This is a genomic window from Tateyamaria sp. syn59, assembly GCF_007995245.1.
Classification (GTDB): Bacteria; Pseudomonadota; Alphaproteobacteria; order Rhodobacterales; family Rhodobacteraceae; genus Tateyamaria.
In genome coordinates this window covers 55,666-167,220 of record NZ_VCBA01000005.1, presented here as the reverse complement: position 1 = coordinate 167,220, position 111,555 = coordinate 55,666, and the positions used below count along the sequence as shown (strand labels likewise).

At 62.2% G+C, this 111,555-nt stretch carries 116 protein-coding genes and 1 riboswitch (2 of these 117 cut by a window edge); of the genes, 56 read left to right on the top strand and 60 right to left on the bottom strand.

The features are described from left to right. The 12 genes from FD715_RS11425 to pcaF all read right to left on the bottom strand — a co-directional run. On the bottom strand, positions 1-521 hold the 5' portion of the coding sequence (locus FD715_RS11425; protein WP_147109679.1) for a hypothetical protein. 79 nt of this gene lie to the left of the window's left edge; the window shows 521 of its 600 coding nt (coding positions 1-521); its start codon is at positions 519-521; the stop codon falls past the left edge of the window. A gap of 9 nt (positions 522-530) precedes the next feature. After that, the gene (locus tag FD715_RS11420; protein ID WP_147109677.1) at positions 531-1,514 is read right to left on the bottom strand and encodes an SIS domain-containing protein; all 984 of its coding nucleotides are present in this window, start codon (positions 1,512-1,514) and stop codon (positions 531-533) included. Beyond that, the gene (locus tag FD715_RS11415; RefSeq protein WP_039685213.1) at positions 1,511-2,125 is read right to left on the bottom strand and encodes a ribonuclease D; all 615 of its coding nucleotides are present in this window, start codon (positions 2,123-2,125) and stop codon (positions 1,511-1,513) included. The genes FD715_RS11420 and FD715_RS11415 overlap by 4 nt, the downstream gene beginning before the upstream one ends. Before the next feature lie 42 nt (positions 2,126-2,167). After that, complete coding sequence (locus FD715_RS11410) at positions 2,168-2,914, bottom strand: PaaX family transcriptional regulator C-terminal domain-containing protein (protein ID WP_147109676.1); 747 nt, start codon at positions 2,912-2,914, stop codon at positions 2,168-2,170. Beyond that, positions 2,904-4,919: a phenylacetic acid degradation bifunctional protein PaaZ gene (paaZ, locus tag FD715_RS11405; protein WP_147109674.1), complete on the bottom strand. Its 2,016-nt coding sequence runs from the start codon at positions 4,917-4,919 to the stop codon at positions 2,904-2,906. Before paaZ ends, FD715_RS11410 begins: the two co-directional genes overlap by 11 nt. Before the next feature lie 9 nt (positions 4,920-4,928). Beyond that, positions 4,929-5,993: a 2Fe-2S iron-sulfur cluster-binding protein gene (locus tag FD715_RS11400; RefSeq protein ID WP_147110007.1), complete on the bottom strand. Its 1,065-nt coding sequence runs from the start codon at positions 5,991-5,993 to the stop codon at positions 4,929-4,931. A gap of 10 nt (positions 5,994-6,003) precedes the next feature. After that, positions 6,004-6,360, bottom strand: a complete 357-nt coding sequence (locus FD715_RS11395; RefSeq protein WP_147109672.1) for a nuclear transport factor 2 family protein — start codon at positions 6,358-6,360, stop codon at positions 6,004-6,006. A 13-nt stretch (positions 6,361-6,373) separates the two neighbouring features. Further along, complete coding sequence (gene paaD / locus FD715_RS11390) at positions 6,374-6,841, bottom strand: 1,2-phenylacetyl-CoA epoxidase subunit PaaD (protein WP_147109670.1); 468 nt, start codon at positions 6,839-6,841, stop codon at positions 6,374-6,376. Next, positions 6,835-7,533, bottom strand: a complete 699-nt coding sequence (paaC, locus tag FD715_RS11385; RefSeq protein ID WP_147110005.1) for a 1,2-phenylacetyl-CoA epoxidase subunit PaaC — start codon at positions 7,531-7,533, stop codon at positions 6,835-6,837. Before paaC ends, paaD begins: the two co-directional genes overlap by 7 nt. A 20-nt stretch (positions 7,534-7,553) precedes the next feature. Further along, complete coding sequence (paaB, locus tag FD715_RS11380; protein ID WP_039685220.1) at positions 7,554-7,838, bottom strand: 1,2-phenylacetyl-CoA epoxidase subunit PaaB; 285 nt, start codon at positions 7,836-7,838, stop codon at positions 7,554-7,556. Positions 7,839-7,909: 71 nt separating this feature from the next. Then, positions 7,910-8,887: a 1,2-phenylacetyl-CoA epoxidase subunit PaaA gene (paaA, locus tag FD715_RS11375; RefSeq protein WP_147109668.1), complete on the bottom strand. Its 978-nt coding sequence runs from the start codon at positions 8,885-8,887 to the stop codon at positions 7,910-7,912. A gap of 4 nt (positions 8,888-8,891) precedes the next feature. Next, complete coding sequence (pcaF, locus tag FD715_RS11370; RefSeq protein ID WP_147109666.1) at positions 8,892-10,094, bottom strand: 3-oxoadipyl-CoA thiolase; 1,203 nt, start codon at positions 10,092-10,094, stop codon at positions 8,892-8,894. 170 nt (positions 10,095-10,264) lie between these two features. Here pcaF and FD715_RS11365 point away from each other — a divergent pair, with 170 nt between their 5' ends. From FD715_RS11365 to FD715_RS11355, 3 genes are all read left to right on the top strand, one after another. Further along, on the top strand, positions 10,265-12,448 hold the full coding sequence (locus tag FD715_RS11365) for an alpha-ketoacid dehydrogenase subunit alpha/beta (RefSeq protein WP_147109664.1): 2,184 nt from the start codon (positions 10,265-10,267) through the stop codon (positions 12,446-12,448). Positions 12,449-12,538: 90 nt separating this feature from the next. Beyond that, the gene (locus tag FD715_RS11360) at positions 12,539-13,570 is read left to right on the top strand and encodes a zinc-binding dehydrogenase (RefSeq protein ID WP_147109662.1); all 1,032 of its coding nucleotides are present in this window, start codon (positions 12,539-12,541) and stop codon (positions 13,568-13,570) included. Then, entirely contained in the window at positions 13,571-14,338 is a 768-nt protein-coding gene (locus FD715_RS11355; protein ID WP_147109660.1) for an SDR family NAD(P)-dependent oxidoreductase, read from the top strand. Here the strand turns inward: FD715_RS11355 and FD715_RS11350 are convergent. From FD715_RS11350 to FD715_RS11330, 5 genes are all read right to left on the bottom strand, one after another. Further along, positions 14,335-15,117, bottom strand: a complete 783-nt coding sequence (locus FD715_RS11350) for a citryl-CoA lyase (RefSeq protein ID WP_147109658.1) — start codon at positions 15,115-15,117, stop codon at positions 14,335-14,337. The genes FD715_RS11355 and FD715_RS11350 overlap by 4 nt on opposite strands. Further along, positions 15,114-16,346, bottom strand: coding sequence for a CaiB/BaiF CoA-transferase family protein (locus FD715_RS11345; RefSeq protein WP_147109656.1), 1,233 nt, complete (start codon positions 16,344-16,346; stop codon positions 15,114-15,116). The genes FD715_RS11350 and FD715_RS11345 overlap by 4 nt, the downstream gene beginning before the upstream one ends. Beyond that, positions 16,336-17,850, bottom strand: coding sequence for a tripartite tricarboxylate transporter permease (locus FD715_RS11340; protein ID WP_147109654.1), 1,515 nt, complete (start codon positions 17,848-17,850; stop codon positions 16,336-16,338). Before FD715_RS11340 ends, FD715_RS11345 begins: the two co-directional genes overlap by 11 nt. A 4-nt stretch (positions 17,851-17,854) precedes the next feature. Next, the gene (locus FD715_RS11335; RefSeq protein WP_147109652.1) at positions 17,855-18,349 is read right to left on the bottom strand and encodes a tripartite tricarboxylate transporter TctB family protein; all 495 of its coding nucleotides are present in this window, start codon (positions 18,347-18,349) and stop codon (positions 17,855-17,857) included. Between the two features lie 142 nt (positions 18,350-18,491). Continuing rightward, positions 18,492-19,475, bottom strand: coding sequence for a tripartite tricarboxylate transporter substrate binding protein (locus FD715_RS11330; protein WP_039685232.1), 984 nt, complete (start codon positions 19,473-19,475; stop codon positions 18,492-18,494). Positions 19,476-19,579: 104 nt separating this feature from the next. Here FD715_RS11330 and FD715_RS11325 point away from each other — a divergent pair, with 104 nt between their 5' ends. The 3 genes from FD715_RS11325 to FD715_RS11315 are packed head-to-tail and all read left to right on the top strand — an operon-like array spanning position 19,580 to position 22,570. Next, positions 19,580-20,245, top strand: coding sequence for a response regulator transcription factor (locus tag FD715_RS11325; RefSeq protein ID WP_147109650.1), 666 nt, complete (start codon positions 19,580-19,582; stop codon positions 20,243-20,245). A 22-nt stretch (positions 20,246-20,267) separates the two neighbouring features. Further along, positions 20,268-21,590, top strand: coding sequence for a sensor histidine kinase N-terminal domain-containing protein (locus tag FD715_RS11320; protein ID WP_370455383.1), 1,323 nt, complete (start codon positions 20,268-20,270; stop codon positions 21,588-21,590). After that, a complete protein-coding gene (locus FD715_RS11315) occupies positions 21,569-22,570 on the top strand; it encodes an ABC transporter substrate-binding protein (protein WP_147109646.1) in 1,002 nt (333 codons plus the stop codon). The genes FD715_RS11320 and FD715_RS11315 overlap by 22 nt, the downstream gene beginning before the upstream one ends. Here the strand turns inward: FD715_RS11315 and FD715_RS11310 are convergent. From FD715_RS11310 to ilvD, 4 genes are read right to left on the bottom strand one after another with little or no spacing between them, the layout of a single operon-like run. After that, complete coding sequence (locus FD715_RS11310; protein ID WP_147109644.1) at positions 22,567-22,938, bottom strand: hypothetical protein; 372 nt, start codon at positions 22,936-22,938, stop codon at positions 22,567-22,569. The genes FD715_RS11315 and FD715_RS11310 overlap by 4 nt on opposite strands. Positions 22,939-22,951: 13 nt before the next feature. Continuing rightward, positions 22,952-23,725, bottom strand: a complete 774-nt coding sequence (locus FD715_RS11305; RefSeq protein ID WP_147109642.1) for a DUF6478 family protein — start codon at positions 23,723-23,725, stop codon at positions 22,952-22,954. 48 nt (positions 23,726-23,773) lie between these two features. Further along, positions 23,774-24,418 carry a hypothetical protein gene (locus tag FD715_RS11300; RefSeq protein WP_147109641.1) on the bottom strand — a complete coding sequence of 215 codons (645 nt, stop codon included), beginning with the start codon at positions 24,416-24,418 and terminating at the stop codon, positions 23,774-23,776. Continuing rightward, positions 24,399-26,162 (bottom strand): dihydroxy-acid dehydratase, encoded by a 1,764-nt coding sequence (gene ilvD, locus FD715_RS11295; RefSeq protein ID WP_147109639.1) that lies wholly within the window; start codon positions 26,160-26,162, stop codon positions 24,399-24,401. Before ilvD ends, FD715_RS11300 begins: the two co-directional genes overlap by 20 nt. A gap of 168 nt (positions 26,163-26,330) precedes the next feature. On the opposite strand from ilvD, the gene FD715_RS11290 reads away from it, so the two are divergent. From FD715_RS11290 to FD715_RS11270, 5 genes are all read left to right on the top strand, one after another. Next, positions 26,331-29,414 (top strand): ABC transporter transmembrane domain-containing protein, encoded by a 3,084-nt coding sequence (locus FD715_RS11290; RefSeq protein WP_147109637.1) that lies wholly within the window; start codon positions 26,331-26,333, stop codon positions 29,412-29,414. Continuing rightward, positions 29,414-30,322 carry a CPBP family intramembrane glutamic endopeptidase gene (locus FD715_RS11285; protein ID WP_147109635.1) on the top strand — a complete coding sequence of 303 codons (909 nt, stop codon included), beginning with the start codon at positions 29,414-29,416 and terminating at the stop codon, positions 30,320-30,322. The genes FD715_RS11290 and FD715_RS11285 overlap by 1 nt, the downstream gene beginning before the upstream one ends. A 57-nt stretch (positions 30,323-30,379) precedes the next feature. After that, on the top strand, positions 30,380-31,309 hold the full coding sequence (gene accD, locus FD715_RS11280) for an acetyl-CoA carboxylase, carboxyltransferase subunit beta (protein WP_147109634.1): 930 nt from the start codon (positions 30,380-30,382) through the stop codon (positions 31,307-31,309). Beyond that, positions 31,306-32,577 carry a folylpolyglutamate synthase/dihydrofolate synthase family protein gene (locus tag FD715_RS11275; protein WP_147109632.1) on the top strand — a complete coding sequence of 424 codons (1,272 nt, stop codon included), beginning with the start codon at positions 31,306-31,308 and terminating at the stop codon, positions 32,575-32,577. Before accD ends, FD715_RS11275 begins: the two co-directional genes overlap by 4 nt. Positions 32,578-32,710: 133 nt before the next feature. Beyond that, complete coding sequence (locus tag FD715_RS11270) at positions 32,711-33,271, top strand: hypothetical protein (protein WP_147109630.1); 561 nt, start codon at positions 32,711-32,713, stop codon at positions 33,269-33,271. Here FD715_RS11270 and zapE read toward each other — a convergent pair. After that, on the bottom strand, positions 33,268-34,323 hold the full coding sequence (gene zapE / locus FD715_RS11265; protein WP_147109628.1) for a cell division protein ZapE: 1,056 nt from the start codon (positions 34,321-34,323) through the stop codon (positions 33,268-33,270). The two genes, FD715_RS11270 and zapE, sit on opposite strands and share 4 nt — an antisense overlap. Before the next feature lie 138 nt (positions 34,324-34,461). On the opposite strand from zapE, the gene FD715_RS11260 reads away from it, so the two are divergent. Then, positions 34,462-35,703, top strand: a complete 1,242-nt coding sequence (locus FD715_RS11260) for an MFS transporter (protein ID WP_147109626.1) — start codon at positions 34,462-34,464, stop codon at positions 35,701-35,703. On the opposite strand, the gene FD715_RS11255 is transcribed toward FD715_RS11260, so the two are convergent. The 6 genes from FD715_RS11255 to FD715_RS11230 all read right to left on the bottom strand — a co-directional run bounded on the left by FD715_RS11255 (position 35,700) and on the right by FD715_RS11230 (position 40,439). Then, complete coding sequence (locus FD715_RS11255; protein ID WP_370455388.1) at positions 35,700-36,611, bottom strand: alpha/beta hydrolase; 912 nt, start codon at positions 36,609-36,611, stop codon at positions 35,700-35,702. The two genes, FD715_RS11260 and FD715_RS11255, sit on opposite strands and share 4 nt — an antisense overlap. Further along, the gene (locus tag FD715_RS11250; protein WP_223274840.1) at positions 36,611-37,525 is read right to left on the bottom strand and encodes an ornithine cyclodeaminase family protein; all 915 of its coding nucleotides are present in this window, start codon (positions 37,523-37,525) and stop codon (positions 36,611-36,613) included. The genes FD715_RS11255 and FD715_RS11250 overlap by 1 nt, the downstream gene beginning before the upstream one ends. Further along, positions 37,522-38,142 (bottom strand): HAD family phosphatase, encoded by a 621-nt coding sequence (locus FD715_RS11245; RefSeq protein ID WP_147109620.1) that lies wholly within the window; start codon positions 38,140-38,142, stop codon positions 37,522-37,524. Before FD715_RS11245 ends, FD715_RS11250 begins: the two co-directional genes overlap by 4 nt. Continuing rightward, entirely contained in the window at positions 38,139-38,588 is a 450-nt protein-coding gene (locus tag FD715_RS11240; RefSeq protein ID WP_147109618.1) for a YaiI/YqxD family protein, read from the bottom strand. Before FD715_RS11240 ends, FD715_RS11245 begins: the two co-directional genes overlap by 4 nt. Next, positions 38,585-39,415, bottom strand: a complete 831-nt coding sequence (gene fghA / locus FD715_RS11235) for an S-formylglutathione hydrolase (RefSeq protein ID WP_147109615.1) — start codon at positions 39,413-39,415, stop codon at positions 38,585-38,587. Before fghA ends, FD715_RS11240 begins: the two co-directional genes overlap by 4 nt. Before the next feature lie 100 nt (positions 39,416-39,515). After that, positions 39,516-40,439, bottom strand: a complete 924-nt coding sequence (locus tag FD715_RS11230) for an AEC family transporter (protein ID WP_147109613.1) — start codon at positions 40,437-40,439, stop codon at positions 39,516-39,518. A 199-nt stretch (positions 40,440-40,638) separates the two neighbouring features. Between FD715_RS11230 and FD715_RS11225 the strand changes: the two genes are divergently transcribed. Further along, positions 40,639-41,256, top strand: a complete 618-nt coding sequence (locus FD715_RS11225; RefSeq protein ID WP_147109611.1) for a TetR/AcrR family transcriptional regulator — start codon at positions 40,639-40,641, stop codon at positions 41,254-41,256. 78 nt (positions 41,257-41,334) lie between these two features. Continuing rightward, positions 41,335-42,993: a DNA polymerase Y family protein gene (locus FD715_RS11220; RefSeq protein WP_147109609.1), complete on the top strand. Its 1,659-nt coding sequence runs from the start codon at positions 41,335-41,337 to the stop codon at positions 42,991-42,993. Between the two features lie 308 nt (positions 42,994-43,301). Here FD715_RS11220 and FD715_RS11215 read toward each other — a convergent pair whose 3' ends face one another. Together FD715_RS11215 and FD715_RS11210 are read right to left on the bottom strand one after the other, a co-directional pair. Then, positions 43,302-43,757, bottom strand: coding sequence for a DUF1284 domain-containing protein (locus FD715_RS11215; RefSeq protein WP_147109607.1), 456 nt, complete (start codon positions 43,755-43,757; stop codon positions 43,302-43,304). Then, on the bottom strand, positions 43,754-44,287 hold the full coding sequence (locus FD715_RS11210; RefSeq protein ID WP_147109605.1) for a biotin transporter BioY: 534 nt from the start codon (positions 44,285-44,287) through the stop codon (positions 43,754-43,756). The genes FD715_RS11215 and FD715_RS11210 overlap by 4 nt, the downstream gene beginning before the upstream one ends. Positions 44,288-44,588: 301 nt before the next feature. Between FD715_RS11210 and FD715_RS11205 the strand changes: the two genes are divergently transcribed. Beyond that, positions 44,589-44,951 (top strand): hypothetical protein, encoded by a 363-nt coding sequence (locus FD715_RS11205; protein ID WP_147109603.1) that lies wholly within the window; start codon positions 44,589-44,591, stop codon positions 44,949-44,951. 21 nt (positions 44,952-44,972) lie between these two features. On the opposite strand, the gene paaK is transcribed toward FD715_RS11205, so the two are convergent. After that, positions 44,973-46,262, bottom strand: a complete 1,290-nt coding sequence (gene paaK, locus FD715_RS11200; RefSeq protein WP_147109601.1) for a phenylacetate--CoA ligase PaaK — start codon at positions 46,260-46,262, stop codon at positions 44,973-44,975. After that, positions 46,259-46,693 (bottom strand): hydroxyphenylacetyl-CoA thioesterase PaaI, encoded by a 435-nt coding sequence (gene paaI / locus FD715_RS11195; RefSeq protein ID WP_147109599.1) that lies wholly within the window; start codon positions 46,691-46,693, stop codon positions 46,259-46,261. Before paaI ends, paaK begins: the two co-directional genes overlap by 4 nt. A gap of 116 nt (positions 46,694-46,809) precedes the next feature. On the opposite strand from paaI, the gene FD715_RS11190 reads away from it, so the two are divergent. After that, positions 46,810-47,157 carry a DUF2794 domain-containing protein gene (locus FD715_RS11190; RefSeq protein WP_147109597.1) on the top strand — a complete coding sequence of 116 codons (348 nt, stop codon included), beginning with the start codon at positions 46,810-46,812 and terminating at the stop codon, positions 47,155-47,157. Between the two features lie 97 nt (positions 47,158-47,254). Here the strand turns inward: FD715_RS11190 and FD715_RS11185 are convergent, their stop codons facing one another. The 3 genes from FD715_RS11185 to FD715_RS11175 form a co-directional block, all read right to left on the bottom strand. Beyond that, entirely contained in the window at positions 47,255-48,025 is a 771-nt protein-coding gene (locus FD715_RS11185) for a C40 family peptidase (protein ID WP_147109595.1), read from the bottom strand. Further along, positions 48,022-49,392 (bottom strand): M17 family metallopeptidase, encoded by a 1,371-nt coding sequence (locus tag FD715_RS11180; protein ID WP_147109594.1) that lies wholly within the window; start codon positions 49,390-49,392, stop codon positions 48,022-48,024. The genes FD715_RS11185 and FD715_RS11180 overlap by 4 nt, the downstream gene beginning before the upstream one ends. A 69-nt stretch (positions 49,393-49,461) precedes the next feature. Beyond that, positions 49,462-49,806: a hypothetical protein gene (locus FD715_RS11175; protein ID WP_223274839.1), complete on the bottom strand. Its 345-nt coding sequence runs from the start codon at positions 49,804-49,806 to the stop codon at positions 49,462-49,464. Between the two features lie 315 nt (positions 49,807-50,121). On the opposite strand from FD715_RS11175, the gene FD715_RS11170 reads away from it, so the two are divergent. Both FD715_RS11170 and FD715_RS11165 read left to right on the top strand, forming a co-directional pair. Further along, on the top strand, positions 50,122-51,099 hold the full coding sequence (locus FD715_RS11170; RefSeq protein ID WP_147109590.1) for a sodium-dependent bicarbonate transport family permease: 978 nt from the start codon (positions 50,122-50,124) through the stop codon (positions 51,097-51,099). A 4-nt stretch (positions 51,100-51,103) separates the two neighbouring features. Next, the gene (locus FD715_RS11165; RefSeq protein WP_147109588.1) at positions 51,104-51,415 is read left to right on the top strand and encodes a transcriptional regulator; all 312 of its coding nucleotides are present in this window, start codon (positions 51,104-51,106) and stop codon (positions 51,413-51,415) included. Between the two features lie 645 nt (positions 51,416-52,060). Here the strand turns inward: FD715_RS11165 and FD715_RS11160 are convergent. After that, entirely contained in the window at positions 52,061-53,083 is a 1,023-nt protein-coding gene (locus FD715_RS11160; protein ID WP_039685304.1) for an aspartate-semialdehyde dehydrogenase, read from the bottom strand. A gap of 63 nt (positions 53,084-53,146) precedes the next feature. After that, positions 53,147-54,319, bottom strand: a complete 1,173-nt coding sequence (locus tag FD715_RS11155) for an MFS transporter (RefSeq protein WP_147109586.1) — start codon at positions 54,317-54,319, stop codon at positions 53,147-53,149. Between the two features lie 103 nt (positions 54,320-54,422). Here FD715_RS11155 and FD715_RS11150 point away from each other — a divergent pair, with 103 nt between their 5' ends. Beyond that, the gene (locus FD715_RS11150; RefSeq protein ID WP_223274837.1) at positions 54,423-55,550 is read left to right on the top strand and encodes a DUF3095 domain-containing protein; all 1,128 of its coding nucleotides are present in this window, start codon (positions 54,423-54,425) and stop codon (positions 55,548-55,550) included. A 33-nt stretch (positions 55,551-55,583) separates the two neighbouring features. Here FD715_RS11150 and FD715_RS11145 read toward each other — a convergent pair whose 3' ends face one another. The 3 genes from FD715_RS11145 to FD715_RS11135 form a co-directional block, all read right to left on the bottom strand. Continuing rightward, a complete protein-coding gene (locus FD715_RS11145; RefSeq protein WP_147109582.1) occupies positions 55,584-56,351 on the bottom strand; it encodes an HpcH/HpaI aldolase/citrate lyase family protein in 768 nt (255 codons plus the stop codon). A gap of 157 nt (positions 56,352-56,508) precedes the next feature. Beyond that, the gene (locus FD715_RS11140; protein ID WP_147110003.1) at positions 56,509-57,183 is read right to left on the bottom strand and encodes a hypothetical protein; all 675 of its coding nucleotides are present in this window, start codon (positions 57,181-57,183) and stop codon (positions 56,509-56,511) included. A 1-nt stretch (position 57,184) separates the two neighbouring features. Further along, positions 57,185-57,466 (bottom strand): hypothetical protein, encoded by a 282-nt coding sequence (locus tag FD715_RS11135; protein ID WP_147109580.1) that lies wholly within the window; start codon positions 57,464-57,466, stop codon positions 57,185-57,187. A 176-nt stretch (positions 57,467-57,642) separates the two neighbouring features. On the opposite strand from FD715_RS11135, the gene FD715_RS11130 reads away from it, so the two are divergent. The 4 genes from FD715_RS11130 to FD715_RS11115 all read left to right on the top strand — a co-directional run bounded on the left by FD715_RS11130 (position 57,643) and on the right by FD715_RS11115 (position 61,562). Next, complete coding sequence (locus FD715_RS11130; RefSeq protein WP_147109578.1) at positions 57,643-58,092, top strand: hypothetical protein; 450 nt, start codon at positions 57,643-57,645, stop codon at positions 58,090-58,092. 175 nt (positions 58,093-58,267) lie between these two features. Continuing rightward, positions 58,268-58,858 carry a ribonuclease HII gene (locus tag FD715_RS11125; protein ID WP_223274836.1) on the top strand — a complete coding sequence of 197 codons (591 nt, stop codon included), beginning with the start codon at positions 58,268-58,270 and terminating at the stop codon, positions 58,856-58,858. 112 nt (positions 58,859-58,970) lie between these two features. After that, complete coding sequence (locus tag FD715_RS11120; RefSeq protein ID WP_189799471.1) at positions 58,971-60,071, top strand: site-specific DNA-methyltransferase; 1,101 nt, start codon at positions 58,971-58,973, stop codon at positions 60,069-60,071. Positions 60,072-60,209: 138 nt separating this feature from the next. Next, positions 60,210-61,562 carry an adenylate/guanylate cyclase domain-containing protein gene (locus FD715_RS11115; RefSeq protein WP_147109572.1) on the top strand — a complete coding sequence of 451 codons (1,353 nt, stop codon included), beginning with the start codon at positions 60,210-60,212 and terminating at the stop codon, positions 61,560-61,562. Here FD715_RS11115 and FD715_RS11110 read toward each other — a convergent pair. Next, a complete protein-coding gene (locus FD715_RS11110) occupies positions 61,559-62,695 on the bottom strand; it encodes an alkane 1-monooxygenase (protein ID WP_147109569.1) in 1,137 nt (378 codons plus the stop codon). The two genes, FD715_RS11115 and FD715_RS11110, sit on opposite strands and share 4 nt — an antisense overlap. Before the next feature lie 83 nt (positions 62,696-62,778). Further along, positions 62,779-63,822 carry an A/G-specific adenine glycosylase gene (mutY, locus tag FD715_RS11105; RefSeq protein ID WP_147109567.1) on the bottom strand — a complete coding sequence of 348 codons (1,044 nt, stop codon included), beginning with the start codon at positions 63,820-63,822 and terminating at the stop codon, positions 62,779-62,781. 82 nt (positions 63,823-63,904) lie between these two features. Between mutY and FD715_RS11100 the strand changes: the two genes are divergently transcribed. Next, complete coding sequence (locus FD715_RS11100; protein WP_147109565.1) at positions 63,905-64,426, top strand: DUF721 domain-containing protein; 522 nt, start codon at positions 63,905-63,907, stop codon at positions 64,424-64,426. Further along, positions 64,423-65,121: a DsbA family protein gene (locus FD715_RS11095; RefSeq protein ID WP_147109563.1), complete on the top strand. Its 699-nt coding sequence runs from the start codon at positions 64,423-64,425 to the stop codon at positions 65,119-65,121. The genes FD715_RS11100 and FD715_RS11095 overlap by 4 nt, the downstream gene beginning before the upstream one ends. Before the next feature lie 60 nt (positions 65,122-65,181). Here the strand turns inward: FD715_RS11095 and lpxK are convergent, their stop codons facing one another. From lpxK to FD715_RS11065, 6 genes are all read right to left on the bottom strand, one after another. After that, the gene (lpxK, locus tag FD715_RS11090) at positions 65,182-66,180 is read right to left on the bottom strand and encodes a tetraacyldisaccharide 4'-kinase (protein ID WP_189799470.1); all 999 of its coding nucleotides are present in this window, start codon (positions 66,178-66,180) and stop codon (positions 65,182-65,184) included. After that, positions 66,180-67,400: a 3-deoxy-D-manno-octulosonic acid transferase gene (locus FD715_RS11085; RefSeq protein WP_147109559.1), complete on the bottom strand. Its 1,221-nt coding sequence runs from the start codon at positions 67,398-67,400 to the stop codon at positions 66,180-66,182. The genes lpxK and FD715_RS11085 overlap by 1 nt, the downstream gene beginning before the upstream one ends. A gap of 7 nt (positions 67,401-67,407) precedes the next feature. Then, a complete protein-coding gene (locus tag FD715_RS11080) occupies positions 67,408-67,650 on the bottom strand; it encodes a DUF4170 domain-containing protein (protein ID WP_039685328.1) in 243 nt (80 codons plus the stop codon). A gap of 74 nt (positions 67,651-67,724) precedes the next feature. Further along, positions 67,725-68,513, bottom strand: a complete 789-nt coding sequence (locus FD715_RS11075; protein WP_147109557.1) for a 3'(2'),5'-bisphosphate nucleotidase CysQ — start codon at positions 68,511-68,513, stop codon at positions 67,725-67,727. Next, complete coding sequence (locus FD715_RS11070; RefSeq protein WP_147109555.1) at positions 68,500-69,849, bottom strand: TldD/PmbA family protein; 1,350 nt, start codon at positions 69,847-69,849, stop codon at positions 68,500-68,502. The genes FD715_RS11075 and FD715_RS11070 overlap by 14 nt, the downstream gene beginning before the upstream one ends. 89 nt (positions 69,850-69,938) lie before the next feature. Next, positions 69,939-71,474, bottom strand: a complete 1,536-nt coding sequence (locus FD715_RS11065) for a DUF2125 domain-containing protein (protein WP_147109553.1) — start codon at positions 71,472-71,474, stop codon at positions 69,939-69,941. Between the two features lie 128 nt (positions 71,475-71,602). Here FD715_RS11065 and FD715_RS11060 point away from each other — a divergent pair, with 128 nt between their 5' ends. From FD715_RS11060 to FD715_RS22515, 3 genes are all read left to right on the top strand, one after another. Further along, on the top strand, positions 71,603-72,355 hold the full coding sequence (locus tag FD715_RS11060; protein WP_147109551.1) for an SDR family oxidoreductase: 753 nt from the start codon (positions 71,603-71,605) through the stop codon (positions 72,353-72,355). Then, positions 72,352-72,957, top strand: coding sequence for an enoyl-CoA hydratase/isomerase family protein (locus FD715_RS11055; protein WP_147109549.1), 606 nt, complete (start codon positions 72,352-72,354; stop codon positions 72,955-72,957). Before FD715_RS11060 ends, FD715_RS11055 begins: the two co-directional genes overlap by 4 nt. 66 nt (positions 72,958-73,023) lie before the next feature. Beyond that, positions 73,024-73,197 carry a hypothetical protein gene (locus FD715_RS22515; RefSeq protein WP_189799469.1) on the top strand — a complete coding sequence of 58 codons (174 nt, stop codon included), beginning with the start codon at positions 73,024-73,026 and terminating at the stop codon, positions 73,195-73,197. Here the strand turns inward: FD715_RS22515 and FD715_RS11050 are convergent. After that, positions 73,194-73,493 (bottom strand): HNH endonuclease, encoded by a 300-nt coding sequence (locus FD715_RS11050; RefSeq protein WP_189799468.1) that lies wholly within the window; start codon positions 73,491-73,493, stop codon positions 73,194-73,196. The genes FD715_RS22515 and FD715_RS11050 overlap by 4 nt on opposite strands. Before the next feature lie 69 nt (positions 73,494-73,562). On the opposite strand from FD715_RS11050, the gene FD715_RS11045 reads away from it, so the two are divergent. Further along, positions 73,563-74,909: a mechanosensitive ion channel family protein gene (locus FD715_RS11045; protein ID WP_147109545.1), complete on the top strand. Its 1,347-nt coding sequence runs from the start codon at positions 73,563-73,565 to the stop codon at positions 74,907-74,909. Beyond that, on the top strand, positions 74,906-76,078 hold the full coding sequence (locus FD715_RS11040; protein WP_147109543.1) for a TIGR03862 family flavoprotein: 1,173 nt from the start codon (positions 74,906-74,908) through the stop codon (positions 76,076-76,078). The genes FD715_RS11045 and FD715_RS11040 overlap by 4 nt, the downstream gene beginning before the upstream one ends. Here the strand turns inward: FD715_RS11040 and FD715_RS11035 are convergent. After that, complete coding sequence (locus tag FD715_RS11035) at positions 76,075-76,665, bottom strand: glutathione S-transferase family protein (protein ID WP_147109541.1); 591 nt, start codon at positions 76,663-76,665, stop codon at positions 76,075-76,077. The genes FD715_RS11040 and FD715_RS11035 overlap by 4 nt on opposite strands. Positions 76,666-76,787: 122 nt before the next feature. Between FD715_RS11035 and FD715_RS11030 the strand changes: the two genes are divergently transcribed. Next, positions 76,788-77,231: a GFA family protein gene (locus FD715_RS11030; RefSeq protein ID WP_147109539.1), complete on the top strand. Its 444-nt coding sequence runs from the start codon at positions 76,788-76,790 to the stop codon at positions 77,229-77,231. A 99-nt stretch (positions 77,232-77,330) separates the two neighbouring features. Here the strand turns inward: FD715_RS11030 and holA are convergent, their stop codons facing one another. From holA to FD715_RS23045, 3 genes are all read right to left on the bottom strand, one after another. Then, positions 77,331-78,332: a DNA polymerase III subunit delta gene (gene holA, locus FD715_RS11025; protein WP_147109537.1), complete on the bottom strand. Its 1,002-nt coding sequence runs from the start codon at positions 78,330-78,332 to the stop codon at positions 77,331-77,333. After that, positions 78,329-79,003 carry an LPS assembly lipoprotein LptE gene (gene lptE, locus FD715_RS11020; protein ID WP_370455382.1) on the bottom strand — a complete coding sequence of 225 codons (675 nt, stop codon included), beginning with the start codon at positions 79,001-79,003 and terminating at the stop codon, positions 78,329-78,331. The genes holA and lptE overlap by 4 nt, the downstream gene beginning before the upstream one ends. A 365-nt stretch (positions 79,004-79,368) precedes the next feature. Then, entirely contained in the window at positions 79,369-79,590 is a 222-nt protein-coding gene (locus FD715_RS23045; RefSeq protein WP_147110000.1) for a hypothetical protein, read from the bottom strand. Between FD715_RS23045 and FD715_RS11010 the strand changes: the two genes are divergently transcribed. Next, positions 79,504-79,881, top strand: a complete 378-nt coding sequence (locus FD715_RS11010) for a hypothetical protein (RefSeq protein WP_147109535.1) — start codon at positions 79,504-79,506, stop codon at positions 79,879-79,881. The genes FD715_RS23045 and FD715_RS11010 overlap by 87 nt on opposite strands. Before the next feature lie 409 nt (positions 79,882-80,290). On the opposite strand, the gene FD715_RS11005 is transcribed toward FD715_RS11010, so the two are convergent. Then, the gene (locus FD715_RS11005) at positions 80,291-80,779 is read right to left on the bottom strand and encodes a DUF3576 domain-containing protein (RefSeq protein ID WP_147109533.1); all 489 of its coding nucleotides are present in this window, start codon (positions 80,777-80,779) and stop codon (positions 80,291-80,293) included. Between the two features lie 252 nt (positions 80,780-81,031). On the opposite strand from FD715_RS11005, the gene FD715_RS11000 reads away from it, so the two are divergent. Continuing rightward, entirely contained in the window at positions 81,032-81,997 is a 966-nt protein-coding gene (locus FD715_RS11000) for a porin (protein WP_147109531.1), read from the top strand. A gap of 120 nt (positions 81,998-82,117) precedes the next feature. Continuing rightward, positions 82,118-82,771 carry a YggS family pyridoxal phosphate-dependent enzyme gene (locus FD715_RS10995; protein WP_147109529.1) on the top strand — a complete coding sequence of 218 codons (654 nt, stop codon included), beginning with the start codon at positions 82,118-82,120 and terminating at the stop codon, positions 82,769-82,771. 46 nt (positions 82,772-82,817) lie between these two features. Here FD715_RS10995 and FD715_RS10990 read toward each other — a convergent pair whose 3' ends face one another. Next, on the bottom strand, positions 82,818-83,333 hold the full coding sequence (locus tag FD715_RS10990) for a L,D-transpeptidase (RefSeq protein WP_147109527.1): 516 nt from the start codon (positions 83,331-83,333) through the stop codon (positions 82,818-82,820). Further along, a complete protein-coding gene (gene ribA / locus FD715_RS10985; RefSeq protein WP_147109525.1) occupies positions 83,330-84,418 on the bottom strand; it encodes a GTP cyclohydrolase II in 1,089 nt (362 codons plus the stop codon). The genes FD715_RS10990 and ribA overlap by 4 nt, the downstream gene beginning before the upstream one ends. A 162-nt stretch (positions 84,419-84,580) precedes the next feature. Between ribA and FD715_RS10980 the strand changes: the two genes are divergently transcribed. The 17 genes from FD715_RS10980 to FD715_RS10900 all read left to right on the top strand — a co-directional run bounded on the left by FD715_RS10980 (position 84,581) and on the right by FD715_RS10900 (position 100,756). After that, positions 84,581-85,267 (top strand): response regulator transcription factor, encoded by a 687-nt coding sequence (locus FD715_RS10980; RefSeq protein ID WP_147109523.1) that lies wholly within the window; start codon positions 84,581-84,583, stop codon positions 85,265-85,267. A gap of 299 nt (positions 85,268-85,566) precedes the next feature. Next, positions 85,567-85,676, top strand: a riboswitch (guanidine-I (ykkC/yxkD leader). Positions 85,677-85,748: 72 nt separating this feature from the next. Next, positions 85,749-86,798, top strand: a complete 1,050-nt coding sequence (locus FD715_RS10975; protein WP_147109521.1) for a putative urea ABC transporter substrate-binding protein — start codon at positions 85,749-85,751, stop codon at positions 86,796-86,798. A 42-nt stretch (positions 86,799-86,840) separates the two neighbouring features. After that, positions 86,841-87,650, top strand: coding sequence for an ABC transporter permease (locus FD715_RS10970; RefSeq protein WP_147109519.1), 810 nt, complete (start codon positions 86,841-86,843; stop codon positions 87,648-87,650). Further along, the gene (locus FD715_RS10965) at positions 87,647-88,426 is read left to right on the top strand and encodes an ABC transporter ATP-binding protein (RefSeq protein WP_223274834.1); all 780 of its coding nucleotides are present in this window, start codon (positions 87,647-87,649) and stop codon (positions 88,424-88,426) included. Before FD715_RS10970 ends, FD715_RS10965 begins: the two co-directional genes overlap by 4 nt. Beyond that, the gene (locus FD715_RS10960) at positions 88,401-89,666 is read left to right on the top strand and encodes an agmatinase family protein (RefSeq protein WP_147109517.1); all 1,266 of its coding nucleotides are present in this window, start codon (positions 88,401-88,403) and stop codon (positions 89,664-89,666) included. The genes FD715_RS10965 and FD715_RS10960 overlap by 26 nt, the downstream gene beginning before the upstream one ends. A gap of 4 nt (positions 89,667-89,670) precedes the next feature. Beyond that, on the top strand, positions 89,671-90,081 hold the full coding sequence (locus tag FD715_RS10955) for a hypothetical protein (protein WP_147109515.1): 411 nt from the start codon (positions 89,671-89,673) through the stop codon (positions 90,079-90,081). Between the two features lie 168 nt (positions 90,082-90,249). Beyond that, positions 90,250-91,551, top strand: coding sequence for an amidohydrolase family protein (locus FD715_RS10950; RefSeq protein WP_223274856.1), 1,302 nt, complete (start codon positions 90,250-90,252; stop codon positions 91,549-91,551). Between the two features lie 31 nt (positions 91,552-91,582). Continuing rightward, positions 91,583-92,566: a BMP family protein gene (locus tag FD715_RS10945; RefSeq protein WP_147109510.1), complete on the top strand. Its 984-nt coding sequence runs from the start codon at positions 91,583-91,585 to the stop codon at positions 92,564-92,566. A 13-nt stretch (positions 92,567-92,579) separates the two neighbouring features. Next, entirely contained in the window at positions 92,580-93,938 is a 1,359-nt protein-coding gene (locus FD715_RS10940) for an amidase (RefSeq protein ID WP_147109508.1), read from the top strand. Continuing rightward, positions 93,935-95,455, top strand: a complete 1,521-nt coding sequence (locus FD715_RS10935; RefSeq protein ID WP_147109506.1) for an ABC transporter ATP-binding protein — start codon at positions 93,935-93,937, stop codon at positions 95,453-95,455. The genes FD715_RS10940 and FD715_RS10935 overlap by 4 nt, the downstream gene beginning before the upstream one ends. Beyond that, positions 95,445-96,488: an ABC transporter permease gene (locus FD715_RS10930; RefSeq protein ID WP_147109504.1), complete on the top strand. Its 1,044-nt coding sequence runs from the start codon at positions 95,445-95,447 to the stop codon at positions 96,486-96,488. Before FD715_RS10935 ends, FD715_RS10930 begins: the two co-directional genes overlap by 11 nt. Continuing rightward, entirely contained in the window at positions 96,485-97,426 is a 942-nt protein-coding gene (locus FD715_RS10925) for an ABC transporter permease (protein WP_147109502.1), read from the top strand. Before FD715_RS10930 ends, FD715_RS10925 begins: the two co-directional genes overlap by 4 nt. A 273-nt stretch (positions 97,427-97,699) precedes the next feature. After that, positions 97,700-98,488 (top strand): exodeoxyribonuclease III, encoded by a 789-nt coding sequence (locus FD715_RS10920; RefSeq protein WP_147109500.1) that lies wholly within the window; start codon positions 97,700-97,702, stop codon positions 98,486-98,488. Beyond that, on the top strand, positions 98,485-98,961 hold the full coding sequence (locus tag FD715_RS10915; protein ID WP_147109498.1) for a GNAT family N-acetyltransferase: 477 nt from the start codon (positions 98,485-98,487) through the stop codon (positions 98,959-98,961). Before FD715_RS10920 ends, FD715_RS10915 begins: the two co-directional genes overlap by 4 nt. Positions 98,962-98,996: 35 nt before the next feature. Beyond that, on the top strand, positions 98,997-99,914 hold the full coding sequence (locus FD715_RS10910) for a co-chaperone YbbN (protein ID WP_147109496.1): 918 nt from the start codon (positions 98,997-98,999) through the stop codon (positions 99,912-99,914). A 27-nt stretch (positions 99,915-99,941) separates the two neighbouring features. Further along, on the top strand, positions 99,942-100,583 hold the full coding sequence (locus tag FD715_RS10905; protein ID WP_147109494.1) for an LON peptidase substrate-binding domain-containing protein: 642 nt from the start codon (positions 99,942-99,944) through the stop codon (positions 100,581-100,583). Next, positions 100,580-100,756, top strand: coding sequence for a Trm112 family protein (locus FD715_RS10900; RefSeq protein WP_147109492.1), 177 nt, complete (start codon positions 100,580-100,582; stop codon positions 100,754-100,756). Before FD715_RS10905 ends, FD715_RS10900 begins: the two co-directional genes overlap by 4 nt. A gap of 40 nt (positions 100,757-100,796) precedes the next feature. Here FD715_RS10900 and FD715_RS10895 read toward each other — a convergent pair whose 3' ends face one another. Continuing rightward, positions 100,797-102,023, bottom strand: a complete 1,227-nt coding sequence (locus tag FD715_RS10895; RefSeq protein ID WP_223274831.1) for an FAD-dependent monooxygenase — start codon at positions 102,021-102,023, stop codon at positions 100,797-100,799. Positions 102,024-102,106: 83 nt separating this feature from the next. On the opposite strand from FD715_RS10895, the gene FD715_RS10890 reads away from it, so the two are divergent. The 4 genes from FD715_RS10890 to FD715_RS10875 all read left to right on the top strand — a co-directional run bounded on the left by FD715_RS10890 (position 102,107) and on the right by FD715_RS10875 (position 108,398). Continuing rightward, complete coding sequence (locus FD715_RS10890; RefSeq protein WP_147109488.1) at positions 102,107-103,435, top strand: amidase; 1,329 nt, start codon at positions 102,107-102,109, stop codon at positions 103,433-103,435. Positions 103,436-103,648: 213 nt separating this feature from the next. After that, the gene (locus FD715_RS10885) at positions 103,649-104,827 is read left to right on the top strand and encodes an aminotransferase class I/II-fold pyridoxal phosphate-dependent enzyme (protein ID WP_147109486.1); all 1,179 of its coding nucleotides are present in this window, start codon (positions 103,649-103,651) and stop codon (positions 104,825-104,827) included. Positions 104,828-104,844: 17 nt separating this feature from the next. Beyond that, positions 104,845-107,706 (top strand): DNA translocase FtsK, encoded by a 2,862-nt coding sequence (locus FD715_RS10880; RefSeq protein WP_147109484.1) that lies wholly within the window; start codon positions 104,845-104,847, stop codon positions 107,704-107,706. Positions 107,707-107,804: 98 nt separating this feature from the next. Next, positions 107,805-108,398 carry an outer membrane lipoprotein carrier protein LolA gene (locus FD715_RS10875; protein ID WP_147109482.1) on the top strand — a complete coding sequence of 198 codons (594 nt, stop codon included), beginning with the start codon at positions 107,805-107,807 and terminating at the stop codon, positions 108,396-108,398. Positions 108,399-108,401: 3 nt separating this feature from the next. Here FD715_RS10875 and FD715_RS10870 read toward each other — a convergent pair whose 3' ends face one another. Further along, entirely contained in the window at positions 108,402-108,977 is a 576-nt protein-coding gene (locus FD715_RS10870; protein ID WP_147109481.1) for a lytic transglycosylase, read from the bottom strand. Positions 108,978-109,047: 70 nt separating this feature from the next. Further along, a complete protein-coding gene (locus FD715_RS10865; RefSeq protein WP_147109478.1) occupies positions 109,048-109,929 on the bottom strand; it encodes an AEC family transporter in 882 nt (293 codons plus the stop codon). A gap of 85 nt (positions 109,930-110,014) precedes the next feature. On the opposite strand from FD715_RS10865, the gene hspQ reads away from it, so the two are divergent. Beyond that, positions 110,015-110,341 (top strand): heat shock protein HspQ, encoded by a 327-nt coding sequence (hspQ, locus tag FD715_RS10860; protein ID WP_039685373.1) that lies wholly within the window; start codon positions 110,015-110,017, stop codon positions 110,339-110,341. Positions 110,342-110,379: 38 nt separating this feature from the next. Here hspQ and FD715_RS10855 read toward each other — a convergent pair whose 3' ends face one another. After that, positions 110,380-111,555, bottom strand: partial view of a gamma-glutamyltransferase family protein gene (locus tag FD715_RS10855; protein ID WP_147109476.1) — the 3' portion only. The gene runs 399 nt beyond the window's last position; 1,176 of the gene's 1,575 nt are visible here — the last part of the coding sequence; its start codon lies beyond the right edge, outside the window — the gene reads right to left on this strand; it ends in the stop codon at positions 110,380-110,382.

Genomic DNA, 111,555 nt, shown 5'->3' with positions numbered 1-111,555 from the left:
TTCGGTTTTTCCAGGCGCATCTGGCCCGCTTCCAACGTTCCCAAAAGGCCAGTGCCGTTCACGGGCCCCGGCGATTCGACGGTCATCCGTTCGAAATCAGTCAACAGTTCTTCGGAGTTCAGCTTGTAGCCCGTCGATGTCGTGATCACGACGTTCCCTTCCAGCGATGACGCGCCCCGCGCCAGGTCAAAGGCCCCGCGGTCCGAAAACAGCACCACGCGTGTGCCGCCCGCCAGATCAATATGCGCCGCCAGATCCGTGGCCGCATTGTTCTGGCCATCCGCCGTTGCCATCGTCCCGGCAGAAACGGAAATGCGGTCGCCGCTATTGGATGTGCCGGAAAAGAACGGTGCCGTCACCTGCTGACCCCGTAATCGTTCCTGGATCTCGGTTTCGGCAAAGGGAACAGAGGCCACCGGGTCAATATTGCGCGACAGCAGGAACAGCGTGGACAGCAGCGCAAGCGCCGCTAGCGGCAGCAGCACCTTGAGCCAGGCGACGAGCTTTGAATACCTGTCCATGCCATGTCCTTACCCCAGACCCACACGCAGGCAGTCGTGGATGTGAATGAGACCCTTGGGCGTACTGCCGTTGTCATCCTCGGCCACGAACAAGCACGTCACGGATCTTTCGCCTGCGCGCCCGTTCATGATGCTGACCGCTTCCTGCGCCAGAATATCCGGGCCTATCGTTCTGGGAGACATGGTCATTACGTCATGCGCCTTCAAGTCCAGCAAGCCAGCGCTCATGTGGCGCCGCAGGTCACCGTCGGTGATGATGCCCACCAAACGGCCATCCGTCTGCGTGACACCTACAACGCCAAAGCCCTTTTCGCTGATTTCAAGCAACGCATCGGCCATTGTCGTGTCCTCGCTGACAAGGGGCATGGCCGTGCCCGTGTGCATGAGGTCGGAGACACGGGCCAATTGCGCGCCCAGCTTGCCACCTGGGTGAAACTCGCGGAAATGCTCGGCCGTGAATTCGCGGTGCTCCATCAGCGCCACGGCCAGCGCGTCGCCCATTGCAAGCGTCAGCGTGGTGGAGGTCGTTGGCACGATACCCGTGCCACAGGCTTCGCCAAGATCCGGCAATTGCAGGACAACATCGCACGCAATGCCAAGCGCGCTTTGCGGTGCCTTGGTGATGCCGATCAGCGGGATGTCGAACCGGCGCGAGAACGAGATCATGTTGGCCAGTTCCGGTGCCTCGCCCGAGTTGGAAATGGCCAGTACAACGTCAGCCCGTGTGACCATGCCCAGATCGCCGTGGCTGGCCTCGGCCGGGTGTACAAATTGCGCCGGTGTGCCGGTGCTGGCCAGTGTCGCCGCGATCTTGCGCGCGATATGCCCGGACTTGCCGATCCCCGTGACGATCACACGGCCCGATGCGTTCAGCAGAATATCAACAGCGGTGCGAAAGCTGTCATCCAACCCGTCGGCCAGCACCCGCAGCGCATCGGCCTCTGTCCGGATCACCCGGCGCGCCGTATCCAGAAAGGGCGTCTTGCTGCTCATGAGTGGGCGAAGATGTCCGTGTCGGGCCAGCCCGCCAGGTCCAGACGCGCGCGCATGGGCAGGAAGTCGAAACAGGCCTGCGCGATCTCCATCCGTCCCTCGCGCTCCAAACGCTCGTTCAGTGCCTCGCGCAGTTTGTGCAGGTACAGAACGTCCGATGCTGCATATTCCAACTGCGCATCGGTCAGGGTGTCGGCACCCCAGTCGCTGGATTGCTGCTGCTTCGAGATGTCGATGCCCAGCATTTCCTGCAACAGGTTCTTCAGCCCATGGCGGTCCGTGTAAGTGCGGATCAGGCGGCTTGCGATCTTGGTGCAGTAAACGGGTGCTGTGACCGCGCCAAAGGCGTTCAGCATCGCGGCAATGTCAAAGCGGCCGAAGTGAAAGAGCTTGAGCACGTTGGGGTCTTCCAGCAAGCGGCACAGGTTTGGTGCTTCGGTCTGGCCCAGCTTGATCTGCACGATATGTGCGTTGCCGTCACCGCCCGACAGCTGCACAACGCATAGCCGGTCGCGGTGCGGGTTCAGGCCCATGGTTTCGCAGTCGATGGCGACGACCGGTCCCAGATCAAGGTCATCGGGCAGGTCGGAAATATGCAAATGGTTCGTCATGCGCCCGCTATAGCGCGCGTTTCGCCCTTGGGAAAGCGCGGTTTAGGCGGGTTTTATCGCATCCAGCGCGGGGCGCGGATACCGCTCCAGCAAGGTTTGCACCAGCGCCCGGCAGTCATGGCCCCGCCAATCGGGCGAATGCGCTGCGCGCGGCAAGTCCGGGTGTTTCAGGGTCAGCCGCCGCCACGCATGCACGATCAGCACTCGCAACGCCGCAGTTTGAACAGGCGTCATGTCCTGATCCAGTTCTTCCGAGATGTCTGTCAGAACGGCGTGCAGCGACTTGTAGGCATCGCGCATCCCATCCGTCTCGATCTGTGATCCCAACCAAGGGGGCAGGCTCTCGGGTGCGAGGCGCATGGCGTCCGATGGCAGCAGTTCGGTTGAACTGCATAGAAACAGGCGGGATGCGATCTGTGCGAACCTGGTCGGATCAAGCTCCGTGTTTGCCTGCATCAGAATGGCCACAGCCTCGGTTGCCTGACCGCCACCATAGATGCGCCCGCGTGCCGCATCGCTGTCCGACCGTCCCTTGGCGGTCAAGCTGTGCAGGCTGTTGCGCCCCTGTTTCGCCGAACTCACCCACCCGTCGCTGCGCAGCCGGTGCAGGGCCACGCGCGACGCCTCCGGCTTGATCCCGATCTCGCCCATGATGGCGGACAGCGTCGGTCCATTCAGCGGCTGATCCGGCGCCAGATCGCCAAAAACTGTCACTAAAAGGGACCAAACCCGCAAGGGGCCAAGGTCGCTTAGGCTTTGAAGGGCTTGGGAATAGGCGTCAGTAGGCATTCATGGTCAGCAGTTCATACTCTGCCACCACATCATCATCTTGGTTCGTCAATGTCACGTGCCAACGCACCTCGCCATAGTCATCGTTCCGCGGCGTCTTGGCCTTGACCGTTAGACGCACCCTGATGCTGTCGCCTGCTTCCACCGGCTTCATGAAGCGCAGGTTGTCGAGGCCCGTATTCGCAAGCACCGGCCCTGGATCGGGTTGCACGAACAGACCAGCGGCAAAACTGAGCAGCAGATACCCATGCGCCACGCGACCCGGGAAAAACGGGTTCGCCTTGGCGGCCGCATCGTCCATGTGGGCATAGAATGTGTCGCCGGTGAAATGGGCGAATGTCTCGATGTCATCCAGCGTCACCGTGCGCGACGGGCTGTTGAACGTGTCGCCGAAAGCCAGATCGCCAAAGGCCCGCGTGAAGGGGTGAGGTTTGTCAGATGCCTCTGTCCCGCCCGGCACCCAGCGTTGCCCAATGGCTGTCAGGATGTCGGGGCTGCCCTGAATGGCCGTGCGCTGCATATAGTGTTTGACTGCGCGAATACCGCCCAGCTCCTCACCGCCGCCCGCGCGGCCCGGTCCGCCATGCACCATATGCGGCAAGGGTGCGCCATGCCCTGTCGCCTCGGCCATGCTGTCGCGATTGTCGAAGTAAAGCCGTCCATGGAACGCAGCAGAGGCCATGGTGATCTCACGCGCCACGTCGCCGTCATGGGTTATGACAGACGCGACCAGAGATCCTTTGCCCCGGTTCAGCAACTGCGCCGCGTGGTCCAAATCACGGTACGGCATGATTGTCGAAACCGGGCCAAAGGCTTCGACATCATGCACCGCTTGCGCCGCGTCCGGGTCGGCACAGTGAAACAGCATCGGCGGGAGAAAGGCACCCTTGCTGCCCGCCATGGCAAAATCGTCCGGGTCACCAAATACTCGTTCCGCCTCTGATCCGATCTTTGCGGCCTTCTCCAAAACGTCGTTTTTATGCGTGTTAGAGACCAATGCACCCATTTTCGTGGCCTCGTCACGCGGGTCGCTAATGGTCACGCGCTGAAGTCGCGCGCGGATCGCTGCCACCACTGCATCCACTTGCGCCTCTGGCACCATAATCCGCCGAATGGCCGTACATTTCTGCCCGGCCTTCGCCGTCATCTCCCGCTGCACTTCCTTCACGAACAGATCGAACTCAGCGCTTCCAGGTTTGGCATCCGGCCCGAGAACGCTCGCGTTCAGACTGTCCTGTTCCGCAGTAAAGCGCACCGCGTTATCCAGCAAGTTCGCGTTGCTCCGCAGCTTGCGCGCCGTATCGGCGGACCCGGTGAATGTCACCACATCTTGGCAATCCAGATGATCCAGCAGATCGCCAACGCCGCCCGACACAAGCTGCAACGCGCCTTCGGGCAGATACCCGCTGTCAATCATCAGGCGCACGCAGGCTTCGGTGACATAGGACGTCGCTGTCGCAGGCTTCACAATAGCGGGCACACCGGCCAGCAGTGTGGGAGCCACCTTTTCCAGCATCCCCCAGACCGGGAAATTGAACGCATTGATATGCAGCGCAACGCCTTGCAGCGGTGTGCAGATGTGCTGGCCAAAAAACTGACCGCCACGCCCCAACTGCTCGGGCGGACCATCCAGATACACCTGCGCATCCGGCATCTCGCGCCGCCCCTTGGAGGCGAAGACCAGCATCGTGCCGATCCCACCGTCAATGTCGATCAGGTGATCGGACTGCGTGGCGCCCGTGTCAAAGCTGAGGTCGTAGAGCACCTTCCGATGCTCGCGCAGATGCAGCGCCAGCGCCTTGAGCATCTTGGCCCGTTCATGAAACGTTATCGCGCGCAGCGCCGGTCCACCGACATCGCGGGCATAGGCGCGCATCGCCTGCACATCCAGCGCGTCATTTCCGGCCTCGGCAATCACGTCACCGGTGATGGCGCTTGCAATCGACCGCGCACCTGAACCCGGCGGCACCCAGGCACCCGCCGCAAATGAATGAACCTGGCGCATGGTGGCCCCCTAGTGTTGATCGTAGTCTATGCTCAGCGTGTCGCTGATCGGATAGCATTGGCAGGTCAGGACAAAGCCTGCCTCAACCTCATAATCCTCAAGCGCATGGTTGGTCAGCATCTCGTATTCGCCACCCGTCACCTTGGCCTTGCAGGTCGAACACACCCCTGCCTTGCAGGCGAATGGCGCGTCGAGGGAATTGGCCAAAGCAGTCTCTAACACAGAGGTATCTTTGGCCATCTCCATCTGATGGGTCGTGCCGTCCAACGTGATCTGCACCGTCGTTTCTGCCGCCCCTTCGGCGCGCGCGCTGACGGCCTGCTTTGCCAGACGCCCTTGCTGGCCTGCGCCAAACAGCTCGAACCTGATCTGATCCTTGGTCAACCCGTGCGCCTCCAGCGCCTCGGAAATGGCGAGCATCATCGGTTCCGGCCCGCAGATAAAGGCGGTGTCGACCGCCCCCACATCAATCCACGACTTGAAAAGCAGCGCGCATTTCTCCTGATCAACACGGCCCGAAAACAGGTCAATGTCTTGCCCCGTCTCAAGAACGTGGATCAGGGTCAGACGCCCCATATACCGGTTCTTCAGATCCTCAAGCTCCTCCCGGAACATGATCGTGTGGACCGCCCGGTTGGCATACACGAGCGTAAAGGTGCTGTTCGGTTCGCGCGCGAGCACGGTTTTCAGGATCGACAGAATAGGCGTGATCCCGGACCCACCCGCAAAGCCAAGGTACGTTTTGCCCTTGTTAGGGTCTAGTTCAGTGCCGAACTGCCCCATCGGCGCCATGGCATGCAGCGTGTCGCCCACCTGCAGCTCGGTGTTGGCAAAGGTCGAGAACGCGCCGCCATCCACGCGCTTGACCCCCACCTGCAGCTTGCCGTCATCCAGCCCGGCGCAGATGGAATAGTTCCGGCGCAGCTCGGTCCCGTCGAAATCCTGTTTGAAGGTCAGGTACTGGCCGGGTGTGAAACGAAAGGTGTCCGGTTCATCCGGGTGCAGCGTCAGCACCACCGCATCGCGGATCGTGCGGTGGATTTCGGTCACGGTCAGGGGGTGGAATTGCGCCATGGTCAGCCTGTCAGTAGTGGCGGAACAGCTTGGCTGAGATACGCCAGGTGCCGTCATCCAGCTGAATGATCTGGAAATGGTTGTCGAAGGACATGCCCAGCAAGTTGCGTTCGGTGATCGAGGCTGTCGCGATCTTCTCATCGACCTTCAGCGCAGTGATCTCACCGCTGTAGTCCTCGCCGACCTCATTCGCTTCAAGCGCGCCGTAAAATGGCTCCGGCCCGCCATGCAGCAGGTCGGAACCCAGCCAGCCGGTCATAACGGCGTCATCGTGAAACACAGTTTTCAATAGGTCGATATCGCGGGTGCGGGTGCCTTCGATATAGGCTTCGACAACCGCGCGTGCGTATGCTGTGACATCGGTCATGGCAAATCCTCCGTTAAATGCACTTGAAGTAATCAAAGGGTTCCAGGCAGTCGGTGCAGCGCCATTGCGCCTTGCACGGGGTCGACCCGAACTGGCTGATCTTCTCAACGCGGCTTGACTGGCAATGCGGGCAGCGTTTCGGCCCGCCCGCAGGTTGCGGCGGTGCGATACCATAGCTTTCCAGTTTGGCCTTGCCGGTGTCCGTCATCCAATCCGTCGTCCAAGGCGGTGCTATTTGCCTTTTTAGAGACAGGTTTTGGATGCCCTTGGCGCGCAACGTCGTCTCAATCTCCATGTTGATGATGCTGGTTGCCGGACAGCCGGAATAGGTAGGCGTCACGGTCACTTCCAGTGTGTCGTCCAGCCACTGCACGTTGCGGATGATCCCCAGATCAACCAGCGAGATGACCGGGATTTCGGGGTCCGGGATGGCTGCAAGCCAGGTCCAGACCTCATCCACGGAGGCGCGCGTTGTCACCATGTCGCGTCCGGATAGCTGCGGGGCAGCACCTGCATCGTCGCCAGCATATGGCCCAGATGTTCGGTATGCCGTGCCCCGGTCTTGCCGCCCATATGCGCAAAGTCGCCGTCGGGGCGTGACAAGGTCGCCTCCGCTAAAACAGTCTCTAAATAGCGGTCAAACGCGGATTTCAGGGCCGACATGTCCTTCAGATCATCGTTATCCGTGCTGAACATCTCGCCCACATAAGGCCAGAGCCGATCCAGCGCAGCCTGCATCCGGTCATGGCTCTCTTCGGTCCCGTCGCCCAAGGCGATGACGGTATCGGAAGAGCGTTCGCGATGATACGTCACCTCTTTTACTGACTTCTGGGCGATGGCGGCAATCTCGGCATCCTCATGCTCGGTCAAGGCCTTCAATGCCTCCAGATGCCACGCATCGAACAGGAATTGCCGCATCATGGTCGCTCCGAAATCCCGGTTCGGCTGCTCGACCAGCAAGAGGTTGCGAAAGTCCCACGCATCGCGGTGATAGGCGAGCGTGTCGGCAGTCCGCCCCTGGCCCTCACGTTCAGCAGCAAGGCCAAGCCAAAGCTGCGTCTGACCGATCAGGTCCAGCGCGGTATTGGCGAGCGCGATGTCTTCCTCCAGCGCCGGCGCATGGCCGCACCATTCCGAGACACGCTGGCCCAGCACCAGCGTGTTGTCCCCCATGCGGATGAGACCCTGGACGCTCACATCGCACCTACATCATCGGGGATGTCAAAGAATGTCGGGTGGCGATAGACCTTGTCATCCGCGGGGTCATAGAGAGATCCCTTGTCGTCGGGCGACGACGCAGTGATATCGGCGGCAGGCACCACCCAGATGCTCACCCCTTCCTTGCGGCGGGTATAGACGTCTCGTGCGTTCTGGATTGCGTGTTCGGCATCAGCCGCATGAAGCGAGCCCACGTGCCGGTGGCTTAGCCCGTGCTGGCCACGGATGAACACTTCCCAAAGGGGCCATTCCTGTTTCATGTCCTATCTTTCTGCAGGCCGGAAATTTTCAAAATTTCCGGACAAATTTCTTTATAAGAAATTTGCATCGCTCACTCCGCAGCCACCTTGGCCGCCCGTTTCTTGGCCGCATGCGCCAGCCGCGCCTCGCGCACCCATGCGCCGTCGTCCCACGCCTTTTGCCGCGCCTCGATCCGCTCCACGCTGCACGGCCCGTTGCCTTTCAGCACGTCAAAGAACTCGGACCAGTCCGGCTCGGCAAAGTCATACCCACCCTTTTCATCGTTCCATGCGAGCGTCTCATCGGGGATGGTGAGGCCCAGATACTCCGCCTGTGGCACCGTCTGATCCACGAATTTCTGGCGTAGCTCGTCGTTGGAATTCATCTTGATCTTCCATGCCATCGACTGCTCGGAATGCACGCTTTCCTTGTCCGACGGACCGAACATCATCAGCGACGGATACCAGAACCGGTTGAGCGCATCCTGCGCCATGCGCTTCTGCGCCTCGGTTCCGTTCGCCATCTTCATCATGATGTCAAAGCCTTGGCGCTGGTGGAAGGACTCCTCCTTGCAGATCCGCACCATCGACCGGGCGTAGGGGCCGTAAGATGTGCGCTGCAACGGCACCTGGTTCATGATGGCCGCGCCATCGACCAACCAGCCCACAGCGCCCATATCTGCCCATGTCAGGGTCGGATAGGCGAAGATGGACGAGTACTTCATCCGACCGTCCAGAAGCATCTCCGTCAGTTCATCGCGGCTCACGCCCAAAGTCTCGGCCGCGCAGTACAGGTAGAGACCATGCCCCGCCTCGTCCTGCACCTTTGCCAGCAGGATCGCCTTGCGCTCCAGCGTCGGCGCGCGGGTGATCCAGTTGCCCTCGGGCAGTTGGCCCACGATCTCGGAGTGCGCGTGCTGGCCGATCTGACGGATCAGCGTCTTGCGGTAGCCTGCGGGCATCCAGTCCTTCGGCTCGATCTTTTCACCCGCATCAATGCGTGCCTGAAAGGCTGCCAGCTTTTCGGGATCGTCCTGCGTCGCTTCGGATTTGATCATCTGTGCATACATCGTCTCAAGCCCTTTCGAGTACCATGGCGACCCCTTGCCCCACACCCACACACATGGTGCAGAGGGCATAGCGGCCGCCGGTGCGTTTCAATTGGTAGGCGGCGGTCATCACCAACCGCGCGCCCGACATACCCAGCGGATGCCCAATCGCGATGGCCCCGCCTTGCGCGTTTACTCGTGGGTCGTCATCGGCGACCCCAAGGCTGCGCAGCGTCGCCAACCCCTGCGAGGCAAAGGCCTCGTTCAACTCTATCACATCCATCTGGTCGATGCTGAGGCTTACGCGCTTCAGCACCTTTTCCGACGCAGGCACGGGCCCGATCCCCATCACGCGCGGTTCAACCCCGGCGGCGCACATGCCAACGATCCGCGCCATGGGCGTCAGGCCCTGCGCCTCTGCCGCTTCGGTCGAGGCAATGAGCATCGCCGCCGCCCCGTCATTCACGCCGGAGGCATTGCCTGCCGTCACGCTCAACTCTGGCCCGTTGATCCCACGCAAGCCCGCCAGCTTCTCGGCGCTTGTACCGGGGCGCGGATGCTCATCGGTATCGACCACAACCGACTCCCCCTTGCGCTGCGGGACCGTCACCGGCGCAATTTCCTCGGCAAAGGCGCCAGCCTCGTGTGCCGCAGCCCAACGCGCCTGCGACCGTGCGGCAAAGGCATCCTGCGCTTCGCGCTCTACCTGCCAGTCGGCCGCGACGTTGTCCGCGGTCTCCGGCATCGAATCGATGCCATACTCCGCCTTCATCTTCGGGTTCACGAACCGCCAGCCTATGGTCGTGTCATAGACCTGATTGGCGCGCGAAAACGCAGCCTCCGCCTTCGGCATCACAAAAGGTGCGCGGCTCATGCTTTCGATCCCACCGGCGATGACCATGTCCATATCACCGGCTTTGATGCCCCGCGCCGCAATGCCGACGGCATCCATGCCAGAGGCGCACAGGCGATTCACTGTGATCCCCGGCACGTCCACCGGCAGACCCGCCAGCAATCCAGCCATACGGGCCACGTTGCGATTGTCCTCGCCCGCCTGGTTGGCACAGCCCAGAACCACATCGTCGACGCTGGCCCAATCCACATCCGGATTGCGCGCCATCAACGCCGCAATCGGTGCCGCCGCCAGATCATCGGCCCGAACGCCTGACAAAGCACCGCCATATCGCCCAATGGGCGTGCGCTGCGCATCACAAATCCATGCGTCCATGAAACTCCTCCTGACGGGAAAGTAGGGTAGCTGCCGATTCCGATCAATGATAAATGTTACACAGATACTTGATTGATTGAAAATCTGTAACGCTTTCATACGCCCACTGGACCATTCCGCACCGGCACGGTTCTATGTCGCCACATCAATCACTTGATACGGACCCCGCCATGGACCGCGCCGCAATTGTTCACGACAACTTCCACCGGCGGCTCAAGGCCAACGACCTGCCTTCGGGCGAGGGCGCAGGCGACATGGAGCCCGACGTGCTTCTGTCTCTCTACCGCGCACAATGCCTGTCCAGGCAACTCGACCGCACCAGCCGCGCCATGCAAAAGGCGGGGCAGGGGTACTACACCATAGGCTCCAGCGGGCACGAGGGGATGGCAGGCGTTGCCCATGCCCTGCGCCCCACCGACATGGCGTTCCTGCACTACCGCGATGCTGCGTTTCAGATCGCGCGGGCGGGGCAAGTGCCCGATCAGAACCCCGCATGGGACATTCTGCTCAGCTTCGCCGCTTCTGCTGACGATCCTATGTCGGGTGGCCGCCACAAGGTGCTCGGGTCCAAGGCGCTGAACATCCCGCCCCAAACCTCGACCATCGCGAGCCATCTGCCAAAAGCGGTGGGTGCCGCCTATTCCATCGGATTGTCCAAACGGCAACGTCCGGAGCACGCACACCTGCCCGATGACGCGATCATTATGTGCAGCTTCGGCGATGCCTCCGCCAACCACTCCACGGCCCAGGGCGCGATCAACACCGCCTGCTGGACCAGCTTCCAGAACGTGCCGCTGCCTCTGCTGTTCGTGTGCGAGGACAACGGCATCGGCATCTCGACCCCCACACCCTCCGGCTGGATCGCCGCCAACTTCTCCGCCAAACCCGGCCTTACCTATTTCGCCTGCGACGGCTTAAACGTCGCGGAAACCCACAGGATCGCGGCAGAGGCTGCAGCCTTTGTCCGTCGCCACAAGCGCCCCGCCTTCCTGCATATCCGCACCGTGCGCCTCTACGGTCACGCAGGCTCGGACGTCGAAGCGACCTACCGTGCCAAGGCACAGATCGAAGCGGATGAGGGCAACGACCCGCTGCTCCACACGGTCCGTCTTTTGCGCGACAGCGGCGCGTCCACGCCTGAGGAAGCGTTGGCCCTTTATGAAGAGATAGGCCAAGAGTGCGAAGCGCTCGCCGCCAAAGCCATCAAACGTCCCCGTCTGCAAACTGCCGCAGATGTCAGTGCCAGCCTGATCCCGCCAAAGCGCACATGCGCGCCCACAAACGGCCCGTCCACCGCGCAACGCAGCAAAATCTTCGGCACCGACCTGCGCAGCAGCGAAGAACCACAGGTGATGAGTAAGCTGATCTCTTGGGCGCTCACCGACCTCATGCTCGAACATGCCGAAATCGTCATGGCGGGCGAGGACATCGGGAAGAAAGGCGGTGTCTACGGTGCCACCCAGAAACTCCAATCCCGCTTCGGCCCCCACCGCGTCATCGACACGCTGCTCGACGAACAATCCATTCTCGGCCTCGCCATCGGCATGGCCCACAACGGCTTTGTCCCGATCCCCGAAATCCAGTTCCTTGCCTATCTCCACAACGCTGAGGATCAATTGAGAGGCGAGGCGGCCACGCTTCCCTTCTTTTCCAACGGCCAATACGCCAACCCGATGGTCCTGCGCATCGCGGGCCTCGGGTACCAGCGTGGCTTCGGCGGCCACTTCCACAACGACAACTCTCTTGCCGTCCTGCGTGACATTCCCGGTCTCATCATCGCCTGCCCCTCGCGCGGCGATGACGCAGCCAGGATGCTGCGCGAAGCGGTGCGGCTGGCCCGCGAAGAGCAGCGCGTCGTCGTCTTCATCGAACCCATCGCCCTCTACCCCATGCGTGACCTGCACGACGAGGGCGACAAGGCATGGATGTCGATCTACCCTGCCCCCGATGAACGGATCGCGCTGGGCGAAGTCGGGGTCAGCGGAGATGGAACGGATGTCGCCATCGTAACATACGGAAACGGACGGTACCTGTCGGAACAAGCCGCCAAGCGCCTGCGCGGCGAGGGCATCAACGCGCGCATCATCGACATGCGCTGGCTCGCACCCTTGCCCGAAGCCGCCCTGATCGAACAGGCGCGCACCTGTGAAGCCACTCTGATCGTCGACGAATGCCGCCGCACCGGCAGCCAGTCCGAGGCGCTCATGACACTCTTCTCCGAGGCAGGTATCCGAAACATCGCCCGCACTACTGCCGAGGATTGCTTCATCGCCACCGGCCCCGCCTATGCCGCCACACTTCCCTCCACAGACGGCATCGTGGACGCCGCGAGAACGCTCTGCATCAAGTCTTGAGATTCCGGTTTCACGAAATTCACCCCGCCCCTTGATCGCCCCTTTCCCTCCGGTCCACAGTCGCGCCAACAGGGAGAGAGGACAGCACCCATGATGCACCAGGCAGCGTTCTACCGCGGCGGTAAACACTTCACGGTCGAGACGGTCGAAACACCGCCGCCCGGCCCCGGCCAGGTGCAGATCGACGTCGCCTATTGCGGGATCTGTGGCACCGACCTGCACATCTACCTCGGTCACATGGATGGGCGCGTCGGCTTTGAGCGGACCATCGGGCACGAGATGTCAGGTGTCATCTCGGCCGTCGGTGAAGGTGTCGAAGGTTTCACGGCAGGCCAGCCCATCGTCGTCCGCCCCCTCGATCACTGCGGCGTATGCCCGGCGTGCAAGGCCGGGCACGAGCACATCTGCCACAATCTCAAATTCATCGGCATCGACAGCGACGGGGCCTTCCAGCAGAAGTGGAACGTGCCCGCCCACACCGTCCATATCCTTCCCAAAGACCTCAACCTCGCCCACGCCGCCCTGATCGAACCGCTCGCCGTGGCTGTCCACGACGTCGACCGGGGCAAGGTCCAGCCGGGCGAAGACGTCCTTGTCATCGGTGGCGGCCCCATCGGGATGCTCGTGGCTATGGCCGCGCGCGACGCAGGCGCGAACGTTACGGTGGCCGAGATCAACGACAACCGCCTCGCTTTCGCTGAGAAGGTCGGCTTCACGACCATGGACCCCAAAAACACCGATGTCGCCAAGGCCATGCACGAGGCTACAGGCGGCAAGGGCGCCGATGTTGTCTTTGAAGTCTCCGGCAGCCAACCCGGTGTCGATCTGATGACCGCTGCCGCAGCAACACGGGGCCGTATCGTCATGGTTGCCATCCACGCCAGCAAACCCCAGATCGACATGTTCCAATTCTTCTGGCGCGAGCTTGACCTGATCGGCGCGCGCGTCTACCGTCCCGAGGACTACGACAAGGCCATGGACCTCCTCGCCAAGGGCGTCGTCGATTGTGACGCCTTCATCACTGACATCCAGGGTTTGAACGACATCGAGGGCGCCTTCAAAACCCTCACCGAAAACCCCAACGCCATGAAATCCATGATCCGTGTGACGGAGGGCCTGTAGATGCCAGTTCTCGATACATTCGACCTGACCGGCAAAACCGCCCTCGTCACCGGCGCCAAGCGCGGCATCGGGCGCGGCATGGCGGAAGCCCTCGCCGAGGCAGGCGCCGACATCATCGGCGTCAGCGCCACACTAGAACCCGGCTCAGAGGTACAGCAAGCCGTCGAAGCCATGGGCCGCACCTTCACGCCATACGCCTGCGACTTCTCGGACCGCAGCGCCGTCAAAACCTTCGCCGCCCAAGTCCTGCAAGACCACCCGCAGATCGACATCCTGATCAACAATGCAGGTACGATCCTGCGCACCCCCGCCGCCGACCACCCCGACGACATGTGGGACACGGTGATCGAGGTGAACCTGAACGCGCAGTTTATCCTCACCCGCGAGGTCGGCAAAACCATGGTCGAGCGAGGCACGGGCAAGATCATCTTCACCGCCTCTCTGCTCACTTTCCAGGGTGGGATCACCGTGCCGGGCTATGCTGCCTCAAAGGGCGGGATCGGCCAGCTCACCATGGCTTTTGCCAACGAATGGGCGGGCAAGGGCGTGAACGTGAACGCCATCGCGCCTGGCTACATCGACACCGACAACACCGAAGCGTTGCGCAACGACCCGGTACGGTCCAAATCAATACTGGAGCGTATCCCCGCGGGTAGGTGGGGCAAGCCGGAAGACTTCAAGGGTCCGGCCGTCTTCCTCGCCTCCGACGCCTCGGCCTATATGCACGGCCACGTCATGCTGGTCGATGGCGGTTGGATGGGGCGCTAACCCTTGATCGGATTGGGGCCGGTATAAGTCCAGCGATAGCCCGGCGGGGTCGGCCCCTTGTTTCGGCCCCCTTGCTGTTGCTGTTCCCACGCATGGGACAGAATACCGACGCTGCGGGACAGACAGAACAGCCCGCGCGCCAGTGGCGCGGCAAAGCCCAACTCAGCAAAAATCACAGCCGTCGCCCCGTCAATGTTCATCGGCACAGGCCTGCCTTTTTCTTCGGCAAGCGCAGATTCAATGCTGCGCGCCACCGCAGCACAATTTCCAGATACGATACCGTATGTTGTAGCCTCATCAACAAGCGCCAAAAGCCGCGGCGCGCGCGGATCAACCGGCTTGTGAAACCGATGGCCAAAGCCCGGAAGAAACGGACCGTGCTCCGCCCGCCAAGCGTCCAGCACCTCGGTCAGCGGCGCATCCGACGCCTCAACCAGATGGTACAACTCCACCGCTTGCTCTCCAGCCCCGCCATGCACGTCATCAAGCATGTTCACCGCCGATGCGATGGCGCCGTTCAACGGCAACCCGCACGTCACCGCCATCCGCGCCGCAGCAATTGACGGCGCTTGCGGCCCATGATCGACCGCTGCAACCAGCGCCGCCTCGAACAGCTTGGCCTGAGCCTCGGATGGCATGTCCCCTCGCACCATAAGCCAGATCATCTGCGGAAAGCTGACATTGCCGATCAGACCCTCGATCGGATGCCCGCGCATCCGGATTTGCCCGGGTACCATATCGATGATGTCGGTTGACCACCAATCGGAAACGTCACTCATATCGCCCCCCTATCCGCCAGCGCGGCGATGTCCTCAACGCTCAGCCCCAAACTTCTCCAAACTTCGCCCGCATGCTCCCCAAGCTGTGGCGGCGGGGTCGCAACGGTCAGTGGCGCCCCATCCAATTTCACCCCGGTGTTCACAACCTCAATATCCCGTCCCACACCGGGCACATCGGCGTAGCGCGTCATCAAACCGCGCTCCGCCACCTGCGGATGCGCCAGCACCTCTGGCACCGACATCACGGCTCCGGCGGGTACGCCGATGGCGTTCAACGCCTGTGCCAAGTCCCGCGCCGAGCGATCCGCCAGCGCATCTTCAATCTCCGAACGCAGCGCCATACGGTTCCGTTTTCTGTCTTCTCGCGTGCGGTAGTCCGGGCGATCTCTCAGCGCCGCCAACCCAAGGAAGTCTGTCAGCAAAACCCACTGCTCATCCTTGTTCGCCGCGATATTGATCAGCCCGTCACCTGTCCGAAACGTGCCAGAGGGGGCAGAGGTCGGATTCTCGTTCCCATTGGCGCCCGGCTCAACACCCGCAATCAGGTGGTTAGAGACAACCCACCCCATTGTCGCCAACACGCTTTCCAGCATGGAGCAGTCGATAAACGCCCCACGGGGACGCGCGTTCAGGGCCGATGCCACAGCAAAGGCCGCCGTCATTCCGCCCACCGTGTCGGCCACCGGATAGCCCACGCGCAAGGGCGCGCTGTCGGTGTCCCCGGTGATTGACATGACCCCTGACACGCCTTGCACGATCTGGTCATATGCGGGGCGGTCCACCCACGGCCCGTCCTGCCCAAAGCCAGAGATGGCGCAATAGATCAGATCGGGTTTGTGCCCTTTCAGAACCTCATACCCAAGGCCCAACCGCGTCATCACACCCGGGCGAAAGTTCTCGACCACGACATCTGCCGTCTCGACCAGCCTTAGAAACAGCGCCTTTCCTTCGGGATGTTTGAAATTCACCGTGACCGATTTTTTCCCGGCATTCTGCGCAAGGAAGGACACGCCCATCCCCTTTGAATTCAACGCGGGATCGGCGCCCAATTGGCGGGCCAGATCACCGCGCCCCGGCGCTTCGACCTTGATCACGTCGGCGCCCATATGGGCCAGTTGGTGGCAGCAAAACGGCCCTGCCAGGACGTTGGTCAGATCAAGAACGCGGACTCCACTCAAAGGGGTAGGGCGGGGTTTCGCCCCGCCGTCCCCGTGGGGATCAATCCCCATCCGCCACCCCGGCTGCCCGCGCCCGGGCGCGACGCGCGCGGTAGCTGGGTAGGATCACCAGAAGGCAAGCGATGACCAACAGGCCCAGCGTCATTGGGCGTTCCCAGATGAAGCTGATGCCGTCGTAGAGCTGCATGGACCGGCTGAAGTTGTCTTCGAGCATGCCGCCAAGGATGAAGCCGATCAGCAACGGTGCGAGCGGGTAGTCCGCAAAGCGCAGGATCGTGGCGCAGATGCCGAAGCCGACGAGCAGCAGCAGCTCGGTTGCGTTGTTCTGCCCGATATAGGCTCCCATCAGCGTGAAGAAGAGGATGAAGGGGATCAGGAAGTTGCGCGGCACCGCCAGCACCTTGGCAATGTAGGGGATCAGCGGCAGGTTCAGGATCAGGAGGATCAGGTTGCCGATATACATCGAGATGATGACCGCCCAGAAGATCTGTGGATCGTCGACCATCAGCCGCGGCCCGGGCGTGACGTTCAGCGCAATGAGCGCTCCGAGTAGAATCGCGGTGGTGCCGGAGCCGGGTATGCCGAGCGTCAGCAGTGGAACAAACGATCCGGTGCAGGCGGCGTTGTTTGCCGTCTCGGGCGCGGCGAGGCCCTTGATGGAGCCTTTGCCGAACTCCTGCTTTTCCTTCTCGGGCGCGATGTTGCGCTCGACGGCGTAGCCGAGGAAGGAGGCGATGGTGGCACCCGCGCCTGGAAGGACGCCGATGAAGAAACCCTGCAGGGATTGGCGACCCACGACAGGGGCGATGGATTTCGCCTCGTCCTTTGTGATCCGCAGGTCTTTGATGTCGCTGGACTGACCGGTCTTTGAGCGGCTTGGGTCCATGACCAGATACAGCGCTTCGGGCAGGGCGAACATCGCCATGGCGAGGGTGATGAAGGCAAAGCCCGACTGCAGATCCATCAGGCCCATGGTGAAGCGCGGCATGTTGAAGAGCGCGCCTTCGCCCACCGTCGCCATGATGAGGCCGAGGAGGGTCATCATGATGGCCTTTGCGACCTGACCGGTGCCTGCGAAGGCCGCGATGGCCGACAGGCCCACGACCATCAGCGCGAAGTATTCGGCGGAGTGGAACAGCAGCGCGACCGACGACAGCATCGGTGCGAAGATCATCAGAAGGATTGCACCGATGGAACCGCCGCAGAACGACGCGATGGCGGCGATGGTCAGCGCCTTTCCCGCCTTGCCGTCTCGGGCCATCGGGTAGCCATCGAAGCTGGTCGCCACCGTGCCTGCGACCCCCGGCGCGTTCAGCAGAATAGACGAGGTCGAGCCGCCGAAGATTGCGCCGTAGTAAACGCCCGCGAGCAGGATGAGTGCGGCGGAGGGGTCGCCGAGCGAGATGGCGACGGGGATCATGATGGCGATGATCGACATCGGGCCGAGGCCCGGCAGCATGCCGATGAATGTGCCGATCAGACAGCCGCCAATGACCATCAGCAGGTTCTGGAGGGAGAAGGCCGTTTGCAGGCCGATCATAATTCCTTCGAGCATGTTATCAGACCCCCATGAATGCAGGCAACGGGCGCAGGAAGATGCCAAGGACGACCTGCACGAGATACCAAACGACGCCTGTGGCGATGCCTGCAACGAGGATCATCGTGATCCAGCGGCGTTCGCCGAGGATGACGGAGCCCATGACAAGGAAGCCGACAGTGGCAATGATGAACCCGGCGGGGCGGAGCAGGAGGGCGTAGGCGACCATGAGGCCGAGGAGCAGACCAGCCTGGCCGAGTTTGAATTCCTTGAGCTGGCGGTAGACGATGACCGAGGGGTTTTCCTCGCGCGGTTTGTCGGACTTCTCCAGCCCCAGAACGATGATCAGCCCGCAGATGATGCCCAGCACGCTCAGCACCTTGGGGAAAGTCGAGGGCCAGATGGGATTGCGCCGCATGAAAGGGGCGAGGCTGCCGTCCATCGTGAACCACGCGGCGTAGCCGTAGGCGGCAAAGATGCCCAAAAGGATCAGTCCGATCCAGCGATCGAGTGCCATGATGTCCCCCCGATTGATCTGTCCCCGCGGGGACACCCCTGATTTCATTGAAGAAAAGGGTTAACTTAACTTAATCTTAACGGATTTTGCCCGTTTAGGCAGGTGTGGGACCATGCCAGCCCCACACCCAAGAGCGATCAGATCAGAGGAAGCCGAGCTTCTTCATCAGGTCGCCGATGACCTGTTCCTGATCTTCGAGGAAGGCTTTGAACTCGTCCCCGTTGTTGTGGATGTTGACCCAACCGTTGCGCGCACGCACGTCTTCCCATTCGGGGGTGTCGTACATCTTGGTCAGCGCGTCCTGGTACATCGCCAGCTTGTCCTCGGGCAGACCGGGGGCACCGAAGAACCCACGCCAGTTCACGAACTCGGTGTCGATCCCTTGCTCTTTCATGGTCATGGCGTCGGGGGCTGCGTCCACGCGCTCGGGTGCTGTCACGCCGATGATCTTCACTTCGCCTGCGTTGGCCAGATCAACCGCTTCGGAGAAGCCGGTGGAGAGTGCTGCGATTTCACCCGACAGGAGCGCCGCCATGGCTTTGCCGCCCGCGTCATAGGGGATGTATTTCACGCCCAGCGCGTCCTTGCCTGCAGCTTCCATCACCATGGCCGCCACGAGGTGGTCCATGCCGCCGGGAACCGAACCACCGCCGATGGCGGTGCTGTTGGGGTCCGCATCATAGGCGGCCAGCAGGTCTTCCATCGAGTTGATGGGGCTGTCCTTGCCCACCACCATGGCGGCGTAGTCACCGATGGTGCCGGCGACCAGCGTCAGATCGCGGAAGTTATGCGGGAACACGCCTGTCAGCGAGCGGATCACGATGGGGGTCGAGTTGACCATCAGCGTGCCGTGGTTGCTGTCGGCGTTTTCGATCAGGTAGCCGATGGCCTTGCCGCCGCCGCCGCCCGACATGTTTTCGAACGATGCGTTGCCCACGAGGCCCGCACCTGTCAGCGCCTCACCGGTGCCGCGTGCGGTGCCGTCCCAACCGCCACCGGCGCCGCCGGGGATAAGGAAGTGGATGCTGTCGACGACCTGGTGGCCGTCTGCGAATGCTGCGCCACCCAGGCCAAATGCCATAGCTGCGCCAAGCAGGGCCCTGCGGCCCATTGCCAATGATTTCATTGGTGTCCTCCCATTTGACTTCGCGCGCTTTCACGCGAATGCTGCCCTGAAAACATGCGAACCTGACACAGACCTGTCATGGAACCGCAACAGGGGCGGATCGGATGAAATACCTGCTGATCGAGGACAATGCAGAACTTGCGGGAGCGCTGTGTACCCGGATGCGTCTGGATGGGCACGTGATCGACCATGCCTGTACATTGTCTGAAGGATCGGACTTTCTGAGCGTGGGGGAGTACGATCTGATCCTGCTGGACATCATGCTGCCCGATGGCGACGGGCGTGCGTTTCTTGAGCGTCATCGGGCGCAGGAGGGGGACACGCCGGTCATTGTCCTGACGGCGCGGTCGGAGGTGTCGGACCGGGTGAGCATGCTGGATCTGGGGGCGGATGATTATCTGACCAAGCCATTTGATCATGCGGAGTTGCAGGCGCGGTGCCGGGCGGTGCTGCGCCGCAGGACCGGATCGGCACAGACGGTCATTCGGCGGGGCGATGCGGCCTTGAATCCGGTGGCGTCTGTTCTGACCATTGGCGAGGCCGAGGTGACCTTGCGCAATCGCGAGCTGCGCCTGCTCGAGCTGTTCATGAACGCGCCGGGCCAGATCTTTTCCAAGGACAAGCTGGTGGATCGGTTGTTTTCCTATGATGGCACGGTGACCGAGAACGCGATCGAGGTTTATGTGGGACGGCTGCGCAAGCATCTGGAGCCGTCGAGCCTGACCATTTCGACTCATCGGGGTCTGGGGTACCGCTTGGATGAGGGGTAGGGCGACATCCCTGCGCCGTCGGTTGACCTGGACCCTGATTGGTGGGGCGGCGGTGCTGGCCGTGCTGTTCTATCTGGTGGTGCGCACCTACGCACAGCAGATCGCGCAGCAGGGGCAGGACCGGATACTTGAGGCGTCGCTGACATCTCTTATGGATGCTGCCGTGGTGCGCGAGGGGCAGGTGGAGGTGGACGTGCCCTATGCCGCCTTTGCCATGCTGGACACGGCGGCCGATGACCGTGTGTTCTATGCCATCCATCAGGGTGCGGAATTGCTGACTGGGTATGACGGGTTGGTCGAGGGGCCGTTTGCTGCGATGGCCGGACCTGCGTTTGATACGGTTGGCTTTGCCGGGACTGATCTGCGTCTGGCGCGCCTGACGCGGGTGCTGCCTGCCAGTCCCGCGCCGGTGATGCTGACTGTGAGCGTGGCGCAGACGCGGGACAGTCTGGCTGGGACGCTCTGGGCCATTTCGGTCAATGCGGCGCTGTTTGGCGGGGCGTTTTTTGTGTTGGCGGCGGGCATGGCGCTGTGGACGTCGCGATCCACTATGCGCCCCCTGAGCCAGATGGCCGAAGCGGTGGCGCGGCGGGGGCCGCGCGATCTGCGACCTGTGGTGCGGGCGGTGCCGACCGAATTGTCGCCTTTGGTCACGTCGCTGAATTCACTGATGACGCGGTTGAGTGCGTCGCTGACCCAGTCCGAGACCTTTATTGCCGAGGCTGCGCATCGCGTGCGGACGCCGCTGGCCACCGTGCGGACGCATGCCGAGGCGACGCTGATGCGGGTGGATCGGGACGAGAACCGCGCAGCCTTGCGGTCCATGATCCGGGCCATAGACGAAAGCAGCCGCGCGGCGGGACAGCTTTTGGACCATGCCATGGTCAGCTTTCGTGGTGATCAGATGGAGCGGAGCGCGGTCGATCTGGTCGGGATTTGCCGCGAGTTGGTGGATCGGCTGACCCCGGTGGCGGAGATGAAGGATCTGGAACTGGTTTTGCAGGCGGATGGGCCTGTCGTTGTGCAGGCCGATCCGATCCTGATCCAGAATGCGGTGCGCAATCTGATCGACAATGCGCTGAAATATTCCCCGCCGGAAGGTGCCGTGCGAATTGAGGTGCAGTCAGATCCCCCGCGAATCATGGTTACAGATGAAGGCGCGGGGTTTCCGACCGAACAGATGGCGGAACTGTCGGAGAGATTTCGGCGCGGGGCGAACGTGGGCGAGACAGTGGGTTCGGGTCTGGGCCTGACCATCGCGAGCGACGTGGCCGAAGCGCACGGCGGGCGCCTGGCCTTGTTGAATGTGGAAGGGAGTGGGGCATGCGCAACCTTGTACTTGTAGTTGCCTGCCTGTGGGGCGCTTTGGCAAACGCGGCCGCGCTGGAGGATCGCAGGACGTTTGACGGTGCAGGCGGTGTCACCCTGCGTGTCTTGTCCAGTACGGACACCGACATCTTTGCCCCTATTCTGGAGGCGTTCATTGCGCGGAATCCCACCGTGTCGATTGACTATGCCGTCGCGGGATCGGCTGACATTGTGACATTGATTACGGAGTGCCCCGATTGCTTTGATGTGGTGATCTCAAGTGCGATGGACCTGCAGCTGAAACTGGCGAATGACGGCCTGGCGCGGCGCTTGCCGGGGCTGGCACAGCCCGGCGACACGGATTGGCGGCAGACCCTGTTTGGCTTCACGCTGGAGCCTGCGACTGTGGTGTTGAACCGCGCCGCATTCGAGGGGCGCCCGCTTCCCACGACGCGACAGGCGTTGATCGAAGCGCTCCGGGCGGAGCCGGAGCATTTTCGGGGGCGGCTGGGCACCTATGATGTGCGGTTGTCGGGGTTGGGGTATCTTTTTGCCACGCAGGATGCCCGCACGTCCGAGACGTTCTGGCGGCTGATGGAGGTGTTTGGGAACCTTGACGCGCAACTGTACTGCTGCTCGGGCGATATGATCGACGATCTGGTGTCGGGTGAGTTGTATGTGGCCTACAACGTGCTTGGCAGCTACACGCAGACCCGGCCAGAGACACTAGATAAGGTGGCCGTCATCACGCCAGAGGATTTTGCGACGACGATGATGCGGACCGCATTGGTGTTGGACACGACGGATCACGGCGACACGGCGCAAGCCCTTGTGGCGTATCTGACATCGGGGGCTTGGGCGGCGCAGGATCGGCCGGGGTACCCGTTGCCGTCGATCCGAGGGGCGGATGCGCAAGTGCTGAACGTGGTCAGTCTGGATCCCGGTTTGCTGGTCTATCTGGACCGGCTCAAGCGGGCGTTGTTCCTGGAGGCGTGGTCTTCGGCGCTGTTGCGCTAGGACGTCTCGACGCAGTGGCGGCGGAAGGCGCGCTTGAGCATGTCCAGCTCTTGGCGCAGGAGAGCCACTTCGCCGCGGATGTCATCGCCAAGCGCCTCGCCCGCGATGATCGTAAAATCGCCCAGCTTTTCGTCGTCGGTGCCATCTGTGATGACAAAGACCTGAACACCGTCGGCAATGGCCTCGGCCGGGATGGGTACCTGAAGCAGCCATCCGCCATCTTCACCTTGTTCCGTGACCTTCACATCGGGCACGTTGCTGTCCTGGTGCGTCACCTTGATCTGTGGCACGCCGGTGCCGTTTTGCTGGATCAGGGCCTGCCAGACGCCATGCCGCATCTTGATCGGCGTGAGGGTCAGTGTGCTCATGCTTTCCCTTTCGTCACAGGGCTGCGCGCGGTCGGCGCGAGAAGGTCAGATCGCGCAGCGTGACCTGGTTCATTTCCGGCCCTTCAAAGATCAGGTCGACCCAGGCCCCTTCCACGCGCTTTTCGTTCAGCTTGGAATAGGCGAGGTCGAACTCGACCGTCACGTCCGCTTCGTGCAGGGGCAGCTCGCGCACGATCTGTTCGGTGTTCGGGCCGTGGCGCACGTTCAGCCGCGCAAAGATTTCAATCGGTTTTTCCATCTCGACAATGGTGTTCATGCCCAGAAGGTGGTTTTTGGTCAGACCGTTGACCGCCTCGGTGGGCAGATCGACGACAAGTGACAGGAATGAGCCGTCGAATTTGAAGACATCGAGACGGACGCCGTAGGGTGCCAGGTCTTCCTCGCGCAGGTTGCGCAGTTGGCGCAACGTCATCTCGCTGAATTCGCAATCGTGAAACAAGGTCACTTCGCTGCCCAGCATCGATTTGGTCTGAACCGAGGACATGCCAGGCATGCCAAGCGATCCGCGCCACAGTTCTGGCCGCCACGACCATTCCGTATTGTGGGGATGCGGAAACGCGCTGGAGCCAATGGCCGGCAGTGCAAGCCGTTCGTCAGCCCGATGGATCAACCTGTCGAGATGCGTCCGCAGCAGCCGGGCGGCGGATCGCAAACCGCGCAGTTCTGCCAGTTCTGTACTCTTTGCATTGCGGGCGGCGCGCGCCCAACGGCGCATCATCCGCTTGTGCGCGATACGGTCAATGAATGAGATGTGGTTGCCTGCCATATGCCCTGCGCCGATGCGTGTCGCGGTGCACTATGTATGCCAAAGGTTTCACTCAAATAAACCTGCGAAGAACCCGTTGCCCGACGGTTTGGGGGGCGACGTTGCAGAATTGTCCGGGGGTACGACTGCTGCGACAACCGATTGTTCCTGCGTTCGCTCGACCGTCTGCGTCAAAAGGCTTTGGCCCAGCTGATCCAGCGCCGTGCTGTTTGCATCTTCGTAGGCAGCAAGGCCCAGCACCTGATTGCCCACCTGGGCTGCACCGCGCCAGTAGGTGCCGCGCATATCGGGGCTGGGTGGGGCACCTGTCACCTGGACAACGGCCAGCGCGCCGTCTTCGGTCCGTTGCAACACGGTTTCCGACGTGCCTTCGAAGGCCGACGTGTCGATTTGCGCCGCGCCGTCCACTGCAACCGTCGTCGCCGTGATGATCGCGAGCGGAGCATCTGCTGTATGTTGGCCGCCCAGCGTGTCGCAGCGCGCCATGATCGCAAAACTGTCCCGCACGCTGCGTTTGTCCACGCAAAAGCCCGGCGGCGGCATCAGTTTGACCGTGCCGCCAGCAAGGTTTGCCCCGCTCAGCGCAAAGCCTTCTCCTGTCCCGGCCAGATTGAGGCCCGCGAAATCCTCGCACGCCGAGAGGGTCAGCAAAAGCGTGCCGAGCAGGACCCCTTTAGAGGTCCCAGTACTCATGTCGCTCTGCTTTTGCCCCGGGATGTGTGACCGCACCTTTGTATGTCTCGCCCACAAGCTGCGCATACTTCCAAAGCGCGCCCGAGGCGTAGATGTTTTCGCGCGGGCCGGACCAGTTGGCTTTGCGCTCTGCCAGTTCCTCGTCGGTCAGGTCGACGTTGATCGTGCCCTCGATGGCGTTGATCGTGATCACGTCGCCATCTTTCAGCAGAGCAATGGGGCCGCCATGGGCCGCCTCGGGGCCGACATGGCCGATGCAGAAGCCGCGTGTCGCGCCCGAGAAGCGGCCATCGGTGATCAGCGCCACCTTCTTGCCCATGCCCTGACCGGACAGGGCCGCCGTGGTCGCCAGCATTTCACGCATACCGGGGCCGCCCGAGGGCCCTTCGTTGCGGATGACGAACACGTCGCCTTCTTCGTAGGTGCGGTTCTGGACAGACTCAAAAGCATCCTGCTCGCATTCGAACACGCGCGCGGGGCCAGTGAAGATCTGGTGCTGGGCGTCCATGCCCGCGACCTTCACGATGGCACCTTCGGGGGCGACATTGCCCTTCAGACCCACGACACCGCCGGTCTTGGTGATGGGCGTTTCGATGGGGTAGATGACGCGCCCGTCGGCTTCGAGCGTGATCTTGTCCAGCTCTTCGCCGATGGTGTTGCCGGTGGCGGTGATGCAGTCCTCGTGGATAAGGCCCGCTTTGCGCAACTCCTTCATCACGACGTAAGTGCCGCCCGCTTCGTACATGTCCTTGGCGACGTATTGGCCGCCCGGTTTCAGGTCGACGAAGTATGGCGTGTCGCGGAAGATTTCGCACACGTCATCGAGGTAGAAGTCGATGCCAGCCTCATGGGCCATGGCGGGCAGGTGCAGGCCCGCGTTGGTGGATCCACCGGTGCAGGCGACGACGCGCGCGGCGTTTTCGAACGCTTCGCGGGTGCAGATGTCGCGGGCGCGGATGTTCTTTTCGATCAGGTTCATGACCGCAGAGCCAGACGCTTCGGCGTATTGGTCGCGGCTCTCGTAGGGGGCTGGGGCACCGGCGGAGTTGGGAAGCGCGAGGCCGATGGCCTCGGACACGCAGGCCATGGTGTTGGCGGTGAACTGGCCACCGCATGCACCGGCGGAAGGGCAGGCGACGCGTTCAAGGATGTCGAGTTCCGCCTCGGACATTGCACCGCTTTGCTGCTGGCCGACGGCTTCGAACATGTCCTGCACGGTCAGGTCGCGGTTGGCGTAGGCTTCGGGCACCTTGGCGCCGACGGGCGCGCGACCCGGAAGGATCGACCCGCCATAAAGGAAGACGGACGGCACGTTTAGACGGATCATCGCCATCATCATGCCCGGCAGGGATTTATCGCAACCGGCCAGACCCACGATGGCGTCATAGCAATGGCCGCGCATGGTCAGTTCGACCGTGTCGGCGATGGCTTCGCGGCTGGCCAGAGACGAGCGCATCCCCTCGTGTCCCATGGCGATGCCGTCGGTCACGGTGATCGTGGTGAATTCGCGCGGGGTGCCGCTGGCGGCCTTTACGCCCATCTTCACGGACTGCGCCTGGCGGTTCAGGGCGATGTTGCAGGGTGCCGCTTCGTTCCAGCAGGTGGCAACACCGACGAGGGGCTGGTGAATTTCCTCCTCCGTCATGCCCATGGCGTAATAGTAGGACCGGTGCGGCGCGCGCGCGGGCCCTTCGGTCACATGGCGGCTGGGTAGCTTGGACTTGTCGAACTTGCCTTTGAGCATCTGGCGTCTCCCCCGAAAAAGCGTCTGGACTGCAATAGCTTTTGGTCCGGGCCGCTGCAAGCGCTCGCGGTTGTAATAGGACAGGCCGGGCACTAGGTTTTGCGGACGGATTGCACCGGGTTGTTTTGTCGACCGTTTTTGATGGGGTGCCATCCATCAGGACGTGCCATGGATTCCACCATCTTTGCTTTCATCTGGAAGCATTCCAAGCGTGATCAGTTGTTGTTGCTGGGGCTGACGATTGTCACGTTCCCCTTCCTGTTTGCGACCTTGGAGCTGCCCAAGCGGATCATCAACGACGCCATCGGGGCGACGGACAACGTGGTCAACGTGCTCGGTTTCGATCTGAGCCAGATCCAGTTCCTGCTGGCGTTGTGCTTTGGTTATCTGGGCGCTGTGCTGGCCCATGGCCTGCTGAAGATGCGCCTGAACACGATGAAGGGCGTTACGGCCGAGCGGCTCTTGCGCCGCTTCCGCTTCCAGTTGATCAGTCGCATGCTGCGGTTCCCGCGCAGCTATTTCCGCTCGACCAGCCAAGGTGAGCTGGTCAGCATGGTGACATCCGAAGCCGAGCCGATGGGCGGGCTGATGGGTGATATGGTGGCCCAGCCCGTGTTTCAGGCGGGCCAGATGCTGATCATCGTGGTGTTCTTGTTCCTGCAATCGGTGTGGTTTGGGTTGGCAGGTATCGCGCTGATCCCTCTGCAGGCGTGGATCATTCCAATGCTGCAGCGCCAGATCAACCTGCTGAACAAGGAGCGCATCCGCGAGATCCGCGCCTTTTCATCCGAGATTGGCGAAAGTGCAGCCGGCATTTCCGACCTGCGCACCAATGGGGGGCTGCGCTACCGTTTGGCGCAGTTCACGAACCGGCTAAGCCGACTGTTTGAGGTGCGGTTTCAGATCTACCAGAAAAAGTTCTTTATGAAGTTTCTCAACAACTTCATCACGCAGCTCACGCCGTTCTTTTTCTATTCAGTTGGGGGTGTGCTGGCCATTCGGGGTGAGATCACGGTCGGCGCGCTCGTGGCGGCCATTGCGGCGTACAAGGATCTTTCGAGCCCCTGGAAGGAGTTGCTGACCTACTACAACCAGACGCAGGATATGTCGCTGCGATGGGAGATTGTGACCGAACGCTTTGCCCCACGCGACATGATCGACGAGACCCTGTTCGAGGGCGAGCCGGAGGTGATCCCGCATCTGCAGGGCGATATCGTTCTGGATGACGTGACCGTGCGCAACGCCGAAAACACGCCTGTTCTGGAACGCATCAACCTGACTATTCCTGCGGGTGCGCGTGTCGCCATTCAGGCCAAGAACCAGACCGAGCGCACCGCGCTGGCGGAGTTGCTGGTGCGTGAAGTTTTGCCCACGCGCGGGGCCATCACGGTGGCCGGGCACGACCTGTCAGAGCTGCACCAAGAGGTCGTGTCGGCCCGCATCGGCTATGCTCAGTCACGCCCATACCTTTTTGACGGCACACTGGGGACCAACCTGCTGATGCCGCTGATGACCCGGCCCAACACGGTGCCATGGGGTCAGGGCCGCAAGGACCGGTTCATCACAGAGGCGCTGCGGTCGGGCAACAGCCTTGACCGGATCGACGATGAATGGGTGGATCCTGCCCTAGCCGGTCTGGGGACCGAAGATGAGGTGCGGGCGTGGTGGTTCGCGCTGGTCGAGGCGATGGGCATTGATGAGTTCATGTTCCGGCGGATGCTGGTCAGTCGCATGGACCCCAATCAGCACCCCGATCTCGCAAAATCCATCGTGGACTTGCGACCCACAGTAGCGGAACGCCTGCGGGAAGAGGGGCTGGAAGACGCCGTCTATCGCTTTGACCCGGAGGAATTCAATCCGGCCGTACCGCTGGGCGGTAACCTTCTGTTTGCCGCGCCGTTACGCGACATCTCGCAACAGGGGCTGGCGCGCGACGAGCGGTTCATCAACCTTGTCTTTGAGCATGGGCTGGCCGAACAGGGCATCGCCATCTCACAAACCTTGATCGAGACATTGCACCAGACCTTTGGCCGCGATGGCACCAGCCATCCGCTGTTCACCGCCCTCAACATTGACGAAGAGATGTATGAGCAGCTGGTCGACATCTCCTCGCGCCGACGCGACCGTGGTGATATCGCGCTGACCGATGATGAGTTTGCGCTGCTGTTGACGGTGCCATTTGCCTTTACCGCTGAACAGATCGGCCCGGCGTTCCCCGAAAGTTTCAAGAATGAGATCGTGCAGATCCGCAAGACAAGCGGTGCAGCGCTGCGCGAGCAGACGCAGGGGTTCTTTATCCCTATTGCGCCTGACACGTATCTGCCGCGCCTGACGTTGGTCGAAAACCTGCTCTATGGTCGGATTTCCATGTTCGCCGGGGCCAAGGAAGAGGTGATCGAGGATCTGGTTGCCGATGTGCTGAACAGTCATGACTTGCGCAGGCAGGTGGCCGAGACTGTGTTTGACATACGCACGGGTCTGGGCGGCACGAACCTTCCGACGATCTTCCACGAGCGTGCCGCGTTCTCGCGTGCCGGGATCAAACGTCCGGATATCCTTGTCCTGGACCGTGCTTTGGCCAGCCACGGGAACGAGCAGAGGCGCAAGACCCGAGAGGCGCTGCGCGAACTTCTGCCCGAGTCCACGCTGATTTTCCTGGAAGAGAATTTCAACAACCCCGACGCCTACGACATGTTTGTCGAGATCAAGGACGGGCGGATTGATGGCGTTCAGGCGCATGACGAGGATGAAGAGGAAGCCGACGATCTGAGCCGCAAGTTACGCGTGATCTCTCGGGCCGAGCTGTTTTCGGGCGTGACCAGCCGCAACCAGCGCCTATTGGCCTTTGCCGCGCAATGGTACACCGCCGAGCCGGGGCAGCGCATTTTTTCCATGGATGAAAAGCCGGATGCTGCCTATCTGTGCGTCAAGGGTAGCGCGGTGCTGACCTACGATGGGGAAAACGGGGAGGACCGGCACGTGTCCGTGGTGGAACCAGGCCGACTGATTGGCGATCTGGCCATCATTCTGAACGAACCCCGGCAGCTGCATCTGACCGCGCTGACCGACGTGACCTTTCTGCGGATCGGTGCCACCGAATTCCGGGCCGTGCTTGAGGAGGATGCAACCGTCTTGCGCAGCCTGTTGAACACGGTGGCCGGTCACCTGACCGGGGTAGCCGAGTTGCTGCGGCAGGCCAATGTCCAGATCCCCGAGGACGAGGGGCCGCCACCGCCGCCGTTGGATCGCTGATGGGTGTTCTAAGCTTTGACTACCGCCCGCACGCGCACTTCATAGAGCCTGCACGGGATCGGGCGCAGTTGTGGCGTTTGGCTTTGGGTATCGTGCTGGTCGCCGGTTTCTTTCTGGTGCTCAGCAATCTGGTCATTGGCACGATCCTTGGCGTGCTTGAGCCTCAGACGGCCAGTACAATCGTACGGGACGCCCAGACAGGCCGGACCGCAGGTGGCATGTTGTTGCTGCTGTTTCAGCTTGGCCTTCTGGCTGTGGCCGCGTCTATGGTTGTCGTCATGGTGCACAAGCGCGGTCCGGCGACCCTGATCGGACCCATCGGGTTGGCCGTGCGCCAGTTCGGCGCAGTGCTGTTCATGTTGGTGCTGCTGACCATCGCGCTGTGGCTGCTGCCCCCCTACGATATAGGCGAGGGGACGCTGACCCTGAACATGTCGCCGGGCCGCTGGCTTCTGCTTCTGCCGATCGCGGTGGTGGCGGTTCTGGTGCAGATCGGGGCGGAAGAGATCGTCTTTCGCGGGTATCTGCAGCAGCAATTGGCGGCGCGCTTCCGGTCGCCGCTGATCTGGATGATTGCCCCTGCGGCGCTGTTTGGGGCAGGGCACTACCTGCCTGACAGCGCGGGCAGCAACGCGCTGACCATCGCGCTGTGGGCCACTATGTTTGGCATCCTGATGGCAGACCTGACCGCGCGGTCTGGTACGCTTGGCCCGGCGATGGCCGTGCACTTTGCCAACAACATCTCAGTCATGGTGCTGACCGCCACGCCGGACGAGATGTCGGGCCTTGCGCTCTATGTCCTGCCCTTCGGTATGGCGGACGAAGCGGCGATGGCAGCGTGGCTGCCTGTCGACTTTGGGTTCATGCTGGTCAGCTGGCTCGCCGCACGCCTTGCCATCCGCGCTTGATTGCATTTGCCGCGGCCCCGGATTAACTGAAACACAGAACGGCAGCAGGAAGCCCTTATGAACTGGATCACCAACTACGTCCGGCCCCGGATCAACTCGATCTTTTCGCGGCGCGAGACCCCGGACAATCTGTGGACCAAGTGTGATGAGTGCGGCACCATGCTGTTTCACCGCGAATTGGCGGACAATCTGAACGTCTGCACCAATTGCGGCCACCACATGGCGATCACGCCCCGCGACCGGTTCACGTCGTTGTTCGACGGCGGCATCTTTACCGAGGTCGAGGTGCCAGCACCCTTGGCCGATCCGCTGAATTTCCGCGACCAGAAGAAGTATCCCGACCGGATGAAGGCCGCCCAGAAGGCCACGGGTGAGACCGAGGCGATGCTCGTCGCGCGGGGTGAGATGGGCCGCACACCAGTTGTTGCCTGCGCGCAGGATTTTTCCTTCATGGGCGGGTCCATGGGCATGTATGTCGGCAACGCCATCATCGCCGCCGCCGAAGAAGCGGTGAAGCTGAAGCGCCCGCTGATCCTGTTCTCTGCCGCCGGTGGCGCGCGGATGCAGGAGGGTATCCTGAGCCTGATGCAGATGCCACGGACCACCGTTGCCGTGCAGATGCTGAAAGAGGCGGGTCTGCCCTACATCGTCGTCCTGACCCACCCGACGACGGGCGGGGTGACCGCGTCCTATGCCATGCTGGGTGACGTGCACATCGCCGAACCCAATGCGCTGATCTGCTTTGCCGGGCCGCGTGTGATCGAACAGACCATTCGCGAAAAGCTGCCCGAAGGGTTCCAGCGGGCCGAATATCTGCTGGATCACGGGATGCTCGACCGTGTGACCAAACGGACCGAGATGCGGGATGAGTTGATCACCATCACGCGGATGCTGATGGGCGAACCCCCTGCGGTCAAAGGCGACCTGCCCGCCCCTGCGCCCATCCCGACCGAAGAGCCCGTGACCGAGGACGCCCCCAAGGAATGAGCACCGGTTCCGACGCCATCCTCGAGCGGATGATGGCGCTGCACCCCAAGATCATCGACCTGACGCTGGACCGGGTGTGGCGGCTGCTTGAGGCGCTGGGCAATCCGCAGAATGACCTGCCGCCGGTGATCCACATTGCGGGCACCAATGGCAAAGGGTCGACGCAAGCGATGATCCGCGCTGGGCTGGAGGCGGCTGGCCACCGAGTGCACGCCTATACCTCGCCCCATCTGGCGCGGTTTCACGAGCGAATCCTGCTGGCAGGGGAGTTAATCTCTGAACCCGATCTGACGGCCTATCTGGACGAATGCTACGCCGCCAACGACGGCGCTGACATCACCTATTTCGAGATCACGACCTGTGCGGCGCTCCTGGCGTTTGCCCGGACGCCCGCAGACTACACGCTGCTTGAGGTCGGTCTGGGCGGCAGGCTTGATGCGACCAACGTGATCGACCGGCCCGAGCTGACCATCATTACGCCGGTGTCCATGGATCACGAAGCCTTCCTGGGCAACACGCTGGCCAAGATCGCGGGCGAAAAAGCGGGGATCATCAAGCGGGGTGTGCCGGTCATTGTCGGGCCGCAGGAGGATGACGGGCTTGACGTGATCGAGGCTAGGGCGACGCAGCTTGGCGCGCCCATTCTGGCCTACGGTCAACATTGGCATGCGGGTCCCGAACGGGACGGCATGGTCTATCAGGATGAGGCCGGTTTGCTGGACCTGCCCCGCCCGGTTCTGCCCGGCGATCACCAGATCCAGAACGCGGGCATCGCCCTTGCCGCGCTGCGCCACTTGGGCTGCGATGAGACGGCCTGTGAAGCGGCTGTCACTCAAGCGCAATGGCCCGCGCGGATGCAGCGGTTGCGCACTGGGCCGCTGGTGGATCAGGCGGGCGACGCTGAGCTGTGGCTGGACGGCGGGCACAATCCTGCTGCGGGTGCCGCCCTTGCAAGCGTTTTGCGTAGCCTGCCGAAGCGGCCGACACATCTGATCTGCGGCATGTTGAACACAAAGGACGCGCGCGGGTACTTACGCCCGCTTTCGGTGCATGTGGACAGCCTGACCGCGCTGTCTATTCCGGGCGAGAAGAACACATTGCCCGCCGATGAAACGGCGCAGGCGGCGCGGGATGTTGGCATGACGGCATTTGAAGCAAAGGATGCACAGGCCGCGCTGGCCGCAATTCTGGCCAGAGAACCACATGCGCGGGTCTTGATCTGTGGCTCACTTTACCTCGCTGGGGCCATTCTGCGCGAAAACGGGTGAGCACAGCCGTTGGGGCCTCAACATGGGATCAGCCACATCATGTTGACCAGTTTGCGGCCAATTTGCTACATCTAGAACGTATTTTGGCCTGAACGTGGATCAACCATGACGGGCGCGCTTTTGGGGAAGCAGTATGTTCAGGCGGAAAGAGGCGGCGGATGTGGCGTCGCACGCAGCGGACGCATCATCCAACATCAAGCTGCTTTTGGTGGCGTCAGCGTTTCTCGTGGTCACGATTGTCTTGATCCTGCTGCAGCCGGGATCCATGACGCCGCCGACAGAACCCGTCGCTACCGCGCAAGGTGCGGAGGTTGTATCCGACGCCGAAGTGGCGGTGACGCGCGCCGACGCGTCTCTTTTGGATCTCCAGTCCGTGACGGCTTCCGAGGCGGTCAGCCGTCAGTTGCGCCAGCCCATTCGGCTGACCGACACCGATGCGCGGCATACCGATTTGCGCAGCCTGACCTCGGCGGTGTTGATCGGATTTGGATACACGCCGCAGCCGGGCGATCGTTTACAGGCCCTGTTGGTGCAGGCCCTGACCGAAGGGCAATCAAACGCCTATATCGACGCGCTTTTGAACACGGCTGCCGCGCGCGGTGAGTTCCCATTGCCGCACCAGTTGACAACTGCGGCAGGTCGGCTGGACACAGATGCGCTGTTGGTGGCCCTGGTCCGGCAATCTCAAAGCTAGCTCGCCCACTCCGCACTTTGCATTTCGCGCAGGCGCGAGGCGGTGCGTTCGAATTCGAACGTGCCTTCGCCCTCAAGATACAGCATTTCGGGTGTGTCGGCGGCAGAACAGATCAACCGAACATGGGCCTCGTAAAGCGCGTCGATCAGGGTGACGAAGCGCTTGGCCTCGTTGAAATTGCTGCGGCCCAAGCACGGTATGTCGTCGATCATCAGCACTCTGCAAGCCTCGGCGATGGCAAGGTAGTCGCCGGGCCCCAGCGGTTTGGCGCATAGATCGAAAAAGCTGCTGCGCCCGATGCCGTTGCGGAATTGCGGGATGGTCACGGTGCGCCCCTTGATCGCCAGGTCAAGCGCCTCAGCCTGCCCTCCCGACAGATCGGCCCAGATCGCGTCCATCTCGGCCCGTGCCGTTGCGCCGAGCGGGGAGAAGTAGACCGGGCTGCCAGACAGTCGGTCCTGCCGGTAGTCGGTGGGCGAGGCCAATTCCCAGACGACCATCTTGTCTTTCAAAAGGTCGATGAATGGGACAAACAGTTGACGGTTCAGCCCGTCCTTGTACAGGTCATCCGGCACGCGATTGGATGTCGTCACGACCACAACACCGGCGGCAAAAAGAGCCTCGAACAACCGTCCGACGATCATCGCGTCGGTGATGTCCGTGATCTGCATCTCGTCAAAGGCCAACAGGCGGACCGAAGCGGCGACGTCGGCCGCCACAGGCGCGATGGCATCATCCACGCCGCGTTGGCGGGCGGCGTGCATGGCCGCATGAATTTCCTGCATGAAGGCATGGAAGTGAACCCGACGCGCCGGCACGTCGAGGCGTGATGCGAAAAAGTCCATGAGCATCGACTTTCCGCGCCCCACACCGCCCCACAGATACAGCCCCTTGGGCGGTTCGGGCGCCTTGCGGAACAGCCCTTTTTTCACAGGCGCGGCAAGGGCTGCACGGATGCGTTCAAACTCGGGCAGGACGGCCAGTTGCGCAGGGTCGGGCCGCAAGTCGCCCTTGTCCACAAGCGCTTGGTATTCGGTCAAAAGGTCAGTCATCGCCCACCGTCGTAGCGTGCGCATCGGGCCATGGGAAGCGCGGTCAGATCAGGAATGGTGATTGCGATGGCAAGAAATCCTGATTTGACGCAATCACGCGGTTCCATACAGTCGGCAAGCCAACCAGAGATGACCGCCATGACCGACCGCTCCCCCATCTTCACCCCCGTCCTGATCGTCGGCTGTGTGATCATCATGGTCAGCTTTGCCGTACGCGCATCCTTTGGCGTGTTCCAGATCCCGATTGCGGAGGAGTTTGGATGGCTGCGCACCGAGTTCTCGCTCGCCATCGCGATCCAGAACCTGGCCTGGGGCATCGGACAGCCGATTTTCGGCGCGATTGCGGAAAAGATCGGGGACCGCAAGGCAATCATCATGGGTGCGTTGACATATGCTGCTGGCATGGTGCTTTCGGCGTGGTCGACGACGCCGCTTGAGCACCAGCTATACGCGTGGCTTGTGGGATTTGGCGTGGCAGGCACCGGTTTTGGCGTGATCCTGGCCGTCGTGGGCCGGGCGTCCAGCGATGACAACCGGTCGATGAGCCTTGCCATCGCAACCGCTGCAGGTTCGGCCGGTCAAGTCTTTGGTGCGCCGCTGGCCGAATGGATGCTGACCGTGATGACGTGGCAAAGCGTGTTCGTGATCTTTGCTGCCGCCATCCTGACCCTCATCCTGTGCCTGCCCCTCATGCGCGCCCCTGCGATGGCCTCCAAGGCCGAGTTGGAAGAGAGCATGGGGCAGATCCTGATCAAGGCGTTCAAGGATCCGTCCTACACCCTGATCTTTCTGGGCTTCTTTTCCTGCGGCTACCAGCTTGCCTTTGTCACGGCCCACTTCCCGGCCTTCGTGACCGAGGTCTGCGGCCCCATCGTGCCCGGCAGCATGTTGCACAACCTGGGCATCACGACGACGTCCGCGCTGGGGGCCTGGGCCATTTCCCTGATCGGTCTTGCCAATATTGCCGGAACGCTGGCCGCCGGCTGGGCGGGCAAGCGGTTTTCCAAGAAGTACCTGCTGGCGGGTATTTATACGGCCCGTACGCTGGTGGCGGCGCTGTTCATTATCTTCCCGATGACACCCATGACCGTGATCGTCTTTTCCATCGCCATGGGATCATTGTGGCTGGCAACGGTGCCCCTGACGAGCGGGCTTGTCGCTCATATCTATGGGTTGCGGTATATGGGCACGCTTTATGGGATCGTGTTTTTCAGCCATCAGCTGGGGTCGTTTCTCGGGGTCTGGCTGGGCGGCCGGATGTACGACCTTTATGGCTCGTATGAACAGGTGTGGTGGATTGGCGTTGCCGTGGGTGCCTTCAGCGCGGTCGTACATTTGCCCATTCGCGAGCGTCCCTTGGCCCAAACGGCTGCCGCCTAGCCGCGCGAGGCGCGTATCACCTCAAGCACCGCATCTGTGTGCGTGTAGGGCAGACCGTGGCCTGCACCGGTGATCACCGATTGTCGCACCGCCGGGTTCCAGTCTGCCAGCGTATCCCTTGAGGTCAGCGGGATCACATCGTCCCCTTCGCCCCAGATAGCGAGCACCGGTACACCTGCTGCCGCAATCGCCACGTGTTGGTCTTCACATGTGCCGCGCAGCACACCGCGCAAACTGGACAGGACCGCGGGAAAGAACCCGCGGCGTTCCGTTTCACCATGTTGCAGGTCGTGAATATCATCCACGGACGACGGTTGGTCCACCTCGGAAGAAACGCCCCGCCGCAGGGTCCAGGGATAGGCCGCCAGAAACAGCCAGTCGCCCAACACCGGCACGTCGCGCGCAAGGGCAAGTTTGCCGCCCCCCAGTTCGACCATTCCTGCCGGCGCCAGAAGGATCAACTGTTTGACACCGTTGGGATGCCGGGCTGCGAAATGCGCGGCAATGGCGCCGCCCATCGAATAGCCAAACAGGGTCAGCGGCTCCGTCACCCGTTCATGCGCCAGCAGGTCGACCAGCTGGCGTTCAAAGAAGTCTGCCGTCTGGGCCTCGCGTACCCTGTCGGAAAACCCACGCCCATACAGGTCGTAGACAAGAACCCGAAAGCCAAGAAGCGCCAGTCCCCTGGCCATGCCGTACCAGACGAAGGAGGGCGTGGTCAGCCCATGCACGCACACAGCCACCGGACCACGTTCCGGTCCCAACCACTCGAAATGAGTGGTGCCCTGTGACAGAAGGGCGAACTGGCCCGGCGCTTTGGCGCGCTCCGCATCGGTCATGCCCTTGCGACTCCACTCGATCGTGAAGGGCACCGCCGCAAGACCGAGGGCAATCAGCAATACCCACATCAAGAGGCGATCCACCGATCCAGGATGTACCGGCTGGTCATCAGGTCCAGATGCGCGCCGCCACCGTTCTTGAACAGCGTAATGTCGTCCGGGCTGCGGGTGAATGCGCCTAGATCGTAGTAATCGGCAATAAGATGGTCGCGGGTGATCGTGCCTGCCTCCAGAGGGATCTTCACCTCTCCGATATGCCCGACAGTGGTGTCGAAACTGTCAACGAAAACGCGCGATTTCAGCAGGGCATCATCGTCCACCTCGCGCATGTCGGGCCGGTAGGCGCCGATAAGGTCGATGTGCTGGCCTGGTTGCAGCCAGTCGCCATGGATCAGCGGTTCGGTCGACATTGTCGCGCTGGTGATGATGTCGGCGCCGCGGACCGCTTGCTCGAGATCACTCGCAACGGTCAGCGTCGGACGCTCGGCTGCCATGTTTAGGGCATTGGTCCGTGTGCGGTTCCAGACCTGAAAATTTGCATCGGGAAAGATCGCGGAATAGGCATCGTGCAGCGCACGCCCCACCGTCCCTGCGCCAACAATCAGGATGTTGCGGCTGTCTGGACGGGCCAGCTTGCGCGCGGCCAGCAGGCTGTCGCCCGCCGTCTTCCACTTGGTGACCAGGTGAAAATCAATGATGGCTTGCAGCGTGCCATTGGCATCGGAGTAAAGGTTCACACCCCCGTTGATCATTGGTGCGCCCCTGCCCGGATTGTCCGGAAAGACAGTGGCCGTTTTGACCGCCATGCCCATCCCGTCGATCCACGCCGCGCGGCTGAGCAACGTATCGTGATCGCGATAAAGGAATGTATCGCCGATCTCTGCTTGGGGCAGTGCGTGCCCCTCAGCCAGCGCATCGGTCAGGCCAATCCAGTCCAGCAACGCCTCGCCTTCGGCAAAGGGGATGAACGGGACCGAGGTCACGCTGCCTCGCTTTCCGTGAGCAGCCCTTCGGTCACGAGGCGTTTGGCCCACCCTTCGGGCCCTTTGAAGTGGTGCGTCCGCCATCCGCGCATCTGTGCGGCGGCAATATTCTCACTGCGGTCATCGGTGAAAATCAGGCTTTCGCCGCTCAGCCCGCTTTCGTCTTCCAGCATCTTGTAGATCGTCGGGTCGGGTTTGATCACCTTCATGTGGCCCGAGATGAAGTCGCGATCAAACTGTCGCATGAACGGGTAGTCATTCGCGGCGCGGTCATAGGTGTCGACGCCGAAATTCGTCAGGCTGAACACGGGGACGCCCTTGGCCTGCAGCGCGCCCATGATGCGGACGGACCGGTCAATCTGGGGCGACGCCATTTCGATCCAACGGTCGTGCCACATGCGAATTTCGGTGACCCATTGCGGGTGCTTGGCCGCAAGATCGTGAACCGACCGGGCAAAGGGGGCGCCCCTATCCACCTCGAGGTTCATGCCGTCCAGATCGACCTCGTTGAACAAGGTGCGCCGCCGCTCTTCCCCGATCACACTGTCGTAGAACCGCTCGGGCTGCCACTCGATCAAGACATTGCCGATATCAAATACGACGGCTTGAATGGTCATCTTTTTGCTGCTCTCAATTCTCTTTCCAATGCGTCCAGAAAACGCGATCTGTCAGCCTTGGTAAAGCCCTTGCCGCCGCCTTGCCGGAATGGATCAGCCGCGCGCAGGTCGGCCATCAGGTCGCGGGTGGCAAGGACATTGCCGATGTTGGCTTGGGTCAGTGCCTCGCCATTATGCTTCAGTACACGCGCGCCCGCTTCGACACATTTTGCGGCCAGGGGGATGTCGCCGGTGATCACCACATCACCCGGGCCTGCGCGGTCAGCGATCCAAATGTCGGCGATGTCGGGCCCTTCGGGCACGATAACAGTCTCTACCAATGGGTTTTGCGAGGGACGGAGACCACCGTTGGACACGACTTTCATCGGGACCTTGTGCCGTGTGGCAACACGTTCTGCCTCGGCCTTTACGGGGCAGGCATCAGCGTCGATATAAAGCGTCGTCATGCCCAAAGATGTTCGGCGTGGAAGGCCACGTGATCTTCCATGAAGGTCGAGACGAAGAAGTAGGAATGGTCGTATCCCGGCTGCATCCGGAACTGGATCTGCTGACGCCGCGCTGCTGCGGCTTCGGCGAGTGCTTCGGGTTTCAGCAGGTCGATGAACTGGTCGTTCGTGCCGGTGTCGATCAGCATCGGCCCGTCAAAGCCTCGGTCACGCATGCACAGCGTGGCATCGTGGGGCGACCAGATCTCTTCATTGTTCCCCAAATATGCAGACAACTGTTTGCGCCCCCAGTCGCTGGCCGTGGGGTTTGTGATCGGTGAAAAGGCCGACACTGACCGGAACTGTCCCCGCGGGGACATCGCCATGGTCAGCGCACCGTGCCCGCCCATGGAGTGCCCCGTGATCGACTGGCGGTCCATGTCTATGTCGAAGTTCCGTTCCAGCAGAACCGGCAACTCGTCCATCACATAGTCCCACATGCGGTAATGGGAGGCCCACGGCTCTTCGGTGGCGTTCACGTAAAATCCGGCGCCTTTCCCAAGATCATAACCATCGTCATCTGCTACCTCATCGCCGCGGGGGGACGTGTCGGGGAAGCACAACGCGATGCCGTGCTCAGCCGCCCACGCCTGCGCGCCCGCCTTTGTCATGGCGTTTTCGTGGGTGCAGGTCAGGCCTGACAGATACCAGAGCAGGGGGACGGGTCCATCCTTGGCCTCGGCGGGCAGGAACAGGCCAAAGGTCATGTCGCAGGAACAGGCGGTCGAGGCGTGTGTATAGACCCCTTGGGTGCCGCCGAAGCAGGTGTTTTCAGAGACAGTATCCATAGGCATGTTCCTTTCGTTTTCCCATCGCTACCGGGGGTTGGCGCGTGCGGCAAGTTGCGGGAGCCTCCGGCGGCGGTTTATTTGGCGAAATGAAGAAGGATCAGCTCACCCACGCGATCACCGCTGTGAGGGTTGCGACGCTGAGTGTGGTCGAGACGAGGATGGCGGCAGAGACCCTTTGTGGGGCAACGCCATAGTGCTGTGCCAGCATGTAGATGTTGCCTGCCACGGGCATGGCAGCGCAGGCAATGATCATGGCCGCGCCAAAGGGCTCGACGCTGAAAAGGAAGAGCGCTGAGAACGCGACAAAGGCCGGGTGCAGCACCAGTTTGCATAAGCTGAGCCAACCCGCGATTTCAATACGCTCGGCTGATTTGGAGGCGAGGGAGGCACCGATGGCGAACAGGGCACCCGGTGTCGCGGCACCGCCGAGGATCGTCAGAAAGTCGTTCATCGGGTCAGGGATGGGTATTTTGAGGCCCGACCACAGAAGGCCTAGGGCCATCGCGACGATCATCGGGTTTTTTAGCAGGCCCATCCCGATGGTCTTGATGATCGCCGGTGACATGCGCCCATCGCGCCCGATGGTGATCAGGATAACGATCAGGCTGGAAAACACGATGAGGTCCGTGGCGAGGACCAGCATCACGGGGCCAATGGCTTCTGGACCGAAGAGGAGCGCTAGCATGGGCAACCCCAGAAAGCCCGCGTTGCCGATCACCGCGCATTGCGCTTCGACCGCGTTGGTCTGCACATCAAGGCCGCGCAGGAAACCGACCATGGTCGCGATTCCGTAGACGAAAGCGGTGCCCCAGAGGTACGCTGCAACAAGACGTCCATCCCAAACCTCGGCCAGTTCGAGGTTTGCGGCAAAGCGAAAGATCATCGCGGACAGGGCGAAATAAAATACGAATTTCGTCAGATAGGCCGTCGCCTCTTCGGTGAAAAAGCGGGTGCGGCCCGCCCAATAGCCAAGGCCGATCAGCGCGAAAAAGGGCAGGGTCTTCAGCAGGATGGGCAGCATGCATCAGGGATAGCGCGTGTTGTCTTGGCTATCCACTGCCGATGATCCTGCGCGCCGCGAAAAGCGCTATCTCAGGGGGTGCTGCGGTGTTATGCGGTGACTTTTGATGTGGGGCAAGCGGTGTGGGCCGTTGGTTTTTCGTGTAGAAACTGAACGAAACGGTTTATATTGAGGATCATCCCGCTGCACAGGACGCCAGATGAACGACGCAATGCCAATTGTCCGTAAGGGCCGGAAATTTGACCAGGTTCTGGACGGGGCGCGTGATGTGTTCATGGCCGACGGCTTTGAGGGGGCGAGTGTGGATGACATTGCCCGCGCCGCGGGGGTCAGCAAGGCGACGCTCTATAGCTACTTCCCGGACAAGCGCCTGCTGTTCATGGAGGTGGCCAACTCGGAATGCGCCCGCCAAAGTCAGGATGCCATCGACAATATCGACATGAATGCCGCGCCGCGCGAGGTGCTGTGCCAGGCCGGCAAACATTTCCTGAGGTTCATCACGTCGAAGTTCGGACAACAGGTGTTTCGTATCTGCGTGGCGGAATCGGATCGCTTCCCCGAGATCGGGCGCGCCTTTTACAAGTCCGGGCCCGAACGTATGCGTGCCGAGATGGGCGAGTATTTCGAGGCCGCCGTGGCGCGCGGGGACCTGAAGATTGACGATTACACGCTGGCAGCGGACCAGTTTGGTGAGCTGTGCAAGGCGGATATCTGGCCGCGCCTGATGTTCGGGGTGATCGACAGCGTCACCGAAGAAGACATCGACCGCGTCGTCGACAGCGCCGTCAAGACGTTCCTGGCCCGCTACGGCGCGTGATGTCGCAGGTGGGCTGACTCGACTCAAGGACCCGACTCAGCCTAGTTTGGCATGAGAACAAATTAAGAACATTTGTGCATGCCCAACCGTCGTATCCTGTCCATCTGGTTTCCCAGGCTTGGGGTTGAGCGCCTGATCAGGCGTCAGCCCGTACTGGCGGATCAGCCTGTAGCTGTCGCGTGCGAACAACAGAACATGCAGGTGATCACCGCCCTGAACGGGGTGGCGCAGGCGGCGGGTCTGCAGGTGGGACAGCCCGTGCGCGATGCCCATGCGATGTGTCCGGGGCTTTTGACCTTTCCGCGCAGCCCGCAAGGAGAACAGCGGTTTCTTGAGGCGTTGCAGCGTTGGGCGGGCAAGTTTTCGCCCTGGGTCGCGCCCGAGGATGGGGACGCGCTGGTCGTTGATCTGACGGGCTGTGCGCATCTGTTCGGAGGCGAGGCGCAGTTGATGCAGGTGGTGCAGGATGACTGCACCGATTTGGGCCTAAGCGTTTTGATGGGGCTGGCCGACACGCGCGGGGCGGCTTGGGCCCTGGCCCGGTATGCGGGACGCGCGGCGGGGTCGGATCGGTCGGGCGATTCCATTGATCAAGAGGCGCGCGCCACGCGGTCCCGCGCGGGCAAGCGGCGGCATTGGACCAAGGGGGGTGCGGCCCCCGGTGTCACCATGCAGGTCTCCGATATCAAACGGATTGCGCCGCCCGGCCAGACCTATGGTGCGCTGTCGCCCCTGCCCATTGCCGCCCTGCGCCTGGACGCGGATATGACGGCGCAGCTGGGCCGCCTGGGGCTGCGCCGGGTGGGGGATCTACTGGGCCAGCCACGGGCCGGATTGGCGCGTCGGTTCGGGCGCGGGTTGGTCATGCGGCTGGACCAGGCGATGGGCAGCGCGCCCGAGCCTGTGTCTCCCGCAAAGCCGCCTGATCACTTTGCCGTCCGCATGACCTTGCCCGACCCAATCGGGCTGGCCGAGGATGTGATGGCTGCCATTGACCGGACTCTGCCCCGGCTCTGCAAGATGCTGGAAGACAAGGGAAAAGGCGCGCGGCGGGTGATGCTGCAAGCCCATCGCAGCGATCATGCCATTGAGGTGGTCGAGGTGGGGTTGGCCCGTCCCACGCATGATCCGCACCGCATCCGACCGCTGTTGGAGATGAAGATCGAGGAGATCGACGCAGGCTTTGGCATCGACATGATCCGCGTGTTGGCTACGCAGGTTGAGCCGGTTCACGACGTGATGCCCGTGGGTCACCGCGAGGCAGGGGCCGCCGTGCAGGCACGGCTGAACAGCGCCAACGCGATGGACGATCTGATCGGGCGGCTGGGCGCGCGGGTGGGGCTGGATTCCATCCGGCGCTTTGAACCGGCGGACAGCCATATCCCTGAAAAATCTCACAAGGTCATGTCTGCTGCGTGGTCGGAACCGCATCAAGGGCCGTGGCCCAAACCTACAAATCCGCGCCCCTTGTTGCTGTGGCACCCCGAGCCTGTGCACGCCCCGGCGACCCCCAAGATGCCGAAGGTTTTCCGCTGGCGGGGCATGGACCTGACCCGGCACCGCGCCATCGGCCCCGAGCGGATCGCGCCGGAATGGTGGCTGGACGATCCGAACTGGCGGTCGGGCACGCGGGATTATTGGGTGACGGACACGACGGACGGGCAGCGGCTGTGGCTGTTCTATGCCCATGGCGGCGCGATGTCGGCGGGGTGGTTTTGTCACGGATCCTTTGCCTGACCGTACGGTGGGGTTAACGCAGCGTGCGGTGGGGCCGAGCGCGCGAAACTGCGAAGTTTCGAATGAAAACTGCGATATTTGGGCAGGCCAAACAGGGGCGAAATCGGGCCGTTTTGCGGAAACTGCACATTTTCCGCGTCAAACTGCGTGTTTTAGTCCCTGACGATCACAGGGCACCGGTTAACCATTCGGTAAGGTGCGATATCGCGTTAACCTTGGTAAATATCCGGTGAATTTCGGGCGGGCTTTGCCCGCTTACAGACCAGACAAAACGGTCCTTTTGGCAGGTGGCGGCGATCAAGGACGCGCTACGCTTCTTGGCTTTGTGGGTGCGGCGACGATCTGGCCTGTAGCCGGGTGTCGCGGTAGCCGCTGGCCGCTACGGACCCGCAGAGCGGTTTCCATTGACAGCCACCACACGCGCCGTGCACCTGTTCGGCGGCATATGAGCCGCGCAGGTTGGCGAGCTGTGCGGCGCCAAGCGTCAGCCTGTCGCCAGCCACAAGATCACGTTGAAGGGAGGATGCGACCTCTGCCAGCGCGATCTGGTCGCGCCGCCTGACACTGGCCGTGTGGCAGTGTCCGTCGCCCCCTTCCAGAAGGGGTGCGCAGATATCATCGGGTCCCTCGACGATCAGCATGTCTTCGCCGTCGCTGAGACGGGCGGCCATCCTATCGAGGTTGGCGACAAAGGCCGGGGTGTAGCCTTTGCCCACGTAGGTCAGCACGCACAGCAGATGGTGTGCGCGCAAGCGGACCGTCACGAACCGGGCGCGCGCTTGGCCCGTTTGGCCAGACCGAGCAGGATCATTGCGCCAAGTGCCGATTTCAGCACGCCCCCGACGATGAAGGGCAGCACGCCGCCTGTGATTGCAGCTTCGACACCGATCAGAACTGCCAGCCATGCGGCACCCACGACGAGGCAGAGCGCATTGCCCGCCAGCATCGCGGCAAAGGCGAGGCCAAGGCGGTGGCCGTTCCAGCCGCGTTCCACGAGCCAGCCGGTCAGCGCACCCGCGAGGATGAAGGCGAAGAGGTAGCCGCCGGTCGGGCCGATGAAGTGATGCGCCCCGGCAGCGCCGCCTGCGAGGACGGGAAGGCCAAGGGCCCCCTGACCAAGCCAGGCGATGATGGTCGCACCGCCCAGCCGCCATCCGTAGAGCGCGCCGACCAGCGTTACCGCAAAGGTTTGCATCGTCACCGGGACGGGCACCATCGGCACCTCGATATAGGAGGACAGCGCGAGGAACAGCGTGCCGCAGATCACAAATGTGACCTTCCAAAGAGAGGACATTTGACCGATCCCGATGGGACTGCCGACGGTATGTGTGGATGTGGACAAGGGTTTGGCTCTTTTTTGTTGGACTGCGATCACGGGTGCGTGTGACCAAGGTACTGTGGTCGAAGGAAATTCTGTTGGAAAGCGGGCGACATGCTGCGTCGGCTGTTACTTGCCGAAAGCATGGGGGTGTTTCAAGGGCAGTTGTGGCTCTGGCAGAGGGCGCTGGGCCTTTGCATCAGCGGTTGGTTCTTGGACCGGGTGCGGAGGGCAGGTATGCCGACACATCCATGATCGGTTTGGGAGGGATGCGCATATGGCGTTTGATGAGGACCGGGTGCGCGCCGCGCTTGAGACCGCATGGTCGCTGGACACGGCGCAGCAATGGTCCAAGGAGAACCCGGCCAATGGGCAATGCAATGTCACCAGCGCCGTGATCCATGATTTGTTTGGTGGGCAGGTTTTGCGGACGCCGTGTGCGGGCGTCTGGCATTACTACAACCGTATTGATGGTCAGCGTTGTGATCTGACCGACAGTCAGTTTGTCCGGCCGGGTGCGCGTTTTGCTGCGCCTGATCCCTATCAGGATGCGCTGACGGATCGTGACGCTGCGATGGACGGCATTCCGGAGCGCGAATACGAGGCGTTGAAGGTGGCGCTGTTGGATCGGTTGTCGTGACCGTTGGGGTGGCTGTGCGCCCTACCGCTTGTCCACGATCCTGACCGCCTTGCCCTGTGACCGCTCTATGCTGCCAGGATCGGACACGTCGACTTTGACGCTGATCCCGATGGTTTGCTTGATCCGTGACGCCAGTGCGCGGGCGGCGTCGGTGCTGTCGCCCCCATTGGTCGCCTCGCACAGCACGCGCATCTGGTCCATGCGGTCGGGTTTGGTCAGTTCGATCTGGAAATGCGGGGCGAGGCCGGGGGTGGCCATCAGGCATTCCTCGATCTGGGTGGGGAAGACGTTGACGCCGCGCAGGATGATCATGTCGTCGCTGCGTCCGGTGACCTTTTCCATGCGCCGCATGGAGCGGGCGGTGCCGGGCAAAAGCCGGGTGAGGTCGCGGGTGCGGTAGCGGATGATCGGGAACGCTTCCTTGGTCAGCGAGGTGAAGACAAGTTCGCCCATTTCGCCGTCTTCGACGGGTTGCCCCGTGTTCGGGTCGATGATTTCGGGGAAGAAGTGGTCTTCCCAGATGTGCAGGCCGTCTTTGGTTTCCACGCATTCCATTGAGACGCCGGGGCCGATGACTTCCGACAGGCCGTAGATGTCAACGGCGTGCATGTCGAAGGCCTGTTCGATTTCCGTGCGCATGGCGTTGGTCCAGGGTTCGGCGCCGAAGATGCCAACTTCGAGCGAGGAGGCGCGGGGGTCGAGGCCCTGCTCGTTGAATTCGTCGAGGACCGAGAGGGCGTAGGACGGCGTGACCGTGATCCCCTTGGGTTTGAAGTCTTCGATCAGGCGGACCTGGCGGGGGGTCATGCCGCCGGAGATGGGGATCGTGGTGAGCCCAAGCGCGTCGGCGCCGAGGTGGATGCCGAGCCCGCCGGTGAAGAGGCCGTAGCCATAGGCGTTGTGCAAAAGGTCACCCGGTTGCAGGCCCGCGGCGCGCAGGGAGCGTGCGACCACGTTGCCCCAGTTCTTGAGGTCGTTTTCGGTGTAGCCGACGACCGTGGGTTGCCCGGTGGTGCCGGAGGAGGCGTGGATGCGTTTCACGTCCGTACGGGGAACCGCAAACATGCCGAACGGGTAGTTGGCGCGCAGGTCCTGTTTGGTGGTGAAGGGGAATTTGGAGAGGTCGCTAAGCGCGGTGAGGTCATCAGGGTGGATGCCAGCGGCGTCGAAGGCGGCCTTGTAGTGCGGCACGTTCTGGTAGGCGTGGTTCAGTGACCATTTCAGACGGTCGAGTTGCAGCGCCGCGATCTCGTCCCGGCTGGCGATTTCGATGGGATCGAGGGTGTCTTTGGCGGGGGTAAGGTCTTTCATTCCGTGTTCTCCTCGAAATGCGTGCCGGAGATTTCGCGGGAGAGGCCGCGGAAGAGGGCGATCTGGCGGGTGTCTGCGCCGGTGACGGTGACGTCATAGGTGCCGGAGCGGCCCTCGCGTGCGACCTCCGTCGCGGTGGCGGTCAGCACCTCGTCCAACTGGCCGGGGGCAAGGTAGGTGATCTGGTTCGATTGCGCGACGGTGAGCCGGTTGTAGCTGTTGCAGGCGAAGGCAAAGGCGCTGTCTGCCAGGGTAAAGATCATGCCGCCGTGACAGATGCCGTGGCCGTTGAGCATGTGTTTGCGTACCTGCATCGTCAGGGTCGCCGTGCCGGGGCCGACGTTTTCGATCCGCATGCCGAGGGCCTGGCTGGCATCGTCCGTGGCCCACATGGCGTCCGCGCAGCGCTGGGCGCGCTCTTCGGGTGTCATCCGGCATCCTCCCCTATGCGTTTCAGACTTGTCCAACTTTGCCGTCATTTTGTAACGCTTTCAAGCATGTTGGCACGGCTCTTGAATTTGTGAGCGGGCCGCGCAAGTGTGGTGCCATGACGCTTCAGACGCCACCCCCGTCCAATCTTCGCGAAATGCCGAGCCCGCAGGTGGCTTTTCACAGAACCGAGCTGTCCGTGATCCTGTCGCTTTATGGGCGCATGGTCGCGGCAGGGGAATGGCGGGATTACGGGATTTCCTGTTTGCGTGATGTGGCGGTGTTTTCGGTGTTTCGGCGGACGGCGGAGAACCCGATGTACCGCATTGAAAAGCGGCCCAAGCTGCGCGGTAAGCAGGGGATGTATGCTGTCATTGGCATGGACGGGCAGGTGCTGCGCCGGGGGCAGGATCTGAAGACCGTGCTGCGGGTGCTTGAGCGGAAGCTGATCCGGGCCGTTGAGTGAATTGTCCGCTGACGCGGGCGCGATCTATTTTTTCTGACGAGGGGGCTGTCTGCCCCCTCGAGCTCCCCCGACCGTATTTGGAAAGAGAAGAAGGCGTTTATGGCCGTTTGTGGCTGGTGATCTCGCCGTCGCCATTGGCCTTGATCCGTTTTGTGGCGGGGGCGATGGGTTCTTCGACCACGGCCATGTGGGTGGCGTTGGCGTGGATCATGTGGGTGGGGCTGGTGACGAGGGCGACGTGTCCCTTCCAGAAGAGGAGGTCGCCCGGTTGGTACGGGCCGGTGGCGTCGCTGAACGCGGCTTCCTGTTGGTCGCTGTCGCCGGGGCAGGAGAAGCCCGCCGTCGTGAGCGCGATTTGGGCGAGGCCGGAACAGTCGATGCCGGCGCGTGTGTTGCCGCCCCAGAGGTAGGGCGTGCCGAGGAAGAGGCGGGCTGTGTCGATCGGGTTTGCGCTGTAGGGGAGGGGCGACAGGTTGGGCTTGGGCACGTGGCCGAAATGGGTTTGGATGTAGTCCGCTGTCTCAGACAGGGCGGTCAGTTTGGTGCCGAAGGTGAGGGTCGCTGTGTCCGGTGATTTAAAAGTCGCGTGGTCGTAGCTATGTGCGGCCGGGGTTGTGACCATGTGGGTCGGTTCCGTCACCGGGCCGATGGCGTTGGACGGGACAAAACCGATATAGCCGTCGAGGTCGGCGCGGATATAGGCGTGGCCGTCGGTTTGGCCGAGTACTGTCACACGCGCCCCTGCGATGAGTTGCCTGTCGCGGGGGCCGTTTGGGGCGCGGAGCAGGTCAACGAAGGGGACAGTGATCTGGCCGGGGGCTGTGCCGTCGACCAGATGCGGGTCGGGGGTGGTTCGGCGGTCTGTCACAGCTTGAGTATCTTTGGCAGTGCGTCGAGCAGGGCGCGGGTGCCCTGGCCGACGCCGCCCTTGGGCCGCGCGGGGGCGCTGCTGGGTTGCCAGCCGTAGATGTCGAAATGAATGTAGGGGGCGCTGCCCACGAAGCGGCGCAGGAAAAGGGCGGCGGTGATGGAGCCCGCGAAGCCGCCCTTGGGCGCGTTGTCGAGGTCAGCGATGCCGGGTTCGATCATGGATTCGTAGGGCGCGTGGAAGGGCATGCGCCAGACCGGGTCGGCGGTTGTGGTCGCTGCCTCTTCGAGTGCCGCTGAAAGCGGCATCTCATCAGTGTAGTAGGGGGCGAGGTCGGGGCCGACGGCCACACGGGCCGCCCCGGTGAGCGTGGCCATGGAGATGATGAGGTCCGGCGCGTCCTCGTCCGCGAGGGCCAGTGCGTCGGCCAGCACCAGACGCCCTTCGGCGTCGGTGTTGTTAATCTCGACCGTCAGCCCCTTGCGGCTGGTCAGGATGTCCTGAGGCCGGAAGGCGTTGCCCGAGACGCTGTTTTCGACCGCCGGGATCAGAACGCGCAGTTGGACGGGCAGTCCGGTTGCCATGATCATGTGGGCGAGGCCGAGGACAGCGGCGGATCCGCCCATGTCCTTTTTCATCAGGCCCATGGAGGCGCCGGGTTTGAGGTTGAGGCCACCGGTGTCAAAGCAGACCCCCTTGCCCACCAGCGTGAGTTTCGGACCCGTTTCGCCCCATGTCATGTCGATCAGCCGGGGCGCGCGGTCGGCGGCGCGGCCCACTGTGTGGATCATCGGGAAGTTCTGCGCCAGCAGGTCGTCGCCCGTGATGACCGTGATGGCTGCGCCATGGGTTTCGGCCAGATCGCGGGCGGCCTGTTCCAGATCGGGTGGGCCCATATCAGCGGCGGGTGTGTTGATCAGCGTGCGTGTCAGCGCCTCGCCCGCGGCAATTGCTTCGGTCCGCGCGGCGTCGATACCGTCCGGTGCGACCAACCGGGCCGGAAACGAGGATTGATCCTTGTACCGGTCAAACCGGTAGCTGGCGAGCAGCCAACCCAGCGCTTCTGTCCGTAGCTGATCCGTCGGCAAGTCGGTGACAAGCTGGTAGGTTCCTTTCGGCAGCTGGGCCGCGGCCGCTGCAACGTGGAAACGGCCGCGCGCACGAGAGCTTTCGTTGCCGTAGCCGATCACCGCCTGTGTGCCACCGGGCAGCAACAGAGCCTGCCCAATGGCACCGGTAAAGCCGTGCGCGTCGATCCACTCCTGCACCGCATCTGATTGCGTGGCTCGCCAATCCGGTACGGCGCTTTCTGCCAAAAGGTGAACAGACCGGGTGGTGTCATCCGGCGTGGCAAAGCTGAGCGTCATGGCGGTGCGGGTCCTGCAAGTCTAATCGAAGCAAACCCTAGCCTGTTTGGGCTGCGTCGCAAGAGTGCCCTAGATTTGAATGTCTTGCAGGTCCCAGATCGCCGTGAGCGACCCTTCGCCCGTGCGCAGCAGGCGGCCGAGCGTGGCAGCAAGCGCAACCTGGTCGCGCGCCTCGGTACAGGTCACTACATCCTTGGCCACACTGGCCAGCACATCCATTCCGATCTGGTCGGCAATGGCGATCAGCGATTTGGCCGAACGACGCAATTCTTCCAGCTCGCCCTTGCGATAAAGCCGGTCGCAATGGGCCATGCGCAGGGCTAGTTCCTCCATCGCGCGGCACACGACATCCTCGGCGTTTGCCGGGTCCATCTCGCCGTAAAGCGCGTGCAAGCGGTCATGATTGACCTGCACGGATTCGTGCAGTTGAATTTGTGTTACTGTTGACAAAACGTCACCTCTTCTCACCCAAAAGTCGTCCGCCCCCACGGCTGCGACATGCATAGGTCAAAGAGCCTTCCCAAATCGTTATGCCGGACCTGTCTTTTCGCTCGAATTTGTCGCGAAATCGGGATAACCACCGCCCTCAATATGTGCGGGGCAGTCCTATTGGGCCCGGACCGACGCAAGCGCTTGCCTGTGCTCTCGTCGTCCGGCCCGATGACACGTTTCGCGCGCGAAACACTTGATTTGCAACCGGTGTAAGACCGGGCATCAAAGGGGACAGAGTTGGATCAAATCCTGAGCCTTGCGGCGACAAACCTGCTGTCGCCCATCATCCTGAGTTTTGCCCTTGGTGTGGCTGCGTCGCTGGCCCGGTCCGACCTGAACATTCCCGAGGCTGTGGCCAAGGGCATGTCGATTTACCTTCTGTTCGCCATTGGTTTCAAAGGCGGGGTGAGCGTGGCGGATCATGGCATTGACGGGACGCTTGCGGCATCCCTTCTGGCCGGGATCGTGTTGTCTGCCGCCTTGCCTATCGTGGCCTTTGGCCTCTTGCAGGTGATGGGGAACCTGAGCCGGTTGGATGCAGCGGCGGTGGCGGCGCACTACGGGTCGATTTCCATCGTGACCTTTGTGGCTGCGACATCAGTTCTGAGCAGCAGTGGCATCGCGTCCGAGGGTTATATGGTGGCCGTTGCTGCCGCGATGGAGGCACCTGCGATTCTGTCGGCGCTTTGGTTGATTTCGCGGGGCGGGGACAGCCGGAGGATGGATCCCGAATTGCTGAGAGAAATCATGCTGAACGGCTCCATCGTGTTGCTGGTGGGCAGCTTTTTCATCGGTTGGATCACGGGGAACGAGGGGCTGGCCAAGATCGAAGCCTTTATCGTGTCGCCGTTTCAGGGTGTTTTGTGCCTGTTCCTGCTGGATATGGGGCTGGTGGCGGGCCGGGGCCTGCGCGGTGGATCGGGTGTGTTGAAACCCGGTGTGCTGACCTTTGGTGTCGTGATGCCGCTGGTCGGGGCCATGTTTGGCTGTGTCGCTGGCCTGCTCTTGGGCGTCAGCACGGGCGGTGTGGCTTTGTTCATGGTGCTGTCGGCCTCGGCCAGCTATATTGCGGTGCCTGCGGCCATGCGGGTTGCGTTGCCTGAGGCCAACCCGTCGATCTATCTGACCTTGTCGCTCGGGGTGACTTTTCCATTCAATCTGACGCTCGGCATTCCAATCTATGTCGCCGTCGCCAGCGCGCTGACCGGGGGATAAGCGGATGCAAACACACAAGGCCAAACGTGTCGCCATCATCATCGAACAGGTGATGCAGAGCCGGTTGACCGACGCGATGGAGAAGGCCGGCGTGACCGGGTGGACTGTCTTGCCTGTGCTGGGCGGATCCGGCGATTCGGGGACCTGGAGCCGTGAGGGTCAGGTCAGCCGGGGCACCGGCATGGTGCAGGTGCTGTGCGTGATCCGGCCCGAGCGGTTGGATGGGCTGCTGGACGCCGCCTTTGCCGTGGTCGAGCGGCATATCGGGATTGTCACCGTGAGCGATTGCGAGGTGCTGCGGGCCGAAAGGTTCTGACAGGAAATGGGCGACGCCTCCCACCGGATGCGCCGCCCTGACCACTCGTTACCCCACTGATCCGCACGCCACTCACCCCATTCACTGGTTCCTTCTGCGCGCGGATATGTCTGGCGTGATGCCGATGTTCCATCTGCGTTTTTTTCAGGCGCACCTGATCAAACCACCCCATGGTCGGGGCGCGCTGCGTCGCTAGATGGAAGTTGGCATTCTGCCGTATGTTGGACGCGTGCACTGTCGTGGCGTCCTGTTGGTCGGATCAGCGTGTGCTGTGAGATCCGACCGGTAGCTTCGGGTATGACAGGATCATGTTACCAATGTCTTGCGTTGAAGCGGCTAGGTTTAACGAATACATCGGATCTGTATTTTTTCTCAAGATTTCAGAGAGATATGCTGTATGTCCAAGTGCTTACAATTCTAATTAAGCTGCATTTTATGGTTTGCTCTGGTGGCTCTTTGCTCTCCGCAAACTGGGATGCTGTTGGGCGTAATGATTGCTTAACGGCTTCGGACCACGTTTTATCTATGATATTTGGTCAAGCTTTTTGACGCTGCAATGCCGGACTACCCGTATCGGATGGCCCACCTGCTTGCGGGCCCGACCACAAAGGCCGAACCCGACGATTTTGGTGTGATCGAGTCCTTCTAGCCCTTTTTCAGCACGCGCTGGCCCAGAACTTCGGCAATCTGCACGGCGTTCAGGGCGGCGCCTTTGCGCAGGTTGTCCGACACGCACCAGAAGTTCAGGCCGTTGTCGATCGTGCTGTCCTGCCGGATGCGGCTGATGAACGTGGCAAAGTCGCCCACGCATTCGATCGGCGTGACGTAGCCGCCGTCTTCGCGCTTGTCGATCACCATGATGCCCGGCGCTTCGCGCAGGATGTCGCGGGCTTCGTCTTCGTCCAGGAAGTCTTCGGTCTCGATATTGATCGATTCCGAGTGGCCGACGAAGACCGGCACGCGCACGCATGTGGCCGTGACCTTGATCGACGGATCGACGATTTTCTTCGTCTCAGCGACCATCTTCCACTCTTCCTTGGTCGAGCCATCGTCCATGAAGACGTCGATATGCGGGATCACGTTGAAGGCGATCTGCTTCTGGAACTTCTTGGGCTCAACCTCGGATGTGGGGTTGTAGACCGCCTTGGTCTGGTCCCAGAGCTCGTCCATCCCCTCCTTGCCCGCGCCGGACACGGATTGGTAGGTCGAGACGACCACGCGCTTGATCTTGGCCCGGTCGTGCAGCGGCTTCAGCGCCACGACCATTTGCGCGGTCGAGCAGTTGGGGTTGGCGATGATGTTCTTCTTCGCATACCCTTCGATCGCGTCGGCGTTCACTTCGGGCACGATCAGCGGCACATCGGGGTCGTAGCGGTAGAGCGACGAGTTGTCGATGACCACGCAGCCTGCGGCGGCCGCCTTTGGCGCGTATTTCTTGGTGGCATCGGAGCCGATGGCGAACAGCGCCATGTCCCAGCCCGTGAAGTCGAATGTGTCGAGGTCCTTTGTCGTCAGTGTCTGATCCCCAAAGGACACTTCCGTGCCCAAGGAACGGCGGCTTGCCAGAACGGCCAGCTCGTCCACGGGAAACTGGCGCTCGGCCAGGATGTTCAGCATTTCGCGGCCCACATTGCCGGTGGCGCCTGCGACGACGACACGATACCCCATAATAGACTCCTTTTCGGGTAGGTGCGTGGCCCTTACACCCAATGTCTGCTGGGGGAAAGGGCGTCAGTCGGTGGCATCACGGCTAAGTGCATAGATGGCCACACCTATTGCGAGGGCAATGGAGAAAAAGCTGAAGATCGCGATGTATGGGGCTGTCGGATCGCCGCCTGCGGTCGCAGTGTGGATGCGGCCCGAGATGGTTTGCATGACCCCCACGCCGCCGATTCCAAAGAGATTCATCAGCGTCACGCCCCGCCCGGTGAGGTGCGGGGGAAAGAAGCTGCGCGCGTGGGCGATGATGACCGGGAAGGATGCGCCGAGTGCGCCGATGGCGGCGAAAAGCGCGATAGAGGTCCAGGGGCCTGCGTCGATCCAGAAGATGACGAGGGTCAGCATGGCGATGGTGAGTGCGTTACCGGTGAACACGACCCATTTGCGGGTGCCGAAGATCCGGTCGAGCGGGCCATAGGCGATTGTGCCGAGGATCATGGCGAGGCTCATCACCAGCGTGGCGATGCCGATCTGGGCGGTGGTCTGGTCGAAGACGTCGCGCAAGTATGGCCCGATCCAGAGGCCGCGTACCGCTGCGACCGGGGCGTAGTTCACGAACATGATCGGGATGATAAACCACAGGACCGGCATGCGCAGGAGGTCGAAGAGGGAGCCTTTGCCCGCCTTCTCCGCCTTGGCCGGGTCCCGGACGGAGAGCAGGACGCCTAGGGCGACGGTGGCTGAGACTGCCGAGAGCGCCCACATTGTGTTGCGCCAGCCGATGGTGTCGACGGCGAAGGCGGTGGGGTAGCTGGAGATCAGGTTGCCGATGGTGCCGATACCGATCATCAGCGCCGCCAGCGTGGCAAAGCGTGCCGGGTCAAACTCGCGCGCGAAGATGTAGAAGCTGGCCATCAGGACGGGCGAGCAGCCGATGCCGATCAGGGCCATGGCGGCGTGGATGTAGATGGGGCCTTGGGCCACGGCGAAGAGGGCTGCACCCCCGGCGCCTCCGATGAGGAACAGCCAGCCGCCCGTGCGGCGGGGGCCGAGCGTGTCGAGCGCCTTGCCCACGGGCAGTTGCATCAACGCGAAGGCAAGGAACCAGTAGCCGGAGGCTGTGGCGAGCACGTCGGGTGTGACGCCCAGTTCCGCCTCAAGCGGGCCGGTCAGAACGGCCAGGAAGGCACGAAAGAACTGGCTTAGCACGTAGGCCAGCGCCAGCAGGATCAATCCGATTTGCATGGGGTCCTCACTCCTGTCGCTTGCGTGGCATGAGCGCTGGGGAGGTGCAAGGCGCATTGTGATGGGGCGGGCCCGTGCTAGGGTCGGGATGAAGAGGTACAAGATGTTTTATGACGACCTGCCGCGATTGACGGCCTTTGGGGATGTGGCAGATTTGAGCCGTTACACGCCTTTGCCGGATGATTGGGTGGTTGGTGTGTCCGACATCGTGGGGTCCACCGATGCGGTCGCGGCGGGCAAATACAAGACGGTGAACATGATCGGGGCAGCGGTGATCTCGGCCCAGATCAATGCGGCTGCGGGGCGGGCCTTTCCCTATGTGTTTGGCGGTGACGGGGCCGCCTTTGCCCATCCGCCGGAATTTGCGGCAGAGGCTGCGCAGGCGCTTGGGGCTGTGCAGGCTTGGGCGCAGGAAGAGTTTGATATGGGCCTGCGTGTGGGCCTTTACTCTGTCGCTGACATTCGTGCCGCCGGGCCGGAGGTGGCCGTTGCGCGCTACGCTGTGTCGGACGGCGTGGACTATGCCATGTTCGCGGGCGGTGGCGTCAGCTGGGCTGAGGCGCAGATGAAGGCCGGGGCCGAGACGGTGCCGCCTGTCCCCGCGGGGACACAGCCGGACCTGACGGGGCTAAGTTGTCGCTGGAGCCATATGAAGGCGCGGAACGGGACGATCTTGTCGTTGTTGCTATCGCCGGAGGAGGGTGCTGATACTGCACGTTTTGGTGCGGTGGTCGAAGCGGTGCTGGCCGAGGTAGCGCATTTGGAGCGGGGTGGACACCCTGCACCACCGGAGGGGCCGGGTACGGGCTGGCCCCCGGTGGGTGCAACGCTGGAGGCGCATGCCAGCCATGGCGGCAAAGGGGTGAAGGCCCGTAAACGGCAGGTGCTGTTCGAGACGTTGATCGCGTGGGTGCTGATCAAGACCGGGATCAAGCTGGGCGGGTTTGATCCCACGCATTACCGCAAGACGGTTGGCGACAATGCTGATTTTCGGAAATTCGATGACGGGTTGAAGATGACGGTGGATTGCGATGCAGGCACGGTGTCGCGCCTCCGGGCCGTGCTCGACAAGGCGCGCGCCGAGGGTGTGGCCCGCTATGGCATGCACACGCAGGATGAGGCAATGATGACCTGTATTGTGCCGTCGATCATGGACGACACGCATGTGCATTTCATTGATGGTGCTGCGGGTGGGTATACGCAGGCCTCTGTTGGGCTGAAGTCCGGATAGCGCGCGGGCCCGTAAGGCGGAGGTGTCCTCCGCCTATTTCACCCACCTCTGCGCCAGTTCGCGCAGGCTTTTGGCGAGGATCAGCAGGTCCAGCCCGGTCGCCACGAAGCGGGCGCCCCAGTCGAGCGCGTCTTGGGTGAACTCGGGCGTTGTGGCGAGGATGCCGGGCGCTTTGCCTGCGGCTTCGATGCGGGCTATGGCGCCCTTGATCGTGGCCTGTACCTCTGGGTGCGTGAGTTGGCCCATGTAACCCATGTCTGCGGAGAGGTCCGCCGGGCCGATGAAGACGCCGTCGATGCCTTCCACGGCGAGGATGTCGTCGAGATTGGCGATGCCTGCGCGGTTTTCGACCTGGATGAGCAGGCAGATCTGGTCGTCTGCCGTGGGGCCGTAGTCGGTAATGGCGCCGAACCGGCTGCACCGTGCGCCGGAATAGCCGACGCCGCGCCCTCCGATGGGCGGGTAGCGGACGTCATGGACCAGTTGCTGCGCCTGTTCCGCCGTTTCGACCATCGGCACCAGCACCGTTTGCGCGCCCGCGTCGAGCACCTGTTTGATGATCCATGTCTCGCCCACCGGCACCCGCACGGCGGCATGGCTGTCGGAGGCTTCCAGCGCCATGAGCTGCATCCGCACGCGTGAGATGTCGTAGGGCGTGTGTTCGCCATCGATCAGCAGCCAATCGAACCCTGCCGTGCCCGCGATTTCCGTCGCGAGCGGGTCGCCGAGTGACAGCCAGCAGCCGATGACGGTCTCGCCGTTTTTGATGGCGGCCTTGAACGGGTTGGTGGGGGCGGGCATGGGCGGTCTCCTTTGTCTGGTCGCACCCTAGACCCGTGGTTGCGCCGGTGGCTACTGCCGAAATGAGGCGCGTGCGCGCCACGCGATTTTAGACATCTGCTTCCAGCAGATGAGTTTTGCCTCCGGCGGTCGTATTTTCAGTCAGAAGAAGATGCGGTCAGAGGACTTTGATGACATCCTTTTCCACGGCCAGCATGTAGCCGCGTCTGGCGATGTTTTTGACTAAAAGCTCGCTGACGATCTGGTTGCCGAGCGTGTCGCGCAGGCGTTTGATGCGGGTGGCGCCTGCGGCCTCTTCGCAGTCGGCGGCGGAGCGGCCGGAGATCATCCCTTCGATTTCGGAGCCGGACAGAACGTCGTCGTCCATGCGCGCTTCGGCCAGGATGGACATGGTTTCCATGGCGGCGTCGGTGAGTTTGAAGCCGAGGTTGTTGAGGTAGACCGTGTTTTCCTCGCGGCTGATGAGCAGGGAGTTCACCTGTATGCCTGCCCGTTCGATCTGCGCCATGCGGCGGTTGAAGCCCACGAGTAGGACGAGAAAGACGAGGGCGGCGATCATCATGCCCGTCGCGAAGACCAGCAGGACGAAGATCACCAAGCGATAGCTCGCCAGCGTGTCGGCAAAGGCGGTGCCGGATTGGGCGAGGATTTCCAGAAGCTTGATCTCGGCCTGGCTGGTGAGGTCGGCGTTCTCGATGAACATCCGCTCGACGCGGGCATCAAAAGCGCCTGCATCGGGGAGGGTGAAAAAGAGGAGGGCGGCGGCCAGGATCAGGAGCAGCACGATGCCTGCGATCCCGAGGATCACGAGCCGCCCGCCGGTGCGCCGCATTTCAGAAGCGGAGGTAGAATTGTCCTGCACTGTCTTTCCTTTGATCGAGGCCTTCGGGACCAAACACGGACTGAACCTGCAGCAAAGTCCAGCCTTGCGCCGCAAGCCGTGATCGGAGTTGTGCGGTTGCATTGCCTGCCGAGCAGGCGCCGGACACCTGCGCGACACCATAGTGCAGGCGCAGGGGGTTGTCCTGTTTGGCCTTATAGTCCGCGTAGCACTGGGCATGTGCGGTCCCGGCAAGCGCCAGCGACAGGAGGAGGGAGACGGCGATCTGTTTCATGGTCCCAACCTGCGCCGGGTGGGCGGGATATTCAATAACGACAGGGGCGTGGGGCCCGCGTTATTCGATAACAGGGGGGCGTTATTGCCTGTCTTGCTGGGCGTACCCGAGGTTGAGGACAGCACCGGCATACGCCTGGTCTGCCTCGTATCTGTACCCTCTGGAAAGGACGCCTCATGACACTTCGTATTCACCGCCAGTTCATCGGCGCAGTTGCTGCTGCTGCCATTGCCATCACCGGTTTCTCTGCTGCCCCGGCCCGTGCGGGGGATGATGAGGTTGGTGCGGCCCTCGCCGCGCTGTTGGGGTTGGCGATTGTCGGCGCTGTCATTCACGACCGGAACAAGGACAAGAAAAAGCGCCATACGGTGCACACGCCCGTGCATCCCAAGCCGCTGCCCAAGCGGGTGAACCGCAAGCTTTTGCCGCAGCAGTGCCTGCGCAGCTTCAACACGGATCGTGGACACCGGCGCGTCTTTGGCCAGCGGTGTCTGCACAACAACTACAAGTATGTTCACAGCCTGCCAGCGGCGTGCCATCGCGAGTTCTACACGGATCGTGGCTGGCGTCGTGGATACGGTGCGCGCTGCTTGGATCGTCATGGATACCAGTTGGCCCGTCGGTAAGAGCGGGCGGATGGGCCGCGGTTGCGCGGCCCACCTTGGCAGGGGTGGTGTTCGGGCACCGCCCCTTTTTCATTGCGTCGCCGGGGCGGCGACACGTGATGTTTGCACTTTCCGCTGGAAAGTGCGTTTTGTGCCTCCGGCGGGGATTTTTTGGAAACAGGGAAGAGGACGGTTTGTGCCTGACTTTGAGATCGAAGCGCGGATTGGGGGCCGTGTGGCTGGCGTTGATGAAGTGGGGCGCGGGCCGCTCGCGGGGCCGGTGACGGCGGCGGCGGTTGTGTTGGACCCGGACGCCATTCCCGAGGGACTGGACGATTCGAAGAAATTGACCGCCCGCAAGCGCGAGGCGGTGTGGGGCGCGATCCTTGAGACTGCGGATGTGTCCGTTGCCCATGCATCGGTGCGTGAGATCGAGGAACTGAACATTTTGCGTGCCTCGCATCTGGCGATGATCCGTGCGCTCGATGGGCTGCGCATGCGTCCCGATCATGCGTTGATTGATGGGACGATGTTGCCGCGTGATCTGACCCTGCCTGCAACCCCTGTTGTGCGCGGCGATGCGCGGTCGTTGAGCATCGCGGCGGCCTCAATTGTGGCCAAAATATGTCGCGATCGGATCATGGTGGATTTGGCGCAACAGCATCCCGGATATGGCTGGGAGACGAACATGGGATATCCGTCAAAAAGCCACAGGTTGGCGTTGGAAAATCTTGGGGTGACCCCACACCATAGACGAACCTTCAAACCCGTCCACAAGATGTTGTGACAAGAGATTTTCTTAAGTTGTTGATTCAAAATATAAATTGACCACGAATCGGGTATGACTCATCTTACCTGCAACCAACGAGCGCAAAATGCGCCGGGGACAGAGGCAGACGATGACGAAACATGTAAAGGGCGCCGAGGCGCTTCCCTTGAACCAAATCCTTGCGGGAGACTGCATTGATATTATGAACAGCCTGCCCGCGGGCAGCGTTGATCTGATCTTTGCCGATCCGCCCTATAACCTGCAATTGAAGGGCGAACTGCATCGCCCTGACAATTCCAAGGTTGACGCGGTTGATGACCACTGGGATCAGTTTAACTCCTTCCTTGCTTATGATGAATTCACCACGGCCTGGCTGAAGGCCGCGCGTCGGCTGTTGAAGCCTAATGGCGCGATCTGGGTCATTGGCAGCTATCACAACATTTTCCGCGTGGGGTCGGCCCTGCAGAATGAGGGATACTGGATCCTGAACGACGTGGTGTGGCGCAAGTCGAACCCGATGCCCAACTTTCGGGGCAAGCGGTTTACCAACGCCCATGAGACGATGATCTGGGCGGGCAAGTCGGAAAGTTCGAAGTACACCTTTAACTACGAAGCGCTGAAGGCGCTGAACGAAGGTATCCAGATGCGCAGCGATTGGGTTTTGCCAATCTGCACCGGCCACGAGCGGCTGAAGGACGAGGCGGGTGACAAGGCGCACCCGACGCAAAAGCCCGAGAGTCTGTTGCACCGTGTGCTGGTCGGATCGACCAACCCCGGCGATGTGGTTCTGGATCCGTTCTTTGGCACCGGCACAACGGGCGCTGTGGCCAAGATGCTGGGCCGTGAGTTTATCGGGATCGAGCGCGAGGAAGCCTATCGCAAGGTGGCCGAGAAGCGCATCGCCAAGGTCCGCAAGTTCGACAAGGAAGCGTTGACCGTTTCCGCCTCCAAACGGGCGCAACCGCGTGTACCCTTCGGCCAATTGGTCGAGCGTGGGATGCTGCGCCCGGGAGAAGAGCTGTATTCGATGAACCGCCGTCACAAGGCCAAGGTCCGCGCCGATGGCACGCTGATCGGTGACGATATCAAGGGATCGATCCATCAGGTCGGCGCCCATCTGGAAGGCGCACCCAGTTGCAACGGCTGGACCTATTGGTGCTTCAAGCGCGACGGGCAGACAGTGCCTATCGACGTTCTGCGCCAGCAAATCCGTTCGGAAATGCACGACTGATTTCACGAGACACCGCCAGGTGCCTGCGGCCTTACCCAAGGCCCATAAGTGGCACTGCACCTATGCCCCGCCTTTTTGGCGGGGCTTTTTTGTTAAGAGTGTTTACATTGGGAGGGAGAAGCCAAAAGGGCAAAGAGCATGGTGGATGCAAGCAGCGCGTTGCCGGTCTCGCGACGCAGAGATCGGGACGAGGTCATTCCCGCACATCGGCACGCGCAAGAGGCGCTGGCTCGCAACAAGCGCGAGGGGATGGACCTGGCAGTAAAGGCCCGTATCGGCGCGCTGTCGGTGACAGCGGTCATGCTGGTGTTTTTGAACCCGAATTGGGATGTGATCTGGTATCTGTTTCTGCTGTTTTGCCTGGTTTTGGTGGGTCTTGCGCAGCGCCGCGTGGGCCGTGTCGGGCAGTCGCGGGCCGAGTTGGCACTGCTGTTTGCGGATCTTTTGCTGATGACCACGGCCCTGCTCGTGCCAAATCCTTTGCAGGATGCGCCGATGCCCACGGCGTTGATCTACAGTTTCGAGGTTTTTCAGTACTTCTTTATCATCCTTGCAGCGGGCGTGCTGACCTATTCCTGGCGTACGATCATTGCCATAGGCAATTGGACCATGGCGATGTGGCTGACGGGGACGTCGTGCGTGTGGTGGTTTGGTCGGACGTATCCGGAATTGACCGAAGCCGCCAATGCGATGTTCCCGAACTATCCCGATCTGGCCAAGGTGTTTGATCCCAATGACGTCAATTGGGATTTGCGGTTTCAGCAGGTTGTGGTGTTTCTGGTCGTGGCCCTGATCCTGGCTGTGGCCGTGCGCCGCTATCAGATGCTTGTCCTCGACAGTGCTGAGATGGCGCGCGAGCGAACAAATCTGGCGCGTTACTTCTCGCCGTCGATGGTCGAGGAATTGTCGACCAAGGACGAGCCGCTGGGCCAGATCCGCAGCCACGATGCCGCCGTGCTGTTTGTCGATATTGCAGGCTTTACCGCTTATGCCGATGGGCGTCCTCCGCAAGAGGTGATCCAGACCTTGCGCGCCTTTCATGCCCGGATGGAGAGCGAGGTGTTTGCCCATGGCGGCACGCTCGACAAGTATCTGGGCGACGGGCTGATGGCGACCTTTGGCACGCCCTTGCCGCTGGAGGATGATGCAGCGCGCGCCGTGGCCTGCGTGCTTAGCATGGCGGACCGGATGGACGCCTTGAACGCGGACCGGAGGGCCGATGGGCTGCCCGAGATCGACGCTCGTTTTGGTTTGCATTTCGGCCCTGTCGTTCTGGGTGACATCGGTGCAAACCGGTTGGAATTCGCGGTGCTTGGCGACACGGTCAATGTCGCCAACCGGCTTGAGGCTATGACCCGCACCGTGGGTGTGCGTGCGCTTGTCAGTGATGCGACCATGGCCGCAGCAGGTTCACCGGAGGGCTTCCGCCGCGCCCCGGATCAGGTGGTACGCGGTGTGGCCGAACCGTTGGCTGTTTGGGTGCTGGACTAGCGCGGAAGCGGGTTGGCGGCTTTGTTGTAGGCTGTCCAGTCCGTGATCTCGGGATAGTACATGTCCCGCCACTTCTGCACGCGCGGGTTCATCACCCGTTTCCAGACCTTGGGCATCATCGCGGCGATGGTCATCACCGGGTAGCCATAGGGCAGTTGGGGGGCGTCCGCCTCGGTGTAGTTTTGCAGGACGGGAAAACGCCGGTCGGGTTTGTAGTGGTGGTCGGAGTGCCGTTGCAGGTTGATCAGCAGCCAGTTTGATGCCTTGTGCGCCGCGTTCCAGGAATGGCGCGGCTGGACGTGTTCGTACTTGCCGTCGCCCAGATGTTTCCGGGTCAGCCCGTAATGTTCAATGTAGTTCACTAATTCGAGCTGCCAGATCGCAACGCCCGCTTGCAGGAGGAACAGGCCGACGCCTGCCCAGCCGCCAAGGGCAAAGGCCAGCAGAAAGCAGATCAGTTGCAGGTAGGCGTATTTCCAGAACGGGTTTGAGCTGTCCGTCGCGGGCAGGTTCTTGCGCGCCAGCATCGCCTTTTCCGCGTTCCAGGCGGACAGGAAGCACTGTTTCAGCACGCGCGGATAGAAGCGGTAAAAGCTTTCGCCCATGCGCGCCGTGACTGGGTCGCGCGGGGTGGCGACATAGCGGTGGTGCACCAGCAGGTGTTCGGACCGGAAGTGGGAATAGAGCACCATGGCAAGCAGAGCATCAGCCAGCCAGCGCTCCAGCTTGTTTTTCTGGTGCATGAGTTCGTGGCTGTAGTTGATCCCCACGGTGCCGGTGATCACGCCGACGCCGAAGAAGATCGCCAGCTTTTCCAAGGTGTTCAGGTGATCGGCGGGCGCAACATAGGCGATCATGCCGAAGAGCAGCAGGAATTGCGCAGGCACCCAGGCGGTGGTGATGGCGCGGTACCAGAAGAGATCATCCTCTGTGGCCTCCAGGTCCGCATTGTCCGTGTTCAACCCGACGGCGAGGTCGAGGATCGAGAACATGTACCACGTGACAACCGGCAAAAGGACCACGGTCCAGCCACCGTAGATCGCGGTGATGATCGCCAATGGTATCAGAAGGAAAGACATGGCAAAAGGCAGGGCGTTCTGCACTTTGGCGACGGTTTCCGGGGGCAAGGTCATGCGTATGCGATCCTTTGGTTGCGCGCGCCAAAGTCTAGGCACAGGTGCGTGGACCTGCCAAGCGTGACGCTACGCCGCGTTGGTCACGACTGCGCCAGATCGAAGGCTTTGCGCATCACCGTGGGCAGGTCCGATGGGCGGAATTGGTCTCGGGGCAGAAAGTATCCTCGATCCGGTTCAGTGCCCGCAACCTGCGCGACCATAACGTCGAGAATGAGGTGGAAATGCGTAAACGTGTGCCGCACTTCTCCGTTCAATTTTGTCCATTCCGCAATCATGGGCACGGCGACGGGGCGCGGCTCTGACACATCCACCCAATCGCTGCCGGGCCAGCCCATCATGCCGCCGAGCAGGCCCTTGTCGGGCCGTGTCTCCACCAGCCACGCGCCATCACTGCGCTGGGCGAGGTAGACGGTGCCGTGACGGATCGGTTTGGCTTTCTTGGGGGTCTTCTTGGGCAACTCAGGCGCTGTCCCCTCAGCCCGCGCCTTGCATGGGTCGCGCCATGGGCAAATGCCGCATGCAGGGGATTTCGGTGTGCAGATCGTGGCACCCAGATCCATGACCGCTTGTGCATGATCGCCAGGCCGCGCGCTGGGCGTCAGCCGGTCAGCATGTTCGGTCAGGATGGGCTTCGCCGCAGGCAAGGGCGTGTGTTCATCGAACATGCGGGCCATGACCCGCTCGACATTCCCGTCCACCACCACATGGCGCAAATCAAACGCGATCGAGGCGATGGCCGCCGCCGTATAGGGCCCGATGCCCGGCAGCTTCAGCAAAGCTGCATGATCCGCCGGGAACGCACCGCCATGGTCGGCCACCACCGCGCGGGCGCATTTCAACAGGTTGCGGGCGCGGGCGTAATAGCCAAGGCCCGCCCATTCGCCCATGACCTCGGCATCTTCCGCCGCTGCCAGATCAGCAACGGTGGGCCAACGCGCAATGAACCGTTTGAAGTATTCGGTGACCGCCGCGACTGTTGTCTGCTGCAACATGATCTCGGACATCCACACGGCATAGGGGTCCGGACGCACCCCCGCCAGCTTGTCCGCGGGCCCCACACGCCACGGCATCGCGCGCGCATGTATGTCGTACCAGTCCAGAAGCTCACGGCTGAGGTCACGCAAGATTTATGCTTTCCCACTTGAGATGTCTGGTGATCACGCTTTCATCCGCTATGATCACGCCCGAGTGAGAGGGAACATAGCCATGGTCGCGCGCCGTGCCAGTACAAAAGGGTTCAAGCGGACAGCATCGCTGCTGACCGGGCGGATTCGGAAGGCCAGCGAAAGCCGTGGGTTCGCGCAAAGTCGTCTGCTGACGGACTGGGCCGAGGTTGCGGGCGCCGACGTGGCCGCCATCGCCCGGCCGGTCGAGGTCAGCTATGGCCGGGGTGGCATGGGTGCGACGCTGACCCTGCTGACAACCGGTGCGCAGGCGCCCATGCTTGAGATGCAGAAGGATCAGCTGCGCGAGCGGGTCAATGCTGTCTACGGCTACAACGCCATCGCGCGCATTCGCATCACACAGACCGCCGCGACCGGGTTCGAGGATGGCCAGGTTGCCTTTGAACACCGCCGCAAGGAAGACGAGCCCAAAGCCCCGGCTCCTGAAATGACCGCTGCGTCCAGCCAGATGGTGGCGCCGGTCCAGGACGACACATTGCGCGATGCCCTCGAGAAACTGGGCGCGCATATCCTGACAAAACAAAAACAAGGAACACGCACATGAACCGTATCGTTGCCCTTATCGCCGTGATCGTCGGCGTCGGTGGCTATTTCCTGTATAGCTCGATGCAATCGAGCGGCCCGTCCGCCCAGGAACAGGCGCAAGCCGAACGGTTACTGGGCGCGGCCAATGCGCAGGAAGCCTCAAGCGATATCGACACCTCGACCGTGGTCGAAATGCAGCTGGGCAATCCCGATGCCCCCGTGACTGTCATCGAATATGCCAGCTACACCTGCCCGCATTGCGCGACCTTCCACACGGGTCCGTACAAGCAGCTCAAGGCCGATTACATCGACACGGGCAAGATCAACTTCATCTACCGCGAGGTTTACTTTGACCGTTTCGGTCTCTGGGCCTCGGCCATTGCCCGCTGTGCCGGTACGCCTGAGACATTCTTTGGCATCACCGAAATGCTCTATGCCGGTCAGGCTGAATGGGCGCGTGCAGGCGGAGGCGACCCGGCCCAGATCGCGGACGAGTTGCGCAAGATCGGTCGTTTGGCCGGGCTGGACGGCGATATGCTTGAGGGATGCCTGACCGATGCTGACAACCTGCGCACGCTGGTCGCGTGGTATCAGCAGAACGCAGCAGAGGACGGGATCAACTCGACCCCCAGCTTTGTCATCAACGGGACCACGTACAACAACATGGCCTATTCCGAGATGGCGGGTCTGATCGACGAAGCGGCTGGCAGCTAAGCCACGTCCGATACAGCATGCAACGCCCGGCCATTGGTCGGGCGTTTTTGTTTTCGGGTGTCAGGTCGCTTGCTTGGTGTCAGGCAATGCGGCAAGCGCCGTGTCGAGCGCTGTCGCGTCCTCAAACTGCAGCCGCACGGGCAGCGTGGTCACCTTTGACCTGAACGCGGCAGGCAGCCGCGCGGCGTCCTTTTCCGTGGTGACAAGCTGAGCACCCATGGCGCGCGCGTCACGTTCCAGCCGGGTCAGGAAGGCGGTGCTTAGCTTTTCATGATCACCCAAAGCTTCGGTCCGCATCAGGTTCACACCAAGCCCTCGCAACGTGTCGAAGAACTTCTCAGGCCGTCCGATCCCGGCGAAGGCAATGACGTTCATTCCGGCCCAGGGCATCCCGGTCTGTAGCGGCTCAAGCCGTGCGCGCAGGTGGGTCAACCTGTTTGGCAGTGGCGTATCATTGAACCGTGCCTGCGCGGCGTCATCACCAATGCTCAGCAACAGATCGGCACGGGCAAGACCCACGGCGGCCGGTTCGCGCAAGGGACCGGCGGGCAGGCACAAGCCGTTCCCGAACCCTGTTTCCGCATCCACCACGACGATGGACAGATCATAGGCCAGGCTTGGGTTCTGAAACCCATCGTCCAGAATGATTGCCGTCGCTCCGGCTTCAATCGCCGCCCTTGCACCGGCGGCCCGGTCGCGCGCGACCCACATTCTTGCAAAGGCGCTCAGCAGCAGGGGTTCGTCGCCGACGCGGGCGGCACTGTGGCTGGTCGGGTTGACCTCAAGCGGCCCCGTCTCGGTGCCGCCATAGCCTCGGCTGACGATGTGCGGTGCATGGAAGGCATCACGGAGTCGCTCAGCCACGGCGATGACAGTCGGGGTTTTTCCCGTTCCGCCCGCGTTGATGTTGCCGACGCAAATGACCGGCACTGGCATCTTTTGAGGCGTGCCACGCGCCAGGCGCCGGGCCGTGCCTTTGGCATAAAGGGCACCCAGCGGGGACAGGAGGCGGGCGCGCCAGTCGGGTTTGGGCCGTGACCAGAAGCCCGGTGCACGCATCACCGCTTCTCCGATCTGCGGGAATCGAGGCGGGTCTGGGTCAGTGAGATGATCCGGTCAAGGCTGTCGGCCCCGCGCGTGACCACGTCCCAGCCCGCCGTGGCCATATGGGCCGCGTGATCGGGCGCGATCATCTGGCTGATCGCGCGGCCAAGCGACGGCGTGTCGTTCACGATCCGTGCTGCACCGGCATTCATGAGGCGGGTGAACGCATCAACATGCTCGCCGACATTCGGGCCATATACGATGGCCGACCCGTGCGCGGCGACTGAATAAGGATCACAGATGTCTACTCCGGCTTGCATAGAGCCACCCAGGAATGTCACTGTCGCCACGCGCAACCACAGGCCCAGCTCTGCATCGTCGTCGGCAATGAGCACCTGGGTGTTGTCTTCTGGAAAGGCGCCATCGCTCCAGTTGGCGACCAGCAGCGACTGCGCGCGCGCGGCCTCTTCGGCCTGAAGCGCTTCGTCCGGGTCGGAAAAGTGCAAGATCAGCAGCAGCCGGTGCGAAGACTTCAGCGCCAGCTTGTGCGCCGCCAGGATTGTTCCGCACTCCTTTGGCGAGGTGCGCGCCGACAACCATGAGGGCCGCCCGGCAAGCGCGGCGGTCAGGTCAGCAAGATCACTGTCGATGACGGTCAGCATCTTGCCAAAAGGGTGCAGGGGCTCGGCCAGTTCCATGGCGCCGACGGGGCGGCCCATCTGGGCCAGCTTGGAATGGGTGTGCTGATTTCGCGCTGTGACGTGGTTGAATTGTGCAAGCAGGGCGCGCGGGACCTCGGGCAACCACCGGTCGCGGCGCCCGTCGAACCCGTCGACATCGGCATCGACAAGCATCATGTGCGCGCCGCTTTCCGCAGTGGACAGGATCAGGTTGGGCAGAAGATCGCCCCATGTCCAGATCAGCACGTCTGGCGCCCAATGTGCAACAAAGGCGTCTGTGACATCGGGGTGGTCGGGCGGTGTCAGGTCCTGCCAGACTTCATCGACCCCTCGGTCGCCAAAATCATCATGGGCAGCGGTCAGCATCACGTGGCAGCCAGGGCGCATAAAGACAAGCCGGTGGGCCAGGTCGTTCAGGGCGCGGTTGTTGCCGGGCTCTGCAGCGTGGATCCACACAAGCTCGCCCTCAGGCCGGTCCCGGGCCGGTGCAAAGTCGGGCGGTTTGCGCCGCCCCGACAGCGTGCGATAAGCCGTAAGCCCCAGCGAGCCGCGCACGTGTAGGTCAGCCCAGCTCTTCGGTCGTCGCGGCCGCGTTTTCCTCGTCCCTCAGACGGTGCAGGTGCGCGATGTAGTAGCGCATATGGGCGTTGTCTACGGTGCGCTGCGCTTCGGATTTCCAGGCGTCGTAGGCGGCCTGATAGTTGGGGAATATCCCAACGATATGCAGGTCGTTCACATCCTTGAACACGTTTTTCGACGGGTCGACCAGTTCGCCGCCAAAGACGAGGTGCAGGCGCTGTGTCATCGTATTTTCCTTCGATAGTGGGCTTGGGCATGCCTCTCGGCAGTTTGCGCATATGCCCCCTGGGGTCAAGGCGATCAGGTGCCTTGATCCGAGCCCAATTCCCCCACAAGCGCACGGTGCAGACCGGGCCCACCCGCCACCACACCGTTCAGGGCCGGATGCGCATTGTTAAAGCGTAGCGGCGCGCCCGTGCGGTCCGTAATGGTACCGCCCGCTTCGGCCACGATCAGGGATCCGGCGGCAATGTCCCACTCCCATGTGGGGCGCAGGGTCAGCATGCCGTCGAACTTGCCCTCGCCCACCAGCGACAACCGGTACGCCAGCGAGGGGCGGTAGTGCCGTTCGACCGATGGCGCGGTGTCGCGCCAATGCTTGCTGTCGAATGTCGGGCGCGCGGCCAGCACCTTGCTGCCCGGCGTCATCGCGCCCTGGGTTGCCAGCAGCGTCGCGCCGTTCAGCGTCGCGCCCAGGCCCGTGCCCGCGGCATAAAGCTTGTCGCGCAGTGGCAGGTAGATCGCCGCCGCCGTCACGATGCCCTGATGCGCCACACCGATGGAAATGGCCCAGGTCCGCCCGCCTTCGACAAAGCTGCGGGTGCCGTCGATCGGGTCGATGATGAACACGGTATCGGCGCTCAGCCGGGCGGCGTCATCCTCGGTCTCTTCGGACAGCCAGCCATAGTCGGGCCGGGCCAGACGCAGGGTCCGTTCCAGCACCTCGTTCACGGCCAGATCGGCCTCGGTCACGGGCCCCGCATCGCCGGGCTTGTCCCAGCGCGCGGCGGTGGGGCCAGCAAAGCTGGTCGCCACACGGCCCGCAACACGGGCCGCATCAATCAGCAAGGGCAGATCAGTTGCCGGCAAGGGTCATTCCGGAAACCAACAGCGACGGCACCACACGGCTCAGATGCGCGCGCGCATCATTGGCGGGCACGATTGCGCGCAGCATGTCGATCAGATTGCCAGCGATGGTGCATTCGTTGACGGGATAGGTGATCTCGCCATTCTCGACCCACATGCCTGCGGCCCCACGGGAATAGTCGCCGGTGTTCGGGTTGATGGTCGACCCGATCATCGACGTCACCAGCAGCCCGGTGCCCATGTCGCGGATCAAGTCATCGCGCGTGGCAGTCCCCGCATCCAGCGTGACGTTCCAGTTCGATGGGCTGGGCGGGGCGGATGTGCCACGCGCCGCGTTGCCGGTAGAGGACATGCCCAATTTGCGCGCCGTGGCCAGATCCAACGTCCAGCCCGTCAACACGCCATCCTCGACAATCACACGGCGCTTGGTGGCGAGGCCCTCGGCATCAAAGGGGCGTGAGCCCGAGGTGCGCGGGCGGTGCGGGTCTTCGACCAGGTTCAGGCCATCGGGCAGCACCTGCTGCCCCAACTTCTCGCGCAGCCAAGAGGATCCGCGCGCCACGCTCGACCCGTTGGCGGCTGCCAACAGGTGCCCGATCAGGGTCGATGAAATACGCTCGTCAAACAGCACCGGGAAAGCGCCGGTGGGCGGTTTGCGCGTGTCCAGCCGTTCGACGGTGCGATGGCCCGCCTCGGTCCCGATCTCTTCGGCGCTGCGCAGGTCGGATTGGAAAATGCGGCTGTCCCCGCTGTAGTCCCGCTCCATCCCTTTGCCGGTGCCTGCAATGGCGACGCAGCTCAGCGCGCGGTCGGTGCGGCGGTAGCCGCCGGAAAAGCCGTTGCTCGCCCCAAGCCAGACGTCGCGGGCCCCATACCCGGCCGAGGCTTGCTGGACCTGGCTCACGCCCTTGACCGCCATCGCCGCCGCTTCGGCCGCCAGCGCATCTGCCTGCAAGACGTCAGCGGCGGGTTCCGGTGTCGGGTCGTTCAGTTCAAGCGTGTCGATGTCCCAGCCATTCGTCAGCTGATCAGGGTCGGCAAGACCCGCATTGGGGTCTTCGGGTGCTTCGCCCGCCATGGCCACGGCGCGCATCGCCATTTCCTCAATGGTCCGGTCGCTGATGTCAGAGGCCGAGACGTTTGCCTGCTTCTGACCGACAAATACGCGCAGGCCGATGTCGATGGATTCCGACCGTTCCGCCTGTTCCAGCGCGCCAGCACGCACATCAACCGAGACCGATGTGCCCTGCACCGCGATGGTGTCGGCGGCGTCCGCGCCTGCGGACCTAGCAGCGGCAAGCAGCTGTTCGGTCAGGTGTGACAGGTCGGATGGGGTCATGGGTCTGCTCCGCTTGGATGCGCCATCAGGTAGCGGGGCAGGGGGTGGTGTGCAAGGGCGGCGACCTGCGCCGCCCCGTTGTCACGACATCAGCGGATGCGCTGACCGTTGGCCAGAACGTGGCCCTGATCGTTCACTTCGATCTTGGAGTTCAGGGTGTCTTCACCCTCTCCCGGAACGGCGAACAGGCCCATCATCATGCGAGCACCCATTGCCTGATCCTCGGGCAGCAGACCCATTTCAACCAGCTTGTCGAGCAGCCCGTTGCCGCCCACCAGCGTCAGATCCACCGCGCCTTCGGGCCGGGGCATCCCGTCAAATGTTTGCAGGTCGTTGTTGTCGAACACGAAGTCGCCCGCGCCTGTCAGCTTGGCGCCCACCGCGTCCAGTTCGATCTTGTTGATCGTCAGGGCGTTGAGTTCACCGGGCACTGTGTCTGCCTCTTCCAGTACTGCCGCCTGGGTCGGGTCAAGGAAGTCGAACAGCACCTTGGCCTTGCCGCTCAGGTCAACTTGCAGCGTCGCCGGATCGCGCGGCAATTGCGAGGTCGGGTCAAACAGGCTCCAGATCATTTCCGACATCGAAAACTCATTCAACGTGACGGCAACGCCGAAATCCTGCTCTTCATTGGACTTTTGCAGGGGCATCAGGAACCGCGTGCCGATCTCGGCAGCGGAAAAAGACAGGGGCAAAGGCAATTCGGTGAGCAGCATGTTCATCTCAACACCGGTCTGCGCGATATCGTAAAGCAGTCCCTCGGGCCCAAAAGATACGTCAAACGCGGCGCCCGTTGATGTGGCATTGGCCGTGCCGCTGCCGTCGGTTTCGCTGCTGAAGGACAGGTCGTAATTGCCGCCTGTCGTGGTGAATGCGGCAACTGCTTTGAACCCGTCATTCAACATGGCGTTCATGTCCTGAACGTCCGTGTTCAGGGGCAGGTCACCCGTGCCGGTCAGCGTCAGTCCGTTCATCGTGCCCTTCAGCTTGAACGTGTCATCGCCGCCCGGCTCATTGAAGGCCATGTCGTAGTCAACTTTCGCCACGGTCATGTCTTGCGTCATCTTGCGCAACTCCGCGACCGAGGTTTGCACCGTCTGCGCGAGGTCCGTCATGCGGATATCGACCTTCGCGATCTCGGGGCCCACGGACACACCGTCGATGGTCACGCTTTGCAGGGCCATGGCCGCAGCATCGGCCGCATAGGTATAAGTCAGATCGCCCGGATCACCCGCCGCCACCATGGTCTGGGCGGTCTGGGTAAAGTCGATGGCGACGGTCACGTTCTCACCCGTTTCGGGCTGGAACGTCATGTTCATTTTCGTGAGGTCGGGCAGCTCGATTGCGACGGTGCCGTCGCCCTGTTCGACAAAGTTGATGCTTTCAAGCTCAACCTTGAAGGCGCCTCCACCGGCGTCTTCGTCCATCTCCATGCTCAGCGTCATGTCTGAGATATCGACCGCCCCGGACCGGGCGGCCTCGGACGCGGTGACGGTGTAGCCCGAGCTTTCCATGTAGGATTGCAGGTCAGACCAGACCTGGTCCGCCGTCAGGTCGGCCAGAGCGGCTGACGCAGGCAGGCACAATGCCACTGCGGTGCTGGAAACAAGATGCGAAATACGAAACATGATGGAATCCTTAGAATGATCAGTTGGCCATATCGTCCGGGACGGCGCGGAATGCGTCAAGGCCACAGGGTGGACCTATGCGGCGCATCACCGTACCACAAGACCAACACGACACGGCGGAGGGTGTAATGCACGATATGAGCGGAAAAACGGTTCTGATTACCGGGGCCAGCCGGGGCATTGGGGCCGATACGGCCCGCGTTTTTGCCCAAGCGGGCGCCAACGTGGCTCTTGTTGCGCGCGGGGCGGATGCCATCAGTTCACTTGCAGATGAAATCGGGTCTCAGGCCATCGCGCTGCCCTGCGACGTCAGTGACTTTTCGGCTATGAGCGATGCGGTTAATCAGACTGCTGCCAAGTTCGGCAGCCTCGACGTGCTGATCGGCAATGCAGGCGCCATCGAACCCATCTCGCACCTTGCCACCGCAGACCCGGACGATTGGGGCCATGTCATCGACATCAACCTCAAGGGCGTCTTTTACGGCATGCGCGCGGCCTTGCCCGTGATGCTCAAGGCGGGCGCAGGGACCATCCTGACCATCAGTTCGGGTGCCGCACACGGTCCGGTCGAGGCATGGTCGCACTACTGCGCATCCAAGGCGGGGGCCGCCATGCTCACCCGCTGCGTGGACAAGGAAAACGGCCCCGCAGGCATCCGCGCCATGGGGCTGGCGCCCGGCACCGTCGCGACCCAAATGCAGCGCGAGATCAAGGCAAGCGGCATCAACCCCGTCAGCCAACTGGACTGGTCCGAGCACATCCCGGCGGACTGGCCAGCCAAGGCGCTCCTTTGGATGTGCTCCCCCGGCGCCGACGATTGGATCGGGCAGGAGATTTCCCTACGCGACCCCGACATCCGCACACGGGTGGGCCTGACATGATCGACGTCGACCGTACAGGCCCGATCTGGACGCTGACCATCAACCGCCCCGACAAGGCAGGCGCGCTGACCGAACAAATGCTGACCGACCTGCGCGACGCAGTGCGGGATGCTCAAGACGCAGCGGCCCTGATCCTGACCGGCACGGGTAAGGTCTTCAGCGCTGGCGCCGACCTCGATGCCGCGCGCGCGGGCCTTGCCACCTCGCCACTATGGGAAAAGCTGTCAGGCGCCATTGCCGACCTGCCCGGCCTGACCATCGCCGCGCTGAACGGCACCGTCGCGGGTGGGGCCACTGGCATGGTGCTTGCCTGCGATCTGCGCCTCGCGGTTCCGTCGGCCAAGTTCTTCTACCCGGTCATGAAACTCGGCTACCTGCCGCAGCCCAGCGATCCGGTGCGCATGGCCGCCCTGATCGGCCCCGCACGGACCAAGATGATCTTTCTCGCCGGACAAAAGATCACGGCGGATCAGGCGCTGTCCTTCGGCCTTGTCGATGAACTGGTGGAAGGTGGCGATGTGACCGAACGGGCGCGCGCGCTGTGCACCGACATCGCAGCTGCCACACCCGAAACGGCGCGCGCGATCAAGGCGCTCTGTTAGGTCAGATGTAAAGTATTTCAATGCAACAGTTGTCAACTTTACATTACATAATGTAGGGTTGGCCCAATGGCCCGTGACAACCGGATAGAGCGCGCTAAACGCGATCTCCGCCCCGCCAAGACCGAGCGGGTGCTTACGACGTCGGATCGTGTGCAACTCCTGGTCACAGACGTGCTCACCAAAGTCAGCGCGCGGATCGAGGAAAAGCAGGTCAAGGACCCGTCATCCCGCAAACGCTAGCGCTTGCGCCGCGCGCCCGGCACTTTCGATGCAAAGCCGGGCGGTCGTTTTGCCACCCATTTATAAAACTTCGCCAGCCGCGGATGCACCCGCAGCGCCTCTGTCGTATTGAAGTCGCGGGCCAGCTCCGCCTCGGTCAGCGTCGCGTGGATTTCCCGGTGGCAGATATGGTGCAGCAGCACGACCGGCCCGCCCTTACCCCCTTTCAGCTTCGGGATCAGGTGATGCAGGCTTTGCGGCACATCAGGTGGGATGGGACGGCCACATAAGGGGCAGATCGGGTCTGACAAGGCCATGTTTCCTTGCACTGGCGGGGACGTACGTGACAATTGGCGCGGTGTGAGGACGAGGCAAGAGGTGCGCCCGTGGAGTCTAATCTTTGGGAGTTTGATCTCGAAAGCCAGCCCGAGATTGTGCAGACCATCGCAGGCTATGCGCTGCAAGGGTGGGATCTGGCGCTGACATGGCTGCTCAGCCCGGCGGCGTGGTCGCAATTCGCGCTGCTGATCGTCGCCTACCTCGCTGCTGTTGTCATCACGCGGCGCCTGCGCCCGATGCTGGCGCGCCTGCTTGATCCCGGCGACAGCGACACCGTCGTCGCCAAATCGCGCCGCTTTGTGGCGCAATTCCTGCCGCTGCTGTTGCCGCTGATGGCCTATGTCCTGACCGGCATCGGCGAGGGCGTCGTGCGTTCGATTTTTGACAGCGGCGCGGTGATCGCCTTTGGCAAGCGGGTCTTCCTGTTCCTTGCCGTGCGCGCGCTGGTGCGCGACATCATCTCCGATCCGTTCCTCAAGTTGCTGGGCCGCTACGTGCTTGTGCCCATTGCCGCGCTTTATGCGCTGAACCTGCTAGGACCGGTCGCGACCCGGCTCGAAGAGACGGTTGTGCCGCTCGGCAACCTGTCCTTCAACCTGTTGTGGCTTCTGCAATTCGTCGCCGTGGGCGGCGTGATCTTCTGGCTTGGCCAGTGGTCCAACAGCCAATCCACCACCTTCATCCAGAAGCAGGAGGAAATGCGCCCCTCCCTCCGCCAACTGGTGGCGAAGTCGGTGGAGTTCCTGATCTTCGGCGTCGCGTTCCTTGTGCTGATGAACATCATGGGCATCAACCTGTCGGCGCTTGCCGTGCTGGGCGGTGCCATCGGCGTCGGCCTCGGATTCGGCCTGCAAAAGATCGCGTCGAACTTCATTTCTGGCGTGATACTTCTGGTCGAAGGGCAGGCGACCGTCGGCGACTATGTCGAGTTGGACGGGGGCGAGGCGGGCACAATCGTCAAGATGACCGCCCGCGCCGCGATCCTCGAAACCTACGATGGCCGCTGGATCGTTGTCCCGAACGAGGATTTCATCACCACCCGCGTCGTCAACTACTCCGACAGCGGCTCCGCCAACCGCTATGAGGCGCCGTTTTCTGTCAGCTACAACACGGACATCAACGCCGTGCCGGACATCATCAACGCGGCGGTGTCCAAACTGGATTTTGTCCTCGCCGTTCCAGAGGGGCCGGATTGCGAGCTTGTCGGTTTCGGCGACAGCGGCATCGACTTTGCCGTCGAATACTGGGTGAACGGCATCGACGACGGCAAGAACAAGTACAAGAGCCACGTCCTCTTCGCGATCTGGAACGCGCTGAAAGAGCACGACATCGAAATCCCCTATCCGCACCGCGTGGTCGAGATGAAGGGCGAGTTGCGGACTGTGTCCGAGTGACCCGCGTCGCCGTCATCGGCGGCGGCCCCGCCGGTTTGGCGGCGGCAGAGGTGATGGCCGAGGCCGGTCTGTCGGTCACGATCTACGAGGCGAAGCCGACGGTCGCCCGCAAGTTCCTGATGGCGGGCAAGTCGGGCCTGAACCTGACCAAGGCCGAGGACGTGAAGGCGATGCTGCCCCTCTACACCGAAGCCGCCCCCTGGCTCGCCCCCGCCCTGAACGCCTGGGACGCCGACGCAATCGTGGCTTGGGCCGAAGGCTTGGGCCAAGAGATTTTCACAGGCTCCACCGGCCGCGTCTTTCCAAAGGCCATGAAAGCCTCCCCCCTCCTGCGCGCATGGCTCGCCCGGCTGGACGCATTGGGCGTCACAATCCGCACCCGCCACCGCTGGACCGGCTGGGACGATGGTTCGCCACGCATCACTGACCCCGATGGCACTTCCGCATCCATCGAAGCAGACGCAGTACTCCTCGCCTGCGGCGGCGCAAGCTGGGCAAGGCTCGGCTCCGACGGCGCGTGGACACACTGGATCGGCCTCGACACCGCCCCCTTCGCCGCCTCCAACGCCGCCATCTCCATGCCGTGGTCCCCGCACATGGACAAACACATGGGCCACCCGATCAAGGGCGTCGCCTGGCGCGCAGGCCCACACCGATCACGCGGCGAAGCGGTCGCCTCCAAACGCGGGCTTGAGGGCGGCGGCATCTATTCCGTCTCGCGCGGCGTGCGCGAGGGGCATGACCTCTATATCGACCTCTTGCCCGACCTCAGCGTCGACGAGGTCGCAGACCGGCTCGCCCGCCCACGGGGCAAGGCGAGCTTTGCGAACCATCTGCGCAAGACGCTGAAACTCACCCCTCTGAAAATCGCGCTGGCACAGGAATGGGGCCGCCCCTGGCCCGACGACGCCCTGCGCATCGCGCGACGGCTCAAGAAACTGCGCGTGGCGCATGACGGCCTACGCCCCATGGACGAGGCGATCTCGACCGCTGGCGGTGTAGCCGCCACGGCGCTGGACGACGCACTCATGCTGCGGGCGAGACCCGGCGTCTTCTGCGCAGGCGAAATGCTGGATTGGGAGGCGCCCACGGGCGGCTACCTACTCACCGCTTGCCTCGCCACCGGGCGATGGGCGGGGCAGGGCGTGGTGCGCTACCTGAACGGTTAAGCGGCGGCGGCCGCGCGAAAGGCCGGGCGCGCGCGCAAGTGCTTGCTATAGGCCTTGACCGGCTCGGGCAGCGGCGGGAACTCCGCGCCAAAGGCCCAGCCAAGGCAATGCACGGCCAACAGATCGGGCAGCGTGATCGCGTCGCCCATCAGAAAGTCACCGGATTGCTGCAACATCCCGGCCAGGGCGTCTGCGTTCCGCGCAAACTCCTTGTGCAACGTCGGCACGACCTCCGGCACGCGCAGCTTTTCAGGCAGGACAAAGGCGTGCTTGCTGGCGGTCCACAAAAGCGCGTCCATCTCGTCGATCAGCCACAGGGTCATGGCATCCTGCCTAGCGCGTTCCGGCGTGCCAGCGGGGGCGGTCAGACCACCATGCTTGTCGGCGAGGTATGTCATGATGGCCACACTGTCGGTCAACACCGCATCGCCATCCACCAGCGCCGGGATCTTGCCCAGCGGATTGAATTTGCGCGCTACATCCGAACGCGGGCCAGCCTCGACTAACTCGTAACTCTGGCCCAACTCTTCCAGCATCCACAGCACACGGAAAGCGCGGCTTTTGACGGTTCCGATGACGCGATACATGGACAGACCCTCCCTTTGATGCGCACGATTGCAGGACAGGGGCAGGGCCACAACCCTACTGTCAGAAATTGTCGCAGCGTCCAGCTAGAGTATCCCCAACGTTCATCCCCAAGGAGATTTCAATGGCACATACAGGGTCCTGCGTCTGCGGCGCGGTCAAATTCACCGTCACAGAACCGGTCACCGAAACAGGGGCATGTCACTGCGGCATGTGCCGCAAATGGTCCGGTGGTGTGTTTCTGGGCATCGAAGTGCCTAAGGGTGGCATGATAATCGAGGGCGAAGAGAACCTGGGCATCTACACCTCATCCCCTTGGGCCGAGCGGGTGTTTTGCATGACCTGCGGCTCGTCCCTGTTCTACCGGGTCACAGCTCCCGGTCCGCTGAACGGACAAATGCACGTGGGCATGGGCAGTTTCGACGACCCGTCCGGCATTAAGCTGACCGGTGAGATTTATATCGACCGCAAGCCGGATGGCTATGCCTTTGCGGGTGAAGGACGGCACGTCATGACCCAAGCCGAGATGGAAGCGATGTTCGCCGCCCCTCCCCCGGAGCAGGCGTGATCCAAAGGCCGCTGCGCGACGCGATTCATTTTTATGAATGCGGGGCGCTGCCCCTCAAACTCCCCACCGTATTTTCAAAGAGAAGAAGAGTGTTGGACCCTATCTGCGCGCGAGCATCGCGAGCCGGATGAAGCAACGCTCAACGAGGGCAAGGGCCGGTGCATTTTGGCCCGCCGACCGGAGCTTTAGGTCCGTGTCGGTCAGTTCAGTCAACGCCAGTTCCAGCTTGGGGGCACCCCAGTTGCGTGCTTGCGCCAGCATCTTGTCGCGGTTCGGCCCCCAGATCTGGGGACGGCCCGACGTGTCGCTTGCCGCACGGTGAAGCGAGCGGAAGTGGCGCATGGCGCCGATGCAGAGGGCCACGGCGTTGACCCCTTGCGCCTGCAGGCGTTGCATCACCGGCCCGATGGCCGCAGCGTTGCCATCACCGACGACCAGCAGCACGTCGTCCACCTCCGCCTCGATCGAAGCGGGTGCGCAGGCGGTGATATCGTCGGCGCTCAGCGGTGTGGGATCGTTCAGCTTATACAGCCCGACCTTTTCCAGCGTCTGGCGAAAATCCCCCGGCTCTAGTTGCTTGGCCAGGTCCATCAGCAAGTGCATCGCCTCTTGGGGCGGGTTTGGGAGGCCCGCGGCCGCGAGGTCGCGTTCGATCTCGTCCCGTGTGGGCGGGTTATCGTAGATCCCCACGGCATAGGCTTTGGTGTGTGCCTCGAACGCTTTGCGCAGCTTAGACGTGGGTTTGAGCGCGCCAGCGGTGACCACGATCTGCGCGTCGCCCGGCGCCCAGTCCGACAGCGCGTCGGTGATGGTCGGGCCACTGTTCTCGTTGGCATCCTCGACCAGTACCACGCGCGGGCCGGGGAAAAAACCGATGGCCTTGGCCGCGTCCAGCAGCAGCGCGGGTTCCTTGCGCAGATCACCCGCAGCGATGCGTGTCAGGCGCATTTCCTCTTCGCCCTGCGGCCCGATCAGGGCGGCGACGACTTGCTGTCGTTTCAGGGCGATCCGCATCCCGTCGGCACCGTATATCAACAGCCCCGCCGCATCCAGGTCCGGTTTGGAAAAATACGCTGCCGCCTGGCCGGTGTTCAGTTTCACAGATCAGAGACCTGTAATTGCAGCACAATCTCGTCCGCGAGGATTGTCATCAGCCGCTCCGTCGCATCGCGCTGGGCCGACAGAGTCGCTACGGTTGTGCCCGTCGCGGAATAACCCACGAAGTTATCCACAAGGTCCGTCATGATGACAGCCCCCGTGTCAGCGTCCGATAGCGTAAAGGCGGCGGACCCGATCATGTGATAGCGGCGGATGTCGCCATCGGGGTCGATGGCCCTCGCTTCTTCGGCAACAGACAGGTCAATGGCCAGCTTGTATGTTGGATCGCCCGCACGTCCCAACCGCTCTTCAAGCTGACGCACCAGCAGGAAGCCTTCGCGGTCGCGTGGCGGGTCGACCAGCACCCGGTTTTGCAGCTTGGTGCCCGTGCCACCGGGGCCATAGACCGGTTCAAAGCCGCAGGCGGCGACGGCGAGTGCGAGTGCGAGGGCCGCAAGGAGGCGCATGTTGTGTAAGACCACCACGTTAACGATTCGGCCCGGACGTGCGAACACCTTCCTGGGTGCATCGCTATCCCGCGCCTTTTGCACAGCTTCGTTTGCCAGCGACTGTTTTTCAACCTCGGCTTTGGACAGATCGGCTGCCAAGGTCATTTCGTCGCGCCGTTTGCTGTTGATCTGGATGGGCAGGATTACTGTATCGAACAACAGCATCGTCTTATCCGCAATGCGCCAAGGGGCGTTGATGAATCAGCGTCATCACTGCCCGCATTTGGGCGTCTTGGCTTGCCTGGGACCGCTGTGGAGTGGGCGTGGAAGCATGATACTCGATGAACCCAAGTTGAAGCCGAAGGGATGATGTCAGTGTCGGTCCCGCTGGCCGCGGGTCCACAAAGTGCGCAAAGCGCCAAGACCAATCGACGAACGTGTCCGTCTAGCACTTCGCAGTTTGCCGCAATAACGGCAAGGCACCTTGCGCCCGGTTGGGTGTTAGTCGAGTGGGTCGCCCGGAATGTGAAAGGTGACATCGCAATGCAGCGCAAATATCGCCGACTGCTCAAGGCCCAATCCCGCAGGTTTTAATGGGTTTGCAATTTGCCGATGTCATGCTGTTCGAAACAGAAGAAGGTGGTGTTGATACCTTCCTCGCACGTTTTGGTCACGATGCCGGGGAAATGGTCGATACAAACATCCGATTCTGTCATGGCTGAAACATGTATCTCATTCGCCGACTTTGGCATCATTGCCCGGTACATGAACGCATTTTGAACGGGCAATTTGTATCTGTGCGCAAAATATATGTCCCGCTGGTCATGTGCCGGACTGCCAAAGAGGGCGTCACTGCTGTGGACGTCAACGCCAAGTTACCGATCCACACGAGGTTGCTTGCGGTCCGCAAATACCGAGTGCTTTATGCGGAGGCGCGTATTCGCCTTCTTCTCTATCGTTATTTCAATGGTGTTGCCCCGGCGGCATTTGTCGAAAAGAGCGGCACGGTCAAGGCGAGCTGGTTCTGGCACCTTCGCCACCGAATGGTCCGGGACCACGGCAACAGCCGCTTAGCACGCATCGCATCAGAGCGGGCCGAATAGCAGTTGGCCGTGCCCTGCCATCTGTCCGGTGGAAGCTGACTTCCATCCCACGGCGCATGTCAGCAGCGATGTGGGTAAAGTCTCACGTCCTCTGATGTCCACCAATGGCGTCCAGGACCTTTGATGCAGCGCGTCGTGGCCGGTCGATATCTTGCAGCGGGCAATGACGTCGCTCACCGCTTGGTTAGGTAATTACGCAATGCGAATGCTGCCCGAAGGATAAGGGAACACTTCGAGCACACAATACTTGTGCTTGGTTGTAAAAACAGTGGCCCGCGCCGATGCGGTTTGACAGCAGGCTTCAATTTCGTATGGGGTGTAAGGTTCTTTGATCTGGTCCTGAATGTGCAAACGCCGGGCGTGGTGCCCGGCGCGTGTGATAAAGCGGAAAGTGATGCGCGGAAAGGGCCTATAGCCGGTTGTCGGCCACCCGTAGCTGACGGGCGCGCGTTAGGATCGCGTCTTCGATGGCGCGCACGGTTGCGGCGCTGGCCGGGCCGTTGCGAGTCTGCAGGGCGACGTTCAACGATCGGGCGTCCAGGGCTGGATCGGCAATCAACACCGTCGCACGATAGGCGCGGCCGCCGCCGGGCGGCGCGCCAAATCCTGTGACGATCACGCCCGTGAACGGGTCAACCGATTGAATGGGCAGGAAATCCAGGACCTGCAGCGATGCCGACCAGATGTATTTGTTGACGCGTACGATGGACTCCTGATTGCGCCGCGCGCGCAGTGCATCACCCAACGTGGTCCCAGTCCGAGCATTCCGCTCTTTCTGGCTTTCCCCGTCATCAAACACGTCTGAATCCGGGTTTGGCGGTACAAAAGTCGCTCCACATGACGTGAGCGCCATCGACAGCAGAAGTACGCCTGCCCACACGGAATAGGGTTTCGTCATGGAGTGCCTTGTGCTCGACCGTTCAAACCTTTGGCACTCATATCCAAGTCGGTGTGGCGTCGCAAGGTCGAACGGCATGGACCGATGGCGCAGGCTACTGATTGCACTGTGGCAAAGCTGCACCATGCATGATGCGAATTTGACCGCCGCCGCGCTGACAGCTTGAGGTGTAAAGTCAAATAAGTGACACACCGATCATCCCCTCGCCGGATTCCCCGGTTAGGGCGTGTGACTGAAAACCGAGGGAACATCATGAAAAAATTTCTCTTCGCGACGACCGCACTTGGTGCCGCCGGCCTGATCGTCAGCGCCGACATGGCCAAAGCGCAGGAAGTTAGCATCGGTGGTTACGGCCGTTTCGGCCTGGGCTACCTGGAAAACAATACACCCGGCGCGGACGAAACCCGCGTCATCCAGCGTCTGCGTTTCACCGTGACCGGTACAACGACAACAGACAACGGCGTTGAGTTCGAAGGCCGTATCCGTTTCCAAACAGACGAAAACGCAGCAGGCGCATCCAACGTCGCCCAGCGTTCGGCAGCTGGCTTTGCCGTGTCGACCGGCGCATGGCGTCTGGACGTCGGTCACGTGTCCGACGTTGTTGACTCCGGCGACGTTCTGGACTTCTTCGGCTACGAAATCGGTGTTGAAGACTTCATCGGCAACTCGACCGGCGCAGCTGGCATCCCCGCTTCCGGCTTCGGCACAAGCGGCGATGACGACACCATCGCACCGACCGTCAAGCTGCGTTACACCGCAGGCGACCTGACAGCGTCGATCTCGTACACCGACGACGTTGTTGCAACCAACAACGCAGCTGGCGGTAACGAGTTCCAGATCGGTGTTGGCTACAACTTCGGCAACTACTCCATCGGCGCAGCCTACGGCAGCTCCGAAGATGGCGTTGCACCTGGTTCGGACAACGACTTCTATGTCATCGGCTTCGGCGGTGAACTCGGCGCGTTCGCATTCAACGCACTGGTTTACGACTCGGACGTCCAAGACGACGTTGGCTTTTCGCTGACTGCCAAGTACGACATCGGCGCAGCAACCGACATCCGCTTCGTCTACGCAGACGGCGGCATCGACACGCAAGAAGAAGCCTACGGTATCGGCTTCCGCCACAACCTGGGCGGCGGCGTTGTGCTGCGCGGTGGTATCGGCCAAACAACTGCCGACCTGACCCAAGCAGACCTGGGTGTTCGCTTCGACTTCTAAGTCCAGCAACATCTGAAGATTTGGGGCAGGCCATTGGTCTGCCCCTTTTCATTTCTGCCCTTTGCATTTCAGCGGCGACCATGGTTTGTGCTTCCAAGCGCATCAGACCAGAGGTCAAACATGTCCCTTTCAGACATAACCACCCGTATTGACGCTGCGTGTCAGGCAGCCGGTCGTGATCCCGCGTCCGTTCACTTGATCGCCGTCAGCAAATTACAGCCACTGGATCGTGTCACCGCTGTACTAGACGAGGGGCACCGCCTCTTTGGTGAAAACCGCGTGCAGGAAGCGGATGGCAAATGGCCGGACCTGCGCAAGCAATACGGGTCCGTTGATGTGCATCTGATCGGCCCCCTGCAAAGCAATAAGGCACGGCAGGCCATGCAGCTGTTTCAGGCGATCCATTCCGTGGACCGGCCCAAACTGGCCAACGCCATCGCCCGCCTTGCGCAAGAGCTTGGGACCTGCCCTGACATCTTTCTTCAGATCAACACCGGCGAGGAGCCGCAGAAGGCAGGCGTGCTGCCAACAGAGGCGGATGCTTTCGTCGCCGAGTGTCGCGACCTGGATCTGCCGGTCCAGGGCCTCATGTGCATCCCGCCGGTGGATGAAGAGCCGTCATTGCACTTCGCCCTGTTGGCCAAGATCGCCGAACGCAACGGTCTGACGGGTCTCTCCATGGGTATGAGCGGTGATTTTGAAAGGGCCATTGCGCTTGGCGCCACGCATGTGCGCGTGGGCTCAGCCATCTTTGGCGACAGAGTAACGGGTTAGTGCTGGGACAGACCTAGGATGCCAAGCGTCAAAACGGCTTGTGCCGTTAATCTTTCCGGCTGGCGTTGCCCAAGACGATCAACCGCGTCTCGAACCGAATGCGTGGCGCGATCCAAGCGAGATGATCGGGGCGCAGCCCGATACAGCCCTCTGTCGAATAGCCGGGCCTCCGCCAGCGGTGGATAAAAATGGCAGATCCCCGTCCCGGTACGGCATAGGGCCAGTTCCAGTCCGTCAAGATCACCAGATCATATAGCGGATCCGCCCGCCGCAGCACCTCGTGGCTGGGGGCATATGGGGCGCGGGCCATATGATTGTAGTCTTCATCTTCCACATCATCTGACCACAGATCGCCGGGCCGGATCGGCACCGCCCAGTCCGCTGGTGCTGCCATGCGGTCAGGCCGGTACAGCATCCCAACCAGCCTATGCGTGCCGCAGGGCGTTGCCCCATCCCCCTCACGCTTTCTACTTGTGATGCCGCCCCGTCCAACGGTGCAGGGAAAGATGCGGCCACCAAAACGGAGCCCGCGCCGCGTGACCACCATATCCAACGGTGTCACAGCAGATGTCCTGACTTCGCGGCCTTGGTCGCCAGGTAGTCCCGGTTGAACCGGTTTTCGCCCACTTTCAGAGGCACGCGCTCAGTCACTGCGATCCCGCTGGTCTCCATCATCGCCACTTTGGCAGGGTTGTTGGTCAAAAGGCGCACTGACGAAAATCCCATGGATTTCAGAATATCCGACCCCAGCCGAAAATCACGCTCGTCATCTTCGAACCCAAGCCGGTGATTGGCATCAACGGTGTCAAATCCCTGGTCCTGCAAGGCATAGGCGCGCATCTTGTTGGCCAGGCCAATCCCGCGCCCTTCCTGGTTCATATAAAGGAGCACGCCCGCCCCTTCCGTCCCCATCTGCGCAAGGGCACCGCGCAGCTGCGGCCCGCAATCGCATTTCAGACTGCCCATAACATCGCCGGTGAAGCAGGCAGAATGCAGACGGGCCAGGACGGGTTTGCTGCGATCCGGGCGCCCGATCTCGAATGCGTAATGCTCTTCGCCCCCATCCTCTGGGCGGAAGACATGCAGCCGCCCCGCCTCCGAGGCTTCCACCGGTAGACGCGCCTGCACAACGGGATGCAGCAGGCTGGACTTGGCCATCAATGGTTCCGCCAATGCTAGCGGAATCGCGGTCAAGCTATGGGACACAGCGAATTTCAAACCGTCCTGAACCTGCGCACACAGGGCGGCGGGCAGCAGGCGCGCGGCTTTGCACAGCTGGATCGCAATTCGATGCGCGGCCGCATCGCCATCGCGAAGCGACCGCAGGGGCCCTTTCATTGGGGTCGCTAGATCGTCTGCAGGGTCTGCCAGCGATTGCAACCAGCCCAACGCGGCCGCCTCCGGGACCGCAATTCTTGCCACGTCGCCATCATAGACCCGCGCCTTTAGCGTTTCAGCGCGCCAGCCGGTCAGGGCCATTTCCAGTGGTGCGCCCAGAGCCCGAAACGCCACGAGCCTGTCGGGCGACATCGCCTCGACCGCAACGGCAAGCACAGACACCTCGCCCAGAACCACAATGGGCACGCCCATGCGCAGATCGGCGCGCGCCCGCGCCAGCATCTCCACGATATCCGGGCCCAGACCCATGTAACAAATCCTCGCCTTCGTCCCGCTCGACATAAGCAAATCGCGCCGGAATTGAAACATTTGGCCGCTCGCTGACACATGGGCGTGAAACATTTGGCCCACAACTTGCTGAAACCCCTGCGCGACCGCATCTATCCTCCAACATCAAGGGAGACGAGACCCATGGCACAATTGAAGAAAATCCTTCTGGTCGATGATGATGAGGACCTGCGCGAAGCGTTGAGCGAACAGCTTGTCATGACCGAAGATTTCGACGTGTTCGAGGCGGGCAACGGCCAGGACGCTCTGGTCAAGGCCAAGGAGGCGATCTACGACCTCGTGATCCTCGACGTGGGCCTGCCGGATACCGACGGGCGTGAACTGTGCCGCGTGATGCGCAAGCAGGGGGTCAAGTCGCCCATCGTGATGCTCACAGGCCACGATACGGACGCCGACACGATCCTCGGCCTCGATGCTGGTGCCAACGACTACGTGTCCAAGCCGTTCAAGTTCCCGGTTCTGCTGGCCCGCATTCGCGCCCAATTGCGCCAGCATGAACAGTCCGAGGACGCCGTTTTCACCCTCGGGCCCTACACCTTCAAGCCGAGCGTCAAGATGCTGGTGACCGAGGATGACCGCAAGATTCGCCTGACCGAGAAAGAGACGAACATCCTCAAATTCCTCTACCGCTCGACCGAAGGCGTGGTGGCCCGCGACGTGCTGTTGCACGAGGTCTGGGGCTACAACGCAGGTGTCACGACCCACACGCTGGAAACGCATATCTATCGTTTGCGCCAGAAAATCGAACCGGATCCGTCAAATGCGCGCCTTCTTGTGACCGAAAGCGGCGGATATCGTCTCATGGCCTGACATTGACGTGGGTCAAAGCGGAACCTTTCGCTAAGACGCATGTTAACTGCACGAAGCCCGCGCATGTCGGGGCCGCCTCGCGGCGAAACATGCACCTCCCTGTTGGACTTGCCCGGGCCTGAGTGCCCGGGTTTTTTTTGCTCGCGTTCTAGCCTCAAAGGCACTTGGTCAACTGCTGACTGCCCAATAGTCGCGCATATCGCCCAAAAACCGCTGCAAAACTGTGCGTATTTCCCGACAAAACCCGATCCGGTCAATCCGATTTTGGTGCGCACCTAATCCACCACGTACCGTCACACGCGCAGGGTACCTAGGGTTCCGCTTGTCATCCACGACAGGGCTGGTCCGAGAGGTGCCGCCGGTCCGGCAAATTCCGGACGGTACACGGCGGGGCAAAATCCCGGGAGAGCACTGCGACGGTTCGGCCGCGTCTCTCACTATAACCTTCGGTCGTATGTTTTGATTGGACCTGGAGGATGATATGATCCGTTCAACTGTTTTGGCCGCTCTGGCACTGACACTCACGACATTCGGCGCCGCCGCGCAGGAAAAAACCGAATTCAAGGTGGCGTGGTCGATCTACGTAGGCTGGATGCCGTGGGGCTATCTCGAAGACAGCGGGATCATGGACAAATGGGCTGACAAGTACGAGATCGACGTCGAGATTGTGCAAATTAACGATTACGTCGAATCCATCATTCAATACACGGCGGGCGAATTTGACGGTGTGACAGCCACCAACATGGACACGCTGTCCATCTCGTCCGGGGGCGGCGTGGACACGACTGCACTGATCGTCGGCGACTATTCCAACGGCAACGACGCGATCATCCTCAAGGGCGAGGGCGGTCTGGCCGATCTTGCGGGCAAACCAGTCAACCTCGTTGAGCTGTCCGTCTCGCATTACCTGCTGGCGCGGGGGCTCGACAGCGTTGGCTTGGCGGAACGGGATCTCGCCTCGGTCATCAACACATCCGACGCCGACATGATTGCCGCCTATTCGATCCCGGATGTCGAGGCGGTCGTGACCTGGAATCCACTCGTGTCGACCATCCTCGAACAGCCCGACGCCACGAAAGTCTACGACAGCTCGGACATCCCCGGAGAGATCATCGACATCATGTGGGTGAACACCGAAACGCTGGCCGCCAACCCGAATTTCGGCAAGGCACTGACAGGTGCATGGTACGAGTTGATGGCCTTGATGGCTGCTGGGAACGAAGGCGCGCTGACCGCGATGGCAGAGGCATCGGGCACCGACCTTGCGGGCTACAAAGCGCAGCTTGCCTCGACCGAGATGTTTTATGACCCTGCCGATGCGGTCGCCTTCACCGAAGCTGACGCTTTGAAAGCAACAATGGTCAACGTGGCCGAATTCCTCTTCGACAAGGGCATCTTGGGCGAAGGCGCGCCAAGCGCAGATTTCGTGGGTGTGGAATACCCAGATGGCACAACCACCGGCGACGCGGGGAATGTCATGATGCGCTATGACACGACTTACATGCAGATGGCCGCCGACGGCGCGCTCTGAGCACAGGCTTTCCGCGCGGCTTGATCGTGCGGAACGCGACCGATGCGCTGGATCAATAAAACCCCCGGACGGCCCTTTGCGCTGTTCCTGACGGTTCTGCCTTTTGTGCTGCTGATGATCATCTACGCCATGGGATCGGATGCGCGCCGCGCCGCGAACCCGGCGGACAAGCTATTGCCGCCGCCATCGCAATTGGTCGACACGGCAGCACGGCTTGTCTCTGAACCCGACCGGCGCTCGGGCGAGATCCTGTTTTGGAAAGACACCGCCTCCAGCCTGCGCCGTCTGGCCATTGGTGTCGGCCTGGCGGCCAGCTTGGGGCTGGCCTTCGGGTTGTTGATCGGGCTTTTGCCCGTGGCGCATGCCGGGTTGAACAGTTTTGTTGCCGTGATCTCGATGGTGCCGCCCCTGGCGATCCTGCCCATCCTGTTCATTGTGTTTGGGTTGGGCGAGCTGTCCAAGGTTGCCCTGATCACCATCGGCATCACGCCTTTCCTGATCCGCGACCTGTCCGCACGCACAGCCGAGTTGCCCTCAGAACAGATCATCAAGGCGCAGACGCTGGGGGCGTCGTCTCTGGCCATCGCGTTGCGGGTTGCGTTACCGCAAATCCTGCCGCGCCTCATTCAGGCAGTGCGGCTGTCCCTTGGTCCGGCCTGGCTGTTCCTGATCGCCGCCGAAGCCATCGCAAGCGAGGACGGGCTGGGCTATCGCATCTTCCTCGTGCGCCGATACCTCGCCATGGATGTGATCCTGACCTACGTCGCATGGATCACCCTAATCGCCTTTGTCCTCGACTGGTGCCTCGCGCGACTGTCTCGCCGCCTCTTTCCCTGGGCAGAGGCCGCATGATGGGCTTTGTCACCGTCGAACACGTGTCTCAGAAATATGGGAAGCGCCCGATCCTCGACAACGTCTCGCTTGAGGTTGCCGAGGGCGCGTTCATCTCCATCGTCGGTGCATCGGGCTGTGGCAAATCCACCTTCCTGCGCCTGCTTCTGGATCAGGAGCGTCCGACGCGCGGCGAAATCCGGGTGGACGGCATCCCTCTGCAGGGCGAGCCGAACCGCAGCAGGGGTATCGTCTTTCAACGCTATTCGACCTTTCCGCACATGACCGTGCGCGACAATCTGGTGGCCGCAGAGGGGTTGGGCGCAAATCTGCTCGGTATTCTGCCCCGCGCCCGGCGCCAATCTGCCCGCGCCCGCGCCAACGCCGCGCTTGAACGTATAGGGCTGGCGCACGTTGCTGATCAGTATCCCGCAACCCTGTCAGGCGGCATGCAGCAGCGGCTGGCCATCGCGCAGGCGCTTGCCGCTAAACCCCGCATCCTGCTCTTGGATGAACCTTTCGGTGCGCTCGATCCCGGCACGCGCGAACGCATGCACGACTTTCTGCAGGACCTGCGGGCCGAGACAAACATGACCGTCTTCATGGTCACCCACGACCTGAGCGAGGCGTTCAAGCTGGGCGACCGGGTCCTCGCCTTCGACAAGGTGCGGTGGGACCCACAGTTCCCCGACGCCTATGGCGCCACCATCACTTACGACTTTGACGCCCGCGATGGCGGGATACCCTATCAGATACTCAAGGAGGACACCTATGTTCTGGACCCCGCAGGATCGTAGCCGCTTGCACCGGCCAGATGATCGCCAGATCCCTGACCGCCGCGCGCACCACCCCGACCTGACCAAGCTGCAAGGCTGGAAGTCGATGCAGGCCGAGGCTGACATCCCCGAAGGCGAGTGGGACAAGGAAAAGGCATGGGCGCTGCGCATGGGTTTGACCGCCGCCGACAGTATAGAAGACCGGTCCATCCCCACCTTCGCCCGTGGGGAATTGCCCCACTACGCCGGCATCAACACCTTTCTCAAAGCGCCCTACACCGAGGATGTGACCGAGGTCGGCAACTACGACGCCTGCGTCCTCGGCGCGCCCTTTGATGGCGGGACAACCTACCGCCCCGGCACGCGGTTCGGGCCGCAAGGCGTCCGCAAGATCAGCGCGCTCTACACGCCCTACAACTACGAAATGGGGATCGACCTGCGCGAACAGATGTCGCTCTGCGATGCGGGCGACATCTTTACCATCCCTGGCAACATCGAAAAGACGTTCGACCAGATCAGCCGCGCCGTCAGCCACGTGTTCTCGTCCGGATCACTGCCCATCATCATCGGCGGCGACCACTCCATCGGCTTTCCTTGCGTGCGCGGCATCGCCGAATGTACGTCCAAGAAAATCGGCATCGTCCACTTCGACCGGCACGCCGACATTCAGGAAAAGGATCTGGACGAACGGATGCACACGACCCCGTGGTTCCACTCCACCAACCTTCCGAACGTGCCCGCCAAGAACCTCGTGCAGGTTGGCATCGGCGGCTGGCAGGTCCCGCGCGAGGCGGTGAAGGTCGCGCGCGAGCGTGAAACCAACATCATCACCATGGGCGACATGGAAAAGATGGGCGTCGACAAGACGGCCGAGATGGCACTCGAGATGGCCTGGGACGGGGTGGACATGGTGTATATGTCCTTTGATATCGACAGCATTGATTGCGGCTTTGTCCCTGGCACCGGCTGGCCCGAACCGGGCGGCTTCCTGCCGCGCGAGGCGCTGGCGCTCGCCTCCAAAGTCGCGGCCGAAGGTATCTGCGGCATGGAACTGGTCGAGGTGTCGCCGCCCTATGACCAGTCCGAAATCACCGCCCTGATGGGCACCCGCGTGATCGTGGATGTGCTGGGCTCGCTCGTGTCTTCAGGCAAGATGGGCGACCATCGCAAGCACATCGACAAGCCGGTGAGCCTGCCCATGGGCGACTACGATGCGGACCGCGACGGCGCCCGCTGGTCCACACCGCACAAGAAAGGTTGACGCCATGCCACATGACATCGTCAACGGCCATATCGGCCACAACTACGCCGCAGACCACCTGCATTCGCACCTCAAGCCCGAGGATGAGGCGGCTGACCTGCAGGTGCTTTGCACCCAATTCATCGACGGCTTCCGTGACGCCAAGGACAAGGCCGCCTACCTCAATATCGCAAACATCCCCCTCGAAATCCCCTGCACCGAGGGTGGCCCGGCGCTGAAACTCGTGGACGTCTCCGTCACGTCAGAATGGCAGGTCGGCACGGCGTCCCCTTCCTTCGGCTCTCGAGAGCTCAGCTACCTCCCGTTTCCCGGCGATATGATCTCCGAACGGATCAACATGGCCTTTGTCTATGTGTCTGCACTACGGCGCGAGGAATTGGATCTGAGGCAGTTTCTGGCGGAAAAAGCTCAGTAGCGTTCGGAAACCAACCAAGAGTTGCATCTGTCCGTGCGGCGCCGACCGGGGCCGCGCCTGATCTGCCTAAAAACTGGTCCTCAGCGCATTTGCTGAGCGTTTTCTTCGAAATCCTTAGGCGCTCGCGGCAATTTTATTTACCGTATGATCAAAAGAAGGAGTCGGGGGATTCTGGACTTAATCATAAAAAATGCCCGCTTGCCGGATCGCAGCGGGCAGCACGATATCGGCATCAAAGGGGACAAGATCGCGACGATCGCCCCTCAGGTCGACGCCGAAGCGCAGGACATCATTGATGCGGACGGGCGGCTGGTGGCGCCCCCCTTTACCGATCCGCATTTCCATATGGATGCGACGCTCAGCCTCGGCCTTCCCCGGCTGAACTTGTCGGGCACCTTGCTCGAAGGCATCGCGCTCTGGGGTGAGTTGAAGCCGATGCTTACGGTCGAGGCGGTCATGGAACGCGCCTTGCGCTACTGCGATCTGGCGGTGGCGCAGGGGTTGCTGTCGATCCGTACGCATGTGGATGTTTGCGACGACAAACTTACGGCCGTCGAGGCGCTGATCGAAGTGCGCAAGCGTGTTGCACCCTATATCGACTTGCAGCTGGTTGCCTTCCCACAGGACGGGCTCTACCGCTCGGCTACGGCGGAGCAGAACCTGCTGCGGGCGCTGGACATGGGCGTGGATGTTGTAGGTGGCATCCCGCATTTTGAACGTACGAGGGCGGATGGCGCGCGGTCCGTCACTCGCCTGTGCGAGATTGCGGCTGATCGTGACCTGATGCTCGATCTGCATTGCGACGAAAGCGATGACCCAATGTCGCGCCATGTCGAAACGCTTGCGGCCGAAACAACACGCCTCGGTCTCGGAGGGCGCGTGTCGGCCAGCCACGTCACCGCGATGCACTCCTACGACAATTACTATGCCAGCAAGCTGATCCCGCTGATTGCCGAAAGCGGCATGAACGTTATCCCGAATCCGCTGATCAACATCACGCTGCAGGGCCGGTCCGACACCTATCCGCGGCGCCGTGGTCTGACCCGTGTGCCGGAATTGCGCGCGGCGGGCGTCAACGTGGCCTTCGGGCAGGATTGCACCATGGACCCGTGGTACTCGCTCGGGTCTGCCGACATGCTCGAGGTTGCGCATATGGGCGTGCACGCCGTGCCAATGACGTCACGCGAGGCTATGGAATGGGCCTTTACCTCGGTCACGCAAAACGGCGCCCGTGCAATGGGCCTACCGGATCCTACGCTGCGCGAGGGCGGGCCCGCCAACATGGTAGTGCTGCAAGCGAGTGACCCAATCGAAGCCGTCAGGCTAAAAGCAACCCGGCTGGCAGTGATCAAACACGGCAAGGTTCTGGCGCGCACCGCGCCGCGCGTTGCTACCCTTGACCTGCCCGGTCGCCCGACCGCGATTGACCCCGCCGACTACGCCCCGGCGATGGACGAAAAAGACATTTGAATTTCTGCCAGCACGAGAGAGGATTTTTCCAATGAAACTCACACCAAGCCGTCGCCAGCTTCTTGTCGGGGCCGCTGCCACACTGGCGCTGCCGTCTTATATCCGCCGTACGCATGCGCAGGGCGTCACCCGCGTCGCGGGCGTCCACATGTCGCCCGTCGAAAACGCATGGAACAGCCGGATTCACCTGGCCTTGCAAGAGGCGGCCGCCGCCGGCCAGATCGAATACGAGTTCTCCGAAGGGGTCGCGCCCACTGACTATCCCCGCGCCATAGCGGAATATGCCGAAGGCCGTGCGCAACTGGTCTGGGGCGAAGCCTATGCGGTGGAGCGGGAGGCGCGCGAAGTGGCTGCAGACTTTCCCGACACGGCCTTCCTGATGGGCTCTTCCGGCGGGCCGGAGGGCGACAATTTCGGCGTCTTCGGCACCCGCAACCACGAGGCCGCTTATCTCGCCGGGATGCTGGCGGGCAAGATGTCTGAAAGTAACGTCTTTGGCTCTGTCGGCGGCTATCCGATCCCCGAGGTCAACCTGCTCATCAACGCCTTCCGCATGGGCGTGACCGAAGTGAACCCCGACGCGACCTTCCTCAACGGCTTTATCGGTGCCTGGTTCGACCCCGCCCGCGCGAAAGAGGCGGCCATGGCGCAGATCGACGCCGGGGCCGACATCCTTTTTGGGGAACGGATCGGCACCGCCGATGCCGCGCAGGAACGCGGGATCAAGGCCATTGGCTCGCTCATCGACTATACGCCGCGTTATCCGGGCACCGTCTTTGCCAACGCGATTTGGAACTATGGCCCGACCATCGAAGCCATCGTGGCCGATATTCAGGCAGGCAATCCAGTCGGACGTGATTACACCGAGTATTCGTTCATGGCCTACGGCGGGAATGAGTTGATCTATGTCGCCGATGAGGTGCCCGCCGATGCCATCCCGGCGATGGAGGCCAAGCAAGCCGCCATCACTGCAGGCGAGTGGGACGTGCCCATCGACAATGATGAACCCGCCTGACAAAGGGTGATCCATGCCTGATGCCACAGCACTTGCGGCCGCCATCGCCGACGGGCGCACCAATGCCCGCGACGTGATGGAGGCGAGCCTGGCCGCATGTGAAACGCACGCGGACCTGGGTGCTGTGGTTTTTCTGGACGCAGAAGGCGGGCGTGCGGGCGCAGTTGAGGTCGACGCCGGGCTTACAGCGCGTCGTGGCCCGTTCCACGGGGTGCCATTTTTAGGCAAAGACTTGGGGTCAGAGGCCGTGGGATGGCCCATCGCGGCAGGCGCTGCAGCCCTTCGGGCCCGCCCTGTGCGACCGGCGGCTGACAGCAATCTGTTCTCCGCGTTTCGCGGCGCTGGCCTTCTGCCGTTTGGCCTGACTGCCGTGCCGCCATTCGGTTTGGCTCTCGATAGCGCGCCTGAAGGGTTGCCGCCCGCACGCAACCCGTGGAACACGTCGCTGTCACCGGGCGGATCCTCTGGCGGCGCGGCAGCGGCCGTCGCCGCCGGGATCGTGGCCCTCGCACATGCAACCGACGCCGCAGGGTCGATCCGCGTTCCAGCCGCCTGTTGCGGCTTGGTCGGTCTGAAGCCTTCGCGGGGCGCGGTCGTCGCGGGCCCCGAATACAACAATCATCTGATGGGCATCGTATCTGAACTGGTCCTCGCGCGCTCCGTCCGAGACGTGGTCGCGATCTTTGACGCGGTCCAAAGCCCTGTGGCAACCCTCGCGCACAAGGCCCGCAACCGCATCGCCCTGGCCCTTCCCGCCCGCTGCGACGCCGCACAGATCGCGGCCGCACGCTCTGCCGCATCCGCCCTGACCGACGCCGGATACGAGGTTGAGGAGATCCCCGCCCCCGACGACATGGGCGCGCAAGCCCACGCCATCGCACGAACCGTCTTGTCGGTGTCCCTCGCCGACTGGCTCACGGCACTCAAAATACCTGACGACGAAGTCCCACCCCTCATCGCCGCTGTTGCAGCCGAAGGCCGCGCCATGTCCGCCACCGACCTCTTCGGCGTGACCCGCAACATGGCGCGGATAACAAACGACGCTGCCACTCTCTTCGCCACCGTTGACGCCGTGCTCTGCCCGGTCCTGTCCACGACGCCCCCAACAGTCGGCGCCTTTGACCTGGGCCACACCGACACCGACGCCCACTTTGCCAAGATGGAGGCGTTCGCCCCGAACGCCGCCCTTGCCAACGTCGCAGGCCTGCCCGCACTGGCCCTGCCCTTCGGGATGCAAGGCGACCTCCCCGTCGGCGTGCAACTCTTGGGTCCACGCGGAAGCGACCGAACGCTCTGCCATCTCGCAGCACAGATCGAACAACGCGCCCCAAAGCTCGCCTACCCCCATCCCATTGCGGGCCTGCCCACATGACCCCCGCACTCGAACTCAATGGCATCACCAAGCGCTTCGGCGCTCTCACCGCCAATGACAACGTCACCCTGTCCCTCGCCCAGGGCGAAATCCTCGCCCTTCTGGGTGAAAACGGCGCGGGCAAGACGACGCTGATGAACATCCTCTTCGGCCACTACGCCGCCGATCAGGGCACCGTGCGCGTCTTTGGACAGGACCTGCCCCCAGGCCAACCGCGCGCAGCCATCGACGCTGGCGTCGGAATGGTCCACCAGCATTTCACACTGGCAGGCAACCTCACGGTGCTCGACAACGTCATGCTCGGCTCCGAAAGCCTGCTCTCCCTGCGCTCGGCCCGCGCCGCTGCCCGGCAAAAACTGCTGCAGATCGCGGAACGCTTCGGCTTGCCCGTATCGCCCGACGCGCGGGTCAACCAGCTTTCTGTTGGCGAACGCCAGCGGGTCGAAATCCTCAAGGCGCTCTACCGCGATGCCCGCATCCTGATCCTCGACGAGCCCACCGCCGTCCTCGCCCGACCCGAAGCGCAGCGTCTGTTCGAAACCCTGCGTGAGATGACGCGCGAAGGACTGTCGCTGATCTTCATCAGCCACAAGCTGCACGAGGTCATGGCCGCCTCCGACCGGGTGGCGGTCCTGCGGGCAGGGCAATTGGTGGCGGAACGCGAAACATCTCGCACAACCCCAGACGAACTCGCCGAACTGATGGTCGGGCGCAAGGTTGCGCGGCCCACCCGTCAGGACCACCAGATCGGCAGCCCCGTCGTGATCGCAAACAAGGTACGGGTCGAAGACAAGGGTGAAACCCATCTCGACGAAGTATCCTTCACCGTGCGCGAGGGCGAGGTGCTGGGCATCGTCGGCGTGTCGGGCAACGGACAAGCGGCACTCGGCGCGCTGCTCTCAGGACTGGTCACGCCGACATCCGGCAGCCTGACGCTCGCCGGGCAGGACCTCACCCCGCTGGGCCCGCGCGGTATGATCCGCGCAGGCGCAGCCCGCGTGCCCGAGGATCGGCACGCCGAAGGGGCGGTTGGAGAACTGGCCGTCTGGGAAAACGCCGTGCTGGAACGGCTGCGCACCCCGGCCTTCTCCAGCCACGGCTTTGTGCGCAAAGCCACGTGCAAATCCTACACCGCTGACCTGATCGAACGCTTCGACATCCGCGGGGCCACACCCGACACGCGCACTCGCCTGCTGTCCGGGGGCAACATGCAAAAGCTGATCCTCGGCCGCTGCCTGTCGACCGGGCCAAAATTCGTGCTCGCCAATCAACCGACACGCGGCCTCGACGAAGGCGCCATTGCCGCCGTCCATGCCGAACTGCTCGATGCCCGCGCCAAGGGGGCGGCCATCCTGCTGATTTCCGAAGAACTGGAAGAGGCGGTCGCCCTGTCCGACCGCATCCAGGCCATCGTAAAGGGGCGGTTGTCAGACCCCGTGGCCGCCGAAGACGCTGATGCGCGCAAGCTCGGCCTGATGATGGCTGGCGTCTGGGAGGAGGACGCCGATGCGGCTTGAACGGCGCGCCCATGTGCCGCTGCACCTTGCCCTCACCGCGCCGCTCGCCGCCGTGGCGGTTGCGCTGTGTCTCGCCGGGGGGCTGATCGCCGCGGCGGGCGTCAACCCGCTCAGCGCCTATGTCGAGATGCTGACAGGCGCGCTCGGCTCGCGCCGGTCTGTGACCGAGATGCTGACCCGCGCTACGCCTCTGATCCTGACGGGCCTCGCCGCCGCCGTCGCCTTCCGCGCGCGTCTGTGGAACATTGGCGGCGAGGGGCAGTTTTTCATCGGCGCACTGGTCACAGCCTGGATCGGGCACGCGCTCGCCGTGCCGGGGCCCATTGGCATCCCCATCCTGATGGCGGCAGGAATGGCCGCTGGAGCGCTGTTGCTGGCCGTGCCCGCCTATTTCCGCTTGCGCTTCAGCGTGGATGAGGTCGTAACGACGCTTTTGTTGAACTTCATCGTGATCCTCTTCGTCGGTATGATGGTCGAGGGCCCGCTCCGCGATCCGATGGCCTTCGGCTGGCCGTCCTCGGTCCCGGTCGACGGCGATTTCCGACTGCCGGACCTTGTGCCCCGCACGCGGCTTCACATCGGGTTCTTGTTTGCACTGGCGGCTGCCACGATTGTCTGGGTGATCCTCGCGCGCACCGTCTTCGGCGCGGAAACGCGGGCTGCCGGTCTGAACGCACAGGCCGCAACCTTCGCCGGCATTTCACTGCCGCGTACCTTGATGGGCGTGGCGCTGCTGTCCGGTGCGCTTGCCGGGCTCGCAGGCGCGGTCGAGGTTCTGGGCGTCACCGCCGCCGTCACCACCACAATGTCACCCGGCTTTGGTTACGCAGGCATCGTCGTGGCCATGCTGGCGGCGCTGCATCCTGCGGGCGTGGTGGCCGCCGCGATCTTTGTCGCCACGGTCTTTGTCGGTGCCGACGCGATGAGCCGCGCGACGGGTGTGCCCAGCTTTATTGCGGATGTCATCGTTGCGATGTGCCTTCTGACCATGCTGGTGGCCCTTATGGTCACGACATACCGGGTACGCCGATGACCGAAGCCCTGGACCTGCTCCTGAACACCAGCCTCTGGGCGGCGGTCTTGCGGATCGCCACGCCGCTCATCTTCGGCGTGCTTGGCGCGCTGCTGTGCGAGCGGTCGGGTGTTCTGAACCTCGGGATCGAGGGGATCATGACAATGGGTGCCATGACGGGCTGGCTGACGGTCTATCTGGGGGGTGATCTGTGGGCTGGTCTATTGGTTGCCGCACTCAGCGGCAGCGTGATGGGCCTCTTGCACGCCATGCTCACTGTGCCGCTTGGCCTGTCGCAGCATGTGTCGGGGCTGGGCATCACGCTTTTTGCGTCGGCGCTGTCCTACTACCTCTACCGCCTGATCGTGGTGGTAGGAGATCTGCCGCCAACCATCGAACCTTTTGCCCCGCTCAGCATTCCGATCCTTTCACAGGTGCCGGTTCTGGGTCCGATCCTGTTTTCACAGACCCTCCCGACCTATCTGGCGCTGCTCGCCGTCGTCGTCATGGCCTATACGCTGGCGCGCACGCCGCTGGGCCTGGCGATCCGCATGACCGGCGAAAATCCCCACGCGGTCGAGGCGCAAGGGCTCAACCCGATCCGTATCCGCATCTGGTCCGTCGTGGCGGGATCCGCGCTGATGGCCGTGGGCGGTACGTTCCTGACCACCGCGGCCTTCAACAGCTTCTTTCCCGAGATGGTGCAGGGCAGGGGGTGGATCTGTATCGCGCTCGTGGTCTTTGCCTCGTGGCGTCCTGGCAAGGCGCTGCTGGGCGCGCTTTTATTTGCCTTTTTCGACGCCTATCAGTTGCGTCTTCAAACCGTGGTGGAGGATGTGCCCTATCAGCTGTTCCTGATGGCGCCCTACGTTCTGTCCATCGGGGCACTGATACTTGTCGCCCGTCGCGCCCGCGTGCCGGACGCGCTCATGGTGCCGTACCGTAGGGGTGAACGCTAAGGGTCTGAAGGCGTTTCACCGGGCGCGAAAACTGCCCTTGGAAACCGACCGCCTCCCTTCGCGTGTCAGTCTGTCCCCGCACCGGTTAAAATCTGCATACCGTACCGCGCGTTGGCCTAAGCGACTGATGTCTCGGAAAACTCAGAGTTCCATTGATAATTCGTGACCCCGCCGAACAGCGTGTCCCCGCGGGGACAAATCGCATTTTCCGGGTGGAGACCACGCCGGGACACGTCTACTCTGCTCCAAATTTCCGAGCCGGAGCGTCCCCGCATGTCCTTCACCCTCGCCACGTGGAATATCAATTCCGTCCGCCTCCGCGAACCCATCGTCCTCAAGCTTTTGCAGGAAGAAGCGCCCGACGTCCTCTGCCTGCAAGAGTGCAAAAGCCCCGTTGACAAGATCCCGCGCGAGGGGTTCGAGGCGCTGGGATACACCCACATGGTCGCTCGCGGGGACAAGGGCTACAACGGCGTCGCGATCCTGTCGAAGATCCCCATGGTCGAAGCGGGCGCGCAGGATTTTGCGGGTCTGGGCCACGCGCGCCACATCGCGGGGCAGCTTGAGAACGGCGTCACCGTCCACAACTTCTACGTCCCCGCGGGGGGCGATGTGCCGGACCGCGAGAAGAATGAGAAATTCGGGCAGAAGCTCGACTACCTCACTGACATGCGCGACTGGTTTCATGGGGAGAAGCCCGAGAAGTCGGTCCTCGTTGGAGACCTGAACATTGCCCCGCGTGAGGATGATGTGTGGTCCCACAAGCAACTCCTGAAAGTCGTCAGCCACACACCGATTGAGGTTGAGCATCTGGCCGAGACGCAGGACGCGGGGGGTTGGGTTGACGTGACCCGCGCCGATATTCCGGAGGGGCAGCTTTACAGCTGGTGGTCCTACAGGGCCAAGGATTGGGATGCTGCCGACAAGGGCCGCCGTCTCGATCATGTGTGGGCCACGCCGGACATCTCGAACGCGGCGCATTCCAGCCGTATCCTCAGGGATGCACGGGGCTGGGAGAAGCCGAGCGATCATGCCCCTGTCTTTGCGACTTTTGACCTGTGATCCGATCCGCGCGGATTGATGAACTTGGTCTGCTCACTGATCTGATGCACCGGTCGAAGGCGGTGTGGGGGTATGACGAGGATTTCATGGCCGCAGCGCGTGTGGTGCTGCAAGTGTCCGCCGAAGATGTCGAGAGCGGGCAGCTTGTCGTCTTTGACTTGGACGGGCCGCAAGGTCTTTGCAAGCTGGTCGTGGATGGCGGGGTTGCTGAGATCGACAAGCTCTTTGTCGCGCCCGAGGGCATGGGCAAGGGCGTTGGCCGTGCGTTGGTGCAATGGGCTATCGAAACCGCACTTGCCCAGGACGCAATGCGGATAGAGATCGAGGCTGATCCGGGCGCCGTGCCTTTTTATCAACGCATGGGTGCGCACGAGATTGGCTGCGTGCTGTCCGAGGCCATCGCGGGGCGCATGCTGCCGCTGATGCAGATTGACCTTAGTGACTTGGCACCGGGCGGATTGAGGTCCATATAAAGCGCCATCTGCCGCCCCACCAAAGGAATGCCGATATGATGGATTTGGGACTGTCCGCCGGACCCGCCGATGCCGACCTGATCAAGGACGGATCCGAAGCGACCTTCACGCAGGATGTGATCGAAGCGTCGCAGACCGTTCCCATCATTGTCGACTTCTGGGCGCCGTGGTGCGGCCCATGTAAAACACTTGGTCCGATGCTCGAAGATGCAGTGAAGGCCGCGAAGGGCGCGGTCAAGATGATCAAGATCAACGTGGACGAGGCTCAGATGATCGCGGGCCAGTTGCAGATCCAGTCTATCCCGACCGTCTATGCGTTTTTCAAGGGGCAACCGGTGGACGGGTTTCAGGGTGCGTTGCCGGGCTCTGAACTGACGGCGTTCATCGAACGGGTGATCAAGGCGGCGGGCGGCGAAGCGCCCGGCGACACGCTGAACGATGCCGTGGCCGCGGCCGAAGAAATGTTGGCTGAAGGTGCTGCTGTGGATGCGGCGCAGACCTTTGCAGCGATCTTGGGTGAAGATCCGAACCATGCAGGTGCGTATGGTGGACTTGTCCGCGCGCATATTGCGATGGAAGATCTGGATCAGGCGGAGGCGATCCTGAACGGTGCACCGGCTGAGATTTCCGAGAGCGCGGAATTGGAAGCCGCGCATGCTCAATTGCAACTCGCCCGGCAGGCCGCGGATGCAGGCCCCGTAGCAGAGTTGCGTGCCGCGGTTGAGGCGGATGATGGCAACCTGCAAGCCCGGTTTGATCTGGCGCAGGCGCTGCATGCAAGCGGTGATGCCGAAAGTGCTGTGAACGAGTTGCTGGAGATTTTCCGCCGCGACCGGGAATGGAACGATGGGGCTGCGAAAGAGCAGCTTTTCACCATTTTCGACGCGCTGAAACCGAACGATCCGGTGGTGCTGAACGGGCGGCGCAAACTGTCGTCGATGATATTTGCCTGAGCCGCTTTGCGGGCTAGCTGACACTGCATGATCAAAGTGGCTGACCTTCCCGGAGTGATCCCGGTTTTTCCGTTGCCGGGAGCGCTGCTTTTGCCGCGTGCGCGGCTGCCGCTGCACATCTTTGAGCCGCGCTATTTGCAGATGCTGGACGATGCGTTGAAAACGCCCGGTCGCCTGATCGGGATGGTGCAACCGAACGAGGTCGAGGGTCGCAAGGGCAACGGGCTGCACACCATCGGCTGCGCAGGGCGCGTGACGCAATTTTCGGAAACCGAGGACAACCGGTATCTGATCACTCTTACAGGCATTTCCCGCTTTCGTGTGCAAACCGAGGTGGATGGATTCACGCCTTACCGCCGCTGCGAAGTGTCCTGGGGCGGATTTGATCGCGATCAGGGCCGGACCGAGGAGGACCCGACCTTTGATCGTCCATTGTTCCTCGACCTGCTGGGTCGCTACTTCGCTGCGCAGTCACTGTCGGCGGATTGGGACACGTTGAAGGAAGCGGATGACGAGTTGCTGATCAACTCGCTGTCGATGATGCTGGACTTTGACCCCGAGGACAAACAGGCCTTGCTTGAAGCCCCGTCGCTGAGTACCCGTCGCGAGACTTTGGTCACTTTGATCGAGTTCGCGTTGCGTGGTGGCGAAGGGGAATTGATGCAATGAGCGTAGAAATTGATCGGCGCATGCTGGAGGCGCTGATTTGCCCACTGACCCAGACAACCTTGCGCTATGACGCTGACAAGCAAGAGCTTGTGTCGGAGGCGGCCAACCTTGCTTACCCCATCCGCAATGGCATCCCCGTGATGCTGGAAGACGAAGCGCGCAAGCTGGATTGATGGCGTGGAGCGGAGGTCCCCTCCGCCTTACGATTGTCCGTCAGAGGCGTTGGCCCTGCATCAGCCGTGGCAGATCGCCGGTGAGGCCGGCAGCCTCGCGGATGAAGCTGCGGCGCAGGCCTGGTAGAGCGTTGACGACGCCCATGCCGACATCCCGTATGCCACGGATCAGAGAGTTATCGTTTGAAAACAGACGGTTGAAGCCGTCGGTCGCCATCGCGAGTGCGGTGTTGTCGAAGCGGCGCCATTCCTCGTAGCGCTTGAGCACAGCGATGCTGCCAATGTCTTCGCCCCGGCGGGTGGCGTCGGTGATCACCTCTGCCAACGCCGCGATGTCGCGCATGCCTGCGTTCAGGCCCTGACCAGCGATGGGGTGGACGCCGTGTGCTGCATCGCCGATCAATGCCAAACGGTTGGCGGCGATGGTTTGGGCAAGGGACAGCGACAGTGGGTAGGTGAACCGTTTGCCCGCGAGGCTGATATCGCCCAAAAAGTCGCCGAAGCGCGGGCGGAGCATGGTCAGGTAATCGTCGTCGGACAGCACGTTGAACCGTTTGGCGTTCTCGTCTGTTTCGCTCCAGACAATCGAAGAAACATTGCCGGGCAGAGGCAGGATCGCCAGCGGACCCGGTGGCATGAAGAACTGGTGGGCGATGCTGTGGTGCGGCCTTTCATGCGCGATGGCGCAGACCAGCGCGGTCTGGCCGTAGCCCCAGCCGGTGCGCTTGATTCCGGCGCGGGTTGCAGTGCCGCTGCCGCGTCCATCGGCGCCGATCAGCAGTTTGCCTGTGAGGCCCTTGTCGGTGCCGAGCGTGATCGTAACCGCGCCCGGCGTGATGTCTTGGGTCGTGACCGTTTCGCCCGCGAGATGCGTGATGCCTTTGGTCGCTTCCATGGCGTCGAGCAGGGCGCGGCGGATATGCCGGTCTTGGACCATGTAGCCCATCGGCCCTTCCTCGATCTCGGCATGGTCGAAGTGCATGAAAAAGGGCGATGGCCCTTCGCCCGCACGCCCGTCCGACACCTTGATCTCCAGCATAGGCTGGCTGTGGTCGGCGATGTCGTTCCAGACACCGATCCCTTCGAGAAGGCGTTGCGAGGTCAGCGCGACCGCGTAGCTGCGTCCGTCGAAGGCGGCGTTCTTGCGCACTTTTTCGCTAAGCGCGTCGATGACCGTGACGGAGTGCCCTGTCTGGGCGAGGGCAAGGGCGAGGATCGGGCCGGAAAGCCCGCCGCCGACAATCAGAATATCGCTGTCATGGGTCATGTGGCGCAATATGGCCGGGCGCGTGGGATTGTCCATGCGCTGCGACGTCGCTACCGTTTCGGGCAACAGGTCGGAGGTCAGGTATGCAGGACTGGTTGGGCAAGAGCGCTGCGGATTTGGGCCGCGCCATTGGGGCGGGTGAGGTGAATCCGGTTGATCTGGCCGAGGCGTTTTTCGAGCGGATTGAAGGGCATGCGTTGCGGGATCGCGTCTATGCCCGGTTGACCAAGGATCGGGCGATGGCCGAGGCGCGCGCTGCGTCTGAACGGGCGAAGGCGGGGCGGCGCCTGTCCGTTCTGGATGGGGTGCCGATTAGTTGGAAGGATCTGTTCGATACGGCTGGTGATGGCACGGAGGCCGGGTCAAAGCTGCTGACCGGTCGTGTGCCTGATCGGGATGCGGTAGTGGTGCAGAATGCGACGGCGGCGGGACTGGTGTGCCTGGGCAAGACCCATATGAGTGAGCTGGCATTTTCGGGACTGGGGTACAATCCGTCGACTGCAACGCCGCCATGTGTGAATGACGCGGATGCTGTTCCGGGTGGGTCCTCTTCGGGCGCGGCGGCATCGGTGGCCTTTGGATTGGCGCCTGCGGCCATCGGGTCGGATACTGGTGGGTCTGTGCGTATTCCTTCGGCCTGGAACGATTTGGTTGGCTTGAAAACGACCCATGGGCGGCTGTCGTTGGAAGGGTGCGTGCCGCTGTCGTTGAAGTTTGATACCGTGGGGCCTTTGACCCGGACCGTTGAGGATGCGGCGCTGCTGATGGCGGCGATGGAAGGGCGCGTCTCCGGTGATTTGCGCGGCGCGTCGCTGAAGGGGCGGCGGTTTGCGGTGCTGAAAACGGTCGTGCTGGATGACATCCGGGATGCGCCGCGGGCGGCCTTTGACAGCGCCGTTGAGCGGCTGTGTGCCGCCGGTGCGGTGGTGGAGCCGTTGGAGGTGCCGGAACTTGAAGAGGCGATGGCGCAGGCCGGGCCGCTGATGCCGGGTGAGGTTTATGGCTTGTGGCGTGACGTGATCGAGGCGGAGCCGGAGGCGATGTATGCCGAGATTTTGCAGCGGTTCCGGTTGGGTAAGGAGTTCAGCGCGCCGGACTACAATGCGGCTTGGGCCAAGTTGGACGCGGTGCGGCAGGCCTGGGATATGGCCGTGGCGCCCTACGACGCGGTGCTGGCGCCATCCGCGCCGATTTTGCCGCCGAACCTGGATCGGTTGAACAGTGACAGTGAGTACTACAAAACCGAGAACCTGCTGGCCCTGCGCAATACAAGGGTGGGCAATTTGATGGGGATTTGTGCGTTGACCCTCCCCACCGGTGTGCCGAGTTGCGGAATTATGCTGATGGGATTTCGGGACGGGGAAGAGGCGCTGTTGCGCCTGGGCGCAGCGGCGGAAGAGGCGTTGAGCTGATCCGAAGGACGCCTGGCGGCGACACGATTTATTTTTGCTGACGAGGGGCGCTGCCCCTCGATCTCCCCATGGTATTTACGGTCAGAAGAAGAGTTAATTGGCGGAATTGCCACAAGTTGGTCGTTTGGCCGGGTTTCTCTGGACGGGGGAGTCGCGGTTGGGGTATCCTTGGTCCAAACGGGGCGCAAATGATCCCGAACCTGAGGCAGTTTGATGAAGTTTCCCGAGCGGTTTTCGAACCTTCCGGCTTATGCGTTTCCGCGTCTGCGCGCGTTGCTCGACCATCTCGAGCCGGGCGGCGATGTGGTGCATATGACCATTGGTGAGCCGAAACATGCCTTTCCAGCGTGGGTCACGGATGTGATCACGGAGCACGCCGCCGGGTTCAACAACTACCCGCCGAATGAAGGGTTGCCGGAACTGAGGCAGGCGTTTTGTGACTGGCTGGGCCGCCGCTATGGCGTGGCGATGGATGCTGATGACAATGTGATGCCGCTGAACGGGACACGCGAGGGGTTGTACAATGCCGGCATGGCGCTTTGCCCCGAGGTGAAGAATGGGCAACAGCCGATCGTGCTGATGCCAAACCCGTTTTACCAAGTTTACATGCTGGCCGCGATTTCGGCGGGAGCTGAGCCTGTGTTGGTGCCCGCGACGGCTGAGACGGGGCATTTGCCTGACTATGCGTCGGTCGATCCGGCGATTTTGAACCGGACGGTGGCCTGTTACATGTGTTCACCCGCGAACCCGCAGGGGGCTGTGGCGGGCAAGGACTATTGGCAGGATTTGATCGCGCTGGCAGAGCGGTATGATTTCCAGGTCTTTGCCGATGAGTGCTATTCCGAGATTTATCGCGATGTGCCGCCCATGGGTGTGTTGGAGTGCATCGGTGATGCGGATCCCGAACGGGTTGTGGCCTTTCACTCGCTGTCGAAGCGGTCGAACCTTCCGGGCTTGCGCTCGGGGTTCATTGTCGGTGGTCCTGCGACGATCCGCGAGGCCAAGCAGTTGCGGACCTATGCGGGCACGCCCTTGCCCACGCCCTTGCAGCACGCGGCGGCGGCGGTTTGGGCGGATGAGGAACACGTCATCCAGAACCGGGCGCAGTATCACGAGAAATACGAGATGGCCGACCGTATTCTGGGCCACGTGCCGGGGTATATGTCGCCGGAGGCCGGGTTCTTTTTGTGGCTGCCGGTAGGTGACGGCGAAGCTGCGGCGCTGAAGCTGTGGACAGAAACCGGCGTGCGGGTGCTGCCGGGCGCCTATCTGGCGCGAGAGATCGACGGGATGAACCCCGGACATGAGTTTATCAGGGCCGCACTGGTGGCCCCAAAGGCAGAGACGGAGCGGGGTCTGACGGCCATTCGCGACGTGCTTTACGCCACATAAGAAAAGACGAGGCGAGCATGGCATATCAGACACGGCGGGATCCGCTTTTTGATCAGGGGATGCAGGTGGCGCTTGAAAAGCGTGGCCGCGAGTTGGTGGGCATCGGCCTGTTGATCGCGGGCCTGATGGCGGCGGCGATGATGCTGAGCTACAGCCCCGATGATCCGAACTGGATGGCTTCGACCGACGCGCCGGTGCAGAACTGGCTGGGTCGGACCGGTGCATCCATTGCCGCGCCGCTGTTCATGATCGGGGGCTGGGGTGTGTTTGGCATCGCCATTGTGCTGATGGCCTGGGGTGTCCGCTTTGGCCTGCATCTTGGGACCGAACGGGCACTGGGTCGTCTGATCTTTGCCCCCATCGCGATTGCGTTTGGGTCGATCTATGCCGCGACGCTGCAGCCGGGCGACGTGTGGCTGTCGACGCATGGGTTCGGTCTGGGCGGGCTCTTTGGTGATACTGTTATGGCCTTTATCCTGACTGTGCTGCCTCTTGCGTCGAGCTTTGCCGTCAAGTTGATGTCGCTGCTGATGGGTATTGGCATTGTTGTGTTCGGTGCCTTCGTGCTGGGCTTTACCCGGTTTGAGATTGCGCGGCTGGCGCGGTTCATGCTGGTTGGGCTGGTGATGGCCTATGCGCTGCTGATGACCGTCTTGGGGCGCAGTGCGAGCGGGGCCGTTCAGGCGGCGCGCAGCATGCAGGAGCGTCAGGCGCTGCGTCGTGCCGCACGCGAGGCGGAGGCGGCCGAAGCTGAGGCGTATGCCGCGGCCGTGCCGGATGTGCAGGGCTATGACTATAACGACGAGTACGACGCGCCTGCGCGGCAGAGCCTGCTGTCGCGGATGCCGACGTTGATCAAGAGGTCAGAGCCGGTGCCGGATGAGATGCCGGAGCAGGAGTTGATCGAGACCTATAGCGATGTGGATGTGGGCGAGGGGCCCGGTGATGCACGGATCAAGTCGAAGATCGCGGATGTGATCAAGGCGCGGGTGCGGTCGAACCCCGCGCTGCAGGCCGAAAGCGTGGCACCACTGACCAAAGGACGGGGCCGAGGACCGGATCCGCTGGTTCTGAACACTGCGTCGCAACATGCTTTACCGCCTGAGCCGCCCCTGACCGGGCCCGCGGTTGTGCGGGCTGAGCCGCCTTTGACGGCGGCCCATGCGCCGGTTGATGATTATATGCCCGTCGTTGACGAGGCGCCCGAGCAGCTGGATGTGCCGATGTCCGAGCCGGTGCCATCTGCACCCGTCATTCCCGTGGCCGAGCCGCGCCAGATCGTGCAACAGCCTACGCGCAAGGCCGTGCAGCCCAGCACCCGCGCCCAGCTTGAAGCGCAGCCGAAGCTGAAATTCGAGGACACGCATCCGGGTTTCGAACTGCCGCCTCTCAACCTCCTGGAAAGCCCCAGTGCGGTGCAGCGCCATCATCTGAGCGATGAGGCGTTGGAGGAGAACGCGCGGATGCTGGAAAATGTGCTGGATGACTACGGTGTGAAGGGCGAGATCGTTTCGGTCCGCCCGGGCCCTGTCGTCACCATGTACGAATTGGAGCCTGCGCCTGGTTTGAAAGCGAGCCGTGTCATTGGGTTGGCCGATGATATTGCCCGGTCCATGGCGGCCCTGTCGGCACGTGTGTCAACCGTGCCAGGCCGGTCGGTGATCGGGATCGAACTGCCGAATGAGAACCGGGAAAAAGTTGTGCTGCGCGAGATCCTCGCCAGCCGGGATTTTGGCGATGGCAATCAGAAGCTGCCGCTGGCTTTGGGCAAGGACATTGGGGGCGACCCGGTCGTGGCGAACCTGGCCAAGATGCCCCACCTGCTGATCGCGGGGACCACCGGTTCCGGTAAGTCGGTGGCGATCAACACGATGATCCTGTCGCTGCTTTACAAGCTGACGCCCGAGGAGTGTCGGTTGATCATGATCGACCCGAAGATGCTGGAACTTAGTGTCTATGACGGCATCCCGCACCTGCTCTCCCCCGTTGTGACCGATCCGAAGAAGGCGGTTGTCGCCTTGAAATGGGTCGTGGGCGAGATGGAAGAGCGCTATCGCAAGATGTCCAAGATGGGCGTGCGCAATATCGACGGCTACAATGGCCGGGTGAAAGAGGCGCTGGCCAAAGACGAGATGTTCACACGCACCGTTCAGACCGGATTTGATGACGAGACGGGTGAACCCGTATTCGAGACCGAGGAATTCGCGCCCGAGGCGATGCCCTACATCGTGGTCATCGTGGATGAGATGGCCGACCTGATGATGGTTGCGGGCAAGGAGATTGAGGCGTGCATTCAGCGTCTGGCGCAGATGGCGCGGGCGTCGGGGATCCACCTGATCATGGCGACGCAGCGGCCCTCGGTTGATGTGATCACCGGCACGATCAAAGCGAACTTCCCGACGCGAATTTCCTTCCAGGTGACCTCGAAAATCGACTCGCGCACCATTCTGGGTGAGATGGGGGCCGAACAGCTCCTAGGCATGGGTGACATGCTGTACATGGCGGGCGGGGCGAAGATCACCCGTTGCCATGGCCCGTTCGTGAGCGACGAAGAGGTCGAAGAGATCGTGAACCACCTCAAGGCCTTTGGCGCGCCGGATTACGTGTCGGGCGTTGTTGATGGGCCGGATGAGGACAAGGAAAGCAACATCGATGCTGTTCTGGGCCTCGGGGGCAACACAGATGGCGAAGATGCGCTTTATGATCAGGCGGTGGCCATTGTGATCAAGGACCGCAAGTGTTCGACATCCTACATCCAGCGGAAACTGGCCATTGGCTACAACAAAGCCGCGCGGTTGGTGGAGCAGATGGAGGACGAGGGCGTCGTGTCGTCGGCCAACCACGTGGGCAAGCGCGAGATCCTCGTGCCCGAACAGTGATCGGCGGGAACCGCCCGCCGTCACAAAGGGTTGATATCGCATAACACACGGTCGCGGCCTATATCTGGGTCAAGACCAGACCATGAAAGGTGAGCGGTATGACCCTTTGGACCCGGATGGCGGCTGTGGCCATTGCAGTTGTGACGGCACAGGCCGCGTGGGCGGACAAGCTGCCGCTGAATACGATTTCGAGCTATTTGAATGACCTGCAGACGGCACAGGGTACGTTCACGCAAATTAATGATGACGGCAGCGTGGACACCGGCAACATCTACATCAAGCGACCGGGTCGGATGCGGTTTGAATACAATCCACCGAACGAGTCGCTGCTCGTAGCGAGTGCCAACGCGGTCTTCATCGTTGATTCAAAATCGAACCAAGCGCCAGAGACCTATCCATTGCGTCGTACGCCGCTGTCGCTGATCTTGGCACGGAACGTGAACTTGGGTCAGGCGAACATGGTGGTCGGTCATGACTTCGACGGCACGGCCACCATCGTGACGGCGCAGGATCCGGAGCACCCGGAATATGGCAACATCCAGATGAAGTTCACTGGCAACCCGGTGCAGTTGCGCCAGTGGGTTGTGAATGACAGCGGTGGTGGTCAGACGACAGTTGTCTTGGGTGAGTTGCAAACAGGCGGCACGCTTTCAAACCGCCTGTTTGATCAACCGAAACGCTCGCGGGACTAGCGCTTAGCAGGACCGAAGCTGCGCCGCGTACATGGCCGAACGTTGGTCCACCTCGCCTGCGACACGCATCAACCAAGCTTTGTTGCGATAAGACCCGCGGGAATAGCCCGTGCGCCCCTCGTGATAGGCCAGATATTGGTTGCGCGTGTCGGTCAGCGGAATGCCCAGACGGCGGTTCGTTTCGGCCATATACCAGCCCATAAAGTCCGTGGCGTCGCGGATGCGATCCCTGCGGGCGCGGCGGTTTCCGGTCTGATCCAGGTATTCGCCCCATGTGCCATCCAGGGCCTGGCTGTAGCCAAAGGCGCTGGAAATGCGGCCTGTCGGGATCACGCCCGCCGCATAGCGGTAGGGTGGTCGCGCATCCGAAATGAATTTGCTTTCCTGATAGATCGTCGCCATCTGGACATGCACAGGCACGCCATACTTGCGCTCAACCGCCCGAAAGGCGCGAAGGTATTGGGGGCGCTCGCTGACAATGGAACAGGCGTTGTCCAGCCGGTTGGGGGCCGTACCCGACCCGCCACCACAGCTGGCAGCCAAAAGAACCAATGCCAAAGCGCGAAAGAGTCTGCTCATCTGCCTCACTCGCTTTTTTATGTTTTTTCGCAGTTTAGCGGATTTTGGCGCCTGTGGAAATCACGATTTGTCACAGCACAAGGGCGAGGATCAGGGGCAGGGCCGCCACCGACATCAGTGTCGAAGCCACGACCAGTCCCGCAACCTTGTCCGATTGCGCGCCGTATTTCTCGGCTAGAAGGTAGGATGTGACAGCGACGGGTGTGGCGACCTGTAGAACCAGCACGCCAAAGGCAACTGGATCGAGGGTGAAAAATTGGCCGACACCCCAGGCAATCCCTGTGCACAGCAGCAATTTAAGCCCTGAAAGGGCGGCCGCGTGCAGCAGCCCTTTGGCCGAAAGGCGCGCCACGGCGACGCCAAGGGTGATCAACATCATGGGGATCGCCATCTGGCCCACGAGGTCCAGCGCGTTTGTCAGGAAGGTCGGCGTTTCCCAGCCCTGCCATAAGAACAGCGCGCCCAAAATCGTGCCCCAGACCAAGGGTTCGCGCAAAACCTTGCCGAAGGAGCCCGCTCCGGCGACGAGCCAGATGCCGAAGGTGTAGGACCACAGCGCCATGATCGCAAAAACGATGATGGCGTAGCTAAGCCCGATGTCGCCAAACGCGAAAAGCGCCAGCGGCAGGCCAAGGTTGCCCGTGTTGCCAAAGATCAGCGGTGCCCCGTAGGTCGACATATCGAGCCGCATAAGGCGCACCAATGCGAGGATCACCAGCGTCACCGCGCCATAGGCCACCACCGATGCCATGGAAAGCGCGGCCAGCGCGCCCGGGTCGATTTCGGTCTGCATTAGCGACACGAAGATCAGGCAGGGCAGTGACAGCGTCATGGCCAGCTGCGTGACAAACTGGATACGGTATTCGAACCCTGCCTTCACCCATGCAAAACCAATACCGGCCAACATGAACACTGGGGCAACGATCTGCACGACTGTTAAGGCAAGGTTCACAGACTGTTTCCAGCGATTTTGTGCTCAATTATTGGACAAGTATCCCTTGCACCGTGTAGTCACGGACGTTAGGGGGCGCAACGCTATGCTGAGAACACGCGCTAAATATCATTTGGGCCAAGTGGTCCGCCACAAAAAGCATCCGTTTCGCGGCGTGATTTTTGATGTCGACCCCGAATTTGCCAATACCGAAGAGTGGTACGAGGCGATTCCCGAAGACAGCCGCCCGAAAAAGGCGCAGCCGTTCTATCACCTGTTGGCTGAAAACGACCAAAGCTACTACGTGGCCTATGTGTCCGAGCAGAACCTTGTCGCTGACTATTCTGGTGAGCCCGTGGACCACCCGGACATTCCGGATCTTTTCGGCCCGTTCGAAGACGGCGCTTATCCCCTGCATTTTCAGTTGAACTGACGTGCGGGGCGGAGGATGCCTCCGTCTTACACGTGTCGTCAGTATCCTAGGGCACAGCCATCCTTGCGCGGGTCGCTGGCCCCCTCCAGCACGCCGTCGTCGCGGATCATGATGGCTTGCGCGCCGCCGATGGCCGTGTCGGGGATGCTGACCGCGTGACCCATATCTGCCAATTCCGCGCGCACCTGGTCTGAGTACCCGCGCTCGACCTTCATGTCGCCGGCGTCTGAGAAGGCGCGTGGCGCGTCTATGGCGCTTTGGGGATCGAGCCCGAAATCGGTGAGGTTCGACACGAACCGCGCGTGCCCATTGGGTTGGTACGCGCCGCCCATAACGCCGAAGGGCATAAACGGCTTGCCGTCCTTGGCCAGCATCCCCGGAATGATCGTGTGCATGGGCCGCTTGCCGCCCTTAAGCTCGTTCGGGTGCCCTTCTTCCAGTGTGAAACCCGCGCCGCGGTTTTGGAACAGGATGCCGAACTTGTCGGTGGCGATGCCGGAGCCAAAGCCGTGGAAGATGGAATAGATCAGCGAAACGGCCATGCCGTCGCGGTCGACGACGGTGATGTAGATCGTATCCTTATGCACTTGCTCGCTGATGGTTGTGGCATTGGGCATGGCCCGTTTCGGGTCGATCAGGGCGGCGAGTTGTGCGGCGGTTTCGGGGGCCATCATGTGGTCCAGCCTTGTGGTATAGTCGGCGTCCGCCAGAAACCGGTTGCGGGCGTCATAGGCCAGCTTGGCCGCTTCGGCTTCGATATGCGTACGCTCGGTGCCCCAGGGGTCCATGCCTGCGATGTCGAAATGCTTGAGAATATTCAGCATCAGGTTGGCTGTTGCACCGTGGCCGTTTGGCGGATGCTCGACCAGGTCGATGTCCTTGTAGCTGCTGCGGATCGGCGTTGTGTCGGTGCAGGCGGTCGCGGCGAAATCCTCTGCCGTATGTTTGCCCCCGGCGGCAGCCAGTGCGGCCTGCATGTCTTCAGCCACTTCGCCAGTGTAAAATCCGTCGCGCCCGTCCTTGGCAACGCGACGCAGAACCTCCGCCTGGCCGGGGGCATTGAAGATCTGCCCTTTGGTCGGCGCCGCACCGTTGATCAGGAAGGCGTGGCGCGCAGCGCCTTTCAGAACGGTTTGGTCCTTGGCCCAGTCGAAGGCGACGCGTGGGGCAATGGGTATTCCGGCATCTGCGTAGTGGATCGCGGGGGCAAGCAG

Excerpts from the sequence above, each read along its gene's own strand:
- FD715_RS11420 (WP_147109677.1), bottom strand. The coding sequence starts at position 1,514 with ATGAGCAGCAAGACGCCCTTTCTGGATACGGCGCGCCGGGTGATCCGG.
- FD715_RS11415 (WP_039685213.1), bottom strand. The coding sequence starts at position 2,125 with ATGACGAACCATTTGCATATTTCCGACCTGCCCGATGACCTTGATCTG.
- FD715_RS11410 (WP_147109676.1), bottom strand. The coding sequence starts at position 2,914 with ATGCCTACTGACGCCTATTCCCAAGCCCTTCAAAGCCTAAGCGACCTT.
- paaZ (WP_147109674.1), bottom strand. The coding sequence starts at position 4,919 with ATGCGCCAGGTTCATTCATTTGCGGCGGGTGCCTGGGTGCCGCCGGGT.
- FD715_RS11400 (WP_147110007.1), bottom strand. The coding sequence starts at position 5,993 with ATGGCGCAATTCCACCCCCTGACCGTGACCGAAATCCACCGCACGATC.
- FD715_RS11395 (WP_147109672.1), bottom strand. The coding sequence starts at position 6,360 with ATGACCGATGTCACAGCATACGCACGCGCGGTTGTCGAAGCCTATATC.
- paaD (WP_147109670.1), bottom strand. The coding sequence starts at position 6,841 with ATGGTGACAACGCGCGCCTCCGTGGATGAGGTCTGGACCTGGCTTGCA.
- paaC (WP_147110005.1), bottom strand. The coding sequence starts at position 7,533 with ATGGGGGACAACACGCTGGTGCTGGGCCAGCGTGTCTCGGAATGGTGC.
- paaB (WP_039685220.1), bottom strand. The coding sequence starts at position 7,838 with ATGAAACAGGAATGGCCCCTTTGGGAAGTGTTCATCCGTGGCCAGCAC.
- paaA (WP_147109668.1), bottom strand. The coding sequence starts at position 8,887 with ATGTATGCACAGATGATCAAATCCGAAGCGACGCAGGACGATCCCGAA.
- pcaF (WP_147109666.1), bottom strand. The coding sequence starts at position 10,094 with ATGGACGCATGGATTTGTGATGCGCAGCGCACGCCCATTGGGCGATAT.
- FD715_RS11365 (WP_147109664.1), top strand. The coding sequence starts at position 10,265 with ATGGACCGCGCCGCAATTGTTCACGACAACTTCCACCGGCGGCTCAAG.
- FD715_RS11360 (WP_147109662.1), top strand. The coding sequence starts at position 12,539 with ATGATGCACCAGGCAGCGTTCTACCGCGGCGGTAAACACTTCACGGTC.
- FD715_RS11355 (WP_147109660.1), top strand. The coding sequence starts at position 13,571 with ATGCCAGTTCTCGATACATTCGACCTGACCGGCAAAACCGCCCTCGTC.
- FD715_RS11350 (WP_147109658.1), bottom strand. The coding sequence starts at position 15,117 with ATGAGTGACGTTTCCGATTGGTGGTCAACCGACATCATCGATATGGTA.
- FD715_RS11345 (WP_147109656.1), bottom strand. The coding sequence starts at position 16,346 with ATGGGGATTGATCCCCACGGGGACGGCGGGGCGAAACCCCGCCCTACC.
- FD715_RS11340 (WP_147109654.1), bottom strand. The coding sequence starts at position 17,850 with ATGCTCGAAGGAATTATGATCGGCCTGCAAACGGCCTTCTCCCTCCAG.
- FD715_RS11335 (WP_147109652.1), bottom strand. The coding sequence starts at position 18,349 with ATGGCACTCGATCGCTGGATCGGACTGATCCTTTTGGGCATCTTTGCC.
- FD715_RS11330 (WP_039685232.1), bottom strand. The coding sequence starts at position 19,475 with ATGAAATCATTGGCAATGGGCCGCAGGGCCCTGCTTGGCGCAGCTATG.
- FD715_RS11325 (WP_147109650.1), top strand. The coding sequence starts at position 19,580 with ATGAAATACCTGCTGATCGAGGACAATGCAGAACTTGCGGGAGCGCTG.
- FD715_RS11315 (WP_147109646.1), top strand. The coding sequence starts at position 21,569 with ATGCGCAACCTTGTACTTGTAGTTGCCTGCCTGTGGGGCGCTTTGGCA.
- FD715_RS11310 (WP_147109644.1), bottom strand. The coding sequence starts at position 22,938 with ATGAGCACACTGACCCTCACGCCGATCAAGATGCGGCATGGCGTCTGG.
- FD715_RS11305 (WP_147109642.1), bottom strand. The coding sequence starts at position 23,725 with ATGGCAGGCAACCACATCTCATTCATTGACCGTATCGCGCACAAGCGG.
- FD715_RS11300 (WP_147109641.1), bottom strand. The coding sequence starts at position 24,418 with ATGAGTACTGGGACCTCTAAAGGGGTCCTGCTCGGCACGCTTTTGCTG.
- ilvD (WP_147109639.1), bottom strand. The coding sequence starts at position 26,162 with ATGCTCAAAGGCAAGTTCGACAAGTCCAAGCTACCCAGCCGCCATGTG.
- FD715_RS11290 (WP_147109637.1), top strand. The coding sequence starts at position 26,331 with ATGGATTCCACCATCTTTGCTTTCATCTGGAAGCATTCCAAGCGTGAT.
- FD715_RS11285 (WP_147109635.1), top strand. The coding sequence starts at position 29,414 with ATGGGTGTTCTAAGCTTTGACTACCGCCCGCACGCGCACTTCATAGAG.
- accD (WP_147109634.1), top strand. The coding sequence starts at position 30,380 with ATGAACTGGATCACCAACTACGTCCGGCCCCGGATCAACTCGATCTTT.
- FD715_RS11275 (WP_147109632.1), top strand. The coding sequence starts at position 31,306 with ATGAGCACCGGTTCCGACGCCATCCTCGAGCGGATGATGGCGCTGCAC.
- FD715_RS11270 (WP_147109630.1), top strand. The coding sequence starts at position 32,711 with ATGTTCAGGCGGAAAGAGGCGGCGGATGTGGCGTCGCACGCAGCGGAC.
- zapE (WP_147109628.1), bottom strand. The coding sequence starts at position 34,323 with ATGACTGACCTTTTGACCGAATACCAAGCGCTTGTGGACAAGGGCGAC.
- FD715_RS11260 (WP_147109626.1), top strand. The coding sequence starts at position 34,462 with ATGACCGACCGCTCCCCCATCTTCACCCCCGTCCTGATCGTCGGCTGT.
- FD715_RS11255 (WP_370455388.1), bottom strand. The coding sequence starts at position 36,611 with ATGTGGGTATTGCTGATTGCCCTCGGTCTTGCGGCGGTGCCCTTCACG.
- FD715_RS11245 (WP_147109620.1), bottom strand. The coding sequence starts at position 38,142 with ATGACCATTCAAGCCGTCGTATTTGATATCGGCAATGTCTTGATCGAG.
- FD715_RS11240 (WP_147109618.1), bottom strand. The coding sequence starts at position 38,588 with ATGACGACGCTTTATATCGACGCTGATGCCTGCCCCGTAAAGGCCGAG.
- fghA (WP_147109615.1), bottom strand. The coding sequence starts at position 39,415 with ATGGATACTGTCTCTGAAAACACCTGCTTCGGCGGCACCCAAGGGGTC.
- FD715_RS11230 (WP_147109613.1), bottom strand. The coding sequence starts at position 40,439 with ATGCTGCCCATCCTGCTGAAGACCCTGCCCTTTTTCGCGCTGATCGGC.
- FD715_RS11225 (WP_147109611.1), top strand. The coding sequence starts at position 40,639 with ATGAACGACGCAATGCCAATTGTCCGTAAGGGCCGGAAATTTGACCAG.
- FD715_RS11220 (WP_147109609.1), top strand. The coding sequence starts at position 41,335 with ATGCCCAACCGTCGTATCCTGTCCATCTGGTTTCCCAGGCTTGGGGTT.
- FD715_RS11210 (WP_147109605.1), bottom strand. The coding sequence starts at position 44,287 with ATGTCCTCTCTTTGGAAGGTCACATTTGTGATCTGCGGCACGCTGTTC.
- FD715_RS11205 (WP_147109603.1), top strand. The coding sequence starts at position 44,589 with ATGGCGTTTGATGAGGACCGGGTGCGCGCCGCGCTTGAGACCGCATGG.
- paaK (WP_147109601.1), bottom strand. The coding sequence starts at position 46,262 with ATGAAAGACCTTACCCCCGCCAAAGACACCCTCGATCCCATCGAAATC.
- paaI (WP_147109599.1), bottom strand. The coding sequence starts at position 46,693 with ATGACACCCGAAGAGCGCGCCCAGCGCTGCGCGGACGCCATGTGGGCC.
- FD715_RS11190 (WP_147109597.1), top strand. The coding sequence starts at position 46,810 with ATGACGCTTCAGACGCCACCCCCGTCCAATCTTCGCGAAATGCCGAGC.
- FD715_RS11180 (WP_147109594.1), bottom strand. The coding sequence starts at position 49,392 with ATGACGCTCAGCTTTGCCACGCCGGATGACACCACCCGGTCTGTTCAC.
- FD715_RS11165 (WP_147109588.1), top strand. The coding sequence starts at position 51,104 with ATGCAAACACACAAGGCCAAACGTGTCGCCATCATCATCGAACAGGTG.
- FD715_RS11160 (WP_039685304.1), bottom strand. The coding sequence starts at position 53,083 with ATGGGGTATCGTGTCGTCGTCGCAGGCGCCACCGGCAATGTGGGCCGC.
- FD715_RS11155 (WP_147109586.1), bottom strand. The coding sequence starts at position 54,319 with ATGCAAATCGGATTGATCCTGCTGGCGCTGGCCTACGTGCTAAGCCAG.
- FD715_RS11150 (WP_223274837.1), top strand. The coding sequence starts at position 54,423 with ATGTTTTATGACGACCTGCCGCGATTGACGGCCTTTGGGGATGTGGCA.
- FD715_RS11145 (WP_147109582.1), bottom strand. The coding sequence starts at position 56,351 with ATGCCCGCCCCCACCAACCCGTTCAAGGCCGCCATCAAAAACGGCGAG.
- FD715_RS11140 (WP_147110003.1), bottom strand. The coding sequence starts at position 57,183 with ATGCGGCGCACCGGCGGGCGGCTCGTGATCCTCGGGATCGCAGGCATC.
- FD715_RS11135 (WP_147109580.1), bottom strand. The coding sequence starts at position 57,466 with ATGAAACAGATCGCCGTCTCCCTCCTCCTGTCGCTGGCGCTTGCCGGG.
- FD715_RS11130 (WP_147109578.1), top strand. The coding sequence starts at position 57,643 with ATGACACTTCGTATTCACCGCCAGTTCATCGGCGCAGTTGCTGCTGCT.
- FD715_RS11120 (WP_189799471.1), top strand. The coding sequence starts at position 58,971 with ATGACGAAACATGTAAAGGGCGCCGAGGCGCTTCCCTTGAACCAAATC.
- FD715_RS11115 (WP_147109572.1), top strand. The coding sequence starts at position 60,210 with ATGGTGGATGCAAGCAGCGCGTTGCCGGTCTCGCGACGCAGAGATCGG.
- FD715_RS11110 (WP_147109569.1), bottom strand. The coding sequence starts at position 62,695 with ATGACCTTGCCCCCGGAAACCGTCGCCAAAGTGCAGAACGCCCTGCCT.
- FD715_RS11100 (WP_147109565.1), top strand. The coding sequence starts at position 63,905 with ATGGTCGCGCGCCGTGCCAGTACAAAAGGGTTCAAGCGGACAGCATCG.
- FD715_RS11095 (WP_147109563.1), top strand. The coding sequence starts at position 64,423 with ATGAACCGTATCGTTGCCCTTATCGCCGTGATCGTCGGCGTCGGTGGC.
- lpxK (WP_189799470.1), bottom strand. The coding sequence starts at position 66,180 with ATGCGTGCACCGGGCTTCTGGTCACGGCCCAAACCCGACTGGCGCGCC.
- FD715_RS11080 (WP_039685328.1), bottom strand. The coding sequence starts at position 67,650 with ATGACACAGCGCCTGCACCTCGTCTTTGGCGGCGAACTGGTCGACCCG.
- FD715_RS11070 (WP_147109555.1), bottom strand. The coding sequence starts at position 69,849 with ATGACCCCATCCGACCTGTCACACCTGACCGAACAGCTGCTTGCCGCT.
- FD715_RS11065 (WP_147109553.1), bottom strand. The coding sequence starts at position 71,474 with ATGTTTCGTATTTCGCATCTTGTTTCCAGCACCGCAGTGGCATTGTGC.
- FD715_RS11060 (WP_147109551.1), top strand. The coding sequence starts at position 71,603 with ATGCACGATATGAGCGGAAAAACGGTTCTGATTACCGGGGCCAGCCGG.
- FD715_RS11055 (WP_147109549.1), top strand. The coding sequence starts at position 72,352 with ATGATCGACGTCGACCGTACAGGCCCGATCTGGACGCTGACCATCAAC.
- FD715_RS22515 (WP_189799469.1), top strand. The coding sequence starts at position 73,024 with ATGGCCCGTGACAACCGGATAGAGCGCGCTAAACGCGATCTCCGCCCC.
- FD715_RS11050 (WP_189799468.1), bottom strand. The coding sequence starts at position 73,493 with ATGGCCTTGTCAGACCCGATCTGCCCCTTATGTGGCCGTCCCATCCCA.
- FD715_RS11035 (WP_147109541.1), bottom strand. The coding sequence starts at position 76,665 with ATGTATCGCGTCATCGGAACCGTCAAAAGCCGCGCTTTCCGTGTGCTG.
- FD715_RS11030 (WP_147109539.1), top strand. The coding sequence starts at position 76,788 with ATGGCACATACAGGGTCCTGCGTCTGCGGCGCGGTCAAATTCACCGTC.
- lptE (WP_370455382.1), bottom strand. The coding sequence starts at position 79,003 with ATGCTGTTGTTCGATACAGTAATCCTGCCCATCCAGATCAACAGCAAA.
- FD715_RS11010 (WP_147109535.1), top strand. The coding sequence starts at position 79,504 with ATGTATCTCATTCGCCGACTTTGGCATCATTGCCCGGTACATGAACGC.
- FD715_RS11005 (WP_147109533.1), bottom strand. The coding sequence starts at position 80,779 with ATGACGAAACCCTATTCCGTGTGGGCAGGCGTACTTCTGCTGTCGATG.
- FD715_RS11000 (WP_147109531.1), top strand. The coding sequence starts at position 81,032 with ATGAAAAAATTTCTCTTCGCGACGACCGCACTTGGTGCCGCCGGCCTG.
- FD715_RS10995 (WP_147109529.1), top strand. The coding sequence starts at position 82,118 with ATGTCCCTTTCAGACATAACCACCCGTATTGACGCTGCGTGTCAGGCA.
- ribA (WP_147109525.1), bottom strand. The coding sequence starts at position 84,418 with ATGGGTCTGGGCCCGGATATCGTGGAGATGCTGGCGCGGGCGCGCGCC.
- FD715_RS10980 (WP_147109523.1), top strand. The coding sequence starts at position 84,581 with ATGGCACAATTGAAGAAAATCCTTCTGGTCGATGATGATGAGGACCTG.
- FD715_RS10975 (WP_147109521.1), top strand. The coding sequence starts at position 85,749 with ATGATCCGTTCAACTGTTTTGGCCGCTCTGGCACTGACACTCACGACA.
- FD715_RS10970 (WP_147109519.1), top strand. The coding sequence starts at position 86,841 with ATGCGCTGGATCAATAAAACCCCCGGACGGCCCTTTGCGCTGTTCCTG.
- FD715_RS10965 (WP_223274834.1), top strand. The coding sequence starts at position 87,647 with ATGATGGGCTTTGTCACCGTCGAACACGTGTCTCAGAAATATGGGAAG.
- FD715_RS10960 (WP_147109517.1), top strand. The coding sequence starts at position 88,401 with ATGTTCTGGACCCCGCAGGATCGTAGCCGCTTGCACCGGCCAGATGAT.
- FD715_RS10955 (WP_147109515.1), top strand. The coding sequence starts at position 89,671 with ATGCCACATGACATCGTCAACGGCCATATCGGCCACAACTACGCCGCA.
- FD715_RS10945 (WP_147109510.1), top strand. The coding sequence starts at position 91,583 with ATGAAACTCACACCAAGCCGTCGCCAGCTTCTTGTCGGGGCCGCTGCC.
- FD715_RS10940 (WP_147109508.1), top strand. The coding sequence starts at position 92,580 with ATGCCTGATGCCACAGCACTTGCGGCCGCCATCGCCGACGGGCGCACC.
- FD715_RS10935 (WP_147109506.1), top strand. The coding sequence starts at position 93,935 with ATGACCCCCGCACTCGAACTCAATGGCATCACCAAGCGCTTCGGCGCT.
- FD715_RS10930 (WP_147109504.1), top strand. The coding sequence starts at position 95,445 with ATGCGGCTTGAACGGCGCGCCCATGTGCCGCTGCACCTTGCCCTCACC.
- FD715_RS10925 (WP_147109502.1), top strand. The coding sequence starts at position 96,485 with ATGACCGAAGCCCTGGACCTGCTCCTGAACACCAGCCTCTGGGCGGCG.
- FD715_RS10920 (WP_147109500.1), top strand. The coding sequence starts at position 97,700 with ATGTCCTTCACCCTCGCCACGTGGAATATCAATTCCGTCCGCCTCCGC.
- FD715_RS10910 (WP_147109496.1), top strand. The coding sequence starts at position 98,997 with ATGATGGATTTGGGACTGTCCGCCGGACCCGCCGATGCCGACCTGATC.
- FD715_RS10905 (WP_147109494.1), top strand. The coding sequence starts at position 99,942 with ATGATCAAAGTGGCTGACCTTCCCGGAGTGATCCCGGTTTTTCCGTTG.
- FD715_RS10900 (WP_147109492.1), top strand. The coding sequence starts at position 100,580 with ATGAGCGTAGAAATTGATCGGCGCATGCTGGAGGCGCTGATTTGCCCA.
- FD715_RS10895 (WP_223274831.1), bottom strand. The coding sequence starts at position 102,023 with ATGACCCATGACAGCGATATTCTGATTGTCGGCGGCGGGCTTTCCGGC.
- FD715_RS10890 (WP_147109488.1), top strand. The coding sequence starts at position 102,107 with ATGCAGGACTGGTTGGGCAAGAGCGCTGCGGATTTGGGCCGCGCCATT.
- FD715_RS10885 (WP_147109486.1), top strand. The coding sequence starts at position 103,649 with ATGAAGTTTCCCGAGCGGTTTTCGAACCTTCCGGCTTATGCGTTTCCG.
- FD715_RS10880 (WP_147109484.1), top strand. The coding sequence starts at position 104,845 with ATGGCATATCAGACACGGCGGGATCCGCTTTTTGATCAGGGGATGCAG.
- FD715_RS10875 (WP_147109482.1), top strand. The coding sequence starts at position 107,805 with ATGACCCTTTGGACCCGGATGGCGGCTGTGGCCATTGCAGTTGTGACG.
- FD715_RS10870 (WP_147109481.1), bottom strand. The coding sequence starts at position 108,977 with ATGAGCAGACTCTTTCGCGCTTTGGCATTGGTTCTTTTGGCTGCCAGC.
- hspQ (WP_039685373.1), top strand. The coding sequence starts at position 110,015 with ATGCTGAGAACACGCGCTAAATATCATTTGGGCCAAGTGGTCCGCCAC.